Consider the following 113,934-nt stretch of genomic DNA (forward strand, 5'->3'; position numbering starts at 1 on the left):
GCGTGCGCAGCGGTGACTGGACCGGCGCCACCGGCAAGCGCATCACCGACGTCATCAACATCGGCATCGGCGGCTCGGACCTGGGCCCGCGCATGGTGTGCCGCGCGCTCTCGCACCTGGCCGGCAACGGCCCGCGCATGCATTTCGTCTCCAACGTGGACGGCACCGAACTAGCCGAATGCCTGGACCGGCTCGACCCCGAGCAGACCCTGGTGATCGTCTGCTCCAAGACCTTCACCACGCTCGAGACCATGGCCAACGCCTGCAGCGCGCGCCAGTGGTTCCTCGACAAAGGCGTGGCCCAGGACCAGCTGGCCAGCCATTTTGCCGCGGTGTCGACCAATGTGGAGGCGGTGCGCGCCTTCGGCATCGACCCGGCGCACATGTTCGAATTCTGGGACTGGATCGGCGGGCGATTCTCGCTGTGGTCCTCGGTCGGGCTGTCGATCGCGCTGGCGGTAGGCTTCGATGCGTTTGAGGACCTGCTGATCGGTGGCCGCGCCATGGACGAGCATTTCAGCAGCGCGCCGCTGGCGCAGAACATGCCGGTGGTGCTGGGCATGCTCGGCATCTGGTACCGCAACTTCTTCGGCATGCCGACCAGTTGCATGGCGCCGTACTCCACCTCGCTCGAATTGTTCCCCGCCTTCCTGCAGCAACTGGAAATGGAGAGCAACGGCAAATCGGTGCAACTGGACGGCCGCCACGTGCGCGCCCATACCGCGCCGGTGGTCTGGGGCTCCGCCGGCACCAACGGCCAGCACGCCTATTTCCAGCTGATCCACCAGGGCTCGCAGATCGTGCCGGTGGATTTCGTGGCGCCGCTGCGCCCGCCGCGCCTGCTGCCCGGCCATCACGCCAAGCTGCTCGCCAATTGCTTTGCCCAGGCCGAGGCACTGATGCTCGGGCGCACGGCCGAGGAGCTGCGCGCCACCGGCCTGACCGACGAGACCCGTATCGCCCACATGGTGTTCGAGGGCAACCGGCCAAGCAACACGCTGTTGATGCAAGACATCACGCCGCACACGCTCGGCGCACTGATCGCGCTTTACGAGCACCGCACCTTCGTGCAAGGCGTGGTCTGGAACATCAACTCCTTCGACCAATGGGGCGTGGAGCTCGGCAAGATCCTGGCCAAGCCGATCGAGGGCGAGCTGACCGATGCGGCCAAAGCGGCGGCCGGGCAGCACGATGCCTCGACTGGCAGCCTGATTGCGCGCGCGCGCGCGGTGCTCGGCAGCGCCTGACGGAAACGGTCTTAAACCGGCGCGGTCATCCACTCGTCGCTGGCAACGCGGCCGGCGTCGATGGTCAGGATGCGCCCGCAGCGGGCCGCCACGGAGCGATCGTGCGTGACCAGCACCAGGGTGGAACCGGCATCGCGGTTCAGCTCGAACATCAGCGCAATCACGGCCTCGCCGGTGGCCGTATCCAGGCTGCCGGTGGGCTCGTCGGCAAAGAGGATATCGGGGCGGGCCACAAACGCCCGCGCCAGCGCCACGCGCTGCTGCTCGCCACCGGAGAGCGTGCGCGGATAGTGGGAAAGGCGCCCGCTCAGCCCCACGCGGGCCAGCATGTCGGCGGCGCGCTCGCGCACGCCGGCGGTTTCTCCACGCAGCTCCAGCGGCAGCATGACGTTTTCCAGGGCGCTCAGGTGCCCGACCAGCTGGAACGACTGGAACACAAAACCCACATGGCGCCCGCGCTGGGCTGCCCGCTGGTCTTCGTCGAGCTGGAACAGGTCCTGCCCGTTGAGCTTGACGGTGCCCGTGGTGGGCAGGTCCAGGCCTGCCAGCAAGCCCAGCAGGGTTGACTTGCCCGAGCCGGATGCGCCGACAATGGCCAGCGTTTCGCCGGGCGAGACGGAAAACGACACATCGTGCAAAATCGTCAGCGAACCTGTCGTGTCGGCTACGGTCTTTCCTAATGACTCGACTGCAAGAATGGATGAAGACATGAGCAAGAAGTTCTGGTGCGGTTGGCGAAAACTGGCGCTGGCGGTGTGCGTGACTACGCTGTTGCCGGCTGCGGCCTCGATGGCGCGTGCGGCAACGCCTGTGATCCTGGTGCTGGGCGACAGCCTGTCCGCGGAGTATGGCCTGGCCCGCGATGCTGGCTGGGTCAAGCTGATGGAGGCCCGGCTGCGGGCGGAGCGTTTCGATTATAACGTCGTGAATGCCAGCATCAGCGGCGAGACCACGGTGGGCGGCAAGACGCGCCTGCCCGACCTGCTGACGCGGCACCATCCGGCGCTGGTCATCGTGGAACTTGGCGCCAACGATGCCTTGCGCGGCCTGCCCCTGCAGACCACCGAGGCCAACCTGCGCAGCATCGTCACCAGCGCGCAGCAAGCCAAGGCCGGCGTGCTGCTGGTGGGCATGCGGATCCCGCCCAATTACGGGCCTGACTACACCGAGCGATTCTTCTCGCTCTACCCCAAGCTGGCTGGCGAGTACAAGGTCCCGCTGGTGCCCTTCCTGCTGGAGCAGGTGGTCGCCAAGCCCGAGTGGTTCCAGGCGGACCGCATCCATCCCACGGCGCAGGCGCAGGGCACGCTGCTCGATACCGTCTGGCCGCAGCTCAAGCCCTTGCTGAAGTCGCCGGCGGCGGCCAGCACAGCCGGGCGCTGAGCGCGCGAGACGTGCCGCGCCGAGTGGGGGCGGGTGTTGGATGTGGCGTTGACTCTCGGATGCCTACTTGTTCACCATTCGTGCTGTTTCACTGTAAATTCAACTGCTTAACGTCAAAGTCAAAGTCAAAGTCAAAGGCAGTTTCACCTCCCCTGCGGGGAGGCGACCTACTTTCTTGTCTCGCCAAGAAAGTAGGCAAAGAAGGCGACCCGGATGGGGCGAAAGACTCCTCGCCCCATAACGGGAGATGAAAACCTTGACGGCTCGCTGCGCATCGCGGGCGGGTGATTGCCGCCCAGGGGCGGAAATCACGGCTACACCGAATGGCTCTCTATTCCTGCCGGTTTGCTCCCCTCTCCCCCTGAGGGGAGAGGGAGAGACAGCCGTCGTCATGGCACTCGGCTTTGGCCCATGCGGCGGCTTCGGCTAGTGCCTCAGCTTTGCAAGAAAGAAAAAGGCGCCCGAAGGCGCCTTTTTCCTTGTGGCTGCGAGCAGCAGCTTTACTGCGCGCCAGCGCCGCTGGCAGCGCCGGCTTCCGTGGTGGTGGCGGGCTTGAGCAACTTCACCTTGGCACGGTCCTTCAGGCTTTCGTAGAAGGCTTCCAGCTGGCTCTGGCCGACCATCTGGCCGAGTTGCTGTGCCTCGCCCTGGCGTTGCGCGGCGTCTGCCTGCGCAGGCTGGCTGACCTTGCCGATGCGATAGATCGCGTAGCCGTCGGCGCCCAGATCCACGCCAACATAGGCGGGCAGCTTGGCGGTGTCGGCACGCATCACGGCTTCGACTGCCTTCGGCGGCAGGCCATCGGCCTTGGCGCGCGAGACCGTCACCACGGCGCCGAAGCCTTCGGCGCCGCCGCTCTTCTTCAGCGCATCGAGACGCTCCGCACCTGCCTTGGCGGCGAGCTCGGCTGCCTGCTGCGCGATATAGCCTTCACGCACCTTGGCCTGCACGTCCTCGAACTTGCGCACGGTCGCCGGGCGGTAGTCGACGATGCGCGCCGCCACCAGCGTGGTGGGACCAACCTGCACGGCCTCGGTGTTGCGCTTGTTCTTGACGGACTCGTCGCTGAACAGGGCCTTGAGCAGCTTCTCGTTGTTGAGCGGGTTTTGCGCGCCCAGGGCCGGGTTCGGCTGGCGGGTCACGTTGTCGGCGCCCTGGATCGTCAGCTTGAACTTGTCGGCGGCCGGCTTGAGGCTGTCGGACTGTTCGTAGACCGAATTGCCGAAAGCATCCGCCAGTTCGGTGTACTTCTTGGCGGCGAGTTGCTTGCGCAGCTCCACTTCCAGCTCGGTACGGACCTGCTCAAGCGGCTTGGTCTCGGCCGGCTTGATGCCGGTGAGCTTGATGATGTGATAACCGTAGTCGGTCTCGACCACGTCGCTGATCTGACCATCCTTGAGCGCGTACATCGCGTCTTCGAACGGCTTGACCAGCGCGCCACGGCCCATGAAGCCGAGGTCGCCGCCCTTCTCCGCCGAACCCGGGTCCTGCGACTGCTTGCGGGCCACGTCGGCAAACGTCTCGGGATGCTTGCGCAGGTCCTCGAGCAGCTTGGTGGCCTTTTCCTTGGCGGCCTGGCGCTCGGCCGCCGGGGCTTCCTTGGGCGAGCCGATCAGGATGTGGCTGGCGCGGCGCTGCTCGTCGGTGCGAAAGCGCGCGATGTTGCTGTCGTAGTAGGACTTGAGCTCTTCGGGCGTGACCGGCGTCGAGGCGGCCAGCGCGCCGGCGGAGAGCACCAGGTACTCGACCTTGGCTTGCTCGGGCACCGAGAACTGTGCCTTGTGGCTTTCGTAGTACGCCTTCAGCGCAGCGTCATCCGGAGTGACCTTGGCGGCGAAATCGGCCGGCTTGACCTGCAGCGCCTGCACGTCGCGCAGCTGGTCGCGAATGGCGATCAGCCGGTCCAGCAGGGCCTTGGGCACGAAGGCGGTAGCGCCAACCGAGGTACCGAGCTGCTGGGTAGCCAGGTCGAAGCGCATGCGCGCGTCGAACTGCTCGGGCGTCATGCCTTGCTGCGCCAGCAGGTCAATGTAGGCCTTGTCGTCGATCGTGCCGTCTTTCTTCTTCGGCAACTGGGCGATGGCGGGAATGCTGCTGATCGTCTCGAGCAGGCGTTCGTTGGAAACGGTCAGGTGCTTCTTGGCCACCTCATCCGCCACCACGCGCTGCATGATCAGCTGGTCGAGCACCTGCTGGCGTGCCTGCGCGCCTTCGAACTGGCGCGGGTCGTAGTTCGTGCCAAGCATCTGGCGCATGCGCTCGCTCTGGTCACGCACCACGTTATCCACTTCTTGCGCCGTGATAGCGCGGCCGTCGACCTTGGCAAGGTCGTGCGAGCTGTCCATGAAACGCGAGTAGCTCTCCACGCCGAAGAACACGAACGACGGGAAGACAAGCACCAGCAGCAGCAAAAGCATCAAGCGCCGGTTGTTGCGTACGAAATCAAGCATGCTGACTCAGGAAAAGGGTTGTACGAACGCCAAACTACGGGATTCTATCAGGAGCGGCAGGCTTCACGCGATTTGCTACCCTGCGGCGCAATTGGCGAGCCATTTCTGCCCTTGCGGGGCGGGTGGTCCGGGGCACTGCGAGCCGGAGCCGGTTTAATCAAAAGCGCGGAGCGAAAGATGTGAGTGCAAAAAGCAAAACGGGCCACTAAGGGCCCGTTTTGCTGACTGCTTGTTTGGCGGAGTGGACGGGACTCGAACCCGCGACCCCCGGCGTGACAGGCCGGTATTCTAACCAACTGAACTACCACTCCTGAATGGGTGCTACAGGATGCATTGTGTGCCTGGCTTGCCTTGCGGCAGGAGCGATGGTGGGTGCTGAGGGGCTCGAACCCCCGACCTACGCCTTGTAAGGGCGCCGCTCTACCAACTGAGCTAAGCACCCGCTCGTACCGCAGCCGCACTGCATGCTGCAAGCATCGCCGCGCACATATCAGAGTAATTACTGCTGTTTGCGTTGCGAGGGCGCAAGTGTAATACAGCCCTTGGCGTTTTGCCAAGTATTCTTCGCAGCCATTTTTAACCGCCTGCAAAAGCACCTGCAAGCACCTGCGCCCCGCGTAAAGTGGCCCGCGGTGGCCCGCGCAATGTGCGCCCTGCATGGAAAAACGCCGCGGGGGACACCCGCGGCGTTTTTCATCGGCTGCCAGGAGACTACGGCAGCATCGGCGATGACATCAGATCAGTGATGAATCATCTCGACCGGGGCAGCACCCTTGTCCGCCACATCGGCAGGCTTGGCCACTTCTTCCGCCAGCGGCTCGGGCTTGCGCTCGAGCGCGAGTTCCAGGACCTTGTCGATCCAGCGCACCGGGATGATCTCGATGGCGTTCTTGACGTTATCCGGGATCTCCGCGAGATCCTTCACGTTCTCTTCGGGGATCAGCACCAGCTTGATACCGCCGCGATGCGCCGCGAGCAGCTTCTCCTTGAGGCCGCCGATCGGCAGGACTTCACCGCGCAGCGTGATCTCACCGGTCATGGCCACGTCAGCGCGCACCGGGATACCCGTGAGCACCGACACCAGCGCCGTGGTCATCGCCCCGCCGGCCGAAGGACCATCCTTGGGGGTGGCGCCTTCGGGCACGTGGATGTGGATGTCGCGCTTCTCGAACATCTCGTCCGCAATACCCAGACGACGTGCCCGCGAGCGCACCACCGAGCGCGCTGCCTCGACCGATTCCTTCATCACGTCGCCCAGCGAACCGGTGCGGGTGATGTTGCCCTTGCCCGGCATGATCGCGGCTTCGATGGTCAGCAAGTCGCCGCCCACTTCCGTCCACGCCAGACCGGTCACCTGGCCAACCTGGTTTTCCTTGCCGGCCAGGCCGAAGTCGTACTTGCGCACGCCAAGGAATTTGTCCAGGTTTTCCGACGCCACCTTGACCGTGCCCGATTCCTTCTTGAGCAGCAGCAGCTTGACCACCTTGCGGGCGATCTTCGAGACTTCACGCTCGAGCGAGCGCACGCCCGCTTCCCGCGTGTAGTAGCGAATGATGTCGCGCAGGGCTTCTTCGCTGACTTCGATCTCGCCGACCTTCAGACCATTGTTCTTGATCTGCTTGGGCAGCAGGTAGCGCTGGGCGATGTTGACCTTCTCTTCCTCGGTGTAACCCGACAAGCGGATCACTTCCATCCGGTCCAGCAGCGGCGGCGGAATATTGAGCGAGTTGGAGGTCGCCACGAACATCACATCGGACAGGTCGAAATCGACCTCGATGTAATGGTCCTGGAACGTGTGGTTCTGTTCCGGATCCAGCACTTCGAGCAAGGCCGACGACGGATCGCCGCGGAAATCCATGCCCATCTTGTCGATCTCGTCGAGCAGGAAGAGCGGATTGCGCACGCCGACCTTGGCCAGGCTTTGCAGGATCTTGCCGGGCATCGAGCCGATGTACGTGCGACGGTGGCCACGGATCTCGGCTTCGTCGCGCACGCCACCCAGCGCCATGCGCACGAACTTGCGGTTCGTGGCGCGCGCCACCGACTGGCCGAGCGAGGTCTTGCCCACGCCGGGGGGGCCTACCAGGCACAGGATCGGTGCCTTCAGCTTATCCACGCGCTGTTGCACTGCGAGATACTCGAGAATGCGTTCCTTCACCTTCTCGAGGCCGTAGTGGTCTTCGTCCAGCACGCGCTCGGCATTGGCGAGGTCGTTGTTGACCTTGCTCTTCTTGCGCCACGGCAGGTTGACCAGCGTGTCGATGTAGTTGCGCACGACGGTGGCTTCGGCCGACATCGGCGACATGAGCTTGAGCTTCTTGAATTCGGCGTCGGCCTTCTTCTTGGCTTCCTTCGGCATGCGCGCAGCCTTGATGCGCTTGTCGAGTTCTTCCAGGTCGGCGCCCTCTTCGCCTTCGCCCAGTTCCTTCTGGATCGCCTTGACCTGCTCGTTGAGGTAGTACTCGCGCTGGCTCTTCTCCATCTGGCGCTTGACGCGGCCACGGATGCGCTTTTCCACCTGCAGGATGTCGATCTCGCCCTCGAGCTGCGACAGCAGGCTCTCCAGGCGTTCCGTGACGTTGACCATCTCCAGGATCTTCTGCTTCTGCTCGAGCTTGATCGGCAGATGCGCGGCGATGGTGTCGGCCAGGCGACCCGGCTCGTCGATGCCCGACAGCGAGGTCAGGATCTCGGGCGGGATCTTCTTGTTCAGCTTTACGTACTGGTCGAACTGCGACACGATGGCGCGGCGCAGCGCCTCCGTCTCGGCGGTCTCGACCGGACCCGGCGGCACGGGCACGGCTTCGCACATGAAGTGCGATTCGTCTTCGCTCACTTCGCGGATATTCGCGCGCTGCGTGCCTTCCACCAGCACCTTGACGGTGCCGTCGGGCAGCTTGAGCATTTGCAGGATGTTGGCGATGCAGCCTACCTCATAGAGGTCGTCGGCGGTCGGCTCATCCTTGGCCGCCGTTTTCTGGGCCACAAGCATGATGCTTTTGCCCGCCTCCATCGCAGTTTCTAGCGCCTTGATGGACTTCGGACGTCCCACGAATAGTGGGATCACCATGTGCGGAAACACCACCACGTCGCGCAGCGGCAACAGTGGCAAGTGAATCGGCTCAGCCGGGAGGAGTTGTGTTCCGGACATCATTTTCCCCAGTCAGTCATTTAGGCGTAAATTGGGTCTCATGAATCGATTGCAAGACAAGCTTTGCACGCGATTCGATGCTAGTCGCAAAATGCTGCTCCCCGCACTTGCAAGACCCGTCCAAACAGCATACCCCCGTTTCCTCTCCTTCGTTTTACGAAAATGAAGAAAAAAAGCCGCTCGCTTTTCGCGAACGGCCTCTCAGGACTCGCTGCCGGCCTGGCATCGTCATAAGCGCCGGCGTTCGCGTCAGTTCGAACCAGCCACCTTAGGCTGTTCCTCGTACATCAGCAACGGCGGAGCGTCCCCGGTGATGGTGTTCTCATCGATCACCACCTTTTGCACGCCCTTGTAGTTAGGCAGGTCGTACATCACATCCATCAGCGATTGTTCGAGGATCGAACGCAGGCCACGTGCACCGGTCTTGCGGCGGATTGCCTTGCGGGCAATCGCGGACAGCGCGGCCGGGCGGATTTCCAGCTCAACGCCTTCCATCGCCAGCAGCTTCTGGTACTGCTTGATGAGCGCGTTCTTCGGCTCGACCAGGATCTGCATCAGCGCGGCTTCGTCCAGCTTGGCCAGCGTAGCCACTACCGGGAGGCGGCCGATCAGTTCCGGGATCAACCCGAACTTGATCAGGTCTTCCGGCTCGACCTGCGGCAGCACTTCGCTGGCCTCGCGCTCTTCCTTGCTCTGCACCTGCGCGGCAAAACCGATGCCGGTCTTGTCCGAACGCTGCATGATGACCTTCTCGAGGCCATCAAACGCACCGCCGCAGATAAACAGGATGTTGGTGGTATCCACCTGCAGGAAGTCCTGGTTCGGGTGCTTGCGGCCGCCTTGCGGGGGCACCGAAGCCATGGTGCCTTCGACCAGCTTGAGCAGTGCCTGCTGCACGCCTTCACCGGAGACATCGCGGGTGATGGACGGGTTGTCGGATTTGCGCGAGATCTTGTCGATCTCATCGATGTAGACGATGCCGCGCTGTGCCTTTTCCACCTCGTAGTTGCAGTTCTGCAGCAACTTCTGAATGATGTTTTCCACGTCCTCGCCGACATAGCCGGCTTCGGTCAGCGTGGTGGCATCGGCGATCACGAACGGCACGTTGAGCAGCCGCGCCAGCGTTTGCGCCAGCAGCGTCTTGCCCGAACCGGTGGGGCCGATCAGCAGGATGTTGCTCTTGGACAACTCGACGTCGTCCTTCTTGCCGAGGTGCTTCAGGCGCTTGTAGTGGTTGTACACCGCTACGGCCAGGATCTTCTTGGCCTGCTCCTGCCCAATCACGTACTGATCCAGGCTTTCGCGGATCTCGTGCGGGGTGGGGAGATCGGACTTGGCCGTGGCTCCCGCGTCCTTGTCGGATGCGGCTGCCTCGTCGCGGATGATCTCGTTGCACAGGTCGATGCATTCGTCGCAAATGAACACCGACGGGCCCGCGATGAGCTTCTTTACCTCGTGCTGGCTCTTGCCGCAGAACGAGCAGTAAAGGAGCTTCTCGCTGGATGAACCTTTTTTATCCGCCATAGGAATCAGTCACATTAGCAGTGTGCGTGCCGCAGTGCCAAGGCGCTGCGGGGATACGCTTCAAACGCATCATACGCCAAAAAATTTGGCGCGGCGGGTAGGACCCCCACGCTGTGGGGCAAAAGCAAAAACGAGGCACAAGGCCTCGTTTCTGTATAGCCTTCTTCATTCCGGGGCCGGCCCACGACACCCGGAGGCATCGTCGAGCGGCACCTGCCCGGCCCGCCGTGCTGGCAGCCAGGCCGGCCTGTCAGCTACGGCGAGCGAGCACCTTGTCGATCAGGCCGTAGTCCACTGCCTGTTCGCCGCTCATGAAGTTGTCGCGATCGGTATCGCGGGCAATCTTCTCGACCGGCTGGCCGGTGACTTCCGACAGGATCGTGTTGAGCCGCTCGCGCAGGTACAGGATCTCGCGGGCCTGGATCTCGATGTCCGAGGCCTGGCCGCGCGCGCCGCCCAGCGGCTGGTGGATCATGATGCGCGAGTTGGGCAGCGCCGAACGCTTGCCCTTGGCGCCGGCAGACAGCAGGAATGCACCCATGCTGGCAGCCATGCCCATGCACAGCGTGGCCACGTCCGGCTTGACGAACTGCATGGTGTCGTAGATGGCGAGGCCAGCCGACACCGAGCCACCCGGCGAGTTGATGTAGAGCGAGATGTCCTTGTCGGGATTCTCGCTTTCCAGGAACAGCAACTGGGCGACCACCAGGTTAGCGGTCTGGTCGTTGACTTCGCCGACCATGAAAATCAAACGCTCCTTCAACAGGCGCGAATAGATGTCATAGGCGCGCTCGCCCCGACCGGACTGCTCAACCACCATCGGCACCAGCCCCAGTCCCTGCGTTTCCAGGGCGGAGGCCTGCGTGGTGGCCAGACGGTCAAGCAAATCATTGCGGGTCATGCAAGTTCTCCTGGAGTTCGGTAAGAGACAAGGCTGCGGCCGGCGCGCCATGCGCCCCGGCCACGGGCCAGGCTCAGGCCTGCTGAGGCTGGTTGTTGCCTTCGGCAGTCAGTTCCTCGAAGGACACCGTCTTGTCGGTGACCTTGGCCTTGTCGCACACGAAATTTACCACGTTGTTTTCAAGCACGTAGGCCTCCATCTCGGCCAGGCGCTGCTGGTCACCGTAGTACCAGCGCATGACTTCCTTCGGGTCTTCGTAGCTCTTGGCGAAGTCTTCGATCTCGGCCTTGATCTGGTCTGCCTTGGCGTCCAGGCCGTGGGCCTTGACGATCTCGGCCAGGATCAGGCCCAGCTTGACGCGGCGCTCAGCTTGCTGCGTGAACATTTCGGCCGGGATGGGCATGTCCTTGGCGTTCGGCATGCCGCGTTGTTCCAGGTCGCGACGGGCCATTTCCACCAGGCGCTCCTGATCTTGCTCGATCAGGGCCTTCGGCACTTCCAGCTCGCTCGCCTTGAGCAGCGCGTCCATGACCTGGTCCTTCAGCATGGCGTGCGTACGGCGCTTGACTTCGCGCTCCAGGTTTTCGCGGATGTCGGCGCGCATCTTGTCGACGTTGCCGTCGGCGACGCCCAGCGACTTGGCGAACTCGTCGTTGACTTCCGGCAGGTGCGCCCACTCGATCTTCTTCAGCGTGACGGTGAATTCGGCAGTCTTGCCGGCCACGTCCTTGCCGTGATAGTCCTCGGGGAACGCCAGCGGGAAGGTCTTGCTCTCGCCAACCTTCAGGCCCAGTGCAGCTTGCTCGAACTCGGGCAGCATGCGGCCTTCGCCCAGCACGAAGCCGAAGTCGTCAGCCTTGCCACCGGGGAATTCCACGCCGTCGATCTTGCCAACGAAGTCCAGGGTCACGCGGTCGCCATTCTGGGCGGCCACTTCCGCACCGCCGTCGCCGTGCTCGCCGGCTTCGCCACGGGTGTGGTAGTGCACGCGCTGCTTGCGCAGGATGTCGATGGTCTTGTCGACTTCGGCATCGGTGATTTCGGTCTTGGTACGGGTCACTTCGGCGCCAGCCAGGTCACCCAGCTTGACTTCCGGATAGACCTCGAAGGTTGCGTCGAAGGCCACTTCGTCTTCGCTCACGCCGTCGGTCTTGACTTCGAACTTCGGCTGGCCGGCGACCTTCACGTCTTGTTCTTTGGTGATGTCGAAGAACTTGCGGGCAGCCTTGTCGAAGCGCACTTCGAACTCGACTTGCTGGCCGTACTGCTTCTCGACCATCTTCATCGGTACCTTGCCGGGACGGAAACCGGACATCTTCACCGTCTTCGACAGGCGAACCAGACGTTCCAGCTTTTCCTTTTCGACTTCGGCCTTGGGAATGGCCAGGGTCACCTTGCGGTCCAGTTTGCCAAGGTTTTCAATGACATTCGACATGGTCGTTGATCCAATCCAGAGTGTTGTTGTGTTCGTGAGCGCACCCCGCTCGCGTGCCCGAGAAGACACAGGCAAAGCGACGGCAAATGCCGATACCCGGCACGCGAACCCACGCAAACCGAATCGGACGCAGGACACGCGCAAGAAAATGGCGTTTCCAGAGCATCCGCAGGCGCAGGTCCACGCAAACGGAAAACGGGGATTATCGCACGGTTTTCATTCGGTTCCGGCAGTTTTTACCCGGGAACCGGCTCGGCGGGCACATCGCCGCTTTCACCGCCAGCGTCGCCTGCACCGCTCGCCACCTGCCCCTGGCGCAAGGCACGCACCAGCAGCCGCGCCGGATCGATGGCCTCGGCCAGCTCGAGTTCGAGCGGCAATGGCTCCCCTTCGATCTGGCTGGCCAGCAATTCCGCCCCCAATGCGGCCCATGTGAGGCCGCGCGAGCCATATGCAAGTGCCGCGTACAGCCCCGGCAGGCGAGGGATATCCCTTAGGCGCGCCCCGCTGAGCGCGGCGGCGTCCCGCGCCGCCTGGGCCTCGTCGGCCACGCGGCCGATCAGCGGCAGGCGGTTGTGCGAGACGCTGCGCACGCCAACGTAGCCTGTGAGCGTTGCCGGATCCAGGCTGGCGGCCGCGCCGGCAAGCGCGGGCAGCAAAGCGGCCAGCCGGGCGAGGTTCTCGGCGTGCACTTCAGGGCGCTCGTCCAGCGCGCCGGCATCCTGCCCATCCGGCTCGTAGCTGGAGCCGATGCGCGCGGTGCCGTCCGCCGCGCGCGGCAGCAGGTAGCCAGTGCCGGTGACCACGCAATCGGGCCATTCGCCAAGGCGTGCCAGCGCCGCCGGCTCCAGCGTGGTGAGCTGGCCGCGCACCCGGTCGATCGTCATATGGCGCAGCGCAAGCAAGCGCAGCGCTTCGTGCGCGTTGGCCACCACCACCACCGGCGCTGCGGCCAGCACCGCGCCCGCCTCGTCCAGCGCCTGCCAGCCATCCGCGACACGCGCCAGCCGTGCCACCCGGCTGCCATAGCGCGCCGTTACCGCCGCCGCGGCCTGCGCCAGCTGCGCGCGGCAGATCTCGGGCGGCGGCGCCCAGCCGCCCTGCCCAAACCACAGCCCGCCGTGGGGTACCGGCGCGCCATGCCGGCTGGCGGCTTCCTCGGCGCTCATCCAGCGCGCGAACGCCTCCGGAAAGCCCAAGGCGGCGAGAGCCGCCTGCTGGATGCCCGCGTCCTCCTCGCCCGCGCCGGTCTGCAGCACGCCGCAGCCCTGCCAGCCGGGCGCATGTCCCGCCGCCGCCAGCGCCGCCCAGGTCCGCAGGGACTGCAGGTTGCCGGCCCGCGACAAGCGCGACAGGACACTGTCATCCGAGGACAAATGCGGATGCATGGCGGCGGCGCGGTGGGCCGAGGTCAACTGCGCCGGGCCCTCGTGGGCATCGAACAACGTCACGCGCCAGCCACGCGCGGCCAGCCGCTCGGTGACCGCGCAGCCGGCCAGGCCAGCGCCGATGACGATCGCGTGCCGCTCGGGCCAGGCCGCGGCACACGGCGGCGGCTGCCGCCGCGTGCCGCGCATGACAGGAAAGCGCGCCACGGTCATCGGCGGCGCGCCGCCAGATCCTGGGGCCGAACCGACCGCGAAGCCGGCTGCTTGCAAACCCCGCTGGAAGGCGCTGTCCGCCACATGTGTGGCCAGCGTGGCCTCCGGGCGCGCCAGCCGGGCCAGGCGCTTCATCAGTTGCGGCTGCCACATATCGGGATTGCGCGCCGGCGAAAAGCCGTCCAGGTAGAAGGCATCCGCACCCAGCACCAGCCGCGGCAGCACGGCATCGAAATCGCCAAACGCCAGCGTCAGCACGACCGCCCCGCCCTCGAATTCCAGCCGGTGCAGGCCGGGCAACGCCGGCGGCCACGCGGCCCTCAGCTCGGCGGCCAGCGGCGCGAGCGCCGCCTGAGCGCCAAGGCTGGCATGCATCGCGGCAAGCCCCGCGCTGGTAAACGGATGCTTCTCCACCGACACGAAATGGAGCCGCCGGCAACGCCTGGGATCGTCTCGCCATGCCTGCCAGGTTGCCAGGAAGTTCAACCCGAGCCCAAAACCGGCCTCCAGGATCACGAACTGCTCGCGCCCGCCCCAGGCCTGCGGCAAGCCGCAGCCGGCCAGGAAGACTTGACGGGCCCTCTCCAGGCCATCCGCGTTACCGTGGTAGACCTCGTCGTAGCGCGGCGAGTAGGGCGAGCCTGAAGCGGAAAAAGCGGGCTCGGCGGGTTCTAAGGCGCGGAATATGGACAAGGGGACAAGGGGACAAAGGTCCGCAGATTGGGAAATGCGGGGGCGCGTCAGACGCGAAATGCGTTGGGACTGGAAGATGGCGAAGGCGCTCGCAATCGCAATCGCCAGCAATCGCCCGCCAGGCGCGCCCTGCGGCATGCCGCCGGCGCGCCCCAAAGCCCGGCGATGGTAGCATAGCGCCCTATGCCGCCGGCCCCTCCAGGCCGGCACCCGCACGCCCCGCACGCCCTTTTCCCGCCTCGCCATGCTCAGCTACCGTCATGCCTTCCACGCCGGCAACCACGCCGATGTTCTCAAACACGCCATCGTGGTCCAGTTGCTGGAGCAGTTGAGCCAGAAAGACAAGCCCTTCTGGTACATCGACACGCACGCCGGTGCCGGGCTGTACGCGCTCGACCACGCCTACGCGCAGAAAAAAGGCGAGTTCGAGACCGGCATCGCCCGGCTGTGGCAGGCCGCCGCCGCCAAGCGGCCCATGCCGACGCTGGTCGAGGATTACCTGGAACAGGTACGCACGCTGAACCCGGACGGCAACCTGAAGCACTACCCTGGCTCGCCCTGGCTTGCCTGGCAGATGCTGCGGGACGCGGACCGCCTGCGCCTGTTCGAGATGCACAGCACGGAAATCCAGGTGCTGCGCGATAACTTCCGTGGCGCCGGCCGCCGCGTCATGCTGTACGACGGCGACGGCTTTACCGGCATCAACGCCATCCTGCCCCCGCCGCCGCGCCGCGCGCTGGTGCTGATCGATCCATCTTACGAAGACAAGCAGGACTACGGCCGCGTGGTGCGCAGCCTGCAGGATTGCCTGCAGCGCTTTGCCACCGGCATGTACGCAATCTGGTATCCCGAGGTGCAGCGCCGCGAATCCGTGCAGTTGCCGGTGCAGCTGAAAAAGCTGCCGCTCAAGAGCTGGCTGCACGTCACCCTGCGCGTCAAGCACCCGGTCGCCGGCGGGCTGGGCCTGCACGGCAGCGGCATGTTCATCGTCAATCCGCCGTGGCGCCTGAAGGAAACCCTGGAGGCAGCCATGCCCGCCCTGGTGACGATGCTGCGCCAGGACGACGGCGCCGGCTTCACGCTGGAAGCGCAGGAAAGCTGATCCTCGCGCCGGTTGGCGGACAGGATGGCAGCGGAACCCGCACCGCCGCCGCCGCGCACGGCAAAGGCATCGTGACAGGCGAGCACCTGTCACGATCGGAACTGCCAAGCGATCGAACCGCCGTCAGGAGATGGTGTACCTGTTCTGCCGGCTGCGGGAATAGAGCCCTCGCGCGAGTTCCAGGATGTGGTCGCGATGGCGGTCGAATGCCTCCAGCACAGCGGGCTCGTCCGGGCGTAGTTCGGGGCTGAGGTTGGAGAGTACCGCGCGGTCGACCTCGAAGGAGATTTCACGCGAACTGTCGTAGCCCCAGAAACATACGCAATGCCTGGATGGGTCGTAACTCCGGCTGGGATTGGGGAAATTGAGTGCCATATCTGCATCGTAGTCCGATTCGCGCCCCTCCGTACGGTATAGAAGGCGTGGCAGCCGTATTTGCGCCGGATTCAGCAGCCAGCTCCCCGGCAAGTCTGGAGAGGACCGCTTTCCCTTGTCATTTCACCCACCTGCGGCGTCGCTTTTTGCTGGCCGGACATGACGCGACATATGCACCGGGAAGACCAGATCTAAGCATCTTCTACTTCGCCCGCGAACGGCTAGACCGTACGATTCCCGAAACATGCACGGCGGCACGTCCACCGTGGTCCGGGACAGGACGGCAACCATAAAGCCGGCCGCCGGAAATCAACACAAGGGTCAAGGGGTCATATGGAAAGCTTGCGCGGAGCCAGAAACGGGTGGGCGCCTGACGTCGAGGTGACGGACAGGGGCATCTGGAAAAACACCATTGCCGCAGCCAGCCACGCGCTGGAAACCGTCGCGCTCATCGAGCACGGCGTTGGCATGACATTAAAGCTGCAGCGCAAGGTCCGCGCGCTGCGCGAGCGGTTGCACGCAACGCAAACCGAGCTCGACCGCTACCGCGACATGCACGCCGCCGCCATGCAAGCGTTGCGGCAGGCCGAGGCGACACCGCCCGAAGACACCGGGCGGCTGCGCGCCGAAGCCGAAGCCCTGCAGATGCGCAACCGAGCCTACAAGCTGCTGGTCGAGCATTACGCGCGGGCCGGCATTCCCATCGATCTGGCCGTCTTCGCCAGGCAGCGCCGCCAGGTCCTCCAGCACATCCTGTTCCAGCAACGCCGCGGAGTCGCCCCGGCGCAGATCAGCGTCGACGATATCGCGTTCCTGCTGCGCTGATCCCATCGCCGGGGCGAAAGAGATTCCGTCGTCCATTGCGACCATCGCGGGCCAGCCGGAGTTGCTTACACCGGCTGCGCTTTCAAAGGCCCGCGCAGTTCGCGGGCTTTTTTTTCCCCGGCGGGCGGGCTCAATGTAGCTATTGACGAACATTGATCGCACAAATGATAATACGTCGCATTTGCAACCATTCGCAGCCGCGCGCACGCCATGTCGTCACATCCCTCGCGCGCGTTCGGCTTGTTCGCCTACTACGAAGAACTGGTCGGCACCTGGACTCGCAAGCTCGCCAATCGCTTTGATGCCGAGGACCTGACCCAGGACGCGCTGCTCAAGGTACTGGAGCGCAAAGGCAGCCCGCCCGAACATCCCCGCGCCTACCTGCACCAGACCGCCCGCCACCTTGCCATTGACGCCTACCGGCGCGAGGGCGGCCGGCAAGCGCTCCCGCTTGACAGCATCGACGCGCATCACGCAAGCTCCGGCGATCCCGAAGCCGCGCTCCACGCGGTTCAGCTCGCCAACGCGCTCGAGCAGGCGCTGGCGGAACTGCCGCTCACATGCCGTCAGGTCTTTGTCTGGCAACGCCTTGAGGGGCTCTCCCAGCAAGAGATCGCCGAGCGCCTTCAGGTCTCCAGGAACATGGTCGAGAAACACATGATCCGCACGATGCGCCATCTGCGCGACCGGCTCGGCCCGCAAGCACCCCATTGAGTACCGCGCCTTGATCCAGGCTCCAGCCCCCTCCTCCTTGCCCCCAACCCTGCTTGGGGCGGCACGCAGATGACAACCCCGGACGCTCCCCGCGAAGCCGCGGCACGCTGGTTTGCGCGCACCCGCGATGGCTCGCTCAGCGAGCAGGAACGCCTTGAGATGGCGGCCTGGCTCGACGCCAGCCCCGTGCACCGGGCCGAATACACGGCGCTGGAGCGCATCTGGCAAGCAGCCGGCACGCTCGACCCGGAGCGCCTGCGCGCCCTTGCGATAAGCCCTGCACCGGCGGCCGCCGCCCGGAGATCGCGACCCGCCTTGCGCGCGGCCATGCTGGCCAGCCTCTGCGCGGTGGCCGTCGGCGCCGCGTGGCTCGTCCGCCAGCAGGCCGCGCCCGGACCGACTACCTATGCGGCCAGCGATGCAAGCCACTACACAGCCAGCTTCAGCACCGCGCCCGGCGAGCGGCGACGCGTCACGCTGCCCGACGGCTCCGTCGTGGAGCTCAATACGCGCACGCGGCTATCGGTGCGATTCGAGCCGGGCCAGCGCACCGTGACCCTGGCCGACGGCGAGGCCATGTTCGAGGTGGCGCACGCCAGCGAGCGGCCCTTCGTGGTCGATGCCGGCAGCGGCACCGTCACGGTCACCGGCACCCGCTTCGACGTGCGCCGGGATGGCGCGGAGGTCGCGGTCGCGGTCGAATCCGGGTCGGTGGGCGTGCAAGGCCGCAGCGCGGCGCCGTCTGCCGCGCGCCTGTCGGCCGGCCTTGGCACGCGCATTGCCGCAGATGGCCGGGTCGCGCCGGCGGCGGCGGTCGATCTCGGCGCCGCCATGGCGTGGCGCGAAGGCAAGCTGCTGTTCAAGGACCAACCGCTGTCACTGGTGGCCGCCGAGGTCTCCCGCTACCGGCGCAGCCCGGTCAGGATCAGCGACGCCGGCACCGGCGCGCTGCGCCTGAGCAGCGTGTTCCGTGCCGACGATACCGACGCCCTGCTCGCGGCCCTGCCTCAGTTCCTCCCGGTGGGCGTGCGCACCCTTGCCGATGGCAGCGCGGAAATATATTCACGCTAGATTCAGGTTTTTGCTCCGCGTTTCGTCTTCTCCCGGAACGTGCCCGCGCGCTGCGGGCCTGCGTCCCTTTATGCCAACCCGGCCTATCCGAGAAGACCCGACGTGACCCAGCAACATCCTGAGAAGCAGCAACAGATCCCGGCCCGCCACGCACGCGCCAAGCCCCTCCTGATGGCCACCATGGCCGCCACGCTGATCGGCGCCATTGCCGCGCCGGCCACCGCGCAGCCGGCCCAGCAAACACCGCTGGCGATCGACATCCGTGCCCAGCCCCTGGCCGATGCGCTCACGCAGCTCGGCCGGCAAACCTCGCTGCAGTTGTTCTTCACGCCCGCGTTGGTGGCTGGCAAGCAGGCCCCGGCCGTGCACGGCAGCATGCCCGCCGAAGCCGCGCTCGATACGCTGCTCAAGGGCAGCGGCATCCGCTACCAGCGCAATGGCAGCGGCATCGTGCTGCAGCCAGTGGGCCAGGCCGGTGCCGCCGCGCCGATCGCCGCCACCACGGCATTGGCCGCAACGGCAACGGCAACGACGGCCGCGCCCGCCCCGGAGCCGGCCAGGATGCTCGAAGCCGTGGAGGTCACCGCCTCGCGAACCTCCAGCGACCTGATGAGCCCCGCGCGGCAAGTCACGGTCATCGACCGCGCGGAGCTCGACGAGCTGAAAACCGGCTCCGACAGCGTCGCCACCCTGCTCTCCAAGGTCATTCCCGGCATGGCCGACTCCAGCCATACCGTGACCGATTTCGGCCAGACCTTGCGGGGACGCGGCATGCTGGTCCTCGTCGACGGCATCCCCTTGAACACCAACCGGGACTCGGCGCGTAACCTCGCCAACGTGGACCCGGCGCTGATCGAGCGCATCGAGGTCCTGCGCGGCAGCAGCGCCATCTACGGCGGCGGGGCCACCGGGGGCATCGTCTCCATCAACACGCGCCCGGCCGGCGGCCCGCCGCTGTCGGAGACCACGTTCTCGCTCACCTCTGCGCTCTCCCGGCTGCGCGCGGACGGCTTGTCCGGCCAGCTGCAGCAGCATGTCTCCGGCAGCGAAGGGATGGTCGACTATGCCTTCGACGTAGGCGCCCGCCGCATCGGCAGCGCCTACGATGCGCGCAGCCAGCGCATCGCCCCGGAACCCAGCCAGGGTGACCTGTTCCAGTCCGACAACTACAACCTCGGCGGCAAGCTCGGCCTGCGCCTGACGCCCGAGCAGCGTGTGCAGCTTGCGGTGAGCCATTTCAACGCCAGGCAGGACACCGACTACGCCTCCGACCCATCGGTGGCGCGCCTGGCGCCGGGCAGCGTGCCCGCGCGCGCCATCAGCGGCCTGCAACTCGCCGACCAGAACCAGATCCGCAACACGCTGGTCAATCTCGAATACGAGCACAAGGACCTGGCAGGCAGCGCGGTCTCCGCGCAGCTTTACTACCGCGACTACTTCACGCGCTTCACGCCCTTCGACGCGCGCGCGGTGGCCACCCGCGGCGGCAATGTCGACCAGTCCATGCAGAACTCCGACGTGTTCGGCAGCCGGCTCACCATCAAGACGCCGCTGGACAGCGCCAAGCGCACCCGCCTGGTGTGGGGCCTGGACTTCGAGCAGGAGCGCAGCGACATGCCGATCGACATCTTCGATCCCAAGGCCTATGACGCCAGCGGCGGGCGCGTCTTCAACAGGACCGGCACGCTGACCTACATGCCGCAGATCACCACGCGCAGCCTGGGCGGCTTTGGCCAGCTCCAGCATAAGTTCAACGAGCAGTGGTCGGCCGAGGGCGGCCTGCGATACCAGTACGCCAACGCCCGCTTCAACGACTTCGTGCCACTGTCGCAATCGCGCGTGGCGCAGCCGGCGACCGTAAAGGGCGGCGCAGTCGACTACACCGCGCTGCTGGGCAATGTCGGCGTGGTGTACAAGCCGGTCAAGGGGCACGAGGTCTATGCCTCGTTCAGCCAGGGCTTCAACCTGCCCGACATCGGCCTGCAGGTGCGCAACGCGCGCGCCGGCTTCGACATCGGCTCGTCCGACCTGCAGCCGGTCAAGACCAACAACTACGAGCTCGGCTGGCGCGGCGCCTTCGGCAACACCCTGACCTCGCTGGCGGTGTTCTACACCACCTCCGACCTGGGCGACGTGCAAAGCTTCAACAACGGCCTGATCCTGACCCGCACCGCCGAGCGCATCCATGGCGTGGAAGCCTCGGCCGACTACCTGTCCGACAACGAGCAATGGGGCAGCGGCGGCACCTTCACCTGGATGCGCGGCCGCGAAACCCCGCAAGGCAGCCCGAGCCAGCAGATGAGCGGCTACCGCATCCCGCCCCTCAAGCTGACCGGCTATGTGCAGTACCGGCCCACGCCCGCCTGGAGCAACCGCCTGCAAGCCGCCTTCTTCGCCGGGCACGACTACCGGCTCAACGGCGTCGACAGCTTCGGCCGGCGCGATGTGGCCAGCTACACCACGCTGGACCTCATCAGCCGCTACCAGGTCAGCAAGAAAGACACCGTCACGGTAGGCATCCAGAACCTGCTGAACCGCTACTACTACCCGCTCTACAGCCAGCTCCTGCGCAACAGCAACAACACCTCGCACCTGCCCGCGGCAGGCATCGTCATGACGGCCACCTACGTGCATCGCTGGTAGAAAGAGCGGGGGCACCAAGGTATTGTCGGCAGAATTCGATATACTGTATATGCATACAGTCATTCGCGGACACCATGTCATCTGCCCCCCGCCGCATCGCCCACCTGGATATGGACGCGTTCTACGCGTCCGTTGAGCTATTGCGATACCCGGAACTGCGCGGCATGCCCGTGGTGATCGGTGGTGGACGAAATGCGGTACCCGAGATACTTCCCGACGGCAGCCGGCGCTTTGCGCGGCTGCGCGACTATGCCGGGCGCGGCGTGGTCACCACGTCCACCTACGAAGCCCGCGCGCTGGGCGTATTCTCCGCCATGGGCATGATGAAGGCCGCGCAGCTCGCCCCCGACGCCATCCTGCTGCCGACGGATTTCGACTCGTACCGGCACTACTCCCGCCTGTTCAAGGCCGCCGTCGCCACATTCACGAGCGAGATCGAAGACCGCGGCATCGACGAGATCTACATCGACCTGAGCGACGTCCCAGGCGAGAGCGCCGATATCGGCACCCGCATCAAGCAAGCGGTGCGCGAAGCCACGGGACTGAGCTGCTCCATCTGCATCGCCCCCAACAAGCTCCTCGCCAAGATTGGCTCCGAGCTCGACAAACCCGACGGGCTCACCCTGCTGGCAGCCAGCGATGTGCCACTGCGCATCTGGCCGCTGCCCGTGCGCAAGGTCAACGGGATCGGCCCCAAAGCCACCGAAAAGCTCACAGCGCTGGGCATCGCCACGGTCGGCGAGCTCGCCAGCGCGGACCTCGGCATGCTGCAGAGCCATTTCGGCCGCAGCTACGCCGCATGGCTAGCCGAGATCGCGCAAGGCCACGACGAGCGCCCGGTTGTCACCAGCTCCGAGCCCAAGTCGATGAGCCGCGAAACCACGTTCGAGCGGGACCTGCATCCCAAGCATGACCGCCAGATGCTCTCCGAAGTCTTCACCGGCCTGTGCCAGCGCCTGGCGGAAGACCTTCGCCGCAAGGGCTACGTGGGCCGCACCATCGGCGTCAAGCTGCGCTACGACGACTTTCACACCGTCACCCGCGACCTCAGCATGCCCGAGCCGACGGCAGACGCCGCACAGCTGCGGCGCGCCGCCACCGAATGCGTCAAACGCGTTGCCCTGGATCGAAAGATTCGCTTGCTGGGCGTAAGGGTCAGCGCGCTGACGCCCGCGGGAGAACTGGCGCCGGCTGCGCTGCCGGTACAGGCAGAGCTGCCTTTCGCCGACAACGCTTAGCAGACCCCGCCGCGAACCGATCTGTCTGCTAGTATTGGCAAGCCACGCGCAACTCGCAGCACCGGCGCGCAATCAACACCTTCGGGCTAACGTCAATTGTCATTTGACCTGGATATGCGGGCCTCTACCGAAGCTGAAACCAGACATGATCGCATCGACACCGCGAGGCCGCTGAACCTTACAGTCCCATTACAACAAGAGCGGTTTGACGCGCTGACACGCCTCGCGCGGCACCTCTTCAAGGTCCCGGTTGCGCTGGTTACGCTGCATGACGCACTGCATGACGCGCCCCCTGGCGATGCACCCATCCTCATCGACGGCCTGCGCATGGCCTTTCACGCGGCGTGCCCCTTGACCACATCGAGCGGCAGCCAGCTTGGCGCCTTCTGCCTGTTCGATGCCGGACCGCGCGAACTGGACCAGGCGCAGCGCGGCCTCCTGCAAGACTTTGCCGACATGGCGGTCGCCATCATCGAGCGCGACCTGGCCCAGGCCAAACTGAACGACGACGCCAGCAGGCTGCAGGAAAGCGAGCAACGGCTGGAGCTGGCCATCGCGGGAAGCGGCACGGGCGTCTGGGACCGGGATATCCAGGCGGGCAAGATCCACTACTCGGCCGGCTGGAAAGCCATCATCGGCTATGAAGAGTCCGAGATCACCAACCGGATCGAAGACAGCTATACCCGCATCCATCCCGACGACCTCGCCTACGTCCAGGCCACCATACAAGCCCACTTCAACCAGGAGACGGAAAGCTACGCGGTGGACCACCGGATCCGCTGCAAGGACGGCAGCTATAAATGGATATCCAGCCGCGGCAAGGTGGTCAGCCGCGCCGGCAACGGCGAGCCGCTGCGCATGATCGGCACCACCACCGATATCACGGCCATCCAGGCACTCTCCGAAGAGCTGCGGCAAACCGTCGACCTGATCACCAGCCTGACCAACGAAGTCCCCGGCCTGGTGTTCCAGCATCGCCTGCTGCCAACGGGGGAATCCTTCCTCCCCTACGCCAGCGCCGGCATTACCGACATCTACGAGCTCACGCCGCAACAGGTAGCCGCCAGCACGGCCCCCATCCACGCCGTCATCCATCCCGACGATCTCGAAGCCTACTGCGCGTCGCTGCACGCGTGCGCCGCCAGCCTGACGCCATGGCACCTCGAGTACCGCGTCGAACTACCCAGGCAAGGGCTGCGCTGGCGGCAGGGCGACGCACGCCCCCGGCGGCTCGACGACGGCAGCACGCTGTGGCACGGGTTTATCACCGACGTGACCGAGCGCAAGCGCATCGAGGGAGAACTGCAGGAATTTGCGACCATCGATTTCCTGACGCAACTACCCAATCGCCGCCACTTCGTCGAACGGATCGAACAGGAGCTCGCCCGGATCCGGCGGGCCGACAGCCGCCCTGCCACCGTCCTGACCTTTGACCTCGACCACTTCAAAACCATCAACGACACCTGGGGCCACGCCATGGGCGACCACGCCCTGCGGTGTTTCGCGGCGCTGCTGCGCAATGCGCTGCAAAAGCACGATTTCGCCGGGCGCATCGGCGGCGAAGAGTTTGCGGTGGTGCTCCCCGATGCCAGCCTTGATACGGCGACACGATTTGCCAGGCGCATACAGCATCAGATCACGGAAACCGCACTGCTTGACGGCAACCAGACCATCGCGCTGACCGTCAGCGTCGGCATTGCTCTCATGCATGCCACCGATGCCAGCGCGGACCTATCCCTCTTGCGCAGCGACGGGGCGCTCTACCGCGCCAAGGAACGCGGCCGTAACCGTATCGAGTGTTACTGATCCACGCCAGGCCGGTGACTGGCGTAGCCATACCCACGACCACGACGCGCCGGCAAAATCCCCTGCAACCCGGCCAAGCCCTCATCCCATTAAACAAGACCCGAAAGCTATCCCTGCCTTATATATTACCTATTAGTCATTGAATTTACAGTACCAGCAGCAAATTTACCTTCAGGTAATGCACGGGTTTAATGGGCCATGGATATTCAAGATACACGTGAACAGCGCCTAGCCCAGATCATGGCCGAACAGTTCGGCGGCTCCATCGCACGCCTGTCAGACCGGCTCGACCGCGACCCCTCATACTTCTCCCGCATATTCTCGGACACAGGCAAAGCCGGAAAGAAACGCATCGGCGAACATCTCGCACGCGACATCGAAGCCAAGCTCGGCCTGCCGCGCCTATGGCTGGACGGCGACGCGCAAGACGCAGCCGCACCCCCAAAAGAAGAAACCCTGCCGCCCGATATAGCCGCCCGCTTTGCCCGACTGATCAATGGCTTGCGCAACGAAGACATTGACCGGTTGCTCGCGGCCATCGAATTGATCACGCAGGTCGAAACCGTACGATCGGTGCGTAAATACGGAAAAAACACCAAAGCTGCCCGCGTGCTGAAGACCGACGGGAGAAACACGGCATTCAAGCCAGCCAGCAACGCCGTTCACGAAAGCGGCACACCGGCACCTGGCAAGCCACGCAAGAAGAAGTCCGCAAGCTGAGATGAGCGCGGTTTCCGGCTTGCCGGATATACCGCCTCCCCCTCCACGCTCCGCATGATCCCCTTGGGCGACTTCAATTACCCATTGAACTTGCTTTTATGATTACCTATAGGTAATCTTTGACACCGGTTCCCTGAAAGTGCGGAGGTACCCACGCGGGCACGCCAAGCCACAGGCGAACGAACACGACCAAGGAAACTTCATGCTTATAGGACTCTGCGGCCGCCCAGGCTCCGGCCAGGACCTCATCACGAACTACCTGACCTCCGGGAACCACACCTTCCTCGTCGCCACCTTCGACGCACCGCTGCGCCACATGATCCAGGCCTGCGCGGGCATCAATGAGACGTACTTCGGCCCAGCCAAACTCCACGACGTCATCCCGGCGCTCGGCAAGTCGCCCGCCCAACTGCTGCAAAGGCTTCGTGAATCCTGGAACCGTGCGCCGATGGATCCGGATGTGTTGGTCAAGTACTTCGCGGAAACGCTAGCCCGGCTCGACGGCCGCGATGTTGTGGTCCCCGATGTGTCCACGCAAGCAGAGGCTGAGTTCATACAGGCGCGCGGTGGACGGTTGATCCGGGTCGTTTCGCCAGGTGTGCTAGGGGCTGACCCGTTGATCAAGCGGGCGTGGATTGATCTGGAGCTGGAGGTGGGCGAGGAGTCGGACTGGCTGTATGGGGAGATTGATGCGATTGTGGGCGAGGAGGTTCTGGTGGGTTGAGGTTGACCAGGAAAACGATTTCGCGAGAAGCCCGCAACGGCAACCAGCAAACAATATTTGCATCATTGTTAGCAGCAAATGCCTAACATGAATATGCACACTATCGCGTTCACCAGGCAGGTGGCGCGGGCGCCCGGACCATGCCTGGGAACGCCCATCGAGGAGGTGCCTTCCAATGGTCAATATCCAGTTCATCGAACGCGACGGCCGCCCCGAGTTCGCGGTAGTGCCCATCGAGGTGTGGGAGCGCATCCAGCATCGGGTCCAGGACCGGGACGATGCCATGCTGTTCGACCACGCCAGGGCCCAAGACAACGGCTTTCGCCTCCCCGCCGCTATCCTGGACGCTGAGCTAGCAGGTGATAGCCCAGTCAAGGCCTGGCGGGAATATCGCCGCATGACCCAGGATGCGCTGGCCACAGCGGCGGGCCTTAGCAAGCCCTACCTTAGCCAGATCGAGAACCGCAAGCGCGATGGCAGCCCCGAGGTTTTCCAGAGCCTGGCGGCAGCGCTGCACGTACCGCTCGACGTATTGGTCGGGCAGCCGGAGAAATAGCGCGAGATCCGAGCTATAGGCCTGAGTGTGGGACACCACCCACAATCTGGCGGACAAACCATCTCCTGAAACAGCAGTAGAGCACTGCTCAGGGAGACAGACATGGATTCGAAACCGCAACGCAATGTACACGTCGTTCCTCATGGCGACGGGTGGGACATCATCCATGAGGGGGCGAAGGGTGAAAGAGCACACTTCCTCACTCAGGAGGAAGCTGTAGAAGCCGCCACGGTGATTGCACAGCGCGAGAAGGTGGAGCTGCTGGTGCACGGCCAGGATGGCCAGATCCGTACGCGCAATAGCTACGGCCATGATCCCAGGAGTGTAAGGGGCTGATCATGACGTGGCGGCTGCCGGGCCCTGGCTTGGCGGAGTGGACGCCACGAGGTGGTTCCCCTGGCTCGCCACGTAGTCCCCCCCCTGCTTCGCGTAATAACCAAGGGCATGAGAGCGCTGCATGTACTCGTGCTCCTTGGCTCCATGCCAATGGCCCGGGGAGTAGAAGCGGTATTGCACTTGTTAAGCTTAAGCTTTTACAACGTGAATATCGGCTTGTATCGGCTTGTTCCGCGCGATTTACCTGGTCTTCTGTTTTGTCGCTCGCCACGCAATTGAATCTGGGGTGAACCTGATCGAGCACCTGGCCCTTCGGGGTGGCTGCCCGGTTTTCCCAAGGCAATCCGACTGCCAGCTGCGCTCGCAAAAAAAACGGGGGAAGGCCATGGATTGTGCCGGGCCAGGAAGCGGCCTATATTCCACAAAGGATAAGCCCGTATTGTCGTTGCAGCCCCACAAACTCGATGCCCCCAGCTATGTCCGTGCCCGATTCTGGCGCTACTGATCACACCCAATCGGTGTCTTCCGCGCCTCCCTTCGCCCTTCTCGACGAACACTTCCGCTTACTCGTTGAAGGCATCGAGAACTATGCCATCTACCTTCTCGACCCGATCGGCCGCGTGACGAGCTGGAATCCCGGCGCCGAAAAGATCAAGGGCTACACTTCCAAGGAGATCATTGGCAGGCACTTTTCCGCGTTCTACACGGAGGAAGGGCGCGCCCTGGGTGCACCGGAGCGCGAGTTGCGCGAAGCGGCCAGGTGCGGGCGGCTCGAGGATGAAGGATGGCGCGTGCGTAAAGATGGCACCCGCTTTTGGGCGAACGTTGTCATCACCGCGTTGCGCCATCCCAATGGCGAAATCTGGGGTTACGCCAAAATCACACGCGACCTAACGGAGCGCCGGCGCACGGAAGAAGCGCTGCGTCAAAGCGAGGAGACTCTCCGCCTGCTGGTGGAAGGCGTGAAAGACTACGCGATCTTCCTGCTTGATCCCCAAGGCAACGTCATGACCTGGAATCCTGGCGCCGAAAGCATCAAGGGGTATCGACGCGATGAGATCATCGGGCGGCATTTCTCGACTTTCTATCCGGCTGAAGACATCGCTGCCGGAAAGCCGGCCAGGGAGCTTTTGCAGGCCGAGCGAGAGGGTAGCCTCGAAGACGAGGGTTGGCGCGTGCGCAAGGACGGCACCCTGTTTTGGGCAAACGTCATCATCACAGCGGTCTATGACGCCGAGAAAAGGCTGCGGGGATTCGCCAAGGTCACGCGTGACATGAGTGAGCGCAAGCGGCTTGCTGAGCTCGAGGCCTCCAGCCAGAGAATGAACGAGTTCCTGGCGACGCTCTCCCATGAGTTGCGCAACCCGCTCGCGCCCATTCGGAACGCGGTCAATGCCATTGCGCTCCAACCCGAGAACCGGAGCGTCGTCGACCGCTGTCACGCCTTGATTGATCGCCAGGTCACGCACCTGACCCGCCTGGTGGATGACCTGCTCGATGTGGGTCGCATCACTGCCGGGAAGGTCCAGCTCCGGATTGAGACGGTCGACATCCGCGAGATCATCGAACTCGGCGTCGAGGCCGCGCGCCCCACACTTGATGCCCGTTCGCAACAGATATCGCTCAATCTGCCAACTACACCAACCTTGATGGAGGCGGACCGCACGCGACTCACTCAGATCGTCCAGAATCTGGTTCTGAATGCATCCAAGTTTTCCCCCCCGTCTACCTCGATAGAGGTCAACGTGGTCACCGCTAGTCGCCAACTGACGATCTCGATCACCGATCAAGGTTGCGGCCTGCCGCCGGATTCCCTTGGTTCGATCTTCAATCTCTTCGTGCAGGATCGCCGTTGGCACGGTAGTCACGAGGGCGGCCTTGGAATTGGCCTATCGGTTTGCCGCTCGCTGGTCGAGCTTCACGGCGGGACGATTTCCGCGGCAAGCAAGGGACTCGGCAAAGGAAGTACTTTCACCATCCGGCTTCCATACCGCCCCGCGGCCCTCCACCTCAAGGACGCGGGCGCAGGAACAGCGAAGGCAACAAAGCCAAGCCTGCGGATCCTGATCGTCGACGACAACCGAGACTCAGCGGACAGCCTCGCCATGCTCTTGGAACTTCAGGGGCACCTTCCCACAATCGCCTACGACGGTCCCCATGCTCTGGCTATCGCCGAGAAATGCAGGCCACAGATCGCCTTCATCGACCTGGCGATGCCCGGCATGAGCGGCTATGCCGTGGTCCGTGCACTCAAGAATCTACCCCAGCTGTCGGATACGCGGTTTGTAGCAATGACAGGTTTTGGTCAGCCGGACGATCATCAGCGAAGCCGCGACGCGGGATTCGATTTCCACGTCGTGAAGCCCATTGAACTGCCTACCATTCTGGAGTTGGTCGAACGCACATTGGCCATCGGGGATAGCCCTCGAACGAACCAAAGGCCTTGAGCGAGCCGCACGGGCGCCGCGCGAGCCACGGGTCAAAGCGGCAGGGTAGATACCCTGGGAATTCCGCAATGTGCAATATGCACGACGAAAACATCATCCTTTCGGATTCTGTTCAGCGCCGCGTGATTTCTCTACATTGACGACGGGCAGACAGCACTATTGCCCATCCTTCACGGTGCCCGTCCCTCACCCCGGTGCGGGCATTTTTTTGCCCTGGCCGCGTGTGTCGGACGGCGCCCTATGGCGGAGCTGGTAAGGCCCTCACACCCCTAAGGATCTTTGGTACGCGTACGCGAAACAGCCCCCATGATGCCCAGGCCGAGGACGATGACGCATATGATGCCCACGTAGACCTGGGCCACACCTGCCGTAACGAGACCCCATGCAATACCGCCGACGAGCAGCAGCAGTCCAACGAGGAAGAGCGCAAATGACATGAGACAGCTCCTTGCAGAACGCCGCTGTGGCTGCGGCATAAGAACAATCTAGGCGGCGCGCCCGCCGACAGGCATCGGGGGATGGCGGAGATGCACGTAGGCCTGTTCTTACACGCACGTCATCGTGGCGCGACCGCAATGGCGGCCCTACCCGCACGAACTGTTTGCTGCTGCGCCGGTGCCGCGCGCCTTGGGTGCAGAGCCCCCTCCACTAGTTCGGAGATGTAGGACACCACCCTCTGGCGCCCCTGGTTCTCAGGTTCACGACCGCGGCCTGGCTTGCGGACCGCACCTGGATCTCGACGCGGCAGGCATTGAACTGGGCAAGCAGGACCGTGATCAGCTGCTTGTCCGCCTCGAGTGTTCCTGGCGAGAGCACTGGCTCGGCATCGCTCATCGAACCTCCTCATTCTCGACGTTTATTGCCGGTTCCGACGGCAGGCTGACCGGTTAGTCTGCCGGCACAGCCTGAGAATGATTGCTTTGACACCAAGGCGGACACCGCCCACTATCGAGAGTGGCAAAGCATCGCCTACAACAACAGTAGAACATCACTCAGGGAGACAGCCATGGATACAAAACCGCAACGCAACGTACACGTCGTCCCCCACGGCGACGGGTGGGACATCATCCATGAGGGGGCCAAGGGTGAAAGAGCACACTTCCTGACTCAGGAGGAAGCGGTGGAAGCCGCCACGGCGATTGCACAGCGCGAGAAGGTGGAGTTGCTGGTGCATGGGCAGGATGGGCAGATCCGCTCGCGCAATAGCTACGGGCATGACCCTCGCAGTGTGAGAGGCTGATCATGGCCAGTGGGTGCCCGCCACTGGCTCGCGGCGCCGTCTCAGTACTGACACCCACTGAATTTCGCAGTGTGCAGCATGCGGTACAGAACTTCATGCGGTCCGAGCGCTGCCTTGTGGCCGAAGGATTCGACGCGCTTTGTTTGCGCTCCGGTTAGCGCATAGCTAACATGAAAATGCACACTGTAGCGTCACCAGGCAAGCGGCCCGGGCCCTCGCGCTGCCTGCCAAACCCCGTGGAGGTGCCGACCCATGATCAACATTCAATTCATCGAACGCGATGGCCGCCCCGAGTTCGCGGTGGTGCCCATTGAAGTGTGGGAGCGCATCAAACGTCGGGTCGGGGAGCTCGACGACGCAGCGCTGCACGGGCAGGCCAAGACTCGGGATGACGGTTTTCGGATCCCCGCCGCCATACTGGATGCCGAACTCTCCGGCGATAACCCGGTGAAGGCCTGGCGCGAATACCGCCGCATGACCCAGGATGCGCTGGCGACCGCGACGGGCCTCAGCAAGCCCTATCTCAGCCAGATCGAGAACCGCAAACGTGATGGCAGCATCGAGGTATTCCAGAGCCTCGCGGCAGCGCTTTGCGTGCCGATCGACGTACTGGTTGAGCAGCCAGGAAAATAATCCGCATTCAACCTGAAGACCTGGCCATCGGGCGCAAGTACCGAAAGCCAGGTCGGTCTCTCTTCAGGTTCCCTGTCTCTCCTCAGCTTCCCTGGAATGATCATCGGCTTCGAGCCAGCACCGATCCCCCTGTCCGCGAACAGGATGACGAGCAAGCCAATCAGCGCGCCCCCTGCACGTGCCCGACGCGCCAGCGCTGGCCGGCCATGACGCCTGGCAGGCATGGGGGCTGCCCGGGGTCTTGGGCATTGCGCATCCCTTCATCAGAAGGGTACTGAAATTGATGCGACGCACCACAATCAATAGCGGCGGCAGATGACCGCCGTTGTAGTTACTCACGGTGTAGGTGACTCACCCTGCCGCCTACACCCCTTTTTCTCCCCACGGGATACAGCATGAGAATCACCCCTATTCTTGCTCTGATGTTGGTGCCGGGCGCGGTTCATGCCCAACTCTCGGCATACAAATCCTCCGGATCGGCGGGCTACGGTGGCTATGCCGCCGCCTCTGGGCAGCACGGCGGCGCTGCCTATGGCTCGGCACAAGGTCAGAGCAATTCGCTCGCCGGAGTGAACGGCGTCATTACGCAGCGCTATAGCAATGCGTCTTCAGGGCATCAGCGAGACGATATGGCCGCTGCGCAGGCCTTGGGGACTTCGCAGGACTACGGGGGTGGAAAAAGTAAAACGTCTTTGAATCCGTCGACACCCCATTCTCAGTCGGGCAAATGACCTGGAGCGACGCAGTTGCGATGAGCGTCAACCTCGCAACTACAGCGCGCCTCACCGGCAGGCTGATACCGAATCACGGCCGTGGGACTGAACGGGTAGCCTTCCCGCGCGTGCACCGACATACAGCATGTTGAACTCCCGAGGTCCTCGCTAATGCGGCACTAGTCGCGTTGCCCGCCCTGCCCTCGATCCCTGTCACCACCATAGTTGCGTTGATCACCGTGGTCGTGGTCGTCGTGGCTCCTGTGCTGGTCCCCTCGGTCATCTCTGTCCGCATGGGCGGGGAGAACCACGCGGACAAGCTCTGACAAACTGCGCAGAGCGGCGCCGAGTCTATGAGCACTCCCGAGTTGCAAATGCAAACAATTGTGCCGTCCGCCTCGCGGCCTTTTTCTGCGAGCTACACTGTTTGCGCCGCCTGCAGGCCTTCTTAACGTACTTGGTCGTCGTGATTGGGACCGATTCGACGCAGGCGGCACCCTCAAGCGTCACACCGCGCTTCGCCGCACACCCCATTCCCAGCCGGAAGAAAGGCAGCGTTACAGTTCGTTACCCCGGTATTGATTCCTAGCTATTTCTAAGTCAATCGCCAACTTAGACTATTAATAACAATAGAAACATAGGAGTCCAGCATGCGCAATCTCACTGCGATCATGCTCCTGAGCGCGACCACCCTTCTCACCTCAGGAGCCGCGCACGCGCGGGTTGATGTGGGCATTGGCATTGGCATACCCGGCCCCGTGTACGTGGCGCCCCAGCCTCCTGTCTACTACGAATCGCCACCGGTCTACTACGAGCCTGCGCCGGTCTACTACGAGCCTGCGCCGGTGTACGTGCAGCCGCGGCCGGTTATTGTTGCGCCTGGCTACTACGATGATTGGAGAGCACGCGCCTGGCAGCAGCAACAGTGGCGAGAAAGGCGCTGGCGCGAGCACGAGTGGCGCATGCATCATCGGCGCGGACCGCGTTGGTCTGACGAAGATGACTGAGCTGGATCCCTGGCAAAACGCGCAGCTCTCAGCCTGACCTCACGCCGCGCCAGCCGGAGACTGCAAAAGCGCAGCGCGAAGTTCACTCCGAGTCGACTCCGGCGCGTTGCGTTCTACCCAATCGGGGGATGCGCACCTGGTCAGTCACTGCCACAGTAGTGCCCAAGGTGCACTGCGAAGTCACCCGCTATCACTTAAAGCCCCTGCTCTCCCCAGCCGGGGCTTTTTCTTTTGGATTGCAAGAAAAAGGAGGCCGGCATCGCGCAAACTCCACAGTGCCGGCAGGGCGGTTCAGACGGTAGGGGTACCGACACGCGCCTCGCGATTTTTACACCGTTTTTACGCCCTACCCGTCACCATCCCATCCCTGAATGCAGTCCCTCTGCATTTCCCGTTCGCACCTTGTGCCGCCGCCCCTGCCAGGGGCGGCTTTTTTCTGTCGGCATGCTGCCAGTGCCGCCCGGTGGCCTGATCTCATAACCAGCACCTGGTGGCTCTGTTCGGCGTTGTGTTTGCCTGTGGCCTGCCAGGCTGGGCCATCGCGCGCTGATTGTTCAACTTCATCGAGCGCCGGCGCGAAAAATGATCTGGCCGAGGTGGCAGGGGGACGTGCGCGATGCGGTGATGGGGGGCAATCATGGCTGCGATGTCGTCGTGCGTCCAAGCCTGCAGCCCGAACTTCTGCATGACGGCCACACCGCCGGCCCTGGAAACGATGGTAGAGATCACCCTTCCGCCCACTCTCTTGGGCTTCGTGGAGTCATCATCACTGGGGTAACGGTCCCCTCCAATGGGGGAATCAAATTGGAAGCGTCAAACATATACTTTGCTGCAACTGCACATTCACGCTCGCCCAGACGATCCCCCCCGGCACAACCTCCACCAGACAAACAAGTCTTGACGTCATCATGCTGATCAACCTGCTTGGCTTTCTCTTGTTCGAGGCGCTCTGGTTCCTCCCATTCAAGCGAGTGTTTAGAGCCGCGCATTTCCATCCGACTTACGCCATCATTGCTCTGATCCCCATAGCTGGGCCACTTGCATGCATCTGGCTACTAGCGATGCGGCCATGGCCTCTGAAGGACAGATTGATTCGCCTTCCCTGACGTCAGCAAAGTCACCCACGCGAGGGCGGACAGCAAGAGCCGCCCGGGGGCGGCTTGTGGATTGCACTGCTCCGGCTACACGCTGTTTACCTCTTGAACCGCTACTGGCTGTGCTGCAACCACAGCCGAACGGCTGGCGCCGGTCGGCGCTGGGCCGCCGAAGGCTTTGAAGGCAGCGGCTCCCGCCGCGCCGGCTACGGCACCGCCGCTGATGGGTTCGGACATTTGCGACCCCGGAAATGAAGAAATCCGCACATGGCGGACTTTGGCTTAATTTAGGAACATCTGGTCATCTGATTCTTACAAATTAAATCTATTGCATATCAGATATTAATTTGATTTAATTCGCGCCGCGCAGCATCTGCTGTGCCCTATTGCGCTTCTGCTTCTGCGCAAGACCGGCAGGATTTCCCGTCTCGGCCGGTCTTTTTTTTATGCCCCCACCCAATAGGGCGTGCCCGGCCCCGGCGTGATCACCATCCCAGCCGCCGTGACAGTTGTTGACAGTCCTACGCCCCGCACCCTGTTAGCCTTGATCATCGCATCGCGGCCCTCCGCTGGGCATGATGCGGCTTCCGATCCCCGCCCGGCATTCCGTGCCCGGCGGGGCTTTTTTGCTCTGGTGGGTGTGCGCGGGGCGGACTGGCGGTAGCTATGCCATCTCTGGGACTGGGCTCGCAGCTGAGTCGTGCCGTGCAAACGGCTGCGCAAACGGTTCGGGCGTGGAACTACGTCCGGTTACCTGTCGTCGTTGACGTCAGCAAACTGTCATAAAGCGGGCCTAAGGTAAGAGTTCGCCCCCTCTACATTTCCAATGCAGCAGGGATTTCTTGAACCACTTACCGGAGGCACACATGGCTGTCAGGCTCAGGTGCTGGTCCGAAGACGGCGAGGAAGTGATCGACGTTCCGCAGTCTCAACTAATCACGACGTTTGCACCACATACGACATTGCCACCACCGAAACAGGCGGTAGACCTCAAAGAAGAATCCATCAAGTGGACGATGCCAGACGACCCAGATCGCTTTGGCGATTTCGCGTAGCAGGTACGCCTAGCCCAAAGCAAAAAGCCCGCGAGGCGCGAACCTGGCGGGCTTCGAAAAAGGCAAAAAGCCCGCTGGCCGCCCTTCTTCGCCCTCTCCCCTTCGATCCACAGCTTCAGCTTCGCGTTCTGGTCGCTGACCGTGTTGCGGTGCGCGCCGCACTGCTCGGCGAGATCGGCCAGATTGACCTTCACCCCGAAGATCTTTTCGAGGATGGAGTGGCCCCACGCGGTAGTGCGAGAACGAGCCGGACAGCCGCTGCATGGCGCGCTCGGTCAGCCAGACGATGGCGTCAGCCCATGCGGCGTTGAGCTGCTCGAGCGCATTTCGGTCTCGCGCTTCTCCGCCCAGGCCTGCGTCTCTGCCTTCGTGTCGAACATGCGGGAATCGCGTACGCCCTTCACCTTCACCTGCGCGCGCCAACCTGATGCGGACTTCGTAAAGGGTGCCATTTCGTGGGCCGAACGTGGGGGCCACTATGGGGCCTGAGCGCCGATTACAAGTGAAATGGGATGGTGCAGAGTGCAGGGAGGTGATTGCTGCAATTCGCCTTCCAAGCCTTGTACGGCCTAGCTTTGCGGGCTGAATTGATGCCGAAATGCCGGAAGTGAGGCGAGGCGTAAAAGTGATGCTAAAGATGCTTTGGTGCGAGGGAGGGGACTCGAACCCCTACACCATTGCTGGCGTCAGGACCTAAACCTGGTGCGTCTACCAATTTCGCCACCCTCGCAGTCCCTGCGGCGTGCATCCCTGGCGGGAGGCCGCTGTGCTCGTTGTTTTACATGCGTACCGGGGCAGCGTGAGGGTTGTCGCAAAAGCACAAAAGCAAACAGGCGGCTGAAACTGCCCGCCTGGCTTGTGTTACCCGTGCTGCCGGCGCACCTTGCGCATGCAGCGCAACGAGGCAGCGGATTCTAGCGCAAAGCGCCGCTGGAATCCAGCCCCCTCGTGCTGCCTGAGGCATCTCTTGGGCTATGCCTTCGCACTGACCTTGGTTTTGATGAATGCCAGCACGAGGACCGTGGCGCAGGCTTCCAGCGCGGCGACGAAGTACAGGCCGGACGAGAGTTGGCCGGTGCTGGTCTTGAACCAGCCGATCATGTAGGGCGCGACGAAGCCGGCGAGGTTGCCGATGGAGTTGATCAGGGCGATGCCGCCGGCGGCTGCGGTGCCGGCGAGGAAGGCGGAGGGCAGCGACCAGAAGACCGGGAAGGCGGCGAGGATGCCGATGGAGGCGATGGTGAGGGCGACCATGGCGAGCACCGCGCTGTGCAGCCACATGCCGGTGAGGACCAGGCCGGTGGCGGCCATCAGGGTGGCTAGCGCGCAGTGCAGGCGGCGTTCTCCGGTGCGGTCGGAGTGGATGCCGTTCCAGACCATGGCGAGGGTGCCGGCAATGAAGGGGATGGCGGAGACGAGGCCGATCTGCAGGTTGCCCTTGACACCGAGCTCCTTGATGATGGATGGGGACCAGAAGGCGATGGTGGCGTTGCCGCTTACGACGCAGAAGTAGATGGCGGCGCAGATCCACACGCGCGAGTTGGTGAAGGCGGCGCGCAGGGAGGAGTGCTTGGCGGGGTCGCGGTTTTCGGCTTCGATCTCGCGGGTGACGAGGTCGCGTTCGCTGGCGGTGAGCCATTTGGCGCTGATGGGTTTCTCGGGGAGGAACATCAGCACGGCGATGCCGGCGAGCACGGAGGGGATGCCTTCGATGACGAACAGCCATTGCCAGTTGGCGAGGCCGTCGACGCCTTCCATGCTGCTCATGATGAAGCCTGCGAGCGGGCCGCCGATGACGCCGGCGATGGCGAACGAGGTCATGAACAGGCCGTTGATGCGGGCGCGGCGCTGGGCGGGGAACCAGTAGGTGAGGTAGAGCACGACGCCGGGGAAGAAGCCGGCTTCGAATACGCCGAGCAGGAATCGCAGGGCGTAGAACTGCATGGGTGTCTTGACGAAGATCATCGCCATGGAGGCGAAGCCCCACAGGATGGTGATGCGGGCGAGCGTGCGGCGGGCGCCGATTCTTTCCAGCAGGAGGTTGCTGGGGACTTCGAACAGGAAGTAGCCGATGAAGAAGATGCCGGCACCGAATCCGTACACGGCTTCGCTGAATTGCAGGTCTTGCAGCATTTGCAGCTTGGCAAAGCCGACATTGACGCGGTCGATCCAGGCGAGCACGAACAGGAAGACGAGGAAGGGAATCAGCCGTACCGCGATCTTGCGGTAGGCTTCATTGCGCTCGGCCGGGGTGTGGGCCGGGCTTTCCAGGGCGCCAGGGGCGCCGGTCATCACGGAAGACATCGATGGTACTCCTTGGGTGTTGATTGGCGGGGCCGCGCTGCTTGGTCGCGGCCCTCGGTCTTTTCTGCTCGTTACGGCTTGCTGCTTGTTGCTTGCTACTGCAGCGCAGCTTCGATGGCGCCGGCTACCTGCAGCACGCGCGCGTCGCGCCCGTTCAGGCCGCCGACGCTCAGTCCGATGCCCTGCTCCGCCGCCGGCATCGGCAACGACACGGCGCAGCCGTCGAGGAAATTGAGCACGCTCGGGTTGCGCAGCACGAGGCCGTTGGTGGCGAAGAAGGCTTCGTCGCTTTGCAGCGCGTCGAGCCGCGGCGGGCGCACGGCTACCGTGGGCATCAGCCAGGCATCGGCTTCGCGCAGCAGGTCGGCGGCGCGAGCTTGCATGGCGCGGCGTTCCGCCAGCAGCGCGATGTAGTCGGCGGCGCCGAGTTGCTCGCCGCGGCGGATGCGCATGGCGACGCGCTGGTCGTAGTCGTTGCCGCGCTCGGCCAGCAACTGCTTGTGCCAGTGCCAGGCTTCGGCCGCCGTGAGGCCGCCGGCAGCGTTGATCTGCGGCAGGCGCTTGAGCTCGGGGAAATCGAACGGGACGATCTGCGCGCCGAGCCGGGAGAGCGTGGCCAGCGTGGCGTCGAAGGCTTGCGCGACTTCGGCGTCGAGTCCGTCGCACACGAAATCGCGGGTGACGAGCAAGCGCAGCCCTGCCAGCGGCGCGGGGCGGCTGTCCAGCGTTTCGCCGCTGACGATGGCGTCGAACGCGGCGCAGCAGGCAACCGAGCGCGCCAGCGGGCCGGCTGAGTCGAGCGAGGTCGACAGCGGTACGGCGCCGGCCAGCGGCACGCGGCTTGCGGTGGGCTTGAAGCCGGTCAGGCCGCAGAACGCGCTGGGGATGCGGATGGAGCCGCCGGTATCGGTGCCGAGCGCCGCTACTGCCATGTCAAGCGCGACGCTGACGGCGCCGCCCGAGGTGGAGCCGCCGGCGATGCGGGCTTCGTCGAACGGGGTGCGGGGCGTGCCGTAGTGCGGGTTCAGGCCGAGGCCGGAGAACGCGAACTCGCTCATATTGGTGCGACCGACCAGCACGGCGCCGGCGGCGCGCAGGCGCGCCACCACGGGCGCGTCGGCGCTGGCGGGCTCGCCGGTGAGCGCCTTCGAGCCCGCCCGGGTCACCTGCCCTTTCACGTCGAACAGGTCCTTGATGGAGACCGGCAACCCGGCCAGCGGCGATGCCACCAGCCCCGCGGCGCGGGCCTGGTCGGCGGCGCGGGCCGCGGCCAACGCGCTGGCGCCGTCGACTTCAAGGAAGGCGGTGCCGCCGCGGTTGCGGTGGTCGTCGATGCGGGCCAGTGCATGTTCGGTCAGCGCAACGCTGGTGGTGCGTCCGGCGGCCAGGTCGGCGGCGAGCGCGGCGATGGTTGGCAGCCGGGTGCTCATGGCGCCACCGCCAGGCATGCCACGCGATAGGCATGGCGCAGCGTGCGCTTGAGCACCGGATCGTGGAGTTCGACTTCAAAGGCTTCGCCGCTGCCCAGCTCGCCGATCACGGCCTGCGTGCCGCAGAACATGGCAGTGCCCACCGGCAGCTTGTCTTCGCCGGTCAGGCGCTGGATCAGGTCGCGCGGGTCCAGCAGACGCGTCACCAGGCCTTCCTGGTAGAGCTCGCGCTGGCCGTTGCGGGTGCGCCAGCAGCGCATCTGCAGCTGGTCCCAGTGCGCGGCTACATCGTCGAAGCGCCAGACTTCGGTGCCCAGGGGCTTGGCGCACATCTGCTTGGAGACGGTGACGTCATAGGCTTCGACCTTGCGGTCGGTGTGGTCCGAGCCTACGCCGATATACATCGCGTCCTTGGCCGCAAGCAGCACGAATTCGATTTCGCCGGAGGAGTCTTCGCGCGGCACTTCGAGCAGCGCGTCGGTGGTCAGCAGCGAGGCGGCCAGCGGGTAGAAGCAAGGCACGGTGGTCGGCGGCTTGACGCCGATCTCTTCGAGCTCGCGGATGTGGTGGTTGACGGCGTCGGCGTCGCGGCCGGTCCAGCCGGCGATGATGAGGCGCTGGATATCGAGGACGAGTTCGCCCTCGCCGGCGACCTGGAATTGAAGTGTCGGCATTGCTTGCTACCTGTTGCGGAGAAAAGCGGTCAGATGGTCCGGATGATGTTTTTCCGGAATTCGTCAATGTGTTCGCGGATGGCCTCGCGCACCGCCGGCACGTCGCGCCGCTCCAGGGCGTCGATGATCACCCTGTGCTCCTGGTAGACGTTTTCCAGGTGCTGCGGGTCGGACAGCGAGAGGAACCAGAAGCGCGCCTGCTTCTCGTGCAGGCCGCGCAGCAGGTCGGCCAGCACGCGATTGCGCGAGGCGGCCGACATGGCGGTATGGAATTTGAGGTCGAGCGCGGCCAGGCCGGCGATATCGCGGCGCGCGATCAAGTCGGGTGAGCGGTCGACGATCTCGCGCATGGCCTTGAGATCGCTCTCGTGGGCGCGCTCGCAGGCCAGCGTGGCGCACAGGACTTCGTTGGTAGCGCGTACTTCGATCATGTCGAGCACTTCGTTCAGCGACAGCGGCGACACCAGCACGCCCTTGCGCGGCAGGATCGACACCAGCCCTTCCACTTCCAGCCGGTGCAGCGCTTGATGCACGGGTGTGCGGCCGATGCCGAGCAAAGCCGCAACCTGGGCTTCGTTGAGCGGCTCGCCGGGACGGAACTCGCAGGAAATGATGCGCCGCTTGATCTCGGCATAGGCCTGCTCGCGCAGCGCGGCGCCGGTGGCGGCACGCGAGGCTGGCTCAGTGGTGTGATCGGCGCTGCCGACCAGCCGGATCGGGTTCGACATGATGATTCCCGCGGTATTGAAGTTGTTGTGATACTAGTCTGATATTTCACTGATCGTCAACAAGTCGGAGATGCGGGTAAACACCGAAGCCTGGCGTGATCGGCCGCGCTACCTGTCGCGCAAGCCCTGCATCGTTCCTTCCTCCGCACTCCGGGAAATGCCTCGGAAGCCTTACAGGACAGGGAATCCAGCCGGGCCAAAGTAGCCCGAGATCCGAAATCGCATGCCCCGCTGCATCACCGCTATTCCCAAAGGAAGCCAGCCCGCATATCATGGATGGAAATCCGACGAATCGATAATCGATTCAGTCGTATATTGGTGCAATATGCATTCATCGTGGTGCAGGCCCTCCCAGCGCTGGTGCCAGTCACCGGTACGAAGACTCGGCGGAACGCGAATATGACTCGGCAAGACCGTCAGGAAAACAGCGGCGAAGCGACGATCAGCGGCGTGGAAAGCGACGAAAAAGCCGCCCGCCCCGATCCGCTTTTCAACCAGTCGCTGGAGAAGGGACTGGAAGTGCTGCGGGCTTTCAGCGCGGTGCATCGCACCCTCACGCTGGCCGAACTGGCGGGGCTGACCGGCATGACCAAGAGCTCCGCGCAACGCACCGTGCATACGCTGGAAACGCTGGGATACGTGGCCAAGCACCCGCAGACGCGCCGCTTCCGGCTGACGCCCAAGGTGATGGAAATCGGCTACAACTACCTCTGCGCCGACGCGCTGATCCAGGTCGCCAGCCCTTACCTGTCGCAGCTCGCCAATGCCAGCGGCGAGACCGCCAACCTGACCGAGCCGGTGGGGCTGGAGATGGTCTACGTGGCGCAGTTGATGACGTCGAAGTACATCCCCGTGCTGACCCCCGTCGGCATGCGCATTCCCATGTACTGCACCAGCAGCGGCCGCGCGTATCTCAGCACCTTGCCGGACGATCGGGTGATGGCCATGCTGGAGGACTCGGCCCGCGTGGCACGCACGCCGGCCACGCTGACCGATGTGGCGGCGATCTTCGAGACCGTGGTGGCTTGCCGCAAGGTGGGCTACGCCTGCAACAACGAGGAGCTGTTCCTGGGCGATATGGGCGTGGGCGCGGCCATCGTCAACAGCCAGGGGCAGGCCGTGGGCGCGGTGCATGTATCGCCGCCGGCCAGCCGCTGGAGCATGGCCGAGGCGCAGAAGAAGCTGGCGCCGATGGTGATCGAATGCGCGTGGGCGATCTCGCGTTCGATCGCCCACTGAGAGGCTGCAGCGCTTTGGCGCTAAGGTGCTTTAGCGCGCGTGCTCCAGCATCGCTTGCAGCAGCACATTGGCGCCGGCCTCGATGTGCTCGGGCAGCGCGTCTTCCAGCTCGTTGTGGCTGATGCCGTCCTTGCACGGCACGAAGATCATGCCGGTGGGCGCGCGCTGCGCCACGTACACAGCGTCGTGCCCTGCCCCGCTGACCACGTCCATGTGCGGCAGGCCCAGCGCCGCGGCGGCGCGGCGCACGCTGCCCACGCACGCGGGCGCGAACACGCAGGGCTCGAACTTCACCACCTGGCTGATCGCCACTTCCACCGCGCCGCGTTCGGCAATCTCCGCGAACGACGTACGCATGGCGGCATCCATGCGGTCCAGCCCTGCCTGCGAGAGGTTGCGCAGGTCCACGGAGAAGTCGACCCGGCCCGGAATCACGTTGCGTGAGTTGGGCGTGACCTGCACATAGCCCACCGTGCCGCGCCCGTGCGGGGCCTCGGCCACGGCGATGCGGTTGACCTCGTCGATCATGCGTGCCGCCGCCAGCATGGCGTCGTGGCGCAGCGCCAGCGGCGTGGGGCCGGCGTGGGCGTCCATGCCGGTCACGGTCACGTCATACCATTGCTGGCCGAGCGCGCCGGAGACCACGCCGATCGGCAGCCCGGCGGCTTCCAGCACCGGCCCCTGCTCGATGTGCGCCTCGAAATAGGCCGCGAACATGCCGCCCGGCACTTCGCCCACGCGCTGCTCGCCGCGGTAGCCGATCTGCTCCAGTGCCTCGCCCACGCTGATGCCGTCCAGGTCGCGCTGGGCGCGGATGAACTCCGCCTCGAACACGCCGGCAAAGGCGCCCGAGCCCATCATCACCGGCGTAAAGCGGGTGCCCTCCTCGTTGGTCCAGAACGCCAGTTCCAGCGGCGCGCGGGTGACCATGCCCAGGTCGTTGAGCGTGCGCATGACCTCCAGGCCCGCGAGCACGCCGAAGTTGCCGTCGAACTTGCCGCCCGAGGGCTGGGTGTCGATATGGCTGCCGGTGGCCACCGCCGCCGCATTGGGATCGCTGCCGGCGCGGCGCGCGAATACGTTGCCCACCTCGTCGGTGCGCACCTCGAGCCCGGCCTCGCGGCACCAGCCGACCACCAGGTCGCGGCCCTGGCGGTCCAGCTCGGTCAGCGCGATGCGGCACACGCCGCCCTTGGGCGTGGCGCCGATCTGCGCGAGGTCCATCAGCGATTGCCACAGGCGTGCTGCGTTGATGCGGGGAAGGTGTTGCTGGTCCATATCGGGAAGCCGGTTGGTTGGGAATCAGACGGGGAAGTCAGATGGGGAAGTCAGCAAAAAGCAGGCCATGGAGAGAACGCTCGCGGGCCGACATGCGCGGACGACCACTGGCACATGACTTGCTTAACTGGTCTCGTCTCCCCTTCCCCCACCCAGGAGCTTTGCCCGTGACCGTTTTCTCTTCCGACTCCGTAAGAAGCGTGAAACCCGGCCTGAAGTCCATCGCCGCCGCTGCCGCGATCACCGCCGTCTCGATCCTCGCCTTGCCGGGCACCGCGATGGCAGAGAAGGTGCTGCGCATCGGCATGACCGCCGCCGACATCCCGCGCACGCTGGGCCAGCCCGACCAGGGCTTCGAAGGCAACCGCTTCACCGGCATCCCGATGTATGACGGGCTGACCCAGTGGGACCTGTCCAAGGGCAACGGCCCCAGCCTGCTGATTGCGGACCTGGCCACGGAATGGAAGGTCGATGCCAAGGACAAGACCAAGTGGATCTTCAAGCTGCGTCCCGGCGTGAAGTTCCATGACGGCTCGCCGTTCAACGCCGATGCCGTGGTGTGGAACGTGGGCAAGGTGCTGGACAAGACCGCCAGGCAGTTCGATCCCAGCCAGGTTGGCGTGACCGCCTCGCGCATGCCGACGCTGCGCTCGGCCAGGAAAATCGACGACCTCACGGTGGAACTCGTCACGTCGGAGCCGGACTCCTTCCTGCCGTACAACCTGAGCAACCTGTTCATGGCGTCGCCCACGCAATGGGACAAGAAGCTGGCCGCCGTGCCGGCCTCGGTGACCGATGCCGCCGAGCGCTCCAAGCAAGCGTGGGTGGCCTTTGCCGCGGATGCTTCCGGCACCGGTCCCTTCAAGATGAGCCGCTTCGTGCCGCGCGAGCGGCTGGAGATGGTGAAGAACGCGCAGTACTGGGACGCCAGGCGCGTGCCCAAGATCGACAAGGTGGTGATGCAGCCGATGCCCGAGGCCAACGCCCGCACCGCTGCGCTGCTGTCAGGCCAGGTCGACTGGATCGAGGCACCGGCCCCGGATGCCGTGGCGCAGATCAAGAGCCGCGGCTTTGAGGTCTACGCCAATGCCCAGCCGCATATGTGGCCGTGGCAGTTGTCGTTCGCGCCGGGATCTCCCTGGCTCGACAAGCGCGTGCGCCAGGCGGCCAACCTGTGCGTGAACCGCGAAGGCCTGAAGACCTTGCTGGGCGGCTACATGGCCGAATCCAAGGGCATTGTCGAGAAGGGCAACCCGTGGTGGGGCAATCCGACGTTCGATATCAAGTACGACGCCAACGCCGCGCGCAAGCTGATGCAGGAAGCCGGTTACTCGGCCGCCAAGCTGATGAAGGTGAAGGTGCAGGTCTCGGCCTCGGGCTCCGGCCAGATGCAGCCGCTGCCAATGAACGAGTATGTGCAGCAGAACCTGAAAGAGTGCTTCATCGACGTCGACTTCGACGTGGTCGAGTGGAACACGCTGTTCACCAACTGGCGCATTGGCGCGAAGGACCCCAGCGCGCACGGCGCCAACGCCATCAACGTGAGTTTTGCGGCGATGGACCCGTTCTTCGCCATGGTCCGCTTTGTCAGCACCAAGACCCAGCCGCCGGTCTCCAACAACTGGGGCTACTTCGGCAATGCGGAGTTCGACAAGCTGATCGAGACGGCACGCACGTCCTTTGACGAGAAGGCGCGCGACACGGCGCTGGCCAAGCTGCATGCACGCATCGTGGAAGAAGCGCCCTTCGTGCTGATTGCCCATGACGTAGGCCCGCGCGCGATCGCCAAGAAGGTCAAGGGCGTGGTGCAGCCGCAGAGCTGGTTTATCGACATCGCCACCATGTCGATGGACTGAGCCGCGCACTAAGCGGCCAGCGCGCGTGGCCGGTCCCGGGCCGGCCACGCGAGAGCGCAATCCAGAAGATGCCCGGCCGGCATGCATCGGCCGGGCTCCCCGAGAAACCCCGGCAGGCGCCGCTTGCCTGCCCTCCCGGCTACGATCATGTTCTACCTGCTGCGCCGCGTCGTCTACGCGATCCCCATCCTGCTCGGGGTCGCCCTGCTCTGCTTCTCGCTGGTCCATATCGCGCCCGGCGACCCGCTGGTGTCGGTGCTGCCGCCCGATGCCTCCGAGGACCTGCGCCGCCAGCTCACCGCGCTCTACGGCTTCGATAAGCCCTTCATCGAACAATTCCTGCACTGGCTCACCCGCGCGCTGCACGGCGACCTGGGCACCTCCATCGCCACCAACCGCCCAGTGATGAGCGAGGTGATGACGGCGGTGATCAACTCGGTACGGCTGGCCGCGGTGGCCACGCTGATCGGCTTTACCTTCGGCTGCCTGTTCGGCTTCGTGGCGGGCTACTTCCGCGATTCCGCGGCGGACCGCACGGCCTCCTTCCTGTCCGTCTTCGGCGTGAGCATGCCGCACTACTGGCTGGGCATGGTGCTGGTGATCGTGTTCTCCGTATTCCTCGGCTGGCTGCCCGCCACGGGCGCCGGCCCCGGCGGCTCGGGCGACTGGGCATGGAACTGGGAACATATCCAGTACATGGTGCTGCCGGCGGTGACGATGTCGGTGATCCCGATGGGCATCGTGGCGCGCACCATCCGCGCGCTCGTGGCTGAAATCCTCGCCAATGAATTCATTGTCGGCCTGAAGGCGCGTGGCTTGTCGGAGCTGGCGGTGTTCCGCCATGTGCTGAAGAACGTGGCGCCCACCGCGCTGTCGGTGATGGGCCTGCAGCTTGGTTACCTGCTGGGCGGCTCGATCCTGATCGAGACCGTGTTCTCCTGGCCCGGCACGGGCTTCCTGCTCAACTCGGCGATCTTCCAGCGCGACTTTCCGCTGTTGCAGGGAACCATCCTCGTGCTCGCCGTGTTCTTCGTGCTGCTGAACCTGCTGGTCGATGCGTTGCAGACCTTGTTCGATCCGCGCATCCAACGCAACTGACGCCATCAAGGAAACCCGGGAGCCCCCATGGAAATGACATTGAAAAACCCCGCCCTTGTGCCCGTCGTGCAGCGCTCGCCCGGCTACTGGACCACGGTGGGCAAGCGCCTGCTGCGCAACAAGCTGGCCATGCTGGCCGCGCTGATCTTGCTGGCGCTGGTGCTGATGGCGATCTTCGCGCCCGTGCTGATGCCGGCCGATCCGTACGCGGCCTCGATCATGAAGCGCCTCAAGCCGATCGGCACGGAGCACTACCTGCTCGGCACCGACGAACTGGGACGCGACCTGCTGTCCCGCCTGATGCTGGGTGCGCGGCTGTCGCTGTTCATGGGCATCACGCCGGTGCTGATCGCCTTTGTGATCGGCAGCGCGCTGGGCATTGTCGCGGGCTATGCCGGCGGCTGGACCAATACCGTGATCATGCGGCTGGTCGACATCCTCTACGCCTTCCCCTCGGTGCTGCTGGCCATCGCGCTGTCGGGCACGCTGGGCGCGGGCGTGGGCAATGCGCTGCTGTCGCTCACCATCGTGTTCGTGCCGCAGATCGTGCGCGTGGCGGAGAGCGTGACCACGCAGGTGCGCAACCGCGAGTTCGTCGATGCGGCGCGCGCCTCCGGCGCTTCGTCGCTGACCATCGTGCGCGCCCACGTGCTCAACAACGTGCTGGGACCGATCTTTGTCTATGCCACCAGCCTGATCTCGGTGTCGATGATCCTGGCCTCGGGCCTGTCCTTCCTGGGTCTCGGCGTCAAGCCGCCCGAGCCGGAATGGGGCCTGATGCTCAACACGCTGCGCACCGCCATCTATACGCAGCCGCTGGTTGCCGCCCTGCCCGGCGCCATGATCTTCCTGACCTCGATCTCCTTCAACCTGCTCGCCGATGGCATTCGCTCGGCGATGGAAATCAAGGATTGATGCCATGCTGGAAACCTTGCCCGATACCTTGCCCGATGCCCTGGCCAACACCGATGTCGGCGGCCCCGCGCAGCCGCTGGTGATCGCGCGCGACCTGATCAAGCACTTCCCGCTCAAATCGAAGCTCCCCTGGCGCAGCGGCGGCGAAGTCCGCGCCGTCGACGGCGTGAGCTTCGAAGTGAGGAAAGGCGAAACGCTGGGCGTGGTCGGCGAATCCGGCTGCGGCAAGTCCACCACCGCGCGGCTGCTGATGCAGCTGATCGAGCAGAACAGCGGCGAGCTGATTTTCGATGCGCTGGGGGTGGGATCGGCGCAGTTGCCCATGAAACGCTACCGCAGCCAGGTGCAGATGGTGTTCCAGGACAGCTACTCCTCGCTCAATCCGCGCCTGACCATCGAGGAATCCATCGCCTTTACCGCGCGCGTGCACGGCATCGACGCGGCCGAAGCCAGCGCGCGGGCGCGGGCCCTGCTGGATCGCGTAGGCCTGGAGCCAACGCGCTTTGCCGGGCGCTATCCGCACGAGCTATCGGGCGGGCAACGCCAGCGGGTGAATATCGCGCGGGCACTGGTGCTGCGCCCGCGCCTGGTGATCCTCGATGAAGCGGTGTCGGCGCTGGACAAATCGGTGGAGGCGCAGGTGCTCAACCTGCTGCTCGACCTCAAGGCCGAGTTCGACCTCACCTACGTCTTCATCAGCCACGACCTGAACGTGATCCGCTACCTGTGCGACCGCGTGATGGTGATGTACCTGGGCAAGGTGGTAGAGGTGGGCGACACCGAAACCCTCTACGGCAACCCCGCGCATCCCTACACGCGTGCGCTGCTGGCCTCGATGCCGGCGATGGACCCGGATCACCGCACACAGGTCGCGCCGCTCGCGGGAGACCCGCCCAACCCGATCAACCCGCCATCCGGCTGCAGCTTCCATCCGCGCTGCGCCATGGCGGAGGACGTTTGCTCGCGCCGTGCGCCGCGGTTGTCCGACGCGCTGGCGGGGCATCCGGTGGCCTGCCTGATGGCCAACGCGGACGGCGGCCACAGCCGGCAGATGCCCGCGGCCGCCAGCCCGCTCGTTGCAACGCTCTGAGGGCCAAATCGTGAATGCACCCGTGACTGCACCCAACCCCAGTACAGAACAGCAGGCAGCCGCCCCCATGGTGTCGGTGCGCGACCTGCGCGTGACCTTCTCCGGCGGCGGCAAGACCATTCGCGCCGTCAACGGCGTGTCGCTCCAGGTGGCGCCGGGTGAGACGCTCGCCCTGATCGGCGAATCCGGTTCCGGCAAGAGCGTGACGCTGCGCGCGCTGATGCGCCTGCATCCGCCGCGCCGCACCCGCATGGAAGGCGAGATCCGCATCGATGGCACCGACGTCACCGCCCTCGATGGCCGCGGCCTCGCCCGCCTGCGCGGCGGCAAGGTGGCGATGGTGTTCCAGGAACCGTTGCTGGCGCTGGACCCGGTCTACACGATCGGCCAGCAGATCATCGAATGCATCCGCACCCACGACCGCGTCAGCGCCGCCGAGGCGCGCCAGCGTGCGCTGCGCGCGCTGGAGTCCGTGCGCATTCCCAGCCCGCAGCGGCGCCTGGCGGCCTATCCGCACGAGATGTCCGGCGGCATGCGCCAGCGCGCCATGATCGCGCTGGCGCTGTCGGCAAACCCCAAGGTCCTGCTGGCCGACGAGCCCACCACCGCGCTGGACGCCACCGTGCAGATCCAGGTGCTGATCCTGCTGCGCGAGCTGCAGCGCGAGCTTGGCCTGTCGATCGTGTTCGTCACCCATGACATCGGCGCGGCCGTGGAGATCGCCGACCGCGTTGCCGTGATGTACGGCGGGCGCATCGTCGAGGAAGGCCCGATCCGCACCATCCTGCGCGCCGCGCGCCATCCCTATACGATGGCGCTGTTGCAAAGCCGCCAGCACGGCATGGACCGCGGCCAGCGGCTGCAGACCATCGCCGGCTCGCCACCCGACCTGTCCGCGCTGCCGCCCGGCTGCAGCTTTGCACCGCGCTGCCCGCACGCGCGTGCGCAATGCCTGGAGGCGGTGCCGCAGGCCACCGCGCTGGGTGGCGGGCATAGCGTGAGCTGCGTGCTGGCCAATGAGCCGGTCGCCGCCGAAGCCCTGGCGTAAGCCTCATAGACTCGTCGTGACGGCAAGGCGTGCCGGCGCGCGCCGTGCATTCCGTGCCAATATCGCCTTTACTGATTGCTACCCTCATTGCCAACCGCATCCATGAACCTGGCCAGCCATCCCTCCCACGCCTTCCTGCCCTACCCGAGTACGCCCGTTGCCAACGCGCCAGGCGGGCCGCTCGCCGGCCTGACCTTCGCCGCCAAGGATCTGTTCGACGTGGCCGGCTACCCGACCGGCGGCGGCAACCCCCATGTGCTGGCCATGTCGGGCATCAAGTCCACCACCGCGCCCACCGTGCAGCGGCTGCTGGATGCCGGCGCGGCCTTCGTCGGCAAGACCCATACGGATGAGCTGGCGTTCTCGATGAACGGCAAGAACGCCCACTACGGCGCGCCTGTGAACGGCGCGGCGCCGGGGCGCATCACCGGCGGCTCGTCCTCCGGCTCGGCCTCGGCGGTATCCAACCAGCTCTGCGATTTCGCGCTCGGCACCGACACCGGCGGCTCGGTGCGCGCGCCGGCCAGCCACTGCGGGCTGTTCGGCATCCGCCCCACCTTTGGGCGGATCTCGCTGGCGCAAACCCTGGCGCTGTGCAACAGCTTCGACACCTGCGGCTTCTTCGCGCGCGACATCGGCACCTTCGCCCGCGTGGCCGACGTGCTGCTCGGCAGCGACGCGCAAGCCCTGCCGGCCGGAGCCCGCCTGCTGCTGGCCGAAGACCTGTTCCGCATGCCCACCGCGCCTGCGCTGGATGCACTGCTGCCGGTAGTCGGCCAGATCGAAGCCGCCTTCGGCAAGGCCACGCCCGTCACGGTGGCGGACCGCCCGCTGGAAGACATCTGGTGGGCCTTCCGCTATGTCCAGGGCTGGGAAGCCTGGCAGACCGACGGCGCCATGATCGAGCAATACGGCCTGCAACTCGGCCCCGACGTGGCCGCGCGGTTTGCGTTCTCCAAGGGCGTCACCGAAGCGCAGTTCGAAGCCTCCAGCGCCATTCGCCGCGCCTTTACCGCGCATCTGGCGGCACTGCTCGGCAACGACGGCATCCTGATCCTGCCCACCATGCCCGACATCGCCCCGCTGTCCGACGCCGCCGGCGAAGAGCTGGAAACCTACCGCAACCTGTCCGCGCAAACGCTTTGCCTGGCGCCGCTGTCCGGCTTCCCGCACCTGAGCCTGCCGCTGGCCGGCCGCGCGGGCGCACCGCTGGGCATCTCGCTGATGGGCCCGGCCGGCAGCGACCGCAGCCTGATTGCATTTGCCGAAAAGCTGGTCGCCGCGCTAAGCTGAACGACCACCCCGATTCCCCCAGGAGAGCCTGAATGGCCCAGATCCGTATTACCGCCGGCGGCTACCAGTTCGTCGCCGAAACCCATCCCGACGCCCCGCTCACCGTCGCCGCCTTCACCAAGCTGCTGCCCTACCGGCAAAAGCTGATCCACGTGCGCTGGAGCGGCGAAGGCTGCTGGATCCCGCTGGGCGAGTTCAAGCTAGGCGTGGATTTCGAGAACCACACCAGCCATCCTTCGGTCGGCGACATCCTGTTTTACCCGGGCGGCTACAGCGAGACCGAGATCATCCTGGCGTATGGCAGCTGCTGCTTCGCCAGCAAGATGGGCCAGCTCGCGGGCAACCATTTCCTGACGATCGTGGAAGGCAAGGAGAACCTGCGCGCGCTGGGCACCAAGGTGCTGTGGGAAGGGGCGCAGGATGTGAGTTTTGAGTTGATGTGAGACGCGCAGGCGTGCTCGGCGGTTCTACCCGCCGGAGCACACTCAGCGCGCCAGCACCCCAGCGCCCGCCTCCGGCGCCTTGACCCGGAACCAGGCCGCATACAGCGCCGGCAGGAACAGCAGCGTCAATGCCGTCGCAATCACCAGCCCGCCCATGATGGCGACCGCCATCGGGCCCCAGAACACGGAGCGCGACAGCGGGATCATGGCCAGCACGGCTGCTGCCGCGGTCAGGATGATGGGGCGGCAGCGGCGCACGGCGGATTCGACGATGGCATTCCACACCGGCTCGCCGGCGCGGATGTCCTGCTCGATCTGGTCGACCAGGATCACCGAATTGCGGATGATCATGCCGAGCAGCGCGGTGATGCCGAGCTGCGCGACGAAGCCCATCGGCGCGTTGAGCAGCAGCAGCGTGGCGGCGGCGCCGATCAGGCCGAGCGGCCCGGTCAGGAACACCATCAGCGAGCGCGAGAAGCTGTGCAGCTGCAGCATCAGCAGCGTGAAGATCAGGAAGATGCATAGCGGCAGCTGCGCGGCGATCGACGCGCCGGCCTTGCCGCTTTCTTCTTCCGCGCCGGCTACCGTGATGCGGTAGCCCGCCGGCAGCTGCGCGCGCAGCTGGTCCAGCTTGGGATTGATCTGCGCCGTCACAGTGGGGCCCTGGATGCCTTCGAGCACATCGGCCTGCACGGTCACGCCAAAGTCGCGGTTCTCGCGCCAGATCACGCCGGGCTCGGAGCGAAAGGCGATGCGCGCCACCTGGGTCAGCGGTACCACGCGGCCGTTGGCGGTGGGTACCTGCACGTTCTGCAGGTCGGACATGGCGTCGCGCTCGTTGCGCGGCGCGCGCATCAGGATATCGATCAGCTTGTCGCCGTCGCGGTATTGCCCCACCGCCACGCCGGTCAGCACGGTCTGCGTCACCCGCGCGATGGCGGTGGTGCTGACGCCGAGCGCGCGCGCCTTGTCCTGGTCGATGTCCAGGCGCAGCACCTTGACGTTCTCGTTCCAGTTGTCGTTGACCCCCACGGTGTTGGGGTTGGTGCTCATCACCGCCCTGACCTCATCGGCCAGCTTGCGCACGCCGGCGGCATCCGGCCCGATCACCCGGAACTGCACCGGATAGGGCACGGGCGGGCCGTTCGGCAGCAGCTTGACGCGCCCGCGCAGTTGCGGGAAATCGCGCGCCAGCAGGTCCACCACGCGTTGGCGCACGCGCTCGCGCAGCGCCACTTCGGCCGGCAACACGATCACCTGCGCCACATTGGTCTGCGGGAAGATCTGGTCCAGCGGCAGGTAGAAGCGCGGCGCGCCGCTGCCAACGAAGGTGGTCAGGCTGGCAATCTCGCGGTCCCCGCGCAGCGCGGCCTCGAAGCGCTTGGCCTCGGCCTCGGTCTGCGCGAAGCTGGTGCCCTCGGGCAGCCACAGCTCTACCATCAGCTCCGGCCGGCTCGAGTCCGGGAAGAACTGCTTCTCGACGAACTTGAAGGCATAGAGGCCAAGGGCGAAGGCCACCAGCGTGATGGCGATCACCGTCTTGCGCCAGGTCACGCACCAGTGCACCAGGCGGCGAAAACGATTGTAGAACGGCGTGTCGAACACCTCGTGCTGCTCGCCCTCGCCGGCGGGCCGCGCCTTGAGCAGCAGGTAGCCCAGGTAGGGCGTGAAGTAGACCGCGGCCAGCCACGACAGCACCAGCGCCATCGCGGTCACCGCGAAGATGGCGAAGGTGTACTCGCCCACGGTGGAGCGCGCCAGCCCCACCGGCAGGAAGCCGGCGGCGGTGATCAGCGTGCCGGTCAGCATCGGCATGGCGGTGGAGCTGTAGGCGAAGGTGGCGGCTTCCATCTTGGAGAAGCCCTCCTCCAGCTTGCGCACCATCATCTCCACCGCGATGATGGCGTCGTCGACCAGCAGTCCCAGCGCCACGATCAGCGCCCCGAGCGATATCTTGTGCAGGCCGATGCCGAAGATGTTCATGAACAGGAACGTGACGGCGAGCACCAGCGGAATGGTCAGCGCCACCACCAGGCCCGGGCGCACGTCGATGCGCAGCGGCTTGGTATGCAACCCGAGCGAGATAAAGCTCACGCCCAGCACGATCACCACGGCCTCGATCAGCACGTGCACGAACTCGCCCACCGACCGCTCCACGGCCTCGGGCTGGTTTTGCACTTGGTCCAGCTCGATGCCGACGGGCAGCTGCCCGCGCAAGCCGTCCGTCGCGGCGCGCAGGTTCTTGCCCATGGCGATGATGTCGCCGCCGCGCTCCATCGAGATGCCCAGCCCGATCACTTCCTTGCCCTGGAAGCGCATCTTGCTGGCCGGCGGATCGACATAGCCGCGGTACACATGGGCGATATCGCCCAGGCGGATGTTGGCAATGCCGTTGGGGCCGCGCAGCACCAGGTTTTCCAGGTCGGCCACGTTGGCGAACTGACCCGACAAGCGCACCTGCAGGTTGTCGCCCGGCGTCACCAGCACGCCGCTGGCGGTCATGCTGTTTTGCTGCGAGATCTGGTCGGCGATCGCGTTGATGTCCAGCCCGAGCTGGGCAAAGCGCGCCTGGTTGAATTCGATGTAGACCTTCTCGTCCTGCAGCCCGATCAGCGCCACCTTGGCCACCGAGGGCATGCGCAGTAGCTGCTGGCGCACCAGGTCGGCGTACTCGCGCAGCTCCTTGTAGTTGAAGCCGTCGGCCGAGAGCGCATAGATGGAGCCGTACACGTCGCCGAACTCGTCATTGAAGAACGGCCCGCGCACGCCCGGCGGCAGCGTCTGCGCGATGTCGCCAACCTTCTTGCGCACGGTGTACCAGATCTGCGCGGTGTCCTTGGCCGGCGCGGTGTCCTTGAGCTGGAAGATCACCGTGGTCTCGCCGGGCTTGGAGAAACTGCGGATCTTGTCGGCGTAGGGCACTTCCTGCAGCTGGCGCTCGATCTTGTCGGTAACCTGCACCGCGATCTGCTCGGCGGTGGCGCCGGGCCAGAACGCCTGCACCACCATCACGCGGAAGGTAAAGGGCGGGTCTTCGTCCTGCCCGAGCTGGAAGAAGGCAAAGAGCCCGCCCAGCAACAGCACCACCAGCAGGTAACGGGTCAGCGGCTGGTGCTCCAGGGCCCAGCGGGAAAGGTTGAAACGGGAATGATCCATGCCGGCGCCTTAGTTGCGCACGGCCGGCGTGGGCGCCACGGCCTGCAGCGGCTTGACCTTCTGCCCGGGCTTGAGCAGGTGCACGCCCGCGGTGACGATGGTCTGGCCGGCCGACAGCCCCTGCCTGACCTGGATCTCGTTGCCCTGGAGCTCACCCAGGGTAACGTTGACTGGCTGCACGGTGCCGGCTGCCGCGTCGTACACCCAGACCTGGTTGATGCCCTGCTTTTGCAGCAGCGCGGAGAGTGGCACCCGCAGCGCGGTATCGTCGCCGGTGCGGGTGAAGGTGACCACGGCGGTCATGCCGAACTTGAAGTCGGCCGGCGGGTTGGGCACGCTGATGCGCGCCGCGTAGGTGCGCGTCACCGGGTCGGCCATCGGCGAGATCTCGCGCACGCGGCCCGGCAGCAGCCGCCCGGGCTCGGCCCAGGTGCGCACGGTCACGTCGGAGATGCCGCGCAGGCGCTCGACCTGGTCCTCCGGCAGGCCAACCGCGACCTCCTTCTCGGCGGTCTGCGCCACCCGCACGACTGACTGGCCCGTCGCGACGACCTGGCCGACTTCCGCTTCGATCAAGGTCACCACGCCATCGGCGTCGGCGTTCAGCACGCCGTAGCCGGTCTGGTTGGCCTGGTTGCGCAGCCCCGCCTCGGCCTGGCGCAGGCGGGAGACGGCGGAGTCAAAGGTGGCCTGGCGGCGTTGCTGCTCGGCCGCGCTGATGAATTTCTTGGCGAACAGCTCGTTGTAGCGCTTGAGATCGGCCTCGGCGAGGTCGCGGTCAGTCTTGGCCGCGTCGTACTGCGCCCGCGAGCCGGCTTCCGCCAGGCCGAGGTCCGTGGGGTCGAGCCGGGCGAGCGGCTGGCCCTTGCGCACGGTGGCGCCCACGTCGACCAGGCGCGCGGCGATCTTGCCGCCCACGCGAAAGCCCAGCCGCGACTCGATCCGGGGCCGGACATCGCCCGAGAACTCGAATTCCGTCTTGCCTGCGCCCGGCTGCAACTGCATCAGGCGCACCGGGCGGATCTCTGGCGCCTTCTCTGCCTGCCGGCTGCACCCCGCCAGCCCCATCACCACCCCGGCGAGCACCAGCAGGACCACCAACGCGCCGCGAGCGCGCATGCGCAAGCCGGCCGCGAACGCGTTCGCGCCGCAAAGCGTGGAAAAAGGCACTTCGATGGCCGCAACTTCCGGCCCGGGATAAGGCACTGGCATGAGTTAAGCGTTAGATCGGTGGAACTGTTGCACTGCAGGCACTGCGCGAAGCGGCGGCAGATTAATAACTCGCCGGTCAGTAATGTAACGGGGTGGAGCCGAAGGCGTCAAACGGCGCGCGCAGGGGAGTGCCGGAAACGTACTTTTCAAACGTGCTGCCCACCCCGTGCCCCAGGTCAGTCGCAGGAATCGGGCCGGGTGCGGCCAAATGCCGCAGCGCTGGATATCCGCGCGGGCCGAAGCGCGCGGCGGCGCACTCGCCCAGGGCAGTTGCCGCCGGGAGCGCGATGCTACAATCCGGCGCGTCGCCCGCGCTGCCTTGCCTCTCGCCGTGGAATGCCTCGACGACTGGAAATCGCGGCGCTTGGCGCAGGACCCTGGCTTGCGCCATCTCGCCAGGCCGACCGCCCCGCGCCGGTCAGGTTGCCGCGGCGACAGCGCAGGCAAACGCCCCCAATACCCCCCAATTCACCGACCCGAGACCGGCGTGACGCCCGATCAGTATTGCCAAGAAAAAGCCGCGCAGAGCGGCTCCAGCTTCTATTACAGCTTCCTGTTCCTGGCGCCCGAGCGGCGACGGGCCATTACCGCCCTCTATGCCTGGTGCAGGGAGGTCGACGATGTCGTGGACGACACCCAGGACGCCAGCGTGGCCTATCAGAAGCTGGCCTGGTGGCGCAATGAGCTCGCCCAGATGTTCAACGGTGCGCCAACCCACCCCGTGACCAAGGCGCTCCAGTCGCACGCGCAAGCCTATGGGCTGACCCAGTCGATGTTCAATGAAGTGCTCGAAGGCATGGAGATGGACCTCAACCAGTCGCGCTACCTGGATGACATCGCGCTCACGCGCTATTGCCATTGCGTGGCCGGCGTGGTCGGCACCATGAGCGCCCGCATCCTTGGCCACACGGATCCGCGCACGCTCGAGTACGCCGAAAAGATGGGCTTGTCGCTGCAAATGGTCAATATCCTGCGCGATGTGGGCGAGGATGCCCGGCGCGGCCGGATCTACCTGCCGGTGAACACGCTGCAGCGCTTCCAGGTGCCGGTTTCCGAGATCAACCAGGCCACGCATTCCGATCGCTTCGTCGCGCTCATGCGCTACCAGGCCGAGCAGGCCCGCACGCTGTACCGCGAGGCGCGGGCGCTGCTGCCCCGGACCGAGCGCCGCGCCCAGCGCGCTGGCCTGGTCATGGGCGCGATCTACCAGACGCTGCTCGATGAGCTGGAGGCCAGTGAGTTCCAGGTGCTGAACCAGCGCATCTCGCTCACGCCCATGCGCAAGCTGTGGATCGCGTGGAAAACGTGGATGCGCAACCGCTGAGCGCCACCTCCGCGCTCTTCGCCTAGCCCGCATTGCCGCATTAGCTGGACTAGCTGCATTAACGGCATTAGCCGCCTTACTCGCCTGAGCTGCCATGACCCAATCTGCCGTCCCCCTCCTCCCGCTTGGCCAGACCATTCTCGACCAGGCCGCAGCGCTGGCCCGCTTCTCGGATATGGAAGGCGGCCTGACCTGCGCCTACCTGACCCCGGCCCACCGCGCAGCGTCGGCCCAGCTGGTGGCATGGATGGAGGCGGCGGGCATGCAGGTCCGCCTCGACGCCATCGGCAACGTGATCGGCCGCTATGCCGCCGATCCGGCCGTGGGCGATGCTGCGCGCGTGCTGATGACGGGCTCGCACTTCGACACCGTGCGCAACGGCGGGCGCTATGACGGCCGGCTTGGCATCCTGCTGCCCGTCGCGGTGGTTGGGGCGCTCAACGCGGCCGGCATCCGCCTGCCCTATCACTTCGAGGTGGTGGGCTTTGCCGAGGAAGAAGGCCTGCGCTTCAAGACCAGTTTCCTGGCCAGCAGCGTGCTGGCCGGCCGCTTCGACCCCGCCCTGCTGGATCGTGCCGACATCGACGGCGTGACCCTGCGCGAGGCGCTGGCCGCCTCCGGCCTGCCGGGCGCGGGCGGCATCGACGCACTGCGGGCCGCGGCGGTGGACCCCGCGACCCTGCATGGCTTTGTCGAAGTGCATATCGAGCAAGGCCCGGTCCTGCTGCACCACGGCCTGGCGCTCGGCGTGGTCACGCAGATTGCCGGCAGCAGCCGCTTCCAGGTCCGCGTAGAGGGCCTGGCCAGCCACGCCGGCACCACACCCATGACCATGCGCAAGGACGCCGCGGCGGCCGCCGCGGAGATGGTGCTGCTGGTGGAGCAGCGCTGCGCTCAGGTGCCGACGCTGGTCGGCACGGTGGGCCAGCTGCAGGTGCCCAACGGATCGAGCAACGTCATTCCCGCCGAGTGCGTGTTCTCGATGGACATCCGTGCCGGTGAAGACAGCATCCGCGAGGCCGCCATCGCCGACATCGTGGCCGGCATCCAGGCGATCGCCGAGCGTCGCGGCCTCAGTGCCGGCGTGGAACGGGTGACGCCGGTCAACAACGCGCCGTGCGCGCGCTGGCTGATGGACCAGTTCGGCGCGGTGCTCAGGAAGCGCGGGCTGGAAGCCTTCGAGCTGCCCTCGGGTGCTGGCCACGACGCCATGATGATGCAGCGCATTACCGACGTGGCCATGCTGTTCGTGCGCTGCGGCAACGGCGGCATCAGCCACAACCCGCTGGAGACCATGACGGCCGACGACGCCCAACTCGCTGCCGAGGTCTTCGTCGACTTCCTGCGACATTTCCAGCCACGCGCCTGACCCCCGCCGCGGCGCGCTTGCGGTCCCAGCCCAAATCGTATTGGATGTAGGCACACCAATCACAAGATCGAAAGATCACAGCGGAGACACTGCATGGCGCACCGCGAACTGATCTGTCCGGCGTGGCCGGCGGCCATGCCAACGACATGGTGGTGGACCAGCAGGGCCGCGCCTATGTGGGTAATTTCGGTTTCGACCTGATGGCCGGCGCCCCGATGCGCACCGCCAGCCTGGCAAGGGTCGACCCGCACGGATCGGTCACCGTGGTGGCAGACGGCCTGTTCTTCCCCAATGGTTCGGTCATCACGCCGGACGGCAAGTCCCTGGTGGTGGGCGAGACCCTGGGCAACCGCATCTCGGCCTTCGACCTGCACGCGGATGGCTCCCTCGGCCCGCGCCGCGACTGGGCCCTCTTTGGCAGCCAGCCAGCCGGGTCGGAACTCGGCGAGGTGCTGGGCGGCGCGAAGGTGGCGCCTGACGGGTGCGCTCAAGATGCGCAAGAAGCGCTCTGGGTTGCCGACGCCATCGGCAACCGCGTGTTGCGGGTGATGCCGGGTGGGCGCATTGATGAAGAGATTGCCTGCGGGACGGGCATCTTCGCCGCCGCCCTGGGAGGCCCGCGCGGCACCACGCTGTTCCTGGCCGCCGCGCCGAACTTCGACGAGGCCGAGCGCCGCGCTTCGCGCCTGGGCCATATCCTGATGACGGAAGTAGAAGTCCCGCACGCCGGCCTGCCATGAGGCGGAAGTAGGACGGACGCCGATATCCCGGATGCCGCGCGCCGTGGCATGCTGCACGCATGCGCGCGTGCCTGAGGCCTAGCCGCCCTGGTACATCTCCCGCCCGAGTTCGTACAGGTTCTGGCGCAGCTTGCGCCGCTCGTCGGGCGAAAGCTTGTCGTTCGGGAACGCGTGGGGCAGGCGGTCGTTCATGTCACGCTCGGCGCGGTACTTTCCGGCGCGCGCTCGCGCCTCGTCCTGGCTGAAGCGCTCGCGCTCGTTGCGCGGGGTGGCGTCGCGGGTTGCTGGCTTGCCAGCGCCCGGGAGCAAATGCGCCATGCCGGGCGATTGCGGGTACCCCGCACTAGCGGCAAGCAACAGCGCGACAGTCGCGCCGGCACGGGAAAAGGTATGCCCGGCTCGCTTGCGGGTGACTTTCATTGATAATGGCGGTTTGGGCTTCGGAAACGGTGGTTACAGGACCGCCGGAAGCCGGACATCCAGTAGCCCCGCCTCGCCACGTCATGGCAGTGAACTACACGGCGGACACCCACGAAAACCCCGTGGGACTGGCTACGGAAACGGTATGCGGCAGTTTAAACGCAGGGTGGATGCGCGCCTTCATACCTCGGGGTAAAGTATGTAACCTTTTGTTAAGCCATTTTGACCGAAAGCGTTTGTCGCTAAGATACCGCCATGGAAAATACCAGTCACAAGATTCTCGTCGTGGACGACGACCCCCGTCTGCGCGACCTGCTGCGCCGTTACCTTGGCGAACAGGGCTTCACCGTACTGGTAGCAGAAAATGCCACCGCGATGAACAAGCTCTGGTTGCGCGAGCGTTTCGACCTGCTAGTGCTCGACCTGATGATGCCCGGTGAAGACGGCCTGTCGATCTGCCGCCGCCTGCGCGGCGCCAACGACCAGACGCCCATCATCATGCTCACCGCCAAGGGCGAGGACGTCGATCGCATCGTCGGCCTCGAAATGGGCGCCGACGACTACCTGCCGAAGCCCTTCAACCCGCGCGAGCTGATCGCACGGATCCACGCCGTGCTGCGGCGCAAGGGCCCCGCCGAAGTCCCCGGCGCGCCTTCGGAAACCCCGGAAAACTTCGCCTTTGGCGACTTCGTGCTGAACCTCGCTACCCGCACGCTGACCAAAAATGATGAAGAGATCACCCTGACCACCGGCGAATTCTCGGTGCTCAAGGTCTTCGCCCGGCATCCGCGCCAGCCGCTGTCGCGCGAAAAGCTCATGGAAATGGCGCGCGGCCGCGAGTACGAGGTATTCGACCGCAGCCTGGACGTGCAGATCTCGCGCCTGCGCAAGCTGATCGAACCTGATCCGGGCAACCCGCGTTTCATCCAGACGGTCTGGGGCCTCGGCTACGTCTTCATCCCCGATGGCGTGAAGTAAGGCGCCGCGCATCGTGGCGACTGTCTTCAGCCGCACGGCTACGCGCCTGTTCGGTTCGCTGTTCTGGCGAACCTTCATGCTGATCGCCCTCTTGCTGGCGATCTCGCTGGGTATCTGGTTCCAGAGTTATCGGCTCTTCGAACGCGCGCCGCGCGCCCAGCAGATCGCCATGCAAGTGGTCAGCGTGGTCAAGCTCACGCGCGCCGCCCTGCTCTATTCCGATCCCGCGCGGCGGCGTTTCCTGCTGCTCGACCTGGTGCAGAACGAGGGCATCAAGGTCTACCCGCGCGAGAAAGACGACGATTTCTCCGTGCCCACCACGAACCCCTTCCTGACCCAGCTGGTGCAGCAGGAGATTCGCGGCCGGCTCGGCGAAGGGACCGTCATCGCCACCACCGTGAACGATATTCCCGGCGTATGGGTGAGTTTCGAGATCGAGGGCGACGATTACTGGGTGGCGATCAGCCCCGAACGGTTCGAGCGCGTGCCCGGCATCCAGTGGCTTTGGTGGAGCATCGCCGCGCTATTGCTGTCGATCATCGGCGCAGCCTTTATCACGTCGCTGGTCAACCACCCGCTCAAGCGGCTGGCCAACGCGGCACGCGCCATCGGCGGCGGCGGCGACCCGCCCACCCTGCCCGAGCACGGCGCCAGCGAAGTGGCGCAGGCCAACCACAGCTTCAACCAGATGGTGCGCGACCTGCGCCAGCTCGACGACGATCGCGTCGTCATGCTGGCGGGTATCTCGCACGACCTGCGCACGCCGCTCACGCGGCTGCGGCTGGAAACCGAGATGTCACCCGTGGATAACACCACGCGTGAAGCCATGATCGCCGACATCGAACAGATGGACGCCATCATCGGCCAGTTCCTCAACTACGCTCGCCCCGCGCTGGAAACGGTCGAACCGCTCGACCTCTCCGCGCTGGTGCAAGACGCCGTCGGCGTCTACGGGGCGCACGACGATGTCCGCGTGCACGTACGCGCCGGCGACCCCGTGATGGCCGTCGCCAACCGCATGGAAGTCCAGCGCATCCTCGACAACCTCGTTGAAAACGCCCGACGCTATGCCAAGGATGAAGACAACGGCGTGGCCGTGGTCGAAATCAGCACCCGGATCGAAGACAAGGAAGCCGTGCTGACCGTTGCCGACCATGGCAGCGGCGTTCCGGAAGCGCAACTCCCGTTGCTGACAAGGCCCTTCTACCGGCTCGATGACGCGCGTAGCGAGGCCAAGGGGGCCGGGCTGGGGATGTCGATTGTTAATCGGATCTTGCAGCGCAATGGGGGGAGATTGATGTTAGCGAATCGGCCGCCGCCGGCAACCGGGTTGGTGGTTAGCGCGTTTTTCAGGCGGGCGTAGATCGATATGTTGGGTGCGACTGCGACTACAACTGCAACTGCAACTGCAACTGCAACTGCAAAATCAGCTTCAAATTCAACGGCTTAACGTCAAGGGCAACTGCAGTTTCACCACCCCTGCGGGGCGGCGACCTATTTTTTTGTCTTGCCAAAAAAGTAGGCAAAAAAGGCGCGCCGGATGGGGCGACACCCCCTCGGGATTTCACGAAAAGAGCGGCCGGGACCCAAACTCGCATCGCCTTGAGGCGATACTCAGACATGGGTCCCTCTTTTCCGCTCTTTTCGTCGAATCCCGAGGCGCCCCATACGGCCTCTGCACACCTTGACGGCTCGCTTCGCATCGCGCTTGGGTGTTCCCCGCCTGGGGGCGGGTCACACGGCTACGCCGAATCGTTGGTCTGACGATGTCGATTCTGCTTCCGCTGGTTGACTCCCCCTCTCCCACTTGTGGGAGAGGGGCCGGGGGAGAGGGCGGGCGCTCATTGTGGCGTTGTGGCGCCAAGCGCCATTGGCTTCAGCCTTTCCCACGTTTTGCACGCATCGACAAGCTTTGTGCACGGCCAGACAAGCGGCGGCAAGCCCGCGATGCTAACTTCGATCTCCATTACAAGGTACCAGCCAAGACCAACCGGAGACGAAGATGAATGCACCCAAGGAAGCCCGCAGCGGCCTGGACCAGGCCATCCGCAATGCCATGCTGATCGACGGCGAGTGGCGCCAGGCTGAGTCCGGCGAGACCTTTGCCGTGTTCGATCCCGCCACCGGCGAGGAGATTGCGCGCGTGCCCGCGGGCGGCGCGGCGGATATCGATGCGGCGGTGGCCGCGGCCGGGCGCGCCTTTGCCGGCGGTACGTGGCGCGCCATGATGCCGGCCCAGCGCGAGCGCCTGCTGCTCAAGCTGGCCGACCTGGTCGAGCAGCACGGCGACGAACTGGCCCGGCTCGAAACCCTCAACAACGGCAAGCTGCTGGCGTTCTCGCAAGGCCTGGAAGTGGGCGGCAGCGCGCAGTGGCTACGCTATATGGCCGGCTGGGCCACCAAGATCGAAGGCAGCACGCTGGACGTCTCGGTGCCGTTCCCGCCGGGCACGCGTTATAGTGCCATGACGCGGCGCTCGCCCGTGGGCGTGGTGGGCGCCATCGTGCCGTGGAATTTCCCCTTGCTGATGGCGGTCTGGAAGATCGCCCCGGCCTTGGCCTGCGGCTGCACCGTGGTGCTCAAGCCAGCCGAGGAAACCCCGCTCACCGCGCTGCGGCTGGCCGAGCTCGCGCTGGAAGCGGGCTTCCCGCCGGGCGTGCTGAATGTGGTGACGGGCGACGGCGTGCCCGGCGCGGCGCTGGTGGCGCATCCCGGCGTCAACAAGATTACCTTCACCGGTTCCACCGAAGTCGGGCGCCTGATCGGCGCGCGCTGCGGCCAGGATATCCGCCGCGTGTCGCTGGAGCTCGGAGGCAAGAGCCCGGTCATCGTGCTGGATGACTGCGATCCCGCGCATGCCATCCAGGGCGCGGCCGGCGCCATCTTCCTCAACCAGGGCCAGGTCTGCACGGCCGGCTCGCGCCTGTACGTGGCGCGCCGCCACTATGACCAGGTGGTGGAGGGGCTGGGCAAGGTGGCCAATGCCACGGTGCTGGGCTCCGGGCTCGATCCCGCCAGCCAGATGGGGCCGCTGGTGTCGGCGCGCCACCGCGACAAGGTCATGGGGCTGATCGGCACCGGGCGCAGCGAAGGCGCGCAGATCGTCGCGGGCGGCGATGCGCTGGACCGCCCCGGGTATTTCGTGCGGCCCACCGTGGTGGCCAACGCCGCGTGCAAGGACCTGACGCTGGTGCGCGAGGAAGTCTTCGGGCCGGTGGTGGTGGCCATGCCGTTCGACGATCCCGAGGCCGTGCTGGCCGAGGCCAACCGGTCCGAGTACGGCCTGGGCGCCAGCATCTGGAGCAACGACCTGCGCGCGGTGCAGCGGCTGGTCGATGGCCTGGATGCCGGCACGGTCTGGGTCAATACGCACAATATCGTGGACCCCAACATGCCTTTTGGTGGATACAAGGCATCCGGGGTCGGGCGCGAGCATGGCCGCTCCGCCATCGAGGCCTATACCGAGATCAAGTCGGTCTGCATGGCTTACTAAGCGGCATCGCCACGCTTGGCGAGGGGGGGCATCTCGGGCCAACCGTTCTGCGGGTAATCCCGAGTGTGTAAAACCTACCCCTGCGGCCATTCTTAGGCCTGCTGCAATCCGGTGGCGCGACGGGCGATGTCCGTCGCGCCATTGGCCAGCCGCTGGCATGGAACCAGCCTGGCTTCCCCCGAAGAAGAAGCAAAAAAAAGAGGAGACACAATGAGCCAAGAACCCGAGCGGGTTTTCTCATGCTGGCCGCGCGTTGCGCAGCGCACCGGCAAGCACGCGGGCCTATCACGCAAGGTGGCAATGCTGGTAGCGGGGCTGGCGGCGTTCTCGCTGGCGGCTGCGCAGGCCAAGCCGCCGGCCAAGGTGGCCAGCGCCGATCACATCCGTACCGTCACCCGTAGCGTCGACGGTGCCTTCATTGAAACCAACGCCGCCAAGTCACCCGACTGGCCCAGCTACGGCCTGGACTACGCGGAAACCCGCTTCAGCCGGCTCTCGCAGATCAATGCCGACAACGTGAAGGACCTCGGGCTGGCCTGGTCCTACGATCTCGAATCCACGCGTGGGGTGGAAGCCACGCCGCTGGTGGTCAACGGGATCATGTACGTCAGCGCATCGTGGAGCGTGGTGCATGCCATCGACACCCGCAACGGCAAGCGCATCTGGACCTTCGACCCGAAGGTCGACAAGTCGATCGGCTTCAAGGGCTGCTGCGATGTGGTCAATCGCGGCGTGGCGCTGTACCAGGGCAAGGTCTTTGTCGCTTCCTATGATGGCCGCCTGATCGCGCTCGACGCCGGCACCGGCCGCAAGCTGTGGGAGAAGGACACCATCATCGACCGCAGCCACTCGTACACCATCACCGGCGCGCCGCGCGTGTTCAAGGGCAAGGTCATCATCGGCAACGGCGGGGCGGAGTATGGCGTGCGCGGCTATATCACCGCCTACGATGCCGGCACCGGCGAGCAGAAATGGCGCTGGTTCACCGTGCCCGGCGACCCCAGCAAGCCGTTCGAGGATGAGTCGATGGCCAAGGCGGCCAAGACCTGGGACCCCGCCGGCAAGTACTGGGAAGCCGGTGGCGGCGGCACCGCGTGGGACACGCTGGCCTTCGACCCCGAGCTCAACCTGATGTATGTGGGCACCGGCAACGGCTCGCCCTGGTCGCGCAGCAAACGCAGCCCGGCCGGCGGCGACAACCTCTACCTGGCCTCCATCGTCGCGCTCGATCCCGATACCGGCAAGTACGTCTGGCACTACCAGGAGACCCCCGGCGACAACTGGGACTACACCTCCACCCAGCCGATGATCCTGGCCGACCTGAATATCGGCGGCAAGGCGCGCAAGGTCATCCTGCATGCGCCCAAGAACGGTTTCTTCTTCGTCATCGACCGCACCAACGGCCAGTTCATCTCGGCCAAGAACTTCGTCGATGTGAACTGGGCCAGCGGCTACGACCAGAACGGGCGCCCGATCGAGCTGCCCGAGGCGCGCGCCACTGACAAGCCCTATGATGCCATCCCCGGGCCTTATGGCGCGCATAACTGGCATCCGATGTCGTTCAATCCGCAGACCGGCCTGGTCTACCTGCCGGCCCAGCACGTGCCCCTCAACCTGATGGACGACAAGAACTGGACGTTCAACGGCAAGCAGCCGGGCCAGCCGCACGGCAACGTGGGCTGGAACACGGCGAAGCTCCTCAATGTCGAAGCGCCCACCAGCAAGCCATTCGGCCGGTTGATCGCCTGGGATCCGGTGCAGCAAAAGGCGGTGTGGACGCAGGAGCAGGTCTCGCCGTGGAATGGCGGCACGCTCACCACCGCCGGCAACCTCGTGTTCCAGGGCACGGCCGATGGCCGCTTCATCGCTTACAACGCCGCCACCGGCGCCAAGCTGTGGGAGTCTCCCACGGGCACCGGCGTGATCGCGGCGCCTGTGAGCTATCTGGTGGACGGCAAGCAGTACGTGTCCGTCGCGGTCGGCTGGGGTGGCGTCTATGGGCAGGCCCAGCGCGCCACCGAGCGGCAGGGGCCGGGCACGGTCTACACCTTCGCGGTCGGCGGCAAGGCGCCGATGCCCGCGTTCGTGCAGTACCGCGCGGGTGAATTGCTGTCGGGCGTGAAGTACGATCCGGCCAACGTTGCGGCCGGCACGGCGCTCTACGTCAGCAACTGCGTGCTCTGCCATGGCGTGCCCGGGGTGGATCGCGGCGGCAATATTCCCAACCTCGGCTATCTGGATACCGCCTATATTCAAAATCTCGACAAGTTCATCTTCAAGGGACCCGCCATCGCGCGCGGCATGCCAGACTTCACCGGCAAGCTGAGCGCGGACGATATCGAGAAGATCAAGGCGTTTATCCAGGGCACCGCGGACGCGATCCGGCCCAAGAGCCAGGCAATGGCCAAGTAGGCGCCGAGTAGCGGCCGGGCAGGCTGCCCGTACAGCAGTAAAGGAAGCGATCAACAAACTCAGGGCAGGGATATGGCTGGCAACAAGGGCGGTGCGCGAAGCAGGAGGCGGGTTTCCGAAGAGGCTTCGCACCGCCTGTGCTGCCTGGCGGCGGCGATGCTTGCCGCCGCGCCCGGTGCGGCTTTGGCCGAGGAAACGCTGCCCGACGTGGTGGTGAGCGTCAGCCGCGCGGAGCAGAAACGCTTTGACGCGCCGGCCGCGATCGACAGCGTCCCCGTCGACTCGCTGAGCGCCCCGAGCCCACTGGTCAACCTCTCCGAGCTACTGGCGGGCGTACCTGGCGTTGCCGCGCGCGAGCGCCAGAACTACGCGCAAGACCTCCAGCTTGCCGTGCGCGGGTTTGGCAGCCGCTCCACCTTCGGCGTGCGCGGCGTGCGGCTGTTTGTGGACGGCATTCCCGCCACCATGCCGGACGGGCAGGGCCAGGCCTCCACCGCCGATCTCACCAACGCCAGCCGCATCGAGGTGTTGCGCGGCCCCTTTGCCCAGCTCTATGGCAACGCTTCGGGCGGCGTCGTGCAGGTTTTCACGCCCGATCCGCCCAAGGCGCCGATGGCGCGCGCCGCCACCGGATTCGGCTCCGACGGACAATGGATGACCGGCGTGACGGTGGGCGGCGGCAACGACAAGATCGGCGGCGTGCTGGACGCATGGACGTTCGAGACCGACGGCTACCGCGACCACAGCGCGGCCCGGCGCCGCCAGCTCAATGCCAAGGTAGTCGCGGAGCCGGTCACCGGCACCCGTGTCACGTTGTTGTTCAACGCGTTCGACCAGCCCCAGGCACAGGACCCGCTTGGCCTCACGCGCGCCCAGGCCGACGCCAACCCGCGCCAGGCGGTGGCGCTGGCCACGCAGTTCAATACCCGCAAGAGCGTCCGGCAGAACCAGGGCGGCGTGCTGGTCGAGCAACGACTAAGCGATAAAGACAACCTTGAATTCCGCCTCTATGGGGGCACCCGCGAGCTGACCCAGTACCTGGGCTTCAGCGGCATCGCGCCCTCGTCGGCGGGCGGCATCGTGGATATCGACAGATCCTACGGCGGCGGTGCGATGTCGTGGCACCACAACACCATGGTGGGCGGCCTGCCGCTGCTATGGAGCGCCGGCGTGGACGCCGACGGCATGCGCGACGCGCGCACCGGCTTCGTCAACCAGAACGGCACGCAGGGCGCGCTGCGCCGCGACGAGACCGACAAGGCCGGCAGCCTGGGCGCCTTCGCCCAGTTCGACTGGACCTGGAACCCGTCCTGGCGGCTCGTCGGCGGCGTGCGCGCCAGCCAGGTCAAGCTGCGCATCGACGATCATTACATCACCGCGGCCAGCCCCGACAATAGCGGCACCGCCACCTACAACAACGTCAGCCCCGTGCTCGGCGTGGTCTGGCAAGCGCTGGACTCGCTCAATGTCTACGCCAACCTTGGCCGCGGCTTTGAAACCCCGACGCTGACCGAAGTCGCCTACGGCCCCGGTGGCACCGGCACCAACCTCGGCCTGCAGCCATCCACCAGCCGTCAGGGCGAGATCGGCGTCAAATGGCAAGGCAAGGGGCAACGGCTGGAAGCCGCGCTGTTCGATGCCGGCAGCCACAACGAGATCGTGCCGCTGTCCAACGACAGCGGCCGCTCCGTCTACCAGAACGTCAACGGCGTACACCGCCGCGGGCTGGAACTCGGCTGGCGCGGCACCTACGGCCCCGGCGAGCGCTATGGCACCGGCCTGGCCTATACGTGGCTCGATGCCTATTTTGGCGACGCCTTTCGCAATGCGCAGGGCGCAACGGTAGCCTCCGGCAAGCGCCTGCCCGGCACCTCCCGCCACAGCCTGTTCGCCGAGGCCACGTACAAGCCGGTGGCGGACCTCACGCTGGGCGTGGAAATGCGCGTGGAAGGGCGCGTCTTTGCCGACGACCTCAACACGCAATATGCGCCGGGATACACCACCTTCAACCTGCGCGCTGGATGCAACTTCCGCGTGGGGCGCATGCGCTGGTACGCGTATGGCCGGATCGACAATATTGCCGACCGGCATTACATCGGGTCGGTGATCGTCAACGAGAGCAACGGGCGGTACTTCGAGCCAGCGCCGGGGCGGCGGTTTTTTGTGGGGTTGAGGGCGGAGATCTGAGCGGCGGGCGGCAAGCTTACCTTGCCATCGGATGTCGTCGGCATCGGCACCGGCACCGGCACCGGGCCCGTGGCCGCTGGTCTACACTATCCCGACAGCCGCCCCAGCGCCGCTCTACGCCCACATCCCATGCAAGACACCACATCGCTTGCCACCGACGACCGCACTCGCCAGATCATGCTGTGGGTGGTCGCTATCGGCTTCTTCATGCAGACGCTGGATTCCACCATCGTCAATACGGCATTGCCTTCAATGGCCAAAAGCCTGGGGGAGAGCCCGCTGCGGATGCAGTCGGTGATCATTGCCTACTCGCTGACCATGGCGGTGATCATCCCGGCGTCGGGCTGGCTGGCGGACCGCTTTGGTACCCGCACCATCTTCCAGACCGCCATCGTGCTGTTTGTCGTCGGCTCGCTGGCCTGCGCATATTCCAACAGCCTGACTTTCCTGGTGGTCTCGCGGGTGGTGCAGGGCGTGGGCGGCGCGATGTTGCTGCCGGTGGGCCGGCTGGCGGTGCTGCGGACGTTTCCGCGGGACCAGTACCTGCAGGCGCTGAGCTTCGTGGCGATTCCCGGCATGGTGGGGCCGCTGATCGGGCCGACGCTGGGGGGCTGGCTGACCCAGACCTTTTCCTGGCACTGGATCTTCCTGATCAATGTGCCGGTGGGGCTGCTGGGCGGGCTGGCTACCATGCGCTATATGCCCAATGCGCGCCTGCACGGCGTGGCGCCGTTCGATCTTGGTGGTTATCTGTTGCTGGCGATCTCGATGCTGACGATTTCGTTTTCGCTGGATGGCCTGGCGGAACTTGGCTTCGAGCATGCCACCGTGCTGATGCTGCTGATCGCCAGCATGGCTTCGCTGACCGCTTATGTCCTGCACGCCACGCGGCGACGGCGCCCGCTGTTTGCGCTCCGGCTGTTTCGCATCCATACCTTCAGCGTGGGCCTGCTAGGCAACCTGTTTGCACGCATCGGCAATGGCGCCATGCCGTTCCTGATCCCGCTGACACTGCAAATCAGCCTTGGATATTCGCCGTTCCAGGCGGGCCTGATGATGCTGCCGATCACGGCGGCGGGCATGGCATCCAAGCGGCTTGCCACCGGGCTGATCGAGCGTCATGGCTATCGCAAGGTGCTGGTCACCAATACCTTCGTGGTGGGACTGGCAATGGCGTCGTTCGCGCTGATCTCGCCCACCCAGCCGCTCGCGCTGGTGCTGGTGCAGCTGGCCATCTTCGGGGCGGTCAATTCGATCCAGTTCACTGCCATGAACACGGTCACGCTGAAGGATCTCGGCACGGCCGGGGCCAGCGGCGGCAACAGCCTGCTGTCAATGGTGCAGATGCTGTCGATGAGCCTGGCGGTGACGTCGGCCGGTGCGTTGCTGGCGACCTTCCAGGGGACCTTCGGCCGCCACGGCGCTACCAGCGCGCTGCCGGCGTTCCATGCCACGTTTATCTGCGTGGGGCTGATTACCTCGGCTTCCGCGTGGATCTTCCTGCAGCTGTCCCCTGACGTGGCGCGTCCGGCCGGCAAGAAAATCGAAGACGCGACCGAGATGTAAGGGGAGCGATGCGCGGCAGCTGGGGGGGCTGACCGCCGCGCTGGCTTTGGCTAATCAAGGGGTGGGAGCGGGCCGCGGCGATTCGGCGGGCTCGTGCACGGGGTTACCCCTTCGCCTTGGGCGCCAGCCCGCGCGAGCGCTGGGCGGCGCGCTCGCGCAGATCCTGTACAAAGGCCTCGGCGGCATCGTCGAGGTCGCGCCCGCCCTGACGTAGCAGCCCGACCGGCTCCTCGCTGCCCTGGCCCGAGATGGGTAGCAGCACCAGCTCCCCGTCCTCCAGGGCCTGGCGCATGGCGCAGCGCGGCGCCAGCCAGACGGCGTCGGATTTCTGCGCAATGAGCAGGCCCAGGTACGCGTCCGCGGTCTCCAGTACGCCGTGCGGCAACACGAAGCCGTGACGTGCCAGCAGGCTTTCCGCGCTGTGGCGCGGCACCGAGCCCTGCGCCGGCACCACCAGCGGGAAGGCCATGACGTCTGCCATGGACGGCGGCATCGCGCTCAGCGGATGTCCCTTGCGCACCGCCAGCAGCAGCGGCTCGGTGTTCAGCATTTCAAACCACAGCCCCTCCATCACCGCCGGATTGTCCATGCGGCCGATCACGATATCGAGCAGATCGGCCTTCAGCCAATCGATCAGCGTGCGGTTCATGCCCGTCTGCACCGCCAGGCCGACTTCCGGATGCGTGCGGCGGAACGCCAGCACCGCCTCCTGCAGCAAGTCCGGCACCACGCTGGGCAGGGCGCCCAGCCGGATATGCCGACGCCCCGCGGTGGCCGAGCTACCGATGCTATCCGCGGCTTCGTCCAGGTCCTCCAGCACGCGCAAGGCGTGGCGCAGAAAACGCTGGCCCAGCTCGGTCAGGTCGGTGCCTGCCCGGCTGCGGGCGAGCAAACGTGCGCCAAGCAGCTCCTCCAGCTCGGTCAGGGTCTTGGAAACGGCGGGCTGGCTAAGGCCAAGCTGTTCTCCGGCCTGGCCCAGGTGCTGGGTTTGCGCCACGGCCACGAAGCAATGGAGGTGGCGCAGGCGAACCCGGTTGCGGAAGGTGGATTGGAAGGTGGGTTGCATATCGAAAAGTTATGCAAATAGTCGAAAAACTCAATATACATGCGTTCTATATGCAAATAAAGTAATGAAAATTCCACCCCACGGAGACACGTATCATGGCCGACTCGCCCATCAAGCTGCCGCCAGGGCTGGCGCAATATCGCCGCCACTACTGGGACACCCAGCCTGAATACCGCTTTGACCCCTACGGTTCCACGCTGCTGCGCTCGCCCAACGAGCCGCTGGTGGCGCTGAACCAGACGCTGTCCGAGGTGACCGGCCCGCTGTTCGGCGCCGAGTTCGTGCGCAATGGCGACAGCGACCTGACCGCCGGCCACGCCGGCGAGCCCATCGGCGAACGCATTCTGGTCAGCGGCCGCGTGCTCGATGAAAACGGCCGTCCCGTGCCGAACGCGCTGATCGAGGTCTGGCAGGCCAATGCCGCCGGCCGCTACGTGCACAAGCGCGACCAGCACGACGCGCCGCTCGATCCCAATTTCACCGGCGAAGGCCGCGCGGTGACCGACGCGCAGGGCCGCTACCAGTTCAAGACCATCAAGCCCGGTGCCTATCCCTGGCGCAATCACCACAACGCCTGGCGGCCGCAGCATATCCATTTCTCGCTTTTCGGCAACGCTTATGCCACGCGGCTGGTGACGCAGATGTATTTCCCGGGCGACCCGCTGCTCGCCTTCGATCCCATCTTCAATTGCGTGCCCGACGCCAAGGCCCGCGATCGCCTGGTGGCCGCCTTCGACTGGGAAACCACGTCCCCCGAGTACGCGCTCGGCTACCGTTTCGATATCGTGCTGCGTGGCCGCGATGCCACGCCGATGGAGTAAGCCATGTTGTACGCCACCGCATCCCAGACCGTTGGACCCTACCTGCATATCGGCCTGTCCGGCCTTGACCGTGCCGACCTGACTGCCGAGGCCCCCGAACTGACGGGCGAGCGCATCGTGATCGAAGGCCGCGTGGTCGACGGCAAGGGCGATCCCGTGCCCGATGGCATGGTTGAGATCTGGCAGGCCAACCCGGCCGGCCGCTACCGCCACCCCGAGGACGCGCGCGATGGCGCCGGGACGGCACTGGTGCCGGGTTTCACCGGCTTTGGCCGGCTGCCGACCGGGCCCGACGGCAGCTTCCGCTTTGTCACCGTCAAGCCGGGTCCCGTGCCCGGCCCCGACGGCCAGCCGCAGGCGCCGCATATCGTCGTCTCACTGTTCATGCGCGGCCTGCTCAAGCATTTGTCCACGCGCCTATACTTCCCGGACGAAGCGCAGGCCAACGCACGCGACTGGGCGTTGTCGCAGGTGAGCGCAGCGCGCCGCCATACGCTGGTGGCGCAGCAGGCAGGCGCAGGCAAGCTGCAATGGCAGGTAGTGCTGCAAGGCCAGGACGAGACCGTCTTCTTCGACATCTGATCCTGGGCGCAGTCATTGCCTTTGCCAGCGCCCCGCGCTGCAACGAGCCCCGGCGCGGGACCTGCCATGGTCCGGCGCTGGGGTTTTTCCATGCCGATGCGAACCTGAATCGATGCCGACTTCATCCCGACTGACCGACCCGATGTTCGGCAGCGCCGCCACGCTGGCCGCTTTCTCCGATACGGCAACGGTCCAGCGCATGCTCGATTTTGAAGCTGCGCTGGCGCGTGCCGAGGCCAGCTGCGGGGTCATCCCCGCGGACGCCGCCGCGGTGATCGCCGCCACTTGCCGCGCCGACGAGATCGACTTTGACGCGCTGGCCGCCGCCGCCGTGGCGGGCGGCAACCTCGCCATTCCGCTCGTCAAGCAGCTCACCGCCCGCGTGGCCGCGCGCGACGCGCAAGCCGCGCGCTACGTGCACTGGGGCGCCACCAGCCAGGACGCGATCGACACCGGCATGGTGCTGCAATTGCGTGAAGCGCTGCAGGCCGTCGACGCCGATCTCAAGGCGCTTGGCCATGCCTGCGCTGCGCTCGCCACGCAGCACCGTGACACGCCGATGGTGGCGCGCACCTGGCTGCAGCACGCGCTGCCCACCACCTTTGGCCTCAAGGCCGCCGGCTGGCTCGATGCCCTTCTCCGCGACCTGCGCCGCCTCGGCGCCGCGCGCACGCAGGCTGCCGCGCTGCAATTCGGCGGCGCCGCCGGCACGCTGGCCAGCCTGGGTGCCGCCGCGCCGGCGGTGGCAACGGCGCTTGGCCGCGAGCTCTCGCTGGAGGTCGCCGCCACGCCCTGGCATGCCTACCGCGACCGCATGGTCGAGGTGGCCACCACGCTCGGCATGCTCGCCGGCACGCTGGGCAAGATCGCCCGCGACGTGTCGCTGATGATGCAGACGGAAGTCGCCGAGGTAGCGGAGCCCACCGGCCCCGGGCGCGGCGGCTCCAGCACCATGCCGCACAAGCGCAACCCGGTTGGCTGCGCCGCCGTGCTCACCGCCGCCGTGCGCGTGCCGCCACTGGTGGCGACCATGCTGGCCGGCATGGTGCAGGAGCATGAGCGCGCGCTGGGTGGCTGGCAGGCGGAATGGGATACCTTGCCGCAAATCGTCACGCTGGCAGCAGGGGCATTGCGGCAAATGCTGGAAGTGGTGGGAGGATTGCAGGTGGATGCCGCGCGCATGCGCGCCAACCTGGGCTTGACGCACGGGCTGATCCTGGCGGAAGCCGCCATGCTGGAGCTCGGCGGCAAGATTGGCCGGCTGCCCGCGCATCACCTGGTGGAAGGCGCCTGCCGCCGGGCTGGGGCCGAAGGCACGACATTGCGCGAAGCGCTGGGCGCGACCCTGGCCGAGGATCCCACGCATGCCGGGCTGATGGATGCGGCGGCGCTGGACCAGGTTTGCGATCCCGCCAACTATGCCGGGCAGACCGGGGGCTTTGTCGATGCCGTACTGGCGGCATGGCGGCACGACGCCGCACAGCATTGAGATTGTTCCAGGACTGAAGAAGACACGTACCTGTATGTCGACTGACGCTGCGATTGGTTGCTTCGATCATTTGCTTCGACTAGACGCTTCGATCAGACGCTGCAATCGCGCGTTGTGAACTAACGCACCGAACCCAATTCTCTGGAGACCACCTTGCCTTTCATCACCCACGCCGGCAACCGCCTCTTCTACACGCTGGAAGGCCCGGCCACCGCGCCCGTCCTCATCTTCTCCAACTCGCTGGGCACCGACCACACGATGTGGGCGCCCCAGGCCGAAGCGCTGGGCAAGTCATTGCGCATCCTGCGCTATGACACCCGCGGCCACGGCCAGTCCGCATTGCCCCCGGGACCGAGCAGCGTGGCGGAGCTGGGCAGCGATGTCATTGCGTTGATGGACGCCTTGCAGATCCAGAAGGCCGCCTTCTGCGGCTTGTCGATGGGCGGCCTCACCGGCATGTGGCTGGGCGTGAACGCGCCGCAGCGCTTCACCCGCATCGTGCTGGCCAACACCGCGCCCAAGATCGGCACGCCCGATGCGTGGAACACGCGTATCGAAGGCGTGCTGCGCGACGGCATGGCGCCGCTGGTGGAAGGCTCGTTGCAGCGCTGGTTCACGCCAGCCTTCGTCAGCGCCGCCGGCAACCAGCTGGACGACCTGCGCAACGTGCTGACCGGCCTGGACGCGCGCGGCTATGCCGCCAACTGCGCGGCGGTGCGCGACGCAGACCTGCGCGAGGCGGTCAAGACGATTCCCGTGCCAGTGCTGGTGATTGCCGGCTGCGCGGACCCGTCCACCACGGCGGCGGAAGGGCGCGCGCTGGCCGACGCCATTCCGGGCGCGAAGTATCTGGAGCTGGAGGCGGCCCACTTGTCCAACCGCGAGCAGCCGGCGCGCTTCACCGAGGCGTTGCTGGACTTCCTGGGCGGCGATGCGCAACAGCCCGCCAGCCGTCCCGCCAACGATGGCGAGCGCTACCAGGCCGGCCTGGCCGTGCGCCGCGCGGTGCTGGGCAGCGCCCACGTGGATCGCTCGCTGGCCAAGCTCAATCCGCTGACCGAAGAGTTCCAGAACCTGATCACGCGCTATGCATGGGGCGAGATCTGGACGCGCGAAGGCTTGCCGCGCCATTCGCGCAGCCTGATCACCATCGCCATGATGGTGGCGCTCAACCGCAGCGACGAACTCAAGCTGCACCTGCGCGCCGCGGCCAACAACAACGTGAGCCGCGACGAGGTCAAGGAAGTGCTGCTGCAGACCGCGATCTATTGCGGCGTGCCGGCAGCCAACTCGGCCTTCCATATGGCGGAGGAAGTGTTTGCCGCGGTGGATGCGGAAGTTGCGGCCAAGGGCTAGTTCTCCAGCTTGATGCCCTGCTTCGCCACCAGGGCCTTGATCCTGCCGCGTTCGGCCTGGATGTCCGCGGCGAAGCGCTCGGGCGTGTTGCCGGCGGGCTCCGCGCCTGCCGCGCGCAAACGCTCCTGCAGCGCGGGCTCGGCCAGTACCTTGGCCGCTTCGGCCTGGATGCGCTGCACGATGGCATCCGGGGTGCCGGCTGGTGCCACCAGGCCGTACCAGGCGCCGTCATTCACGGCCTTCAGCCCAAGTTCCGCGAAAGTGGGAACGTCCGGCAGCGCGGGAAGGCGCTTGGGCCACGCAACCGCCAGCGCGCGCAGCTTGCCGCTCTTGATGTATGGCATGGACGAGGGCAGGTTGTCGAACATCATGTTGACCTGGCCGCCCATCAGGTCGTTGAGTGCCGGGCCGGCACCTTTGTAAGGCACGTGGACGAGACGGGTGCCGGTAGCCGCCTGGAACTGCTCGGCCATGATGTGCGTGCCGCTGCAGGTGCCGGTGCTGGCGAACGACAATTTGCCCGGGCTGCGCTGGATCATGTCGAGCAGCGCCCGCGCATCGCTTGCCGCGAAATCCCGCCTGACCGTCAGCACGTTCGCCGTATTCGCCAGGTTGGTGATCGGCCGCAAGCTCTTGTCCGCATCGTAGGGAAGGTGCGCGTTGCAGGCGGGATTGACCACGTGCGTGCTGACCGTGGCCATGCCCAGCGTGTAGCCGTCGGCAGCGCTGCGCGCCACGAACCCCATGCCGATGCTGCCGCCGGCGCCTGGCTTGTTATCGATGACGATGGCCTTGCCCAGCCGCTGCCCGAGCCGGTCAGCGACCACCCTGGCCACGTAGTCGGTCGTGCCGCCTGCGGGAAAGGGCACCACCAGCGTGATCGGCCTGGCGGGGAACACCTCGGCTTGCACCGCGAGGCTCGTCGCGGCCAGCAAGACGGTGAGCAAGGCCCGGCGCATTGGATGGTAAAGCGGTGAACAGGATTTCATTGAGGGTCTCCAAGGACGACGGGTTGCAGGTCGATGCGCATGGCGGCCAGCATCGAACGGAACGCCGATGCGGTATGCGTTGGGTTTTCCGTGACAGCACAAACGACCCGGCCTGTGCCGGTTGTCGTCAGGCACTCGAGCGCTTCGATCGAGGCGCGCACCGGATCGACGAAGGCCTTGCCGGGAAACAGCCGCTGGAAGTAGGCATCGAGCCAGGGCAGGTGCGTGGACGACAACGTGAAGACATCAATCTCTGGTTGCGTGGCGAGAATTGCACGCACGAAGGCGTCGACTTGCGCGGCGGTGCGCGCGGGATCGGTCAGGAACGCACCCGACTCCACCAGGTCGACCAGGGCGGAGGCGTTGAACGAAAATGCTTGCCCGCGCCCCCGGCTGGCCGCGGCGATATACGCGCCAAGCTCGGGACTCTGCACCATCGAGCGCACGCCCAGGACGCCGATTTGCCGGGACTTCGACAGCGCCAGGGCCTCGGCAACCGGCGGCACCACGCCAAATAGCGGCACGCTGGCGGTGCGGCGCAAATCCTCCAGCACGGTGACCGAAGGCGCATTGGACGCCATCAGGATGGCGCTCGCGCCCAGCCCCTGCAGGCGTTGCACGGCTTGCGCCGTGACCTCCAGCAAGGCCTGCCTGTTTTTGCCGCCGTAGGGAAAGCTGGCGCGGTCGGCGAGATAGATCAGGTCCTGGCTGGGGAAGCGCTCCTGAAGGAGCCGTACGGCGGCATAGCTGCCGATGCCGGCGTCGAAGACACCAATGGGTTGATGCAGCGTGGCGAAGGGATCCATGACATTTCGGTGAGTGGGTTCGCCTGGACTATCGCGCCAGATTGGTACAATTAAAAGTGCCGAAAACTGATTTTTTAATTGGGCCATTTATGCCAAAGATGCGCGATGCCGAAGTGCTGGACCTGGCGGTGCTGCCAAGGAATGCGGGAGAGGCCAAGCAGGCCTGGGTGTATCGCAACATCCGCCAGGCCATTCTCGGTGGCAGCCTGCAGCGCGGCGCCAGGCTGGCGTCCACCCGTTCGCTCGCGGCGCGTTGGGCGGTGTCGCGGGGGATCGTGGAGCTGGCGTTCGATCAGTTGCGGCTGGAGGGGTATATATCGAGCCGGGTCGGCTCGGGCTCGCGCGTGAGCGCCAGGCTGCCTGAAGATTTCTCGCTGCAGGAAATCAGCCAACCCGCGGCGCAGTCCATCGCTCCCCCGACAGCCGTGGCGCCGCCGACGCGCGTCGTGGCGGGCCTGCCCTTCGTGGCCCGCCTGGCCGATCCCGCCTTGTTCCCGCTCGACGAATGGCGCAGCCATGTCAGCCGCGCGCTGCGGTCGTTGTCCGCGCAGCAACTTGGCGACGACGATCCCTGCGGCGACCTGGCCTTGCGTGGGGAAATCGCCGCCTACCTGCGGGCGACCCGCGGCATCCGCTGCGATGCCGGCCAGCTGATGATCGTCACCGGCATCCGGCAGGCGATCGACCTGACCGCGCGCGTGGTGCTGCGCGAGCAAGGCCGCGTGCTGCTGGAGGATCCCGCCTATCTCTCGGCGGTGCCGCTGTTCGGCTTGTCCTCGCAGCGCATCTCGCCGGTGCCGGTCGATGAGGAAGGCATCTCGATGGACGGTATTCGCCAGCATGCGGATGCCGCGCTGGTGTACGTCACGCCCGCCCACCAGGCGCCGTTGGGCCTGACGATGTCCGTGAGCCGGCGGCTGGCCCTGCTCGACTGGGCGCAGGCGCACGGTGCCTGGATCCTGGAGGACGACTACGACAGCGAGTTCAACTACAGCCGCGCGCCGCTGCCCGCGCTCAAGGCACTGGATGGCGGCGATCGCGTGATCCACTGCGGCAGTTTCAACAAGAGCCTCTATGCCTCGCTGCGGATCGGCTATGTGGTGATGCCGGATGCGTTGCGGCCGGCCTTGCGCCAGTTGCGCGCCACCACCGGCCGCTCCAACAGCCTGGTGGAGCAACTCGCGCTCGCCGCCTTCATCCGCTCCGGGGCGCTATCGCGCCACCTGCGCGTCTCCAGGAACGTCTACCTGCGCCGCCGCGATATGGTGCTGGCGGTGTTGCGCGGGGTCCTTGGCGAACACCTGCGCGTAAGCGGGGAGCATGCCGGGTTTCATTTCGTGCTGTGGCTGCCGGACGGCGTCAGCGAGCGCCAGGTGGTGCAGGCCTGTGCCGGCGCAAACCTGGCGCTGCAGGGCATCAGCGAGTTCCGCCGGGAGCGGGTGCTGCCGCCGGCGCTGGTGATCGGCTATGCCGCGGCGCAGGACGATGTGCTGCGCGACGCGGCGATGCGGCTGGCGCAGGAAATAGCAGCACTCGCTCAGCCCGGTGGCACGAACTCGGTGACCTCCAGTTCGAAGCCCGCGATATTGCGATAGGGCACCGGCTGGCTCAGCAGCCGCAGCTTGCGCGCACCCTGGTCCCGCAGGATCTGCGCCCCCACGCCCAGGGCCCGCTGCGCGAACGATGGCGGCTTGGGTTGTTCTTCGGCGTGGCCCAGGCGCGCGACCTGGTCGAGCAGCCGCTGCGGCGGCTCGCGCTCGGCCAGCAAGACCAGGATGCCGCAACCCTCCGCGCCGATGCGCGCCAGCGAGCGCGCCAGGTTCCAGCCTGGCGCGTGCGCCGCCTGGGTTTGCGCTGACTCGAAGGCGAGCACATCGCGCAAGGTCTCCACCGTCTGCACGCGCGTCAGCACCGGCTTGCCCGGCTCCGGGCGGCCCAGCACCAGCGCCAGGTGCACGGCGTCGACGGGTTCGTCGTGGTACGCATGCACGGCGAACTCGCCGTAGGGCGTGGCCAGCCGGCTGCTCTGGCTGCGGCGCAGCGCGCCCTCCACCAGCAGGCGATGATGGATCAGGTCGCTGATCGCGCAGACCATCAGCCCGTGCTCGCGGGCGAAGGCCAGCAGCGCGGCGCCGCGCAGCAACTCGCCGGCATCGTCCAGCAACACCGTATATGCGCCGGCGGCCTCGCGGCCCGCCAGCCTGGGCAGGTCCGAGCAGGCTTCGGCGAAACCGGCGCGGCGCAGCACGCCGTCGGGTTGCGCCACGATGGGAAAGACATGGCCGGGCTGGACCAGGTGGCCGGCCCTGGCATGCGCGGCGCTGGCAACGCGCATCGTCAGCGCTCGGTCGGCGGCGGAGATGCCGGTGGAGACGCCATCCACAGCTTCGATCGACACGGTGAAGGGCTCGCGCTGCCTGCCAGTGCCCGCCATCATCGGCAAGCTCAACTGCCGCCGCCTGGATTCGGTGATGGCCAGGCAGACCAGGCCGCGCGCGTGCGCCGCCATGAAGTTGACGTCGGCCTCGCTGATCTTGTCCGCTGCGACCAGCACGCATCCGCTGGACTCCGCCGTGTCGTCCTCGGTGACCACGACCCGCTGGCCGGTGGCGATGGCGCGCAGCACGTCGCCGATCGGTGCGGGGCTCATGCCGCCTCCCGCTCATCGGCAAAGGCGGCGCGCAAGGCGGCCGCTGCCTGGTCGAGCGCGGCGTCGGCCGCGTCGAGCAAGCCCTGCATGCTCATGAAGCCATGGATCTGCCCAGGCCAACGATGGACCGCGGCGGCCACGCCAGCGCGCTGCATGGCGGCGCCGTAGGCCTCGCCCTGATCGCGCAGGGGATCGTATTCGGCCGTAATGATGGTGGCCGGCGCCACGCCCGCCAGTTCGCGCTGGCGCAGCGGGCTGGCGCGCACATCGGCGGCGTGGCGCGGGTCGGGCGGCTCGGGGAGATAGTGGCGGGCATACCAGCGCAGCATGTCCTCGGTCAGGAAGCAGCCCTGCGCGAAGCTGCGCCAGCTGCCGGATTCGTCCGCGCAATCCAGGTAGGGATACAGCAGCAACTGGTGGCGCAGCGCCACGCTGCCGCGCAATTGCTGGCACGCGACCGCGGCCAGGTTGCCGCCCGCGCTGTCGCCGGCGACCGCCAGCCTGTCCGGCAACGCCCCCAGTTCGGCGGCGTGCGCCGCGCTCCAGCGCAGCGTCGCGCAGGCATCGTCGGCGGCCGCGGGAAAGCGTGCCTCCGGCGCCAGCCGGTAGCCGACCGACAGCACCAGGGTGCCCGCGCGGTTCGCCAGCGAGCGGCAGATATTGTGGTGGGTTTCGATCCCGCAGGCGACGAAGCCACCGCCATGGAAGAACACCGTGAGCGGCCAGGGGCCATTGCCATGCGGCCTGTAGAGGCGGGCGGGCAAGGGGCCGGCGGCACCGGCCACGCTCAGCTCGCGTTCTTCCGCGACCGCATCGCCCGGTGCGAACGGTGGCTGCGCGGCCAACACTGCCCGGTAGGCCTGTGGTGTGATGGTGGTGAAGTCGAGTGGCGGGAACTGCGCCATGGCGGCGAGCAGGGCGCGGACTTGCGGATCGAATTCGAATGGCATTGGCTTTTCCTTGTGCAGGCGGGAGGAAGTGCAGGGAAGTGGGTGCGGGCGCGCTTTAGAAGGCGAATGCGGGCGTCTTGCCGCTGGCAATGCCGTTCGCGCGCGCTTGCGCGGCGGCGGCGGCTTCGGCATGCGGCAGGATCCAGAAGTCTCCGGCGGCGACGCCGTCGAGGATGTGCCGTGCCATGGTTGCCGCCGGCATGCCCTGCGCGATGGTCGCGCGTAGCGCCTGGTTCATGACGCCGACGCCGCTTTGCGCGCCTGCCGGCAGGTCGAGGGCGATGCCGGTGGCCACGGGGCCGGGGCACGCCACCGACACCTTGAGCGGCAGCCCCGCCGCCTGCAGCTCCATCGCCAGGCTCTCGCTCAACGCCACCACGCCCTGTTTGGACACGGTATAGGGCGTAAGCCAGGGACCCACGGAAAGCCCTGCCATGGAAGCGATGTTGACGATATGCCCGTTGCCTTGCGCCGCCAGGTTCAGGCGGATGATCGATTCCATCAGGCGCGGCGAAGCGTCCGCGGCGAGCGCGAAAGGCGCGCCGCCAGCGTTGTGAATCACGATATCCAGCGAGCCGCGCGATATCGCCGCGGGGATCCTGTACCTGGTATCCGACGCGGCCCGCTACATGACTGGTGCGGAACTGGTGATCGACAGCGGCTATACGGCGCGTTGAGCGTCTTCATCTTCAATGAGGAAGGGAATGACCATCGACATGACCGCGACTACGGCCACGGCTACGACCATGACCACGAACAAAAGCGCCGACATGAAGGCCGCCTTGCTCGCCTACGTGGCCGCTTTCAATGCGGCGGACGCCGAGCGCGTGGCGGCGCTGTTTGCCGACAACGCGACCGTCGAGGACCCCGTTGGCAGCCCGGCGATTGCCGGGCGAGAGAACATCCTCGCCTTCTACCGGCACGCGACCTCGCTCGGCGCGCGTCTGGAAGTGGTGGCGCCGCCGCGGGGCTCGCACGGCAATGCCGCGGCCTTGAGCTTCGCGGTGTACGCGCAAATGCAGGGGCACTCGGTACGCATCGACGTGACCGACGTGCTGACCTTCGGTGCCGACGGGCGCATTACCGGCATGCGCGCCTACTGGGGGCCGGATGACGTGCATCCGCAATAGGGTGCGGCCTGGCCTGGCTGCCGCGTGGCCATGGTAAGGCGTTGCCCGCGTGATGCGGCCGTCACGCGCGAGTGCATCCTTGCCAGCGCGGAACTACTGTTCGAGCGCCAGGGCGTGCAATCCGTCACGCTGGCGCAGGTGGCCAGCGCGATAGCCATGACACGCGGCGCGATCTACGGGCACTTCCGTAGCCGCGCCGACCTGCTGGCCGCCGTCATGGCGCGCGCGGAGGCGCATATTGCCGGCCGGCTCGCCCCCATCGCCGGTAACGTCCGCGGCCTGGCCCGCCTGGAGCTGGAGCGCGCGCTGGCGACGATGTTGCAGGACGAGGCCGTGCTGCGCTATGCGGGCATCGTCCTCGGCTTGCTGCACCACGCTTGCACGCCTGCGTGCGAGCTATGCCAGCTGACGGTCCGCATCCGTGCCCGTGGCAAGGCGCTGTGCGACGGCCTTGGCGCGCTGCTGGGCGAGCGGGACAAGGCCGCGCTGCTGGCGGCGCACCTCTGGGGCCTGCTATGCGCCCGTTCGCTGCGGCTGGCGCCGGTGGACCTGGCGGGGTGCGTCGGGCCGCTGCTGCGGCTGTATGGGGAATAGCCGGCTGTTACGGTAGCGTCTCGCCGGATTTCCCTCGTCCATCGCACATCCAGTCCCTCGGCTCACGGTGCGCGCAGGTGTAGGGGATCGCCCCTAGTCTGCTTGGACGAGGAAATTCTTCGCTCCAGTGGCTACCTTTAAGTCCATGAGACCGTGCCGGCGCCAGCGCAGCGCTACAAGAGCACGGCAGCGGGAAAAGAAGGGATACGAGCATAGAGGAGACAGTCGTGAAGGCTCGATATCGCATCACTTGTCTGTTGGCCGCCGGCGCGGTACTGGCGCTGGGCTTCGCCGCCGGCGTGATTACGGCCTCGCCTCCCGCCCGGGAGGACGGCGCGAGCGAACGCGCACCAGCCGCCGCGGCGGCCGCGACGGCCGCGACGGATATGCGGGCGGCAGTGGACGCCGCGTTGACCTATTGCGACGATGCCTGCCGGCAGAGCCGGGGCATCGCGGCCGTGACGGCGATGGGTCATCGCCCGCCGCCGTAGTGCCAGGGCGCTCCGGGGTCTGCCCGGCGCACTGGCGGCTGCCTCAAGCCACTTCGGCCACGCGAATCTCCGCCAGCAGTTTCTTCAACTCCGGCACGCAAGACCCGCAGTTGCCGCCAGCCTTGACGCAGGCTGTGACTTCGGCCGGCGTCTTGAGGTCGTGCTTGCGCACGGCATCGCAGATGGTATTGCGGCCCACGCCGAAGCAGGAGCACACCGTGGGGCCGGCATCTTCGCCTTTTTCCATCGGCTGGCCCAGCAGCAAGCCCATGCGGTCGGTGTCTTCCAGGCGCTCCTTGGCGAACAGCGTGGACAGCCAGGCGCGCGAGGGCAGCTCAGGGCGGGTGGAGATATAGATGCAGGTATCGAGGCGTTCGTTCACCACGTGGCCGGCGTGGTAGATGCCGGCGGTGCGGTCCTCGTATTCGATCCAGTCCGCGTCGGGATCGTCGATGCCCAGCAACTGGCGCGCCCACGCGGCGCGGTCCGTCACGTTCTCGCGGCCCGCGAACTCGTAGCGCTGGAACTGGCGGCCCTGGATGCGCGTCCAGTAGGTGAGGGCGTCGGCCTGGAGGTCGTGCCGGCTTAGCACAAAGCCATGCCAGGACACGCGGAATTCTTCCACGCGTACCGGCGTGTGCTTGAACTCGGGTTCGCCCGACACAGGATCCACCACTGGGTTGACCAGTGCGCCCACGCGTGCGTCCGAGCTGAACTGGCTGTTCCAGTGAATCGGCACGAACACGCTGCCGCGCGGGATGCCGCCGCTGTGCTGCACGCGTGCCACCATGGCACCCCAGCGCGTGGTCACGCGCGCCAGCTTGCCTTCGCCCACGCCGCATAGCAGGGCGTCCTGCGGATGCATGTCGACAAAGGGCTCGGCGATATGGTCGGCCAGCTTCGGCGACTTGCCGGTGCGAGTCATGGTGTGCCACTGGTCGCGCACGCGGCCGGTGTTGAGCACCAGCGGGAATTCGTCGTCGGTGGCGTGGAACGGGGCGCGCGGCGCCGTGGCGACAAAGCGGGCGCGGCCATCGGGATGGGCGAAGCGGCCGTCGGCAAACAGGCGAGCGGTACCGCCGGCCGTGCTGGCGAGGCTCCCTGCGGGCGCGGCCAGCACAGGCCATTGCACCGGCGCGAGGGCGTCGAATTGCTTCTGGCTCATGCCTGCCAGTCCGGCCAGGTCGAACACGCGAGGCGCGTGGGCGCGATCGCTGCTGCCGGCGTTCCGGTACGCGCTCAGTCGCGCATGCTCGTCGAAGATTTCATGCGGCCCGGCAAAGTCGAATCCACTAAAGCCCATGCGTGTCGCGACGTCGCACAGGATCTTCCAGTCGGCACGGGCCTCGCCGGGTGCCGGCAGGAAAGCACGCTGGCGCGAGATCCGGCGCTCGGAGCTGGTGACCGTGCCGCTCTTCTCGCCCCAGCCCAGCGCCGGTAGCAGGATATGCGCGGCATCATTGGTGTCGGTGCGCAGCATGATGTCGGAGCTGACCACCAGCTCGCATTTGGCCAGCGCGCGGCGGGCCTGGTCGGCGTCGGGCAGGCTCACCACCGGGTTGGTGGCGATTACCCACACGGCCTTGACGCGGCCTTGCTCGATGGCTTCGAACAGTTCCACCGCCTTCAGGCCCGGCTTGTCCGCGATGGCGGGCGAGCCCCAGAACGATTGCACGATCTCGCGGTGCAGCGGATCGGCAAGCTCCATATGCGCCGCCAGCATATTGGCCAGGCCGCCTACCTCGCGCCCGCCCATGGCGTTGGGCTGGCCGGTCAGCGAGAAGGGCCCCATGCCGGGCCGGCCAACGCGACCAGTGATCAGGTGGCAGTTGATGATGCTGTTGACCTTGTCGGTGCCGGCCGACGACTGGTTCACGCCCTGCGAGAAGCCGGTCACAACCTTCGGCGTGGCCGCGAACAGTGCATAGAAGCCACGCAACGCTTCGGGATCGAGCTTGCAGGCCTTGGCCACCTTGGCAACATCGGTGCAGTCCGGGCCGGCGGCCGCCAGCGCGGCGTCCAGGCCGCTGGTGTGGGCGTCGATGAATGCCTGGTCCACCGCGCCGTGCTGCGCCAGGTAGTGCAGCAGGCCGTTGAACAGCCACACGTCGGTGCCCGGCTTGACGGGGAGATGCAGGTCGGCCAGCTCGCACGTAGCGGTGCGGCGCGGGTCGATCACCACCAGCTTCATCTCCGGCCGGGCTTCCTTGGCCTTCAACAGGCGCTGGAACAGGATCGGGTGGCACCAGGCGGTGTTGGAGCCGACCAGCACCACCAGGTCGGCCTGTTCCAGGTCTTCGTAGTTGCCTGGCACCAGGTCCTCGCCAAAGGCGCGCTTGTGGCCGGCCACGGCCGACGACATGCACAGGCGCGAATTGGTGTCGATATTGGCGCTGCCGATAAAGCCTTTCATCAGCTTGTTGGCGACGTAGTAGTCCTCGGTCAGCAACTGGCCGGACACGTAGAGCGCCACGGCATCGGGGCCATGCTCGGCGATGATGTCCTTGAAGCCTTGGGCAACGGTGTCAAGCGCACGGTCCCACGAAACTTGCTGCAGGGTGCCATCGGCGTCGCGCATCTGCGGGTGCAGCAGGCGGCCCTCCAGGCCGACGGTTTCCGCCAGCGCGGAGCCTTTCACGCACAGGCGGCCCTGGTTGGAACCGTGGCTAGCGTCGCCGGCCACCTCCACGCTGCCGTCGGCATGGCGCGTGGCGCGCACGCCACAACCCACGCCGCAATAGGGGCAGGTGGTATCGGTGACGGCGGACGACGCGTTGACGGACAGCACGGTGCGCGAACCGGAGGAGAGGATGACTGGGATATCGGACAGGTTCACGGTAGCGCTCAAAGCTGGCGATCAATCGGGGACTGGTTAGTTCGAGCGGTCAAGCCGCCATGGCCTCGCACTGTGCTTTGCCAAACAGCAGCCGCTGGCGCATGGCGCCAACCTTGGCGCCGCTCTGGATCAGGTCGAAGTACCAGGGCCCGTCCTGCACGTCGCCGTACAGAACCGCCCCGACCAGCCGCCCGTCCTGCAGCACCAGCCGCTTGTACATTCCGCGGCGCGGATCGCGCATCACCAGGTCCTCGCTGTCCTCGCCACCGATAAAGTCGCCGGCGGAATACAAATCCACGCCGGTCACCTTTAGCTTGGTCGCGGTGGCTTGCTGCACATAACGGCGATGGCCGGCCCCGGCCAGGTGCGCGGCGGCCACGCGCGCCTGTTCCCAGATCGGCGCCACCAGGCCGAAGGTGGCCTGGCGGTGCTGGACGCACTCGCCCACGGCATACACGCGCGGGTCGTAAGTCTGCAAGGTGTCGTCCACCACGATGGCGCGCTCGCAGCGCAGCCCGGCTTGCTGGGCCAGTTCGATATTGGGACGCACGCCGGCGGTCATCACCACCAGGTCGGCGGGTATCTGGGTACCGTCTTTAAAGCATACGCCGGTGACGCGGTCTTCCCCAAGGATGCCGCTGGTATTGGCGTTGAGCAGGAAGCGCAGGCCCTTGCGTTCCAGCGCCTGCTTGAGCAGCGCGGCGGCAGGCTTGTCGAGCTGGCGCTCCATCAGGCTGTCGGCAACGTGCACTACGCTCACATCCATGCCCTGGCGCATCAGGCCGTTGGCGGCTTCCAGGCCGAGCAGGCCGCCGCCGATCACTACCGCGTGGCGATGGTTGCGGGCCGCCGACAGCATGGTTTCCACGTCCTGGATGTCGCGAAAGGCAATCACGCCGTCGAGCTGGTGGCCCGGCACCGGGATGATGAAAGGCTTGGAACCGGTGGCCAGCAGCAGCCGGTCATAGCCGACTTCGCGCCCGGATTGCGAGCGCACCAGGCGGCGCCGGCGGTCGATCGCCACCACCGGGTCGCCGGCCAGGAGTTCGATGCCGTTCTGCTCGTACCACTCGCGGGTGTTGAGCATGATGTCCGCGACCGTCTTCTCGCCCGCCAGCACCGGCGAGAGCAGGATGCGGTTGTAGTTGCCGTGCGGCTCGGCGCCGAACACGGTGATGTCATGGAGGTCCGGCGCGAGCTTGAGCAGTTCCTCGACCGTGCGCATGCCGGCCATGCCGTTGCCGACCACCACCAGGCGGGGTTTGGGGTTTGTGGTCATGCGGCCACCCAGACCTTGCCGTCATAGACCCGGGCCGGGTACGCCGTGATCGAGTGCTCGGGCGCTTCCAGGCATTCGCCGGTCTGGAGATCGAAATGGTGCTTGTAGATTGGCGACGCCACCACGATGCGCTCGCCCAGGCTGCCCACCAGGCCACGCGACAGCACGGCGGCATTGGAATTGGGATCGTAGTTGGAGACGGCGAACACCCGGTCGCCCTGGCCGCCAAGGTTGTCGCTCTGGCCCGCGCCGACCCGGAAGACGGCGATCTGCGCCTTGTCCACCAGTGCGCACACGCCGGTATTGGGCACGATGTCGCGCAGGGTGCAAACGGCGGTCCAGGTTTCGGAATGGTGGGTGTGGCTCATGATGTTCTCCTTGGGCGTTAGCGCGAGACGATGGTTCCGGACGGTTCAGGCTGCCTTGACGATCACGGGGATCTGCTCAAGCCGGGAGCGACGCAAGTTCCGTTCCTCCGGCGTGGCGGGGCGGATCTGGCCGCGCTCTTCCATGAAGACCAGGTTGTCGTCGCGCAGGTCGCTGTTGACGAAATGGCGGAAGCGCTTGCGGGTTTCCGGGTTGGTCACGGCGGCCTTCCATTCGTCTTCGTAGGTGTCCACCACGTGTTGCATCTGCGCTTCCAGTTCCGCGCCGATGCCCAGGCTGTCTTCCAGCACCACGGCCTTGAGGTAGTCCAGACCGCCTTCCATGTTGTCGCGCCAGACGCTGGTGCGTTGCAGGCGGTCGGCGGTGCGCACGTAGAACATCAGGAAGCGGTCCACATAGCGCAGCAGCGTTTCGCGGTCCAGGTCGCTGGCCAGCAGTTCGGCGTGGCGGGGTTTCATGCCGCCATTGCCGCACACATACAGGTTCCAGCCGCGCTCGGTGGCGATGATGCCCACGTCCTTGCCTTGTGCCTCGGCGCACTCGCGGGTGCAGCCGGAAACACCAAACTTGATCTTGTGCGGCGCGCGCAGGCCCTTGTAGCGGTTCTCGATCTCGATGGCCAGGCCGACCGAGTCGTCCACGCCGTAGCGGCACCACGTGGAGCCCACGCAGGACTTCACGGTGCGCAGCGACTTGCCGTAGGCATGGCCCGACTCGAAGCCGGCCGCGATCAGTTCTTCCCAGATCATCGGCAGCTCTTCCACGCGGGCGCCAAACATGTCGACCCGGGCGCCGCCGGTGATCTTGGTGTACAGGCCGTACTTCTTGGCCACCTGACCCACGGCGATCAGGCCGTCGGGGGTGACCTCGCCGCCCGGCATGCGCGGCACCACCGAGTAGGTGCCATCCTTCTGGATATTGCCCAGGAAGTAATCGTTCGAATCCTGCAGGCTGGCGTGCTCTTCCTTGAGCACGAACTCGTTCCAGCACGAGGCCAGGATGCTCGCCACGGTCGGCTTGCAGATATCGCAGCCCAGGCCCTTGCCGTGCGCCGCCAGCAGTGCGTCGAAGGTCTTGAAGCCACCCACGCGCACCAGGTGGTAAAGCTCCTGGCGCGAGTAGGCAAAGTGTTCGCACAGGTGGTTGTTGACCGCCAGGCCTTGCTTCTTCATCTCGGCCTTCATCACCTGCGTGACCAGCGGCACGCAGCCGCCGCAGGTGCTGCCGGCCTTGGTGCAGCTCTTCATCGCACCGATGGTGGTGGTGCCATTGCACACGGCGGCGCAGATATCGCCCTTGGTGACGTTGTTGCACGAGCAGATCTGCGCGGAATCGGGCAGCGCATCGGCGCCCAGCCCCGGCTTGGCCTGGCCGTCGGAGGACGGCAGGATCAGGAATTCCGGCGACTCGGGCAGCTCGATCTTGTTGAGCATCATCTGCAGCAGGGTGCCGTATTCCTCGGCATCGCCCACCAGCACGCCACCCAGCAGGTACTTGCCGCATTCGGACACCACCAGCTTCTTGTAGACCTGCTTGCGCTCGTCGGTGAACTGGAAAGAGCGGCTGCCGGGCGCGTTGCCGTGCGGGTCGCCCAGGCTGGCCACGTCGACGCCCATCAGCTTGAGCTTGGTGCTCATGTCGGCGCCGGCGAACTCGGCCTGGTGGCCCAGCAGGTGCTTGGCGGCCACGCGGGCCATTTCATAGCCGGGGGCTACCAGGCCGTAGATCTTGCCTTCCCACAGCGCGCATTCGCCGATGGCGTACACGTTGGGGTCGGAGGTCAGGCATTGGTTGTCCACAGTGATGCCGCCGCGCTCGCCGATGGCCAGGCCGCTGGCGCGGGCCAGTTCGTCGCGCGGGCGGATGCCGGCGGAGAACACGATCATGTCGGTGTCCAGATGGCTGCCATCGGCAAAATTCATGCGATGGGTGCCGTCTTCGCCGTCGACGATCTCAACGGTGTTCTTGCGGGTGTGCGCGGTCACGCCGAGGTCTTCGATCTTCCGGCGCAGCATGGCGCCGCCGCCGTCGTCCACCTGCACCGCCATCAGGCGCGGGGCAAATTCCACCACATGGGTTTGCAGGCCCATGTCGCGCAGTGCCTTGGCGCATTCCAGGCCCAGCAGGCCGCCGCCGATCACCACGCCGGTCTTGGAGCGGGCGCCGCATTCCTGCATGGCTTCCAGGTCTTCGATAGTGCGGTAGACGAAGCAATCCTTGCGGTCCTTGCCCGGCAGCGGCGGCACGAAGGGGTAGGAGCCGGTGGCCATGATCAGCTTGTCATAGGACAGCGTCTCGCCGGTGGAAACCGTCACCGTCCTGGCCGCGCGGTCGATGCCGGTGGCGCGGGCGTTCAGGCGCAGCAGCATATTGCTGCGCTCGAAGAAGCCGGCTTCCACCAGCGAGAGATCCTCGGCGGACTTGCCCGCGAAGAATTCGGACAGGTGCACGCGGTCATAGGCGGGACGCGGCTCCTCGCACAGCACCGTGACTTCGATATCTTGCGAGCCAGCCTCGGCCAGGCATTCCAGGAATTTGTGGCCGACCATGCCGTGGCCGATGATGATCAGTTTCATGATGATTTCCTTGTTCTATGGGGCCGCTGGTGCGTGTGCTTGTGTGGAGTCGTTGCGTCGGGCGGGCTCAGGAGCCGGAGCCGGCCAGCGCGTTGTCGAACAGCGCCTGCTCGCTGGCCTTGTGCTCGGCCGAGAAACGCACGGCGATGGCGCACAGGGCGGAGACGATGGCCGCCGCGCCGAGCACGGTCAGCGTTTGCTGCAGGTTGCCCCCCAGGCCCTTCATCAGGAAGCCCGCCGCCACGGCGCCCACATTGCCGCCGGCGCCGATGATGCCGGCCACGCCGCCGAGCGCCTTGCGATCGATAAAGGGCACCAGCGCATAGGTAGCGCCGCAGGCCATATGGGTGAACAGGCCGAAGCTCAGCATGGCGACCACGGCCGCCACGACGCTATGCGCCTGGGCAAACCACAGCAGGCCCAGGCCTTCGCCCAGGATCAGCACGAACAGCAGCATGGAACGCGCATCCAGGCCGCGGCGCAGCGCAGCCTTGTCCGACAGCCAGCCACCCAGCGCACGGGCGAACAAGGCGAGCAGGCCGAAGCTGGCGGCGGCCAGGCCGGCGCTGCTGAGCGACAGGCCGAAGTGATCTACGTAATAGGTAGCGGCCACGTTGTGGATAAAGATCTCCACGCCGAAGCAGGCGCCATAGGTAATGAACAGCATCCACACGCGGTAGTTGGTGGCAGCGGCGACAAAGCTGGCCCAGCCGCCTTTCTTGCCGCTGTCGATGGCGATGCCGCGTGCGCGCAGATCCTTGAAGTCGCCTTGCGGGCAGTCCTGTGTATAGCGCCAGTACAGCACTGCCATGATCAGCATCAGCACGCCCGGTACCAGCAGCGCCAGGCGCCAGCCCATGGTGTGGCTCACGCCCAGCATCAACACGCCACCCAGCAGCAGCGGCATCAGCGCTTGCGCCGCGCCACCGCCGGCATTGCCCCAACCGGCGGCTGCCGCGTTGGCGGTGCCCACCACATTGGGCGCGAACATCACCGAGGTGTGGTACTGCGTGATCACGAAGCTCGCGCCCACCGCGCCGATCAGCAGGCGGAAGAACAGGAACGCCTCGTAGCTCTGCGCCATCGCCACGCCCAGCACGGGGATCGCACCCAGCGCGAGCAGGCCGGTGTAGGCGCGGCGGGGACCGAAGCGGTCGCACAGCGGGCCGATGGCCAGCCGCACGAGAATGGTCACGGCCACCGCGGCGATATTGATATTGGCGATCTGGTCGGGAGTCAGGCCGAACTCGCCCTTGAGCACCGGCATCAACGGAGCGCAGGCGAACCATGCGAAGAAGCACACGAAGAAAGCCATCCACGTCAGGTGGAAGGCGCGCATCTGCGGGGTGCGCAGGCTTAGCAGTTCGATGCGGGTGGCTTTGCCGGTCATCATGGCTCCATAAAAACAAATGGCGTCCCGCAATCCGGTCGTGAAGACCAGATCAGGGGACGCCGTTGTCCTGGTGGCAGCGGTGAAGACCGTTACCACCCTGTGTGGGGTGAGCGGGCCGCCGTTGGTCCGCTCGCGTCTTATTACGCAAGCGGCGTGCCAGGGCTGTTTGTGATGGATGGAGGGGGTTTTGCGCTGCGCAGGGGCGTCAGGCCGGGAGGGGATGCGCCGAGGTGGGGCGGGGCGGCACGGTCATGGTGCAGTGCAATGAGCGGGGGCGGTGCGCGCTATGGTGCAAGGGATAGCCGGCACGAGGCGGTCCATGCTTTGACCGTGGATGCTGGGGTAAGTGATGTTTATGCTACTTCCACCTGCGCTATAGCGGAGGCAAGACTGAACACGCAGAAGCCAATTTCAGTTTCCGCGCTCTGCCACCCAATCACACCCCATGTTTGGAGAATGGGATGCCGGCAGTGTGTGGATTGCCTTCCTTGGAGTCCTCGGGCAAGAGATTGCCATCGTCGAGCGCTGCATCGGCGTTAGCGGTAGCGGGAAAGCGCTCGGGATAGAGATGCCGCTGCGCAACCTCGTGGTCAAACGTGCCGGACCACTTGGCAATGACCACGGTTGCGACGCTGTTGCCGATCGTATTGCAGGTGGAGATCGCCATCGACAGAAAGCGGTAGACACCGAATATCACGGCAAGTCCTTCGACCGGAAGCATCCCGGTCGACGTCACGGTGGCGGCGAAGACCACGAAGGAACCGCCGGAGACCGTTGCCGCGCCCTTGGAAGTCAGCAGCATCAGCAACAGGATGCCGATCTGCTGATCCAGCGACAGCGGCACGCCGTAGGCATGCGAGATGAACATCACGCCCATTGCCATAAAGAGCGAAGTGCCATCGAGATTGAATGCGTAGCCGGTTGGCAGCACGAGACCGACGGTCTGCTTCGCGCAACCCAACCGCTCCAGCTTGATCAGCAGGCGAGGCAGGGCACTCTCCGACGATGCGGTGCCGAGGACGATGAGGATCTCGTCCTTGATGTAGCGCAGAAAACGCCAGAGACTGAAGCCCGCCAGCCGTGCCACCAAGCCCAGCACCACCACGATGAAGACCGCCACCACCGCGTAGAAGCTAAACACCAGTTGGGCCAGTGCGATCAGCACCGCGGTACCGTTGCTGCCTACCGAATAGGCCACCGCCCCGAAGGTGCCGATCGGCGCCAGTTTCATCACCAGGTTGATGAAAGAGAACAGCACCTCGGAAATTTGGTCGAGTCCCTCGTTGATCTTCTCGCGGCGGCCTTCCGGAATGGCGAGGATGCCGATGCCGACCATCACCGCAAGCACCACTACCTGCAGCAGTTCGCCCTTGGCAAACGCCCCGACAAAGTTGTCCGGCACGATGTGGGCCATGAACTCCAGGAAGCCGTGCGGCCCGGCCTTGGCCACCACCGGCGGGGCGGCGCCGGTGGCCACCGTGGTCATGCCCTTGCCGATCTGCAAGAGGTTCCCCGCCAGCATACCCAGCACCAGGGCAATGGTCGAAAGTACTTCAAAGTAGAAGATGGAGCGCCAGCCTACGCGGCCTGCGCTCTTCACATCGCCGGCTGAAGCAATGCCGTGCACGATGGTGAGGAACACCAGCGGCGCCACGCCAGCCTTGATCAGCGAGAGGAACATGTCTCCCAGCAGCTTGAGCTGCGAGGCGAACTTCGGAAAGAGGAAGCCCACCGCGATGCCAAGCACCAAGGACACGAGCACTTGCATGCCTAGCTTGCGATACCAGGGCAATTTTCTCGGCGGCGAGATCAGCGCATCTGCGCTGGGTGAGTGGTTTTGCATCTCTGTCTCCTCGATGGTGTTTTTTTACGCGCCTGTCGACAACGCGACCGCGCGGTCCACCATCTGCGGCGCCAGGCCGAGGTAGTTGGCTGGATCGGTCAATCGGTCGATTGCGGCACGATCGAAGTGCTGCGTGACTTCTGGCTGCGCCATCAGTGCCTCGGCCAGTGTGCCGCCCCTCTCGTTCACGATGCGGCAGGCGTCGTAGACGATGTCGTGCGCCTGCTGGCGGCCGGTGTAGGGGGCCAGGCCCATCATCACTGCCTCGGCTACGATCAGGCCTCGGGTGATGCCGAGGTTATGCTTCATGCGGTCGGTATCGACGATCAGGCCACCAAGGGCGAACTTCGCCTGGTGCAGGGCGCCGGCAGTGAAGATGAAACTCTCGGGAATCGCGATCCACTCGGCATGCCACGGCCCGGTGGCGCGCTCGAAGTCTTGCACCATCGCATCGACCATCAGACCGGCGTGCTGGCGCACCGCTTTCGAAGCGGCCAGCATCAGCTCGCTGGAGATCGGGTTGCGCTTTTGCGGCATGGTGCTGGATGCGCCACGCCCCTTGACGAAAGGCTCGTACACCTCGGCAAACTCGGTCGAAGCCATGATCATGATGTCGAGCGCGATCTTGCCAAGGGAGCCGGTGATCAGCGCGAGCAGGTTCACCGCCTCGGCAAAACCGTCACGCGCCACATGCCAGGTGGTTGCCGGCACGCCCAACCCAAGTTCTTCGGCCATCGCCCGCTGCACGTCGAAGCCCTTGTCGCCCAGCGAGGCCAGTGTGCCCGCCGCGCCGGCAAACTCCACCACAGCCACCCGCGGGCGCAGCTCAGCCAGGCGCTGCTGGTGGCGGTCGAACATGGCGAGCCAGATCGCTACCTTGTAGCCAAAAGTGACCGGCAGCGCCTGCTGCAGGTGGGTGCGACCGGCCATGGGCGTGTCGCGATGCTTGGTCGCAAGGCCGGCGAGGATGCCGCGCAGTTCGCGGATATCGGCGTCGATGCTGTCGAGCGCGTCGCGCACCTGCAGTGCCACCGCGGTGTCCATGATGTCCTGCGTGGTCGCGCCCCAGTGCACGTAGCGGCCGGCGTCGCCGCACATGCCCACGAGCTGGTGCACCAGCGGCAGGATCGGGTAGCCGACAATGTCCGTTTCTTCGCGCATATGGTCAAAGTCGATGCGCTCGATGCGCGACTCGCGCGCAATCACCTCCGCCGCCTCGGCCGGAATCACGCCGATGCGCGCCTCGGCCTTCGCCAGTGCGATCTCGGCGTCAATGTAACGCTGGATCAGCGCCCGGTCAGAGAAGACCTCGCGCATCTTGGCGGTGCCAAAGGCATCGCGAAACAGGATCGAGTCAACAACAGTGCTAGCCATTGGGACGGAGAAAGTGGACATATCTGCCTCTGGGGTAAATTGCTGGATTCGCGAACACAAGCTAATATGTCCGGACATGTCGAACTATAATATGTTCGAACATATTCGCAACCATGGGTTTACCCTAGCGCCCTGAACACGCACGCTCCCCTCACCATGACGAAGCCCAACTTCTCGGCCATTGCCCGTGATCTGACGGAAGGCATCCGATCCGGCCAGTTCCCGGTTGGCTCCTTGCTGCCGACGGAGCTTGAGCTGGTAGCGCACTACGGCACGAGCCGCCACACAGTGCGAGCCGCTCTCGCCGAACTACAGGAACTCGGCCTGCTGTCGAGGCGCAAGAATGTGGGAACCCGAGTCGAGGCTGCCGCGCCTACGAAGGGCTTTCGTCCCTCGCTGGCTTCCGTGGAGGATCTCGTGCAATTTGGCGCCGCGCATCTGCGCGTGGTGAAGGCGATCGAGGAAGTGACGATGAGCGGTGCGCAAGCCAAGGAGCTCGGCTGTGCCAGCGGTACGCGCTGGCTGCGCATCTCGAGCTTGCGCATGGATGGTGATGCAAACACGCCGCCCATCGCCTGGACCGATGTGTATATAGACCCAGCCTATGCGGAGATTGGCGACATCGTGCGCGCGTCGCCTGGTGTCCTGATCAGTTCCTTGATCGAGGCACGCTACGGCCGCTGCATTGCCGAGATCCGCCAGGATGTGCGCGCCTTCAATGTTGGCGACACCGAAATTTCACGCACCCTTGGGCTGACGCCGGGAGACGCTGCGCTCAAGATCGTGCGATCCTATTTCGATGCAAGCGGCCACGTGTTCGAGGTTTCGGTCACGGTGCATCCGGCCGAACGCTTTTCGCTATCCATGCGGCTGCAGCGTTCGACCGGATAAGTTGTCCTGAGAGATGTTGAGAGATGGGATACGCGCGCCCCTGGTCACCCGCATCAAACCGGCCTACGCCGCGTGGTCGGAATCGTTGAGTCCGACTGCGATGAGATTGCTGGCGTCTTCGCGAAATGGCGAGACTACTCCTGCGTCCCCGCCTTGAAACGATAGACGACCAACTGGTCAGTCCCCGACTCAGCCGTCCAGACTTCGCCCGGGCGGCCGAGCATTTGCCGCACGTTGGCGTGCGGCCGCGAACTGGTAAAGCTTTCAAAGCGACCAGTTTGCGGGTCGAAGCGCAAGATGACATTCGCGCCCCAGTCGCTTAGCCACACTTTGTCGCGTTCGTCGACATACACGGCATATGCGTGAGGGCCGTCACCGGGCAGGCGCCACTCACGCCAGCGCTCGGTGGCTGGATCGTAGGCGCCAAGCTTGCCGGCGGTCCATTCGCTGATCCACAGAGTGCCTTTGGAGTCCGACCAGATGCGGCGTGGGCCCGCGTACGGCGTGGGCGGCACGATGACATGCGCGGCGCCCGTAGCCTTGTCAATGCGGGCGATATAGTTGCCAGCCAGTGAAGCGTAATAGACATCGCCGCCAGGGGTCATGGTGATGCCGTATGGCCCCGCCCCATCAGGGGCATCGAACATGCGTATGCGGCCTACGGGATCGAGTTCCCCGTAGACGCCATTTTGTCCGGTAAACCAAAGGTGCCCCTGTGCGTCGAACACGGCGGTGTTCAAATTGGCATTCGGGTGCCCGGGTGGGAGGGGGAATCGCTTCAAGGCGCGCGTGGCAGGGTCGACACGTACGATTGCGTTCTGGCCGCCGTCAGTGACCCAGGCCGCTCCGTCTGGCCCGACGATGACACCGTGCGGCGCGGCATCGCGACCGAGCGGGATGTGCGTGGTCTTGCCGGTCACCGGATCTAGCCGCCCGAGCGCGCCAAGCGGCTGGGCCGTGTACCACACGGAACCGTCCTGGGCGGGCGCTACGTCGTGGGGATGCGCGCCGGCCGGCACCGCATAGCTTTGGATGCGCACCGATGCGGCGCCCTGGGCGCCAGCCAGGGAGGCGGCTCCAGCCAGTACGCATGCAGCGAGTACAGATGAGAGAGCAGGTGCGCGCATTGCCGCCTCCTTCCTGATGACGCCTTATTATAGTTTTTGCACCGTCCGGTAAGCGCCCATGAGCGGTTATCCAAGGCGGCGTCGGCGATGGGCTCTTTATCAGCCAAAACGGAAGTCAACGCGAACTTGAGCGTCCACGTTGAGATACACCACTATCGCCGGAATTCACCGAACTCCTTAGTAGGTCCCGATGTGGCCTTCAGATGTGGGCACCGAACAGCGCGCCGACAATGCCCGTGCCGGCCATGGCGATCACGCCCCACGTGAGTATTCGCGACGTGCCGGGAATGATCGGGGCACCACTCAGGCGAGCGGCCGAAATACCCAGGACGATCAGGAAAGCCAGCGAAACCGCAACGATGGTGGCAATCAGGGTGGATGGGGGCGCAACGAACGCGGCCAGCAGCGGTCCGACTCCCCCGATCGCGAAGCTAACGGAGGATGTGAGTGCAGCGATGATAGGCTGCGGCGATGAGGCGTCGGAAATGCCAATGTCATCGCGCATATGCGCGGCGAGCGCATCGTAGGCCATCAGTTTCTCGGCCACCTGGCGCGCAAGCTCCGGATCGAGACCGCGTCGAACATAGATTCTCGCCAGTTCTGCCACCTCCTCCGGATACTCGGTTTTAAGCGCCAATTGTTCGATTTCAATATCGGCATGTTCGATATCCGACTGTGCGCTGACCGAGACGTATTCTCCCGCACCCATCGACAACATCCCGGCGGCAAGACCAGCAACTCCCGCGGCGAGGATGCCGCGTGGATGCGTTTGCGCAGCAGCGACGCCGATCATGAGACTCGACATAGACAACAGGCCGTCATTAGCTCCGAGCACCGCGGCACGCAGCCAGCCCGCGCGATGCGTGTGGTGGATGTGAGTAGCCATGTTTCCTCCATGAACAATCCTTTGCCGACTCATTCCCCCTCCTAGGGCCAGTAGGCTCAGGAGGGGGTCAAGTCGGCGGCAGCCGCGAGGCTGCCTTTGCGCCAAGCTATGGTTGCGGGCGGCTTTTCTGGTGTTAAAGTTGCCGCATGCAAACCGGCTACCGATTCCGCTGTTACCCTACGCCAGCGCAGCAAACCATTCTGCTGCGCTGGATTGGCTGCCAGCGCTTCGTTTACAACGCGAAAGTTGGTGAGGATCGATATTACCGGGCATTCCAGCGCAAGGCGCTGGCCTTGGCGGGGCAACATCCTCCGATTGACCAGGAATACGCGCGTTACAAGAACGCGGAGCTAACGCCCTGGCTGTCCGAAGTCCCATCACAGGTGCTGCGCAATGGCGCGGTACGCTGGAAGCAGGCATACAGCCGGTTCTTCCAGAAGCTGGGTGGACGTCCAACGATTCAGCGCAGGAGCGGCCCACAATCGATCTGGCTCACGAGCGAGCTGTTCTCGTTCCAACCGATTGCCGACACGCCGACCGGCGAGACACGCTATCGCCTGCACGTCGGCAAGGGCAAGTTCCCGGTGGGCGCCATCCCCTATACCGCTCACCGGCCTCACACGATGCCGGCTAGCATCACGCTGACGGTCGACGCCGGGCGATGGTACGTCGCCTTCAGCGTCGACGATGGGCTGCCGGCGGTGACGCAGGAAGAGATTGCAGCGGTGCTGGCGACCTGGTCCGAAGCCGATCTGCGCGCCGCGGCGGTAGGCGTGGATCGTGGCATTACGGTGCCCGTGTACGCTAGCACCGGGCAGACAGCCGCCCTGAGCCGCGCCCAGCAGCAACGGATGGAAAAGAAGGAGCGCGCCCGCCAGCGCTGGCAGCGCCGGATGGCGCGCCGGACCAAAGGCTCATCGGGATGGCGCAAGGCCAAATACCGCGCCGCGCGATGCCAACACTATGCCAAGAACGTGCGGCAGGACTTCGCGCATCAGACCAGCTACCGCCTGGTAACAGGCGAGGAAACGCGGTTGGTGGTGTTCGAAAATCTGCGCGTCAAGGCGATGAGCGCACGGCCAAAGGCCAAGCGGGACGAGTCGGGCAAGTGGCTCAAGAACCAGGCTCGCGCCAAGGCGGGACTCAACAGCAGGATTCTGGTGAGCGCCTGGGGCAGGACGCTCACGCTCGCACAATACAAGGCGCTGCGATGAAACAAGCTCGTCGTCACCGTGCCGCCGCATCACAGTTCGCAGGAGTGTAGCCGGTGCGGCCACACCCACCCGGACAACCGGCCGTCGCAGGCCGTGTTTGTCTGCCAAGGCTGCGATTTCCGTGCCAACGCCGACCACAATGCGAGCGAGGTGATTCGCAATCGTGGTGTGGCACTGGTCCGGTCGGGCGAGTTCTCGGCCAAGGGCAAGAAGAAGACGATGCGCCTCAGAAACAAGGTAGGGGCGGGATGCTCCGAACCGGGGTCCGAAGGGACCTCTACGCCAGGGGAGACTCGAGTAAGACACCGGGCGGGCAACCGCACGGTGCATGAGTCGCCGAACCCGGAAACCCCCGCTACAAGCCGAAGGCTTTAGTCAGCGGCGGGAGTATTCATTAGCAGAACACCGTCGCAAGTGCCGACGGCCAATTCCGCAAGCATCTTCCAAGGCCTCCCCTCGACCCCGGAGCAGGCTGCAGAAGTCATGCACGACATAACGCATGGTGTACCGCGGGACAGGCCGTAGTGAGACGCCATGCTTGCGCCTCTGCCAAGAGGTTGAGCAAGACTTGTTGGGAAGAGAGCCGCGAGGGCCTAATATTAAAAAGTGACATAGCAACAGGCTACAAGCAACGACGAGACACTCATGAAGCATGCCCCTGTACCTCTGGCCCCGACAAAGCTCTCGAAAGCACGAAGAGAATGGCAGGGCGAACAACCCGATGAGGCTCGCAAGACTGCGCAACTCGGTCAGCGTGATCCGCAAAGCAAGCAGATAGCGGATTTGACATAGTTCTCGTTGGAGCAGCAATCGGATCTGAGCCCCGGAATAGGTTCAGAGCATCCGCTGTGCTGGCGGCCTTCTACCGCCATTGTGACCGAATCGTGGAACTCGCCATGAGCCTCTATTCCGGGGTGTGCCTGAACAGGTGCACGACTACCTGAGCGGGGCGCCGTGCAAGGGACGTCCATGGCGACGCTCTCCCCATGTGTGCTTTGCTCGTGACTTCAGCGGATGGGCGGTAGTCATCCGCCTCACGTCCCGATGCGAGTCCATGAGCGCTCTGTTGAACAAATGAGGGGCCGACGATGCGACTGATCGAACCGGATGAACAACAGGACTTTCTTGCGGCCTTGCAGCGCAACGGTCTGGCAGCAGGTGATTTCGAGCTCCTGGAAACGGATACGACTGACCCAAAAGGCGACGAGAACTTCGGTCTGCAAGGCTATGTCACTGTAACCAGACTATCGACACAAGTGACAAGGGAATATCCCATCGGCTATGAAACCGATTGGGTGCAGCATTTCAGGAAAGATCTCGAAGCCGCCGTCTTCGATAAGTCGGAATGAGATCCTGCATGCCATCGCCCGGAAGCGGGCAACGCCTTCTCCTGCCGTGTTGCTTACAGCTTGCCTTGGCTGAGATCCCTTTGGTGGGGTTCACACGGATGCTGCCGGTGATACCGGGCAGATGACTTCTCTGGTGCGCTGAAGGACGGCGTAGTTTGGTCGCCGAGATACCGCTCGCCATGGATCAGGTTTGGGCCGAACTGTGCCAGGCGCGCAGCGGCCACGCACTGCTCATTCCGTCAGGGCTTGTGGCAGCCTGTTCCGGGAGCGCTGTGACTGGGAGCTACCAGAACGCGGAATCCGTTGTGACCGCGGGTGCAGGCATGATGGGTTCCTCCAGAGAACGCGCGCATAGCGGTATCCAGTCTAGCTGGTGTGTCCATGTCAGCGAATTTGCGCTGCAGACGATACCTGATCGGGCGCTGCCACGTTGAAGCGTCAACGGCATGCGCCGGCCAGGACAGGCATTTGCTGGGAAAGGCTTACAAGCATCAGGAGATAGGCATGCAGCGCATTGCCGAATATCGCGGGTTCGAGATTCACGTGGACCTAGTGAGCCTATCGGAGGACATGTTCGAAGCGTGGTTTAGTATTAGTGGCCCGTTTCGACCACCCGGTGTCGCAGCAATCGGGGAGCGCATCAAATTACACGGCGGGCCGTTTTCCCGTCGGTGGGCGCATCTGGTTGCAGAATTGGCGGGCAGGGCGGCAATCGATCTCATTCTGGGCGTCGAATAGCATTGTGTCGCGTCGGGAAATGGTGGTGCTTCAGGGGGGCCGGCCCGTACCAGGCGGGCCGGTGATCAGAGCGCTGCCCGAGGCTTGCCAGCATCATCCGGTTAGCGAAACTGAAGAGGAAAGACCAGGGTGATGCCGGGTGATGGTTGCGGCACGTAGGCTACGGGAGGCGGCGCATAGACGTAGCCCTGGTTATCATAGCCATTGCCACCGCGATGGTCATAGCGTTGATTGCCATGCCAGTCGCCGCGATGCTCCTGATGGCTCGAAGGATGCCGAGAGCCCTGATACTGGCCGCGCTGCTGCTGGCTGGGATGGTCGTGGTTGTATTCGCCGAACGCCGGCGTCGCCCACACGCCGCCAATTGTCATCGTCAGGCCCAATGCCGTGGCGATCCTCGCGCTTGTCGAGCGCGTCCGACTTGACCAAGCTGTTGAGGTTTTCACAATAATCTCCTGTGTTTGAGCGGGAACCCTAGCCCCACCGCACGGCTTGCACCTGTGGCTATAGCCTTGGTTCAGCGTTCAGTTGACCTTTGACGCATGGTGCCCCCTGGTCCGGAAGATCATGTCGGCATTCTTTTTCTGGACGTCCGACATGCTGTTGTACAGATCCTGGAAGACGGGCGTGAGCTTCCTGATGCCATCGGCATGCGCGTCGGCTATCTCCCCATAGGACTGGAGGTCGCGCACAGCGGTCATGTCTTTGACATCATTTTCCCGCGCTTGTCGTAGCGATTCCATCCTGCTCGCATTTTCGCGCATGACCTGCGCGACCTTCTGCCAGAGTTGCTCCTGGGAGGCGGTGATCTGGAGCTTCGTATGAAGATCGCTGATGCGTGTCTCGATGCGGTCTTGCTTCGCAATCCTCAAAACATGGGCGACCCCCTGCGCATCGGTGGCCGCGATGGCTCCGGCAGGACCGGTAAGCGCCATCATGGAAAGAATCGCGGCGGCCCGCAGCAAAAATACGGTCTTCGGCCTGAGCGAATTAACAGCGAGTTTCATGACTGATCTCCATTGGGATTCACATTACTTCGCCGGAAGCTAGTCAGCGTTGGCGGTGCGATCAAATACTTTTTGTACGCCGAATACCGGCTCGTGTCTGTCCGGCACAGGATCAGGGGCTGGCGCCGCGGGGGCTTCGGATCGGTACGCGGCGATCCGGAGTGCTGACTGGCGATGGAAATCTGCAAGCGCCCGTCATCGTACCGGCAGCGCGGCGATTCAGTGGCGGCCATATCCAGCGGATCTGTTTCTGCATTTCCGTACGCTTTCGTACCGCATTCGCATCGCCCTTTGCATATGCTCGAACTATCTGGAGACACTGGAGTTGACGATGCTAAGGCGAAGATTCATCTTGATAGCGACCGGAACGGTCGCGGCAATTGGCGCTACCCTTCCGGGTTGCACGACGACCGGAGAATCCAGTACTAGCGGCAACCAGGCCGACAAGCGCCACACCATCGATGCGGGCGTCGATTCGACCCTCGCACGCCTGTACAGCACCGCCAACGGCTCGCGTGAGCTGGTCGGAAAGGCCCGTGGCGTGCTGGTATTTCCCTCGGTGATCGCAGCCGGATTCTGGTTCGGCGGCCAGTATGGAGAGGGCTCCCTGCGCGTCGGCGGCGCTACGGTGGGGTACTACAGCACCACGACCGCTTCCTTCGGACTGCAGATTGGCGCGCAATCCAAGGCCCTTATCTTTCTGTTCATGACCCAGGATGCGCTCGAACGATTCAGGAATAGCGAAGGATGGTCGGCCGGCGGCGATGCATCCGTTGCGGTACTAAAGGTGGGGGCAAATGGCAGTATCGACACCAACACCGCTACCGCACCGGTGGTGGCGTTCGTGCTCACCAACAACGGGTTGATGGCCGGTGTGACGCTCGAGGGAACGAAGGTCACGAAGTTGAAGACAATCTAACCACGGCGGGTCGCAGAGCGCGACGGAGCAAAAAGTGGGGTGCCCGGGTTTCCATTCATCTGGCCCGGGCACACCATTTTAAAAAGGCCGCTCGAGCGCAAGGCGAGGGCGGGCCCCCTCCTTGGCAAAACTAGAAGACAGGAGTTCGCCCATGCGCGAAGCGATGCAACGCGTCCCTATGGTCGTCGAACAATCCAGCCGGGGAGAACGGTCCTTCGACATCTTTCGCGGCTTCTGCGCGAGCGAATCGTTTTCCTGAACGTTGAGGTCAACGATACGGTATCCGCATTAGCCTGCGCGCAGCTCCTTTTCCTGGAATCCGCGCACCGCAGTGACGGCCCCCTGGCACCCTGCGCGACGGCGGCGCCTGACGCTGGTGATCGCGCCGCCCTGGCGAGCGGGGGCCACAGATGTCATGATGGCGGGGTGCGGGCGGAGCCAAGGCGGCAATTTCGGCCGGCGAGCCCATATTCCACCCACGGCCCTCTTGGGCGCGGGCACGGCGGGCGCGGCCGGGATCGCCGCGCGCACCAGGACGGGACAGCGCGAGGCCAGCGCCGGCGGCGCGGGCGTGAAGGCAATAACAAGATCCTATGAGACAGGGGACAAGCCTGCTTAGAATCAGCGTGTCGTGCTTGGCTCACAGGAGATAGCGTCATGCGTACAGATCAGGCATACACGAGTATCGAGGACGTGTTGGCGGTCTCGCTCGAACTGGCGGCCGCGAAGTGGAAGGTCGCGTTACACGACGGGCACCGCGAGCAGCCTGCGGTGCATACGGTCGCGCAGCTACAAGCCGTAGCGCGTCTGCAGGCGGTGCTGGACCTGATCGAACAGCACAAGGACAAGTGGTCGCTGGCAGCAGGTGTGCGCGTCGTCGTAAGCTACGAGGCCGGCCAGGACGGATTTTGGATCTGTCGTGCGCTTCAGGGGCGCGGCATCGAGTGCTACGTCATCGATCCAGCCAGCATTCCCGTCGAACGCCACAAGCGACGCGCGAAGACCGACCGGCTCGATGCCATCAAGCTGGTGATCAACCTGCGCGCATGGCTACGTGGCGAGCGCGACCGCATGCACGTGGTTCACGTCCCATCGCCGCAGGACGAAGCGTCGCGGCACCTGATGCGCGATCGCGGGCAACTGCAGAAGGAAGTGCTGCAGCACTGCGACCGGATGCGAAAACTGCTGGCCACGCTCGGCTGCTGGGATGAGGTGGATCACAAGCACTTCGCCGGCCGGCTCGCCCGTGACGAGGTGAAGTGTCACGACGGCGCGCCGTTGTCGCCCGAAATGCGCGGGCGGCTGCTGCGTGAGTGCGAACGGCTCGCGCTGGCGCAGCAGCAACTCGCGGAGCTGGAGAAAACGCGACAGGCAAGCCTGCCCGCCCCCGCGCGCCAGCGACGCGATGACCTGGCGCGCCTGAAAGGGATTGGCGAAGTGGGCGCGTCGCGCCTCGCGCTCGAACTGTTCTGGAGGGAGTTCAGCAACCGGCGCCAAGTGGGGGCCTGTACGGGCCTGGTGCCCCAGCCCTACGACAGCGGCGAGAGCCAGGTCGACCAGGGCATTAGCAAACAGGGCAACCGACGAGTGCGCGCGTTACTGGTCGAGATGGCATGGTGCTGGCTGCGTTACCAGCCCGACAGTGCACTTACGCGCTGGTTCAACGAGCGCACCCAGAGCACGGGACCAAACCGGCGGGCTCGGCGCATCGCGATCGTTGCAGTCGCACGGCGACTGGCCATTGCGCTGTGGCGCTATCTGAAAGACGGTGAGATTCCCAAAGGCGCACGCCTGAAGTCGGCGTAAGCCTCCTAAAAGCTTGCAGGAAAGAGGTAACGGCCCGGTCAGGGCAACTACGCAAGCACAAACGGTCTGAGGTGAACATGCCCGTCCTCCTCCCGGGTTGCTGATGCAACCGATTTATCAAGATGGGGCATGTTCCTGGTTGATGACTCCGGCGTAATGCGCATGCAGGATGAGGCTGGCCAAGCGCCGGCGGATAGAAGGTGGTCAGACGTCACGTCTGACGCGCGCACAACAGACGGCTTCAGACTACGCCGCACGTAGGAAGATTTGGTCGGCTAGCTCCAAAGGAACTTGACAAACCAGTGCTCATAGAAGGAGGAGGGATATGCAAGGCAGGGAAACACAGGGGATGTCCCGGGAGCGGCTCGGGCGGGTCGAACGTTTCGTCGACGAAACCTATATCGCGACCGGCAAGCTGCCCGGCGCCCTCATCCAGGTGTGGCGGCGCGGCGAACTGGCCCTGAACTCGGTGCTGGGCCTGGCCGACCGAGAGCGGCAGGTTCCATTGGCCGAGGATTCGATCTTCCGTATCTACTCGATGACAAAGCCGGTCACATCGGTGGCGGTCATGATGCTGGTCGAGGAATGCAAGATCGCTCTGGACGATCCGGTCAGCAAGCACATCCCGGCATGGGAAAACCTGGGCGTCTACGCCGGGGGCTTCATGGAGAGCTTCCAGACGCGCCCGGCTGCGCGCCCGATGCTCGTGGTCGACCTGCTGCGCCACACCTCCGGTCTGACCTATGGTTTCCAGCAGAACAGCAACGTCGACGCGGCTTACCGCAAGCTGAAACTGGGCGAGCTCGCCACCGACGGCACGCTGGACGACATGATCGAGAAGCTGGCCAAGCTGCCGCTCGAGTTCTCGCCGGGCGAGGCCTGGAATTATTCCGTCTCCACCGACGTGCTGGGCTACCTCGTCGGCAAGGTCAGCGGGATTCCTTTCGAGACCTTCCTGAAGGAACGGATATTCGATCCGCTTGGCATGGTCGACACCGCCTTCTACGTGCCGGAAGAGAAGGCGTCGCGCTTCTGTGCCTGCTACTCCGTGGGCGCGCTCGGTTCGAAGGTGGTATCCACGGGCGGACCGGTCCTGCAGGACGATCCTCGCACCAGCCCCTACCTGAAGCCGCCCAGCTTCATCTCGGGCGGCGGCGGCCTGGTGTCCACCGCTGCTGACTACATGCGCTTCGCGCGCATGTTGCGGCAAGGCGGCGAGCTTGACGGGGTGCGCCTGCTGGGGCCGAAGACGCTGGCGCTGATGACCACCAACCATCTGCCGGGCGGGGTGGACCTGCCGCGCATGTCGCGCTCGATGTTCAGTGAGGCCACCTACGATGGCGTCGGCTTCGGGCTCGGCTTCGCCACCACGGTGGCGCCGGCGACCACGCTGATTCCCGGCAGCGCTGGGGACTTCTTCTGGGGCGGTGCGGCCAGCACCTTCTTCTGGGTCGATCCGCAGGAGGACCTGATCGGACTGTTCCTGACCCAGCTCTTGCCCTCGTCCGCCTACCCGGTGCGCCGCCAACTGCGCACGCTGGTCTACAGCGCGATCACAGAGCCGGGCGCCGCTGCCCGCTAAGCGCCCGGCGAGCCGTTATACACGATGTCGAGCCTGAATTCGGACTTCCGGTCTCGGGCAAGCTTAAAATGCACGCTTGTGAGAATGTGCCCCCACGCAAGGTATGCGATCGGTTTTCTGATGGTGCAGCGGCAAAAGCAAAATCGCCACGCACTGGCCGGCTGCCTGCCAGGCGCACCAAGAATCTGAAGTTGGAACGATGAAGACGAGAACTTTGATCATTGCGTTCATGCTGGCCGCCCTCAGCTCGCTGGCACATGCGAGCCTGGCTACGGGTGCCCACGAGTTCAAGAACGACGTCAAGACGGCAGGGAAGAAGACCGGGCATGCTGTGCGCGATGCCGCGCACGCGGTTGGCCGCGGTGCGAAGACGGCCGGCCATGCCGTGGCTGATGAAACAAGGCATGGCTATCACGCGACAAAGAAGTTCGTGACAGGGCACGAATAGACGTCGGAAAAAAGTCGTGGCAAGCGTTGTCCACCCTGCGATCAACGGTCGCAGGACTGGCTTGACGCAGACGTGACAAAGATGGATTTAGCCATTGGCAGCCGGTCGGAAGCCCTTTCTCCTGCAAGCCTGTTTCGGCGGGGGTACTGGTTGATGCACCACTGCCGCTGCCTTTGGGGCAACGATCTTGCCAGGCGCTTCGAACGGTTTAAGCCTTCGCGCTATCGTGCTATCGCGCTTGGTCAGCTTCAGGCCAAGACGAACAATGAGGGTTCAAAGTCATGAACGACAAGCGAGATGTAGCGCCAGACAGCACAGCAGCGCGAGTCGCCTTGTGGCGCGCTCTGCATGTCGAGGCCGACTCCCCGCCGCATGTGCTGGAAGACGAAATCGGCCTAAAGCTGCTGGCCCCGGACAAGGACTGGCGCCGCCGCGGGGATATGGACCCGCAGTTCACGCGTCCCTTCCGCGCCTCGATCGTGGCTCGTGCTCGCTTCATTGAGGACCTGGTCGTGGAACAGGCCGGCCGCGGGGTTAGCCAGTATGTCATCCTCGGCGCCGGCCTTGACAGCTTCGCGCAGCGCAGGCCGGAGATGGCGTCCCGCCTCAGGGTGTTCGAGATCGACCAGCCAGGTCCTCAGGGATGGAAGCGTCAGCGCCTGATCGAGCTCGGCTTCGGCGTGCCGGACTGGCTGCGTTTCGTGCCGGTCGATTTCGAGGCGAGGGGGGCCTGGCGGGACGGGCTCGTGGCTGCCGGCTTCGATGGCAGCAAGCCGGCAATCGTGGCCTCCACGGGCGTCAGCATGTACCTCACCAAGGATGCGAACGCGGCCACGCTGCGCCAGGTTGCGGCCCTCGCCCCAGGATCGACGCTCGCTATGACGTTCCTGCTCCCGCTGGCGCTGGCGGACCCCGAGGTACGTCCCGGGCTTGAGATGGCGGAGAAGGGGGCGCGGGCAAGCGGGACCCCTTTCCTCAGTTTCTTCACCCCGCCGGAGATCCTGGCGCTGGCCCGCGAAGCTGGCTTTGGAGACGCACGGCACGTCTCGGCGGCCGATCTTACCCGACGCTACTTCGCGGGCAGGACAGATGACCTGCGCCCGCCAAACAATGCGGAGGAACTGCTGGTGGCAAATACATAGCTGCCCGCGCACGCTGCCTCAGTTCTACTTTCACGTCAATACCGCGTACGCCATTCTACGTAACCACGGTGTCGAACTCGGCAAGGCGGACTACGTCTCGCACATCTTCACGTACATCCGCCCCGAAGCGATGCCGAAATGCTGATTCCATAAAGCCATTGGCGAATGTCTGCTCAAGGGCATCAGATGGACTTTCATTGCGCCTCTGTTGCCTATGGCAAATGTCTGCCAGGAAGTGTAGGCACCTTGCCGCGCGCACTAGTGGCGGGCGCTCCATGTCGGTCGATGGCTCGCGTGCGTACCCTGTCCCGGCCTGCCGCATTAAGCCCATGGCTGTCGGGCAGGCCGCGGCCGCCCATGTAATTATCCGCACGGCCACCGAAAGCGCCGATCCTGACTTCCTCGCCCATCCCCCCGACAACGTGCTGCGCCTGGGCGGCTCCCGAGGTCGCCGCCAGCATGGCAATTGCCATCAGGGGAAACGAGAAGATCTTGTTCATGCGATTTTCCTGCTTTTCGTGTAGTACGGCATGCCACTGTATTGTCTGCCGCAGTCCTTTGGGCTCGGGGAGCATAATGCGACTGGATCCCCCCGGTTGTAATCAATTGTTAATGCCCGTCATGTGCGCGTCACCTTGGGCACCACCAGCCAAACCAAACCACGCTTTGTCAGGGCTGCCAGCGACGCGCTTTCCGTTTGACCACACCAAACGTACATGAGAACTGAAGCCCGGGCGTGAGACCCGCCAGAAAGCCGAAAATCAGCGCGAATGCAACTTGAAGTCGTTGAAATCGATATCGATCATGATCAGCGACAGCGGTTTGCTGGTTTCTTTCGCCGCCGCCCATTCGCATTCCATCACGCTGTCGAACATGCGGCGGTTGCCCGAGCCCGTCAGACTGTCCCTGAACGACAGGTGTTCGAGTTCCTTCTGCAGTTGCGCGAGCTTTTCCTCGGTGCGCTTGCATTCGCTGATGTCGAACATGAAGCCGATCAGTGAATCAACTTCGTCTTTGCCGTTGCGCACGACGTGCACGACATCGCGCAGCCTACGTAGCCGCCGTCGCGCGTGAGCGCGGAGTAGTCGGCTTCGTGATCGGTGCCCGCCTTCGACTGAGCGACGCAGAATTCGGCCACTGATGCGCGATCGTCCGGATGCGACCGCGCGGCTGCCCGAGATACTTTCCCGGCGCCTGGCGCCTGCCTACACTTGCGCGGCTGGCGTCTTCGGGGATTCTTCGTCCGCCGCGGGCTCCACATACCGGCTCACGCGGGAAATCTCGATGTCATTGGGCCGCACGAGCTGATCCGCGTCGTCCACAAGCGCGGCGCGCACCTGGCGGCCCTCAGTGTGCGTGAGCAACTCCACCGGCCCTTTCCCGCTGGCCGCCAGGTGGCGGTCGCCCCATTGCATCAAGCCGACGACGACGGGCAGCAGCTCCACGGCAGCGCGCGTCGGCCGGTATTCAAAACGTTCCCGCTCGCCCGGTTCCCGATAGCTCACCTTGCGCAGGATGCCGGCCTCGGTCAGTGTCTTGAGCCGAGCCGACAACACGGCGGGGGAGCACTGCAGCCGCTCCAGGAATTCGTCAAAGCGCCGGATGCCGTGAAAAACGTCGCGCAGGATCAGGATCGTCCACTTCTCTCCAATCAGCGAGAGGGTCGCGGCAATCGAGCAGTTGCGGAGTTCTTGGGTGGTCAGATCCATGGATTCAGCATAGCAGGCTAACTTCATTTGCAAAAGTCAGGGTATAGCCTATACTCCTGACTACGAAATATGAAGTCAGGAGTTGGACATGCAGCCCTCGGATCACCTCAGCCTCGCCGGCCAAGCCCGCCCGACCGCCGGCGGCTGGCATGTGGCCTGCCCGGAATGCGCCGAGACTTGGCAACTGAGCGGTGGCGAGCGGGTGGTCGTGCGCGCCGTGCGGGCGGCCGATGCCGAAAGGGAGCGGGCGTTTGTCCAGGCGCTGTCGCGCGAGAGCCGTTATTACCGCTTCCTGACTGGCGGGCGCGTGTCCGACGAGGTGATTGACCTGTTTATCGAGAGCGACGCCGGCCTGGCGCTGGTGGTCACGGCGGAAGTGGATGGGCTGCCGATGATCGTCGCCAACGGCAACTACGTGGTGACGCGTGGCGAGGACGGTGAGGTCGGCGAGTTCGCCGTGGCGGTGGCCGACGACTGGCAGGGCAAGGGCATCGGCCGCAGGCTGATCCAGCGCCTGCGCGACGCGGCGGTGGGCGCCGGGCTGCATCGGCTGCGCGGCGATGTGTTGAGCGAGAACCGCCGCATGCTGGCGCTGATGCGGGAGTTCGGTTTCTCCACCCGGCGCAACCCGGAGGACAGCCTGCTGTATGAGGTGAACCTGGTGTTGGGCGGGCTGGCCGGCAATCGCGCGCAGCCAGTCGCGGCGCGACTGTCGGCTGCCTAGGCCTTGGCGGCTGCGCGCTTGCGCGATCCGGCCGTCATCGTGCATCCAACCGACGCGGTGATGATGCTGGCAATCGCCAGCCATTGCTGCGTATTCAGCGTCTCGTGCAGGAACGCGAGCCCGGCCAGCGCGCCCATGGCGGGTTCCATGCTCAGCAGGATGCCGAAGGTGCGGCGCGGCAGCCGCTTGAGCGCCACCATCTCCAGCGAATAGGGAATGGCGCTGGAGAGCAGTCCAACCGCCAGCCCCGCCACGAGCAGCGACGGGCTGAACATGGCCGTGCCGGCATGCGCCAGCCCGAAGGGCAGCACCACCAGCGATGCCATGGTCAGCCCGAGCGAGGTAGCTTGCCCGCCGTGCGCGTTGCCTGCCTTCTGCCCGAAGATGATGTACAGCGCCCAGCCCACGCCTGCCGCCAGCGCGTAGCCGATGCCCACGGGATCGAGCGTGGCAACGTTTTCCCCGAGCGGCAACAGCAACAGCAAGCCTGCCACCGCAAACGCAATCCAGAGGAAGTCGATGGCCCGCCGTGACGACGACACGGCTACCGCCAGCGGCCCGGTGAACTCGATGGCAATCGCCAGCCCGAGCGGGACGGTGCGCAGCGACATATAGAACAGCAGGTTGGTGGCGCCCAGCGCCGCGCCGTAAAGCGCGATCACGCGGGCGTTGGCCAGGCTTAGCGGCATCCGCCAGGGCCGCCACACGCACAGCAGGATCAACGCCGAAAAGCTCACCCGCAGCGCCGTGGTGCCCTGGGCGCCAACCTCGGCAAACAGGCTCTTGGCAAACGAGGTGCCGATGCAAAGCGAAGCCATCGAACCGATCAATGCCAGCACGGCAATCAGGGTGGCACTCTGTTTCAGGCGATTCAGCGGCAATTGCGACTCTCAGGCGATTCTGCGAGCCCGAATCTTGAACGATCCTGGCCCGGCTGGCTAGGCCGCGATGTGCTGCAAGCGCACAGCGTAGCGTTCCCCCGCGGCAGCCAGCGCGTGGTCGTCCAGCTTGCCCGCCTCGAAGAGCAGGAAGGGCTCGGACCAGGGTAGGCCGCATCGGTTGGCGGTGGCCTGCAAGGGGCGCAGCAACTCGGCAAGCGGGAACAGATTGACGCCGCCCGGCCCGTAGGCTTGCGGCAAATTGCCCGCGGTGGCGGCTACCAGCATGGGCTTGCCTTCCAGCGCACGGCCTTCGGTCTCATAGGCGATATAGAACATGCGGGTCAGCACGGCGTCCTGCCAGGCCTTGAGCAGGGCGGGCGTGGCGTACCACTGGAGCGGGAACTGGAAAACGATGCGGTCCGCGCCAAGCAGCCGGCGGACTTCGGCGTCCACATCGATGGCGCCATCCGGATAGAGGGCGTAGAGGTTGGCGATCTCCACGCCGGGCAGCGCGCTGGCCGCACGGCACAGGGCGCGATTGGCCTTGGATTGATCGAACTGGGGATGGAACAGCAGGATCAGGGTCTTGGACATGATGGGCTCCGGTTGGTAGTGCCGTGGTGTGTGCCGCGGTGTGTGCCGTGGTGATGCCTCAAGAATGCCGTTTCACATTAAATTACTCCAATGGATAGTTGGTATGTTCTATTATCCGTTTCATGAATTTACGCGCGATCGACCTCAACCTGCTGACGGTGCTGGACGCCTTGCTCGACGAGGCCCACGTTTCGCGGGCCGCGCAGCGCGTCGGGCTGTCCCAGCCGGCAGCGTCCAGTGCGCTGGAGCGGTGCCGCCACCTGTTCAAGGATCGCCTGCTGGAGCGCGCGCCTGGCGGCATGCAGCTCACGCCGAAGGCGCAGGCCCTGCGCGCGCCGCTGAAGCTGGCGCTGGCCTCGGTTGCGGCGGTGATTGGTGCGCCCGAAGTGGACCTGGCGAGCTTGTCGCAGACGGTGCGGGTGCGGATGGCCGATCACCCCGCCGTGCTGGTGGCGCGGCAGTTGCACCGGCAACTGGCCGCTAGCGCGCCGGGCCTGAACCTGGTGCTCCAGCCCTGGCAAGGCGCCGACGCCGCGCTCGATGCGCTGGCGCGCGGCGACAGCGATCTGGCGGTATCGGTGTTCCCGGCGCCGGGCTTGGATTTCCGGCGGCGGCCGCTATTGCGCGAGCACTATGTGGTGGCCATGCGGCGGGGGCATCCCGCCTCCAGGGATTTCACGCTGGCGCGTTGGCTGGATTATCCGCATGTGCTTGTATCCGGCCGTGGCGACATCCAAGGGCCGCTGGACGATGCACTGGCCGGGCTGGGCCTGGCGCGGCGCGTCGGTATGGTGGTGCCGAGCTTCATGATGGTGCCGCCGCTGCTGGCCGATTCCGACCTGATCGCCATGCTGCCCAGCCGCTGCCTGCCCGAGGATCCGGCGCAGGCCCTGGCGACCTTCGCGCCGCCGGTGGCGGTGGAGGGCTTTTCCCTCCACCTTGCCTGGCATGTCCGCCGCGACGACGATGTGGCCGTGCGGCATGTGGCGGGCCTGATCGAGGGCCTGCTGGCGGCGTAGCTTAGTAGTTGAGCGCCACGTTCAGCATGACCGTGCGGGGATTGCCCACCGGCACGATGTTGTTGCTCAGGCCGCCAGCGTAGTACGCCTTGTCGAACACGTTCTTGACGTTGAGCGCGGCCTTCCAGTGCGATGCCACATAGCCCACGCCAAGGTCTGCCACCGCGTAGCCGGGCACCGTGTAGTTGAAGGTGTAGCCGCGCTTGGCGCTCTCCGCGCGCATGCCGGCGCCGGCGTACCAGCCCGCCAGCGGCCCGCGGAAATGCTTGGTGCCCCACAGCGAGACGCTGTGCCGGGGCACGTTGTTGAGCGGCTTGCCCACGTTGGCGGCAACGGTGTCTTCCGTGACCTCGCTGGCAATATAGGCATAGGCGCCGGCCAGGCTCCAGCCGCCGCCAAGATCCGCCGTCAGCTCTGCCTCCAGCCCGCGCGTGCGCTGCTCGCCCGTGGCAATGCTGAAGCCGGTATTGACCGGGTCCGAGCTCAGCACGTTACGCCGCGTCAGGTCGAAGGCGGACAGCGTCAGCAGGCCGCTCTTGCTGGGCAGGTCGAACTTGATGCCAACCTCAGCCTGGCGCCCCGTCTCGGGCTTGAAGGTGCCCCCGTTGACGTCGGTGCCGCTGTTGGGCAGGAACGAGGTCGCGTAGCTGACATAGGGGCGTGCCCAGCTGGTCAGGTCGAACATCAGGCCGGCACTGCCGGTGACGGCCCGCGCGGTGTCTTCCGTGCGCGCGGCAAGCAGGCGGTCGGTGGTGCTCGTGCGTGCCGTGTCATGGCGCAGGCCGGCGGTGAGCAGCCAGCGCTCGGCAAACCGCACCTGGTCGCGTGCGTAGAAACCCAGCGTGCTGACGTTGTCTTCCTGGCTCAGGCTGTAGGCGCTGGGGCAGTTCACGGTCGCGCCATAGACCGGGTTGTAGACGTTCAGCGCCGCGACGCGGCAGGTGCGCTGCAGGCGGCTCTCGTTGCTGCGGTTGTAGTCCACGCCGAGCGTGATCTCATGCTGCTGCCCCGCGATCTCGAAGCGCCGCTGCAGGTTGGTATCCACGCCGATGGTGGTGCCGGAGAAATCCTGCTGCGTGCCGCTGCGGTTGAGCAACTGGCTGTTGACGGCCATGGTCCCGCCCGCGATCAGCGTGCCGGCCAGCGACAGCGTCTGCCAGCGGAAATTCTGGTTCAGCGTCCAGCCGGAATCGAAGCGGTGGGTCAGCGCATAGCCCAGCCGGTTCTGCTCACCGTCGTACGGCGCCAGGCCCGGCTCGCCGGTAAAGCGGCTGTTGGGCAGGGTGCCGTTGCGATTGGCGCTCAGGGTGCCATTCACGGGCAGGCCTTGCTGGCGCACGTATTGCCGCTCGTTGTGGCTGGCCAGCAGGGTCAGGTCGGTACGCGCGCCCAGGTCCAGAGACAGCGACGGCGCGATATAGCGGTTGCGGTAATACACGTAGTCGGTCGCGTCATCGCTGTTCATTGCCAGGGCGTTTACGCGTAGCGCCGCCTTGCCGTTCTTCGACAGCGGCGTGCCGACATCCGCCGTGACCTGGCGCAGGCCGTAGTTGCCCACCGTGAGCCCAAGCTCGCCAAACAGTTCCGGCTTGGGGTGCTTGCTGACGATATTCACCATGCCGCCCGGCTGCACCTTGCCGAACAGCACCGAGGCCGGGCCCTTGAGCACTTCCACGCGCTCCGCGCCGAACAGCTCTTGCGCCACGCGGTTGTTGGACTCGACCAGCAGGCCATCGACAAAGACGGATTCGGAGGCGCGCTGGCCGCGGATGATGAAGTCGTCCCAGCCGCGCCGGCCGTAGACATTGGTGACCACGCCGGCGGAATTGGCCAGCGCGTCGCCAAGGGTTTGCGCCTGCTGGCTGTCCATCAGGTCGCGCGTGATCACGGTGATGGACTGCGCGCTGTCTGCCGCAGACGTGCCGGACTTGGTCACGCCAGCCGCGCGGCGCGTGGCAAAGCCGGTGTCGGCGCGGGGATCTTCGGCGGCGCTGACCGTGACGGACGGCAAGGTGGTCTCGGCGTCCGGGGCGGTCTGGGCCAAGGCGGGGGAGAGCAGGCAGCCCAGGGTGACCGGGGCAATCAGTTGGCGGGTGAGCATGGCGCGGCGAGAGTGCTGAAAGCGCCGGATTGTAAATGATAATGATTATCGTTTGTGATAGTTTTGCAACAATCTCGACAGGGTCTGCTCGGGCGCGGTCACTCGGAAAGCGTAGCGCCGGCTTCCACCTGACTTACTACGTGACTTAGCACGTGACCTACCACCTTGCTTTCCAGCTCGTGCCCGGCAGACTATGGTGACTAGGAGACTGGAACCGGAGAACACCATGGAATCGTCAGCATCCCCGC

Annotated in this window: 96 protein-coding genes, 3 tRNA genes and 5 pseudogenes (1 of these 104 cut by a window edge); 59 read left to right on the forward strand and 45 right to left on the reverse strand. The window is 65.3% G+C overall.

The annotated features are described in order from the left end of the window. The coding region (gene pgi / locus ACYP5B_RS41320; protein WP_459573484.1) for a glucose-6-phosphate isomerase at positions 1-1,247 on the forward strand (1,247 nt) is incomplete at its 5' end. Positions 1,248-1,258: 11 nt separating this feature from the next. On the opposite strand, the gene ACYP5B_RS41325 is transcribed toward pgi, so the two are convergent. Continuing rightward, positions 1,259-1,957: an ABC transporter ATP-binding protein gene (locus tag ACYP5B_RS41325; RefSeq protein WP_267602271.1), complete on the reverse strand. Its 699-nt coding sequence runs from the start codon at positions 1,955-1,957 to the stop codon at positions 1,259-1,261. On the opposite strand from ACYP5B_RS41325, the gene ACYP5B_RS41330 reads away from it, so the two are divergent. After that, entirely contained in the window at positions 1,956-2,630 is a 675-nt protein-coding gene (locus tag ACYP5B_RS41330; protein WP_459573486.1) for an arylesterase, read from the forward strand. The two genes, ACYP5B_RS41325 and ACYP5B_RS41330, sit on opposite strands and share 2 nt — an antisense overlap. Before the next feature lie 500 nt (positions 2,631-3,130). Here the strand turns inward: ACYP5B_RS41330 and ACYP5B_RS41335 are convergent, their stop codons facing one another. The 8 genes from ACYP5B_RS41335 to mnmC all read right to left on the reverse strand — a co-directional run bounded on the left by ACYP5B_RS41335 (position 3,131) and on the right by mnmC (position 14,379). Next, the gene (locus ACYP5B_RS41335) at positions 3,131-5,080 is read right to left on the reverse strand and encodes a SurA N-terminal domain-containing protein (protein ID WP_459573487.1); all 1,950 of its coding nucleotides are present in this window, start codon (positions 5,078-5,080) and stop codon (positions 3,131-3,133) included. A gap of 234 nt (positions 5,081-5,314) precedes the next feature. Then, positions 5,315-5,391, reverse strand: a tRNA-Asp gene (locus tag ACYP5B_RS41340). Positions 5,392-5,446: 55 nt separating this feature from the next. Continuing rightward, positions 5,447-5,522: transfer RNA gene (locus ACYP5B_RS41345), tRNA-Val, on the reverse strand. Between the two features lie 297 nt (positions 5,523-5,819). Beyond that, positions 5,820-8,231 (reverse strand): endopeptidase La, encoded by a 2,412-nt coding sequence (gene lon, locus ACYP5B_RS41350; RefSeq protein ID WP_267602262.1) that lies wholly within the window; start codon positions 8,229-8,231, stop codon positions 5,820-5,822. 249 nt (positions 8,232-8,480) lie between these two features. Further along, complete coding sequence (clpX, locus tag ACYP5B_RS41355; protein WP_043345921.1) at positions 8,481-9,755, reverse strand: ATP-dependent Clp protease ATP-binding subunit ClpX; 1,275 nt, start codon at positions 9,753-9,755, stop codon at positions 8,481-8,483. A gap of 250 nt (positions 9,756-10,005) precedes the next feature. Then, the gene (gene clpP / locus ACYP5B_RS41360) at positions 10,006-10,656 is read right to left on the reverse strand and encodes an ATP-dependent Clp endopeptidase proteolytic subunit ClpP (RefSeq protein WP_017224974.1); all 651 of its coding nucleotides are present in this window, start codon (positions 10,654-10,656) and stop codon (positions 10,006-10,008) included. Between the two features lie 73 nt (positions 10,657-10,729). Further along, positions 10,730-12,091, reverse strand: coding sequence for a trigger factor (gene tig / locus ACYP5B_RS41365; RefSeq protein WP_318233302.1), 1,362 nt, complete (start codon positions 12,089-12,091; stop codon positions 10,730-10,732). A 236-nt stretch (positions 12,092-12,327) separates the two neighbouring features. Beyond that, complete coding sequence (gene mnmC / locus ACYP5B_RS41370; RefSeq protein WP_400099923.1) at positions 12,328-14,379, reverse strand: bifunctional tRNA (5-methylaminomethyl-2-thiouridine)(34)-methyltransferase MnmC2/FAD-dependent 5-carboxymethylaminomethyl-2-thiouridine(34) oxidoreductase MnmC1; 2,052 nt, start codon at positions 14,377-14,379, stop codon at positions 12,328-12,330. 250 nt (positions 14,380-14,629) lie between these two features. Between mnmC and ACYP5B_RS41375 the strand changes: the two genes are divergently transcribed. Further along, on the forward strand, positions 14,630-15,487 hold the full coding sequence (locus tag ACYP5B_RS41375; RefSeq protein WP_043345913.1) for a 23S rRNA (adenine(2030)-N(6))-methyltransferase RlmJ: 858 nt from the start codon (positions 14,630-14,632) through the stop codon (positions 15,485-15,487). A gap of 123 nt (positions 15,488-15,610) precedes the next feature. Here the strand turns inward: ACYP5B_RS41375 and ACYP5B_RS41380 are convergent, their stop codons facing one another. Next, on the reverse strand, positions 15,611-15,862 hold the full coding sequence (locus ACYP5B_RS41380) for a DUF1488 family protein (RefSeq protein ID WP_043345911.1): 252 nt from the start codon (positions 15,860-15,862) through the stop codon (positions 15,611-15,613). A 333-nt stretch (positions 15,863-16,195) separates the two neighbouring features. Between ACYP5B_RS41380 and ACYP5B_RS41385 the strand changes: the two genes are divergently transcribed. The 11 genes from ACYP5B_RS41385 (at position 16,196) to ACYP5B_RS41435 (ending at position 28,942) form a co-directional block, all read left to right on the forward strand. Further along, positions 16,196-16,687, forward strand: coding sequence for a hypothetical protein (locus ACYP5B_RS41385; protein ID WP_459573488.1), 492 nt, complete (start codon positions 16,196-16,198; stop codon positions 16,685-16,687). A 210-nt stretch (positions 16,688-16,897) separates the two neighbouring features. Next, positions 16,898-17,401, forward strand: coding sequence for a sigma-70 family RNA polymerase sigma factor (locus ACYP5B_RS41390; RefSeq protein ID WP_267602259.1), 504 nt, complete (start codon positions 16,898-16,900; stop codon positions 17,399-17,401). Between the two features lie 69 nt (positions 17,402-17,470). Further along, positions 17,471-18,472: a FecR family protein gene (locus ACYP5B_RS41395; protein WP_459573489.1), complete on the forward strand. Its 1,002-nt coding sequence runs from the start codon at positions 17,471-17,473 to the stop codon at positions 18,470-18,472. A 180-nt stretch (positions 18,473-18,652) separates the two neighbouring features. After that, positions 18,653-21,115 (forward strand): TonB-dependent receptor, encoded by a 2,463-nt coding sequence (locus ACYP5B_RS41400; protein WP_459573568.1) that lies wholly within the window; start codon positions 18,653-18,655, stop codon positions 21,113-21,115. A 74-nt stretch (positions 21,116-21,189) separates the two neighbouring features. After that, a complete protein-coding gene (gene dinB / locus ACYP5B_RS41405) occupies positions 21,190-22,353 on the forward strand; it encodes a DNA polymerase IV (protein ID WP_459573490.1) in 1,164 nt (387 codons plus the stop codon). Positions 22,354-22,704: 351 nt separating this feature from the next. Beyond that, positions 22,705-24,159 carry a sensor domain-containing diguanylate cyclase gene (locus ACYP5B_RS41410; RefSeq protein WP_459573491.1) on the forward strand — a complete coding sequence of 485 codons (1,455 nt, stop codon included), beginning with the start codon at positions 22,705-22,707 and terminating at the stop codon, positions 24,157-24,159. A gap of 198 nt (positions 24,160-24,357) precedes the next feature. Next, a complete protein-coding gene (locus ACYP5B_RS41415; protein ID WP_459573493.1) occupies positions 24,358-24,879 on the forward strand; it encodes a hypothetical protein in 522 nt (173 codons plus the stop codon). Positions 24,880-25,081: 202 nt separating this feature from the next. Further along, the gene (locus ACYP5B_RS41420; RefSeq protein ID WP_459573495.1) at positions 25,082-25,603 is read left to right on the forward strand and encodes a hypothetical protein; all 522 of its coding nucleotides are present in this window, start codon (positions 25,082-25,084) and stop codon (positions 25,601-25,603) included. Positions 25,604-25,778: 175 nt separating this feature from the next. Continuing rightward, positions 25,779-26,159, forward strand: a complete 381-nt coding sequence (locus tag ACYP5B_RS41425) for a helix-turn-helix domain-containing protein (RefSeq protein ID WP_400099897.1) — start codon at positions 25,779-25,781, stop codon at positions 26,157-26,159. 102 nt (positions 26,160-26,261) lie between these two features. Continuing rightward, positions 26,262-26,495 (forward strand): DUF2188 domain-containing protein, encoded by a 234-nt coding sequence (locus ACYP5B_RS41430; RefSeq protein ID WP_400099895.1) that lies wholly within the window; start codon positions 26,262-26,264, stop codon positions 26,493-26,495. 476 nt (positions 26,496-26,971) lie between these two features. Then, on the forward strand, positions 26,972-28,942 hold the full coding sequence (locus tag ACYP5B_RS41435) for a PAS domain-containing hybrid sensor histidine kinase/response regulator (protein WP_459573496.1): 1,971 nt from the start codon (positions 26,972-26,974) through the stop codon (positions 28,940-28,942). Between the two features lie 269 nt (positions 28,943-29,211). On the opposite strand, the gene ACYP5B_RS41440 is transcribed toward ACYP5B_RS41435, so the two are convergent. After that, positions 29,212-29,379 (reverse strand): hypothetical protein, encoded by a 168-nt coding sequence (locus ACYP5B_RS41440; RefSeq protein WP_459573497.1) that lies wholly within the window; start codon positions 29,377-29,379, stop codon positions 29,212-29,214. 569 nt (positions 29,380-29,948) lie between these two features. Here ACYP5B_RS41440 and ACYP5B_RS41445 point away from each other — a divergent pair. The 4 genes from ACYP5B_RS41445 to ACYP5B_RS41460 all read left to right on the forward strand — a co-directional run bounded on the left by ACYP5B_RS41445 (position 29,949) and on the right by ACYP5B_RS41460 (position 32,535). Further along, on the forward strand, positions 29,949-30,182 hold the full coding sequence (locus ACYP5B_RS41445) for a DUF2188 domain-containing protein (RefSeq protein ID WP_267602249.1): 234 nt from the start codon (positions 29,949-29,951) through the stop codon (positions 30,180-30,182). Positions 30,183-30,434: 252 nt separating this feature from the next. Then, entirely contained in the window at positions 30,435-30,815 is a 381-nt protein-coding gene (locus ACYP5B_RS41450) for a helix-turn-helix domain-containing protein (RefSeq protein WP_459573498.1), read from the forward strand. Between the two features lie 395 nt (positions 30,816-31,210). Continuing rightward, the gene (locus ACYP5B_RS41455) at positions 31,211-31,546 is read left to right on the forward strand and encodes a hypothetical protein (protein WP_459573499.1); all 336 of its coding nucleotides are present in this window, start codon (positions 31,211-31,213) and stop codon (positions 31,544-31,546) included. 632 nt (positions 31,547-32,178) lie between these two features. Beyond that, entirely contained in the window at positions 32,179-32,535 is a 357-nt protein-coding gene (locus tag ACYP5B_RS41460; protein WP_400103288.1) for a hypothetical protein, read from the forward strand. Positions 32,536-34,557: 2,022 nt separating this feature from the next. On the opposite strand, the gene ACYP5B_RS41465 is transcribed toward ACYP5B_RS41460, so the two are convergent. From ACYP5B_RS41465 to ACYP5B_RS41490, 6 genes are all read right to left on the reverse strand, one after another. Continuing rightward, positions 34,558-34,878 (reverse strand): hypothetical protein, encoded by a 321-nt coding sequence (locus ACYP5B_RS41465; RefSeq protein WP_459573500.1) that lies wholly within the window; start codon positions 34,876-34,878, stop codon positions 34,558-34,560. 449 nt (positions 34,879-35,327) lie between these two features. Beyond that, positions 35,328-35,414, reverse strand: a tRNA-Leu gene (locus ACYP5B_RS41470). Positions 35,415-35,656: 242 nt separating this feature from the next. Further along, on the reverse strand, positions 35,657-36,976 hold the full coding sequence (locus tag ACYP5B_RS41475; RefSeq protein WP_459573570.1) for an MFS transporter: 1,320 nt from the start codon (positions 36,974-36,976) through the stop codon (positions 35,657-35,659). 107 nt (positions 36,977-37,083) lie between these two features. After that, entirely contained in the window at positions 37,084-38,418 is a 1,335-nt protein-coding gene (locus tag ACYP5B_RS41480; protein WP_459573501.1) for an amidase, read from the reverse strand. Next, a complete protein-coding gene (locus ACYP5B_RS41485; protein WP_400100588.1) occupies positions 38,415-39,092 on the reverse strand; it encodes a DUF2848 domain-containing protein in 678 nt (225 codons plus the stop codon). Before ACYP5B_RS41485 ends, ACYP5B_RS41480 begins: the two co-directional genes overlap by 4 nt. Positions 39,093-39,121: 29 nt before the next feature. Continuing rightward, complete coding sequence (locus ACYP5B_RS41490; protein WP_267606321.1) at positions 39,122-39,820, reverse strand: GntR family transcriptional regulator; 699 nt, start codon at positions 39,818-39,820, stop codon at positions 39,122-39,124. 399 nt (positions 39,821-40,219) lie between these two features. On the opposite strand from ACYP5B_RS41490, the gene ACYP5B_RS41495 reads away from it, so the two are divergent. After that, entirely contained in the window at positions 40,220-41,059 is an 840-nt protein-coding gene (locus ACYP5B_RS41495; protein ID WP_459573502.1) for an IclR family transcriptional regulator, read from the forward strand. A 30-nt stretch (positions 41,060-41,089) separates the two neighbouring features. Here the strand turns inward: ACYP5B_RS41495 and ACYP5B_RS41500 are convergent, their stop codons facing one another. Further along, positions 41,090-42,337, reverse strand: coding sequence for a Zn-dependent hydrolase (locus ACYP5B_RS41500; protein WP_459573503.1), 1,248 nt, complete (start codon positions 42,335-42,337; stop codon positions 41,090-41,092). 278 nt (positions 42,338-42,615) lie between these two features. On the opposite strand from ACYP5B_RS41500, the gene ACYP5B_RS41505 reads away from it, so the two are divergent. The 7 genes from ACYP5B_RS41505 to ACYP5B_RS41535 all read left to right on the forward strand — a co-directional run bounded on the left by ACYP5B_RS41505 (position 42,616) and on the right by ACYP5B_RS41535 (position 50,080). Further along, positions 42,616-44,193, forward strand: coding sequence for an ABC transporter substrate-binding protein (locus ACYP5B_RS41505; protein ID WP_459573571.1), 1,578 nt, complete (start codon positions 42,616-42,618; stop codon positions 44,191-44,193). A gap of 147 nt (positions 44,194-44,340) precedes the next feature. Next, entirely contained in the window at positions 44,341-45,291 is a 951-nt protein-coding gene (locus ACYP5B_RS41510) for an ABC transporter permease (protein WP_459573504.1), read from the forward strand. 27 nt (positions 45,292-45,318) lie between these two features. Beyond that, positions 45,319-46,206: an ABC transporter permease gene (locus tag ACYP5B_RS41515; protein ID WP_459573505.1), complete on the forward strand. Its 888-nt coding sequence runs from the start codon at positions 45,319-45,321 to the stop codon at positions 46,204-46,206. 4 nt (positions 46,207-46,210) lie between these two features. Next, positions 46,211-47,296, forward strand: a complete 1,086-nt coding sequence (locus tag ACYP5B_RS41520) for an ABC transporter ATP-binding protein (protein ID WP_459573506.1) — start codon at positions 46,211-46,213, stop codon at positions 47,294-47,296. A gap of 67 nt (positions 47,297-47,363) precedes the next feature. Continuing rightward, positions 47,364-48,344 (forward strand): ABC transporter ATP-binding protein, encoded by a 981-nt coding sequence (locus tag ACYP5B_RS41525; protein ID WP_400100605.1) that lies wholly within the window; start codon positions 47,364-47,366, stop codon positions 48,342-48,344. 102 nt (positions 48,345-48,446) lie between these two features. Beyond that, a complete protein-coding gene (locus ACYP5B_RS41530; protein WP_459573507.1) occupies positions 48,447-49,637 on the forward strand; it encodes an amidase in 1,191 nt (396 codons plus the stop codon). A gap of 32 nt (positions 49,638-49,669) precedes the next feature. Continuing rightward, the gene (locus tag ACYP5B_RS41535) at positions 49,670-50,080 is read left to right on the forward strand and encodes a DUF3830 family protein (RefSeq protein ID WP_150990608.1); all 411 of its coding nucleotides are present in this window, start codon (positions 49,670-49,672) and stop codon (positions 50,078-50,080) included. 42 nt (positions 50,081-50,122) lie between these two features. On the opposite strand, the gene ACYP5B_RS41540 is transcribed toward ACYP5B_RS41535, so the two are convergent. Continuing rightward, a complete protein-coding gene (locus tag ACYP5B_RS41540; RefSeq protein WP_459573508.1) occupies positions 50,123-53,236 on the reverse strand; it encodes an efflux RND transporter permease subunit in 3,114 nt (1,037 codons plus the stop codon). A 9-nt stretch (positions 53,237-53,245) separates the two neighbouring features. Further along, positions 53,246-54,448, reverse strand: coding sequence for an efflux RND transporter periplasmic adaptor subunit (locus ACYP5B_RS41545; protein ID WP_459573510.1), 1,203 nt, complete (start codon positions 54,446-54,448; stop codon positions 53,246-53,248). 487 nt (positions 54,449-54,935) lie between these two features. On the opposite strand from ACYP5B_RS41545, the gene hpnD reads away from it, so the two are divergent. From hpnD to ACYP5B_RS41560, 3 genes are all read left to right on the forward strand, one after another. Continuing rightward, positions 54,936-55,772 carry a presqualene diphosphate synthase HpnD gene (gene hpnD / locus ACYP5B_RS41550; RefSeq protein WP_459573511.1) on the forward strand — a complete coding sequence of 279 codons (837 nt, stop codon included), beginning with the start codon at positions 54,936-54,938 and terminating at the stop codon, positions 55,770-55,772. Positions 55,773-55,866: 94 nt separating this feature from the next. Further along, positions 55,867-57,141 (forward strand): Zn-dependent hydrolase, encoded by a 1,275-nt coding sequence (locus tag ACYP5B_RS41555; protein ID WP_459573512.1) that lies wholly within the window; start codon positions 55,867-55,869, stop codon positions 57,139-57,141. A 122-nt stretch (positions 57,142-57,263) separates the two neighbouring features. Further along, positions 57,264-57,881 (forward strand): SMP-30/gluconolactonase/LRE family protein, encoded by a 618-nt coding sequence (locus tag ACYP5B_RS41560; protein ID WP_459573513.1) that lies wholly within the window; start codon positions 57,264-57,266, stop codon positions 57,879-57,881. Positions 57,882-57,959: 78 nt separating this feature from the next. Here ACYP5B_RS41560 and ACYP5B_RS41565 read toward each other — a convergent pair whose 3' ends face one another. Continuing rightward, on the reverse strand, positions 57,960-58,301 hold the full coding sequence (locus ACYP5B_RS41565) for a hypothetical protein (protein WP_459573514.1): 342 nt from the start codon (positions 58,299-58,301) through the stop codon (positions 57,960-57,962). Between the two features lie 255 nt (positions 58,302-58,556). On the opposite strand from ACYP5B_RS41565, the gene ompR reads away from it, so the two are divergent. Together ompR and ACYP5B_RS41575 are read left to right on the forward strand one after the other, a co-directional pair. Continuing rightward, positions 58,557-59,279: an osmolarity response regulator transcription factor OmpR gene (gene ompR / locus ACYP5B_RS41570; protein ID WP_006155909.1), complete on the forward strand. Its 723-nt coding sequence runs from the start codon at positions 58,557-58,559 to the stop codon at positions 59,277-59,279. Between the two features lie 13 nt (positions 59,280-59,292). After that, positions 59,293-60,642, forward strand: coding sequence for a sensor histidine kinase (locus ACYP5B_RS41575; RefSeq protein ID WP_318233818.1), 1,350 nt, complete (start codon positions 59,293-59,295; stop codon positions 60,640-60,642). A gap of 25 nt (positions 60,643-60,667) precedes the next feature. Here ACYP5B_RS41575 and ACYP5B_RS41580 read toward each other — a convergent pair whose 3' ends face one another. After that, positions 60,668-60,901, reverse strand: coding sequence for a hypothetical protein (locus ACYP5B_RS41580; RefSeq protein ID WP_459573515.1), 234 nt, complete (start codon positions 60,899-60,901; stop codon positions 60,668-60,670). A 380-nt stretch (positions 60,902-61,281) separates the two neighbouring features. On the opposite strand from ACYP5B_RS41580, the gene styD reads away from it, so the two are divergent. From styD to mdtD, 4 genes are all read left to right on the forward strand, one after another. Beyond that, positions 61,282-62,772, forward strand: a complete 1,491-nt coding sequence (gene styD / locus ACYP5B_RS41585; RefSeq protein WP_459573516.1) for a phenylacetaldehyde dehydrogenase StyD — start codon at positions 61,282-61,284, stop codon at positions 62,770-62,772. A 210-nt stretch (positions 62,773-62,982) separates the two neighbouring features. Beyond that, positions 62,983-65,184 (forward strand): PQQ-dependent dehydrogenase, methanol/ethanol family, encoded by a 2,202-nt coding sequence (locus ACYP5B_RS41590; RefSeq protein WP_459573517.1) that lies wholly within the window; start codon positions 62,983-62,985, stop codon positions 65,182-65,184. Between the two features lie 72 nt (positions 65,185-65,256). After that, positions 65,257-67,371, forward strand: coding sequence for a TonB-dependent receptor family protein (locus ACYP5B_RS41595; RefSeq protein ID WP_459573518.1), 2,115 nt, complete (start codon positions 65,257-65,259; stop codon positions 67,369-67,371). A 129-nt stretch (positions 67,372-67,500) separates the two neighbouring features. Further along, positions 67,501-68,937, forward strand: coding sequence for a multidrug transporter subunit MdtD (mdtD, locus tag ACYP5B_RS41600; protein WP_400091918.1), 1,437 nt, complete (start codon positions 67,501-67,503; stop codon positions 68,935-68,937). A 103-nt stretch (positions 68,938-69,040) separates the two neighbouring features. Here mdtD and ACYP5B_RS41605 read toward each other — a convergent pair whose 3' ends face one another. Continuing rightward, positions 69,041-70,003: a LysR substrate-binding domain-containing protein gene (locus ACYP5B_RS41605; protein ID WP_459573519.1), complete on the reverse strand. Its 963-nt coding sequence runs from the start codon at positions 70,001-70,003 to the stop codon at positions 69,041-69,043. Between the two features lie 95 nt (positions 70,004-70,098). Here ACYP5B_RS41605 and pcaH point away from each other — a divergent pair, with 95 nt between their 5' ends. The 4 genes from pcaH to pcaDC all read left to right on the forward strand — a co-directional run bounded on the left by pcaH (position 70,099) and on the right by pcaDC (position 74,251). Further along, complete coding sequence (gene pcaH, locus ACYP5B_RS41610) at positions 70,099-70,824, forward strand: protocatechuate 3,4-dioxygenase subunit beta (RefSeq protein ID WP_459573520.1); 726 nt, start codon at positions 70,099-70,101, stop codon at positions 70,822-70,824. 3 nt (positions 70,825-70,827) lie between these two features. Continuing rightward, a complete protein-coding gene (pcaG, locus tag ACYP5B_RS41615; RefSeq protein ID WP_318237025.1) occupies positions 70,828-71,406 on the forward strand; it encodes a protocatechuate 3,4-dioxygenase subunit alpha in 579 nt (192 codons plus the stop codon). A 112-nt stretch (positions 71,407-71,518) separates the two neighbouring features. After that, complete coding sequence (locus tag ACYP5B_RS41620) at positions 71,519-72,895, forward strand: 3-carboxy-cis,cis-muconate cycloisomerase (protein WP_459573521.1); 1,377 nt, start codon at positions 71,519-71,521, stop codon at positions 72,893-72,895. A 153-nt stretch (positions 72,896-73,048) separates the two neighbouring features. Beyond that, the gene (pcaDC, locus tag ACYP5B_RS41625) at positions 73,049-74,251 is read left to right on the forward strand and encodes a bifunctional 3-oxoadipate enol-lactonase/4-carboxymuconolactone decarboxylase PcaDC (RefSeq protein ID WP_400091923.1); all 1,203 of its coding nucleotides are present in this window, start codon (positions 73,049-73,051) and stop codon (positions 74,249-74,251) included. Here the strand turns inward: pcaDC and ACYP5B_RS41630 are convergent. Then, entirely contained in the window at positions 74,248-75,240 is a 993-nt protein-coding gene (locus tag ACYP5B_RS41630; protein ID WP_459573522.1) for a Bug family tripartite tricarboxylate transporter substrate binding protein, read from the reverse strand. The two genes, pcaDC and ACYP5B_RS41630, sit on opposite strands and share 4 nt — an antisense overlap. Further along, complete coding sequence (locus tag ACYP5B_RS41635; protein ID WP_400091927.1) at positions 75,237-76,046, reverse strand: glutamate racemase; 810 nt, start codon at positions 76,044-76,046, stop codon at positions 75,237-75,239. The genes ACYP5B_RS41630 and ACYP5B_RS41635 overlap by 4 nt, the downstream gene beginning before the upstream one ends. Positions 76,047-76,135: 89 nt before the next feature. Between ACYP5B_RS41635 and pdxR the strand changes: the two genes are divergently transcribed. After that, the gene (gene pdxR / locus ACYP5B_RS41640; protein WP_459573524.1) at positions 76,136-77,641 is read left to right on the forward strand and encodes a MocR-like pyridoxine biosynthesis transcription factor PdxR; all 1,506 of its coding nucleotides are present in this window, start codon (positions 76,136-76,138) and stop codon (positions 77,639-77,641) included. On the opposite strand, the gene ACYP5B_RS41645 is transcribed toward pdxR, so the two are convergent. From ACYP5B_RS41645 to ACYP5B_RS41655, 3 genes are read right to left on the reverse strand one after another with little or no spacing between them, the layout of a single operon-like run. Beyond that, a complete protein-coding gene (locus ACYP5B_RS41645; RefSeq protein WP_400091931.1) occupies positions 77,584-78,696 on the reverse strand; it encodes a 3,4-dihydroxy-2-butanone-4-phosphate synthase in 1,113 nt (370 codons plus the stop codon). The genes pdxR and ACYP5B_RS41645 overlap by 58 nt on opposite strands. Next, positions 78,693-79,646 (reverse strand): alpha/beta hydrolase, encoded by a 954-nt coding sequence (locus ACYP5B_RS41650; protein WP_459573525.1) that lies wholly within the window; start codon positions 79,644-79,646, stop codon positions 78,693-78,695. The genes ACYP5B_RS41645 and ACYP5B_RS41650 overlap by 4 nt, the downstream gene beginning before the upstream one ends. Before the next feature lie 55 nt (positions 79,647-79,701). Next, positions 79,702-80,208 carry an SDR family NAD(P)-dependent oxidoreductase gene (locus ACYP5B_RS41655; protein ID WP_400091934.1) on the reverse strand — a complete coding sequence of 169 codons (507 nt, stop codon included), beginning with the start codon at positions 80,206-80,208 and terminating at the stop codon, positions 79,702-79,704. A 10-nt stretch (positions 80,209-80,218) separates the two neighbouring features. Between ACYP5B_RS41655 and ACYP5B_RS41660 the strand changes: the two are divergent. The 4 genes and pseudogenes from ACYP5B_RS41660 to ACYP5B_RS41675 form a co-directional block, all read left to right on the forward strand. After that, positions 80,219-80,323: pseudogene (locus ACYP5B_RS41660) on the forward strand (SDR family oxidoreductase); the annotation flags it as partial. A gap of 69 nt (positions 80,324-80,392) precedes the next feature. After that, complete coding sequence (locus ACYP5B_RS41665) at positions 80,393-80,776, forward strand: nuclear transport factor 2 family protein (RefSeq protein WP_400091935.1); 384 nt, start codon at positions 80,393-80,395, stop codon at positions 80,774-80,776. Positions 80,777-80,806: 30 nt separating this feature from the next. Next, positions 80,807-81,370, forward strand: a complete 564-nt coding sequence (locus ACYP5B_RS41670) for a TetR family transcriptional regulator (protein ID WP_400091937.1) — start codon at positions 80,807-80,809, stop codon at positions 81,368-81,370. 227 nt (positions 81,371-81,597) lie between these two features. Then, positions 81,598-81,861 carry a hypothetical protein gene (locus ACYP5B_RS41675; RefSeq protein ID WP_400091940.1) on the forward strand — a complete coding sequence of 88 codons (264 nt, stop codon included), beginning with the start codon at positions 81,598-81,600 and terminating at the stop codon, positions 81,859-81,861. A gap of 43 nt (positions 81,862-81,904) precedes the next feature. Here the strand turns inward: ACYP5B_RS41675 and ACYP5B_RS41680 are convergent, their stop codons facing one another. The 7 genes from ACYP5B_RS41680 to ACYP5B_RS41710 form a co-directional block, all read right to left on the reverse strand. After that, positions 81,905-84,697 (reverse strand): molybdopterin-dependent oxidoreductase, encoded by a 2,793-nt coding sequence (locus ACYP5B_RS41680; RefSeq protein WP_459573526.1) that lies wholly within the window; start codon positions 84,695-84,697, stop codon positions 81,905-81,907. A 49-nt stretch (positions 84,698-84,746) separates the two neighbouring features. Beyond that, the gene (locus ACYP5B_RS41685; RefSeq protein ID WP_400091943.1) at positions 84,747-85,976 is read right to left on the reverse strand and encodes an NAD(P)/FAD-dependent oxidoreductase; all 1,230 of its coding nucleotides are present in this window, start codon (positions 85,974-85,976) and stop codon (positions 84,747-84,749) included. Then, positions 85,973-86,344 carry a nitrite reductase small subunit NirD gene (nirD, locus tag ACYP5B_RS41690; RefSeq protein ID WP_459573527.1) on the reverse strand — a complete coding sequence of 124 codons (372 nt, stop codon included), beginning with the start codon at positions 86,342-86,344 and terminating at the stop codon, positions 85,973-85,975. Before nirD ends, ACYP5B_RS41685 begins: the two co-directional genes overlap by 4 nt. Before the next feature lie 45 nt (positions 86,345-86,389). Beyond that, the gene (gene nirB / locus ACYP5B_RS41695) at positions 86,390-88,939 is read right to left on the reverse strand and encodes a nitrite reductase large subunit NirB (protein ID WP_400091947.1); all 2,550 of its coding nucleotides are present in this window, start codon (positions 88,937-88,939) and stop codon (positions 86,390-86,392) included. 67 nt (positions 88,940-89,006) lie between these two features. Further along, the gene (locus ACYP5B_RS41700; RefSeq protein ID WP_400091981.1) at positions 89,007-90,329 is read right to left on the reverse strand and encodes an MFS transporter; all 1,323 of its coding nucleotides are present in this window, start codon (positions 90,327-90,329) and stop codon (positions 89,007-89,009) included. 439 nt (positions 90,330-90,768) lie between these two features. Further along, positions 90,769-92,175: a cation:dicarboxylate symporter family transporter gene (locus ACYP5B_RS41705; RefSeq protein WP_459573528.1), complete on the reverse strand. Its 1,407-nt coding sequence runs from the start codon at positions 92,173-92,175 to the stop codon at positions 90,769-90,771. Positions 92,176-92,199: 24 nt separating this feature from the next. Further along, positions 92,200-93,570 carry a class-II fumarase/aspartase family protein gene (locus ACYP5B_RS41710; protein WP_459573530.1) on the reverse strand — a complete coding sequence of 457 codons (1,371 nt, stop codon included), beginning with the start codon at positions 93,568-93,570 and terminating at the stop codon, positions 92,200-92,202. Positions 93,571-93,705: 135 nt separating this feature from the next. Here ACYP5B_RS41710 and ACYP5B_RS41715 point away from each other — a divergent pair, with 135 nt between their 5' ends. Continuing rightward, on the forward strand, positions 93,706-94,440 hold the full coding sequence (locus ACYP5B_RS41715) for a GntR family transcriptional regulator (protein ID WP_459573531.1): 735 nt from the start codon (positions 93,706-93,708) through the stop codon (positions 94,438-94,440). 134 nt (positions 94,441-94,574) lie between these two features. On the opposite strand, the gene ACYP5B_RS41720 is transcribed toward ACYP5B_RS41715, so the two are convergent. Continuing rightward, complete coding sequence (locus ACYP5B_RS41720; protein ID WP_318235006.1) at positions 94,575-95,567, reverse strand: Vgb family protein; 993 nt, start codon at positions 95,565-95,567, stop codon at positions 94,575-94,577. Between the two features lie 199 nt (positions 95,568-95,766). Continuing rightward, the gene (locus tag ACYP5B_RS41725) at positions 95,767-96,453 is read right to left on the reverse strand and encodes a VIT1/CCC1 transporter family protein (RefSeq protein ID WP_459573532.1); all 687 of its coding nucleotides are present in this window, start codon (positions 96,451-96,453) and stop codon (positions 95,767-95,769) included. A 146-nt stretch (positions 96,454-96,599) separates the two neighbouring features. On the opposite strand from ACYP5B_RS41725, the gene ACYP5B_RS41730 reads away from it, so the two are divergent. The 4 genes and pseudogenes from ACYP5B_RS41730 to ACYP5B_RS41745 all read left to right on the forward strand — a co-directional run bounded on the left by ACYP5B_RS41730 (position 96,600) and on the right by ACYP5B_RS41745 (position 99,754). Then, positions 96,600-97,667, forward strand: a complete 1,068-nt coding sequence (locus ACYP5B_RS41730; protein WP_459573533.1) for an RNA-guided endonuclease InsQ/TnpB family protein — start codon at positions 96,600-96,602, stop codon at positions 97,665-97,667. A 15-nt stretch (positions 97,668-97,682) separates the two neighbouring features. Continuing rightward, a pseudogene (locus tag ACYP5B_RS41735) lies at positions 97,683-98,042 on the forward strand (zinc ribbon domain-containing protein); the annotation flags it as partial. A 713-nt stretch (positions 98,043-98,755) separates the two neighbouring features. Beyond that, positions 98,756-99,016, forward strand: a complete 261-nt coding sequence (locus ACYP5B_RS41740; protein ID WP_318235004.1) for a transcriptional regulator — start codon at positions 98,756-98,758, stop codon at positions 99,014-99,016. A gap of 504 nt (positions 99,017-99,520) precedes the next feature. Beyond that, positions 99,521-99,754 carry a hypothetical protein gene (locus ACYP5B_RS41745; protein ID WP_459573534.1) on the forward strand — a complete coding sequence of 78 codons (234 nt, stop codon included), beginning with the start codon at positions 99,521-99,523 and terminating at the stop codon, positions 99,752-99,754. A 101-nt stretch (positions 99,755-99,855) separates the two neighbouring features. Here ACYP5B_RS41745 and ACYP5B_RS41750 read toward each other — a convergent pair whose 3' ends face one another. Both ACYP5B_RS41750 and ACYP5B_RS41755 read right to left on the reverse strand, forming a co-directional pair. Then, positions 99,856-100,200: a hypothetical protein gene (locus ACYP5B_RS41750; RefSeq protein WP_459573535.1), complete on the reverse strand. Its 345-nt coding sequence runs from the start codon at positions 100,198-100,200 to the stop codon at positions 99,856-99,858. 78 nt (positions 100,201-100,278) lie between these two features. Beyond that, positions 100,279-100,761: a Spy/CpxP family protein refolding chaperone gene (locus ACYP5B_RS41755; protein WP_459573536.1), complete on the reverse strand. Its 483-nt coding sequence runs from the start codon at positions 100,759-100,761 to the stop codon at positions 100,279-100,281. 331 nt (positions 100,762-101,092) lie between these two features. On the opposite strand from ACYP5B_RS41755, the gene ACYP5B_RS41760 reads away from it, so the two are divergent. The 7 genes and pseudogenes from ACYP5B_RS41760 to ACYP5B_RS41790 form a co-directional block, all read left to right on the forward strand. Beyond that, the gene (locus ACYP5B_RS41760; protein ID WP_318235027.1) at positions 101,093-101,680 is read left to right on the forward strand and encodes a BPSL1445 family SYLF domain-containing lipoprotein; all 588 of its coding nucleotides are present in this window, start codon (positions 101,093-101,095) and stop codon (positions 101,678-101,680) included. Between the two features lie 163 nt (positions 101,681-101,843). Further along, positions 101,844-102,001 (forward strand): annotated as a pseudogene (locus ACYP5B_RS41765) (ATP-dependent Clp protease proteolytic subunit); the annotation flags it as partial. A gap of 336 nt (positions 102,002-102,337) precedes the next feature. Then, a complete protein-coding gene (locus ACYP5B_RS41770) occupies positions 102,338-103,486 on the forward strand; it encodes an IS110 family RNA-guided transposase (RefSeq protein WP_459573537.1) in 1,149 nt (382 codons plus the stop codon). Between the two features lie 325 nt (positions 103,487-103,811). Next, on the forward strand, positions 103,812-105,068 hold the full coding sequence (locus ACYP5B_RS41775) for a serine hydrolase domain-containing protein (protein WP_318235000.1): 1,257 nt from the start codon (positions 103,812-103,814) through the stop codon (positions 105,066-105,068). A gap of 199 nt (positions 105,069-105,267) precedes the next feature. Continuing rightward, positions 105,268-105,516 carry a hypothetical protein gene (locus tag ACYP5B_RS41780; protein ID WP_318234999.1) on the forward strand — a complete coding sequence of 83 codons (249 nt, stop codon included), beginning with the start codon at positions 105,268-105,270 and terminating at the stop codon, positions 105,514-105,516. A 281-nt stretch (positions 105,517-105,797) separates the two neighbouring features. Then, on the forward strand, positions 105,798-106,658 hold the full coding sequence (locus tag ACYP5B_RS41785) for a class I SAM-dependent methyltransferase (protein ID WP_459573538.1): 861 nt from the start codon (positions 105,798-105,800) through the stop codon (positions 106,656-106,658). Positions 106,659-106,671: 13 nt separating this feature from the next. Continuing rightward, positions 106,672-106,803 (forward strand): annotated as a pseudogene (locus ACYP5B_RS41790) (DUF1993 family protein); the annotation flags it as partial. A 67-nt stretch (positions 106,804-106,870) separates the two neighbouring features. Here ACYP5B_RS41790 and ACYP5B_RS41795 read toward each other — a convergent pair. The 3 genes and pseudogenes from ACYP5B_RS41795 to ACYP5B_RS41805 form a co-directional block, all read right to left on the reverse strand. Then, positions 106,871-107,158, reverse strand: coding sequence for a hypothetical protein (locus ACYP5B_RS41795; protein WP_459573539.1), 288 nt, complete (start codon positions 107,156-107,158; stop codon positions 106,871-106,873). Positions 107,159-107,428: 270 nt separating this feature from the next. After that, a pseudogene (locus tag ACYP5B_RS41800) lies at positions 107,429-107,859 on the reverse strand (GGDEF domain-containing protein); the annotation flags it as partial. 4 nt (positions 107,860-107,863) lie between these two features. Continuing rightward, the gene (locus ACYP5B_RS41805; RefSeq protein WP_459573540.1) at positions 107,864-108,367 is read right to left on the reverse strand and encodes a winged helix-turn-helix transcriptional regulator; all 504 of its coding nucleotides are present in this window, start codon (positions 108,365-108,367) and stop codon (positions 107,864-107,866) included. 88 nt (positions 108,368-108,455) lie between these two features. On the opposite strand from ACYP5B_RS41805, the gene ACYP5B_RS41810 reads away from it, so the two are divergent. Continuing rightward, positions 108,456-109,091 carry an N-acetyltransferase family protein gene (locus tag ACYP5B_RS41810; protein WP_459573541.1) on the forward strand — a complete coding sequence of 212 codons (636 nt, stop codon included), beginning with the start codon at positions 108,456-108,458 and terminating at the stop codon, positions 109,089-109,091. Here the strand turns inward: ACYP5B_RS41810 and ACYP5B_RS41815 are convergent. Next, complete coding sequence (locus tag ACYP5B_RS41815; RefSeq protein ID WP_459573542.1) at positions 109,088-109,972, reverse strand: EamA family transporter; 885 nt, start codon at positions 109,970-109,972, stop codon at positions 109,088-109,090. The two genes, ACYP5B_RS41810 and ACYP5B_RS41815, sit on opposite strands and share 4 nt — an antisense overlap. A gap of 57 nt (positions 109,973-110,029) precedes the next feature. Continuing rightward, entirely contained in the window at positions 110,030-110,566 is a 537-nt protein-coding gene (locus ACYP5B_RS41820; protein WP_459573543.1) for an NAD(P)H-dependent oxidoreductase, read from the reverse strand. 122 nt (positions 110,567-110,688) lie between these two features. Here ACYP5B_RS41820 and ACYP5B_RS41825 point away from each other — a divergent pair, with 122 nt between their 5' ends. After that, positions 110,689-111,585, forward strand: coding sequence for a LysR family transcriptional regulator (locus ACYP5B_RS41825; protein ID WP_400091970.1), 897 nt, complete (start codon positions 110,689-110,691; stop codon positions 111,583-111,585). A gap of 1 nt (position 111,586) precedes the next feature. On the opposite strand, the gene ACYP5B_RS41830 is transcribed toward ACYP5B_RS41825, so the two are convergent. Beyond that, entirely contained in the window at positions 111,587-113,686 is a 2,100-nt protein-coding gene (locus ACYP5B_RS41830; RefSeq protein ID WP_400091971.1) for a TonB-dependent siderophore receptor, read from the reverse strand. Positions 113,687-113,912: 226 nt separating this feature from the next. On the opposite strand from ACYP5B_RS41830, the gene ACYP5B_RS41835 reads away from it, so the two are divergent. Continuing rightward, positions 113,913-113,934: the 5' end (the start) of an SDR family NAD(P)-dependent oxidoreductase gene (locus ACYP5B_RS41835; protein WP_459573544.1), read on the forward strand. The gene runs 695 nt beyond the window's last position; 22 of the gene's 717 nt are visible here — the first part of the coding sequence; the start codon lies at positions 113,913-113,915; the stop codon falls past the right edge of the window.

It is taken from the genome of Cupriavidus sp. 8B, from assembly GCF_054589115.1.

Bases quoted from the DNA above. Each gene is read 5' to 3' on its own strand.
- ACYP5B_RS41330 (WP_459573486.1), top strand. From the start codon at position 1,956: ATGAGCAAGAAGTTCTGGTGCGGTTGGCGAAAACTGGCGCTGGCGGTG.
- ACYP5B_RS41325 (WP_267602271.1), bottom strand. From the start codon at position 1,957: ATGTCTTCATCCATTCTTGCAGTCGAGTCATTAGGAAAGACCGTAGCC.
- ACYP5B_RS41335 (WP_459573487.1), bottom strand. From the start codon at position 5,080: ATGCTTGATTTCGTACGCAACAACCGGCGCTTGATGCTTTTGCTGCTG.
- lon (WP_267602262.1), bottom strand. From the start codon at position 8,231: ATGTCCGGAACACAACTCCTCCCGGCTGAGCCGATTCACTTGCCACTG.
- clpX (WP_043345921.1), bottom strand. From the start codon at position 9,755: ATGGCGGATAAAAAAGGTTCATCCAGCGAGAAGCTCCTTTACTGCTCG.
- clpP (WP_017224974.1), bottom strand. From the start codon at position 10,656: ATGACCCGCAATGATTTGCTTGACCGTCTGGCCACCACGCAGGCCTCC.
- tig (WP_318233302.1), bottom strand. From the start codon at position 12,091: ATGTCGAATGTCATTGAAAACCTTGGCAAACTGGACCGCAAGGTGACC.
- ACYP5B_RS41375 (WP_043345913.1), top strand. From the start codon at position 14,630: ATGCTCAGCTACCGTCATGCCTTCCACGCCGGCAACCACGCCGATGTT.
- ACYP5B_RS41380 (WP_043345911.1), bottom strand. From the start codon at position 15,862: ATGGCACTCAATTTCCCCAATCCCAGCCGGAGTTACGACCCATCCAGG.
- ACYP5B_RS41385 (WP_459573488.1), top strand. From the start codon at position 16,196: ATGGAAAGCTTGCGCGGAGCCAGAAACGGGTGGGCGCCTGACGTCGAG.
- ACYP5B_RS41390 (WP_267602259.1), top strand. From the start codon at position 16,898: ATGTCGTCACATCCCTCGCGCGCGTTCGGCTTGTTCGCCTACTACGAA.
- ACYP5B_RS41395 (WP_459573489.1), top strand. From the start codon at position 17,471: ATGACAACCCCGGACGCTCCCCGCGAAGCCGCGGCACGCTGGTTTGCG.
- ACYP5B_RS41400 (WP_459573568.1), top strand. From the start codon at position 18,653: ATGGCCGCCACGCTGATCGGCGCCATTGCCGCGCCGGCCACCGCGCAG.
- dinB (WP_459573490.1), top strand. From the start codon at position 21,190: ATGTCATCTGCCCCCCGCCGCATCGCCCACCTGGATATGGACGCGTTC.
- ACYP5B_RS41415 (WP_459573493.1), top strand. From the start codon at position 24,358: ATGGATATTCAAGATACACGTGAACAGCGCCTAGCCCAGATCATGGCC.
- ACYP5B_RS41420 (WP_459573495.1), top strand. From the start codon at position 25,082: ATGCTTATAGGACTCTGCGGCCGCCCAGGCTCCGGCCAGGACCTCATC.
- ACYP5B_RS41425 (WP_400099897.1), top strand. From the start codon at position 25,779: ATGGTCAATATCCAGTTCATCGAACGCGACGGCCGCCCCGAGTTCGCG.
- ACYP5B_RS41430 (WP_400099895.1), top strand. From the start codon at position 26,262: ATGGATTCGAAACCGCAACGCAATGTACACGTCGTTCCTCATGGCGAC.
- ACYP5B_RS41435 (WP_459573496.1), top strand. From the start codon at position 26,972: ATGTCCGTGCCCGATTCTGGCGCTACTGATCACACCCAATCGGTGTCT.
- ACYP5B_RS41440 (WP_459573497.1), bottom strand. From the start codon at position 29,379: ATGTCATTTGCGCTCTTCCTCGTTGGACTGCTGCTGCTCGTCGGCGGT.
- ACYP5B_RS41445 (WP_267602249.1), top strand. From the start codon at position 29,949: ATGGATACAAAACCGCAACGCAACGTACACGTCGTCCCCCACGGCGAC.
- ACYP5B_RS41450 (WP_459573498.1), top strand. From the start codon at position 30,435: ATGATCAACATTCAATTCATCGAACGCGATGGCCGCCCCGAGTTCGCG.
- ACYP5B_RS41455 (WP_459573499.1), top strand. From the start codon at position 31,211: ATGAGAATCACCCCTATTCTTGCTCTGATGTTGGTGCCGGGCGCGGTT.
- ACYP5B_RS41460 (WP_400103288.1), top strand. From the start codon at position 32,179: ATGCGCAATCTCACTGCGATCATGCTCCTGAGCGCGACCACCCTTCTC.
- ACYP5B_RS41475 (WP_459573570.1), bottom strand. From the start codon at position 36,976: ATGACCGGCGCCCCTGGCGCCCTGGAAAGCCCGGCCCACACCCCGGCC.
- ACYP5B_RS41480 (WP_459573501.1), bottom strand. From the start codon at position 38,418: ATGAGCACCCGGCTGCCAACCATCGCCGCGCTCGCCGCCGACCTGGCC.
- ACYP5B_RS41485 (WP_400100588.1), bottom strand. From the start codon at position 39,092: ATGCCGACACTTCAATTCCAGGTCGCCGGCGAGGGCGAACTCGTCCTC.
- ACYP5B_RS41490 (WP_267606321.1), bottom strand. From the start codon at position 39,820: ATGTCGAACCCGATCCGGCTGGTCGGCAGCGCCGATCACACCACTGAG.
- ACYP5B_RS41495 (WP_459573502.1), top strand. From the start codon at position 40,220: ATGACTCGGCAAGACCGTCAGGAAAACAGCGGCGAAGCGACGATCAGC.
- ACYP5B_RS41500 (WP_459573503.1), bottom strand. From the start codon at position 42,337: ATGGACCAGCAACACCTTCCCCGCATCAACGCAGCACGCCTGTGGCAA.
- ACYP5B_RS41505 (WP_459573571.1), top strand. From the start codon at position 42,616: ATGGCAGAGAAGGTGCTGCGCATCGGCATGACCGCCGCCGACATCCCG.
- ACYP5B_RS41510 (WP_459573504.1), top strand. From the start codon at position 44,341: ATGTTCTACCTGCTGCGCCGCGTCGTCTACGCGATCCCCATCCTGCTC.
- ACYP5B_RS41515 (WP_459573505.1), top strand. From the start codon at position 45,319: ATGGAAATGACATTGAAAAACCCCGCCCTTGTGCCCGTCGTGCAGCGC.
- ACYP5B_RS41520 (WP_459573506.1), top strand. From the start codon at position 46,211: ATGCTGGAAACCTTGCCCGATACCTTGCCCGATGCCCTGGCCAACACC.
- ACYP5B_RS41525 (WP_400100605.1), top strand. From the start codon at position 47,364: ATGGTGTCGGTGCGCGACCTGCGCGTGACCTTCTCCGGCGGCGGCAAG.
- ACYP5B_RS41530 (WP_459573507.1), top strand. From the start codon at position 48,447: ATGAACCTGGCCAGCCATCCCTCCCACGCCTTCCTGCCCTACCCGAGT.
- ACYP5B_RS41535 (WP_150990608.1), top strand. From the start codon at position 49,670: ATGGCCCAGATCCGTATTACCGCCGGCGGCTACCAGTTCGTCGCCGAA.
- ACYP5B_RS41540 (WP_459573508.1), bottom strand. From the start codon at position 53,236: ATGGATCATTCCCGTTTCAACCTTTCCCGCTGGGCCCTGGAGCACCAG.
- ACYP5B_RS41545 (WP_459573510.1), bottom strand. From the start codon at position 54,448: ATGCCAGTGCCTTATCCCGGGCCGGAAGTTGCGGCCATCGAAGTGCCT.
- ACYP5B_RS41555 (WP_459573512.1), top strand. From the start codon at position 55,867: ATGACCCAATCTGCCGTCCCCCTCCTCCCGCTTGGCCAGACCATTCTC.
- ACYP5B_RS41565 (WP_459573514.1), bottom strand. From the start codon at position 58,301: ATGAAAGTCACCCGCAAGCGAGCCGGGCATACCTTTTCCCGTGCCGGC.
- ompR (WP_006155909.1), top strand. From the start codon at position 58,557: ATGGAAAATACCAGTCACAAGATTCTCGTCGTGGACGACGACCCCCGT.
- ACYP5B_RS41580 (WP_459573515.1), bottom strand. From the start codon at position 60,901: ATGTCTGAGTATCGCCTCAAGGCGATGCGAGTTTGGGTCCCGGCCGCT.
- styD (WP_459573516.1), top strand. From the start codon at position 61,282: ATGAATGCACCCAAGGAAGCCCGCAGCGGCCTGGACCAGGCCATCCGC.
- ACYP5B_RS41590 (WP_459573517.1), top strand. From the start codon at position 62,983: ATGAGCCAAGAACCCGAGCGGGTTTTCTCATGCTGGCCGCGCGTTGCG.
- ACYP5B_RS41595 (WP_459573518.1), top strand. From the start codon at position 65,257: ATGGCTGGCAACAAGGGCGGTGCGCGAAGCAGGAGGCGGGTTTCCGAA.
- mdtD (WP_400091918.1), top strand. From the start codon at position 67,501: ATGCAAGACACCACATCGCTTGCCACCGACGACCGCACTCGCCAGATC.
- ACYP5B_RS41605 (WP_459573519.1), bottom strand. From the start codon at position 70,003: ATGCAACCCACCTTCCAATCCACCTTCCGCAACCGGGTTCGCCTGCGC.
- pcaH (WP_459573520.1), top strand. From the start codon at position 70,099: ATGGCCGACTCGCCCATCAAGCTGCCGCCAGGGCTGGCGCAATATCGC.
- pcaG (WP_318237025.1), top strand. From the start codon at position 70,828: ATGTTGTACGCCACCGCATCCCAGACCGTTGGACCCTACCTGCATATC.
- ACYP5B_RS41620 (WP_459573521.1), top strand. From the start codon at position 71,519: ATGCCGACTTCATCCCGACTGACCGACCCGATGTTCGGCAGCGCCGCC.
- ACYP5B_RS41630 (WP_459573522.1), bottom strand. From the start codon at position 75,240: ATGAAATCCTGTTCACCGCTTTACCATCCAATGCGCCGGGCCTTGCTC.
- ACYP5B_RS41635 (WP_400091927.1), bottom strand. From the start codon at position 76,046: ATGGATCCCTTCGCCACGCTGCATCAACCCATTGGTGTCTTCGACGCC.
- pdxR (WP_459573524.1), top strand. From the start codon at position 76,136: ATGCCAAAGATGCGCGATGCCGAAGTGCTGGACCTGGCGGTGCTGCCA.
- ACYP5B_RS41645 (WP_400091931.1), bottom strand. From the start codon at position 78,696: ATGAGCCCCGCACCGATCGGCGACGTGCTGCGCGCCATCGCCACCGGC.
- ACYP5B_RS41650 (WP_459573525.1), bottom strand. From the start codon at position 79,646: ATGCCATTCGAATTCGATCCGCAAGTCCGCGCCCTGCTCGCCGCCATG.
- ACYP5B_RS41665 (WP_400091935.1), top strand. From the start codon at position 80,393: ATGACCACGAACAAAAGCGCCGACATGAAGGCCGCCTTGCTCGCCTAC.
- ACYP5B_RS41670 (WP_400091937.1), top strand. From the start codon at position 80,807: ATGGTAAGGCGTTGCCCGCGTGATGCGGCCGTCACGCGCGAGTGCATC.
- ACYP5B_RS41685 (WP_400091943.1), bottom strand. From the start codon at position 85,976: ATGACCACAAACCCCAAACCCCGCCTGGTGGTGGTCGGCAACGGCATG.
- nirD (WP_459573527.1), bottom strand. From the start codon at position 86,344: ATGAGCCACACCCACCATTCCGAAACCTGGACCGCCGTTTGCACCCTG.
- nirB (WP_400091947.1), bottom strand. From the start codon at position 88,939: ATGAAACTGATCATCATCGGCCACGGCATGGTCGGCCACAAATTCCTG.
- ACYP5B_RS41700 (WP_400091981.1), bottom strand. From the start codon at position 90,329: ATGACCGGCAAAGCCACCCGCATCGAACTGCTAAGCCTGCGCACCCCG.
- ACYP5B_RS41705 (WP_459573528.1), bottom strand. From the start codon at position 92,175: ATGCAAAACCACTCACCCAGCGCAGATGCGCTGATCTCGCCGCCGAGA.
- ACYP5B_RS41710 (WP_459573530.1), bottom strand. From the start codon at position 93,570: ATGTCCACTTTCTCCGTCCCAATGGCTAGCACTGTTGTTGACTCGATC.
- ACYP5B_RS41715 (WP_459573531.1), top strand. From the start codon at position 93,706: ATGACGAAGCCCAACTTCTCGGCCATTGCCCGTGATCTGACGGAAGGC.
- ACYP5B_RS41720 (WP_318235006.1), bottom strand. From the start codon at position 95,567: ATGCGCGCACCTGCTCTCTCATCTGTACTCGCTGCATGCGTACTGGCT.
- ACYP5B_RS41725 (WP_459573532.1), bottom strand. From the start codon at position 96,453: ATGGCTACTCACATCCACCACACGCATCGCGCGGGCTGGCTGCGTGCC.
- ACYP5B_RS41730 (WP_459573533.1), top strand. From the start codon at position 96,600: ATGCAAACCGGCTACCGATTCCGCTGTTACCCTACGCCAGCGCAGCAA.
- ACYP5B_RS41740 (WP_318235004.1), top strand. From the start codon at position 98,756: ATGCGACTGATCGAACCGGATGAACAACAGGACTTTCTTGCGGCCTTG.
- ACYP5B_RS41745 (WP_459573534.1), top strand. From the start codon at position 99,521: ATGCAGCGCATTGCCGAATATCGCGGGTTCGAGATTCACGTGGACCTA.
- ACYP5B_RS41755 (WP_459573536.1), bottom strand. From the start codon at position 100,761: ATGAAACTCGCTGTTAATTCGCTCAGGCCGAAGACCGTATTTTTGCTG.
- ACYP5B_RS41760 (WP_318235027.1), top strand. From the start codon at position 101,093: ATGCTAAGGCGAAGATTCATCTTGATAGCGACCGGAACGGTCGCGGCA.
- ACYP5B_RS41770 (WP_459573537.1), top strand. From the start codon at position 102,338: ATGCGTACAGATCAGGCATACACGAGTATCGAGGACGTGTTGGCGGTC.
- ACYP5B_RS41775 (WP_318235000.1), top strand. From the start codon at position 103,812: ATGCAAGGCAGGGAAACACAGGGGATGTCCCGGGAGCGGCTCGGGCGG.
- ACYP5B_RS41780 (WP_318234999.1), top strand. From the start codon at position 105,268: ATGAAGACGAGAACTTTGATCATTGCGTTCATGCTGGCCGCCCTCAGC.
- ACYP5B_RS41785 (WP_459573538.1), top strand. From the start codon at position 105,798: ATGAACGACAAGCGAGATGTAGCGCCAGACAGCACAGCAGCGCGAGTC.
- ACYP5B_RS41795 (WP_459573539.1), bottom strand. From the start codon at position 107,158: ATGAACAAGATCTTCTCGTTTCCCCTGATGGCAATTGCCATGCTGGCG.
- ACYP5B_RS41805 (WP_459573540.1), bottom strand. From the start codon at position 108,367: ATGGATCTGACCACCCAAGAACTCCGCAACTGCTCGATTGCCGCGACC.
- ACYP5B_RS41810 (WP_459573541.1), top strand. From the start codon at position 108,456: ATGCAGCCCTCGGATCACCTCAGCCTCGCCGGCCAAGCCCGCCCGACC.
- ACYP5B_RS41820 (WP_459573543.1), bottom strand. From the start codon at position 110,566: ATGTCCAAGACCCTGATCCTGCTGTTCCATCCCCAGTTCGATCAATCC.
- ACYP5B_RS41825 (WP_400091970.1), top strand. From the start codon at position 110,689: ATGAATTTACGCGCGATCGACCTCAACCTGCTGACGGTGCTGGACGCC.
- ACYP5B_RS41830 (WP_400091971.1), bottom strand. From the start codon at position 113,686: ATGCTCACCCGCCAACTGATTGCCCCGGTCACCCTGGGCTGCCTGCTC.